The sequence below is a fragment of the Pseudomonas sp. DD1 genome, from assembly GCF_044510355.1.
Taxonomy (GTDB): Bacteria; Pseudomonadota; Gammaproteobacteria; order Pseudomonadales; family Pseudomonadaceae; genus Aquipseudomonas; species Aquipseudomonas shahriarae.
Genome location: NZ_MSAJ01000029.1, coordinates 230,686 through 346,028, shown reverse-complemented (window position 1 = coordinate 346,028; position 115,343 = coordinate 230,686). Strand labels below are relative to the sequence as shown.

The window sequence follows — 115,343 nt, the reverse complement described above, 5'->3', positions numbered from 1 at the left end:
GACCCTCGACGAACAGATGTTCTGGATCCCCAGCAACAAACCGCTGGACGTCGAATGGCTGGAAGCCGTGCCCACCCGCCTGGAAAAACAGGTCAACACCCTGCCCTGGGCCTCCAGCCTCAGCGAACTGTATGACGGCCTGACCCAGCGCCCGCTGCTGTTCTTGCCCCTCCTGCTGTTGATCGGCGCCCTGCTATGGCGACGTAACAACCTGTACGAGCGGCTGAAAAAAATCCATATGGATATCGGTCACTTCAAACGTGACAGCCAGTGGCACACCCCGATCGCCATTCTGGTGAATATCCTGCTGGCCTTGCCGGTGACCCTCGGCCTGGCGCTGTGTGGCTACGCCCTGCAAATCGATGCCCGTGGGCAGAACGCCAACCTGGGCATGGCCCTGGTACAAATCGCCCAGGCGTGGTTGGTGTTCTACACCGCCTATCGCATCCTGGCGCCAGGCGGTGTGGCCGAACTGCATTTCCGCTGGGAAAAACCCCAGGTCGAATTCCTCCAGGGCTGGATCCGCAAACTGGGGCTGGTGGTATTGGCGCTGGTGGCCGTGGTGTCCATCGCCGAACATCAGCCGGCGGCCCTGGCCAACGATGTGCTGGGGATCGCTGTGGTCCTGACCTGCTACGGGCTGATGGCCTGGCTGCTCAGTCGCCTGTTGCTCAATAGCCCGACCCATGAAAAGGCCTCGCTGTTTCGCAAGGTGGTCGGCGTGGCGTTTACCGCGCTGCCCATCGCGCTGTTTATTGCCGTGTGTTTTGGCTACTACTACACCGCGCTCAAACTCAGCGACCGCCTGATCAACACCCTGTACCTGCTGATGTTCTGGCTGGTGATCGAAGCCACCTTCGTCCGTGGCCTGGGTGTGGCCGCACGGCGCCTGGCCTACTCCCGGGCACTGGCCAAGCGCCAGGCGGCCAAGGAAGCCGGCGACGGCGAAGTGGTGATCGAGGAACCGACCCTGGATATCGAGCAGGTCAACGAGCAGTCCATGCGCCTGATTCGCCTGGCCTTGCTCGGCGGTTTTATCGCGGCGCTGTACTGGGTCTGGTCGGACCTGATCTCGGTGTTCTCCTACCTGGACAACATCACCCTCTACGAGTACACCAGCGGCACCGGCGCCAATATCAGCATGGTGCCCATCAGCATCGGCGACATGCTCGGGGCACTGATCATCATCGGCATCACCTTCGCCCTGGCGCGCAACCTGCCGGGCCTGCTGGAAGTGCTGGTGCTGTCCAAACTCGACCTGGCCCAGGGCAGTGCCTATGCCACCACCACCTTGCTGTCGTATGTGATTGCCGGTGTGGGCTTTGTGTCGACCCTGTCGACCCTCGGGGTCAGCTGGGACAAGTTGCAATGGCTGGTGGCCGCGCTGTCGGTGGGCCTGGGTTTCGGCATGCAGGAGATCTTCGCCAACTTTATCTCCGGCATCATGATCCTGTTCGAGCGCCCGGTGCGCATCGGCGACACCATTACCATCGGCAACCTGTCGGGGACGGTGAGCAAGATCCGCATCCGCGCCACCACCATCACCGACTTCGACCGCAAGGACATCATTGTCCCGAACAAAACCTTTATCACCGGGCAGTTGATCAACTGGTCGCTGACCGACACCGTCACCCGGGTGACCCTCAAGCTTGGCGTTGACTACGGCTCCGACCTGGACCTGGTGAAGGAATTGTTGCTCAAGGCCGCCAGGGATAACCCACGGGTACTGAAAGACCCGGAACCCCTTGTGTACTTCCTGAACTTCGGCGAAAGCACCCTAGACCACGAATTGCGCATGCATGTGCGCGATCTGGGCGACCGCAACCCGGTGATTGATGAGGTCAACCGCTTTATCAACCGTGAGTTCAAGAAGCAGAGCATCAACATTTCGTTCCGCCAGATGGAGGTTTACCTGAAAAACCTGCACGGCCAGGAATACAAGCTGGTGGAAATCGAACCCCTGAGCAAGCCGGCGAATGACGGCTCGCCACAACCCACACCACCGGCCAAACTCGACTAACCGCGCTATCCCCAGCAGAATGCTCGGACATTCTGCTGGAGATGGCCGGTGAAAGCCCTCGACGACCTGACCTTCGACAACCGCTTCGCCCGCCTGGGCGATGGTTTCTCAACCCACGTATTGCCCGAGCCCATCGACGAGCCACGGCTGGTGGTGGCGAGCAACGCCGCCATGGCCCTGCTGGACCTCGACCCGGCCGTGGCCGACACGCCGGTGTTCGCCGAACTGTTCGGCGGCCACAAGCTGTGGGCCGAGGCTGAACCGAGGGCGATGGTCTATTCCGGGCATCAGTTTGGCTCTTACAACCCGCAACTGGGGGACGGCCGCGGCTTGCTGCTGGGCGAGGTGTATAACGCGGCGGGCGAGCACTGGGACTTGCACCTCAAGGGCGCCGGGCAAACGCCTTACTCGCGCATGGGCGATGGCCGCGCGGTGCTGCGTTCGTCGATCCGCGAGTTTCTCGCCTCCGAAGCCTTGCACGCCCTGGGCATCCCCAGCAGCCGCGCCCTGTGCGTGATCGGCTCCGACACCCCGGTATGGCGCGAGAAGCAGGAACGCGCGGCCATGGTGCTGCGCCTGGCGCCGAGCCATATCCGCTTTGGGCACTTCGAATACTTCTACTACACCCAGAAAACCGAGCTGCACCAGCAACTGGCCGAGCACGTGCTGAAGCTGCACTTTGCCCAATGCCAGGAGCAACCCGAGCCCTACCTGGCAATGTTCCACGAGATCGTCGAGCGCAATGCCGAGCTGATCGCCAAGTGGCAGGCCTATGGGTTTTGCCATGGGGTGATGAACACCGACAATATGTCGATCCTGGGGATTACCTTCGACTTCGGGCCGTTTGCCTTCCTCGATGACTTCGACGCCCACTTCATCTGCAACCACTCCGATCACGAAGGCCGCTATTCCTTCAGCAACCAGGTGCCCATCGGCCAGTGGAACCTCAGCGCCCTGGCCCAGGCGCTGACGCCATACATCAGCGTTGAAGCCCTGCGCGAGACCCTGGGCCTGTACCTGCCGCTGTACCAGGCCCACTACCTGGACCTGATGCGCCGCCGCCTGGGCCTGACCACCGCCGAGGACGATGACCAGAAACTGGTGGAGCGCCTGCTGCAATTGATGCAGAACAGTGGCGTGGACTACACCTTGTTCTTCCGCCATCTGGGCGACGAATCCGCCGCACTGGCCGTGGCGCGCCTGCGCGATGACTTTGTCGACCGCGCGGGCTTCGATGCCTGGGCCGACGCGTACAAGGCCCGGGTTGAGCGCGACGGTACTGGCAGCGAGGCAGAACGCCGCGAGCGCATGCACGCGGTCAACCCGCTGTATATCCTGCGCAACTACCTGGCACAAAACGCCATCACCGCCGCCGAGTCAGGCGACTACAGTGAAGTGCGAAGACTGCATGAGGTGTTGAGCACGCCATTTGAAGAGCAGCCGGGAATGGAACAGTACGCTCAGCGGCCGCCCGACTGGGGCAAGCATTTGGAGATCAGTTGTTCGTCCTAGCCCTGCTCAATCAATACGCTCATTTCCGGTCATTCCTTCCACTTGCCGTTATCGCATCTTGCTATGAGCGTTAGTCCCGGGATCAAGTTATCGCAGTATGCGATAAGCGTTCAGCAGACCAGTGGCGGTATCTCATACCTGCGTAGGCCGCCTGGAGACACCGTCAAACATGTGCACAAGCAAAAATGTGAGCGCATGCGTCGCTACCGCCTAACCTTGATAATCTTAGCCCTGGCTCCAAATAGTGTTCATTGGCAACGTCAACGGAACCCCACCATGTCCGATTCTCTTGTAATCCCCTGCCCACACTGCAACGGCCTCAACCGCATCCCCCACGAACGCCTGGGCGATACCCCGAAGTGCGGGCGCTGCAAGCAGCCGGTGTTGCTGAGCAAACCGTTTGAATTGAACCAGGGTGACTATTCCAGCCAGATCAAGGGCGATTTACCGCTACTGGTGGACGTGTGGGCCGCGTGGTGCGGGCCGTGCAAGGCGTTTGCGCCGGTGTTTGAACAGGCCGCCGGGCAGTTGGCCGGCAAGTGCCGGCTGGCCAAGCTCGATAGCGAGGCCAACCAGCAGCTTTCGGCACAATTGGGGATTCGCTCGATTCCCAGCCTGATCCTGTTCAAGAACGGCCGGGAAGTAGCGCGCCAGAGCGGGGCGTTTCCGTTACCGCAACTGATGAGCTGGTTGCGTAGTCAAGGGGTGTAACCCCAGATGACAGTGGGTCAGTTGATGCCTCTGCAAGCTGGCACCCCCTGATCGCAGGCTAGCCAGCTCCCACATTTCAGATCAGGCGTTTTCCAGCAAGTTATGCAGCTCCACAAACTGCAGGGTCAGTTTGTGGCGCGGGTCCAGGTGGATCAGCGGTTTGCTTTCCTGATGGGACTCGCGCATGCGCACCGAGCTGGCCAGGTACACCGGCAGCACCGGCAGGCCTTCGGCAATCAACTCGTCCAGCATCTTCTGCGGCAGGCTCGCCCGGGCCTGGAACTGGTTGACCACGATGCCTTCCACTTCGAGGCCTTCGTTGTGGTCCTCCTTGAGTTCTTCGATTTCCGCCAGCAGGCCATACAGCGCCTGCCGTGAGAAGCTGTCGCAGTCGAAAGGGATCAATACACGATCAGCGGCGATCAGCGCCGAAACCGCATAGAAGTTCAGGGCCGGCGGCGTATCCAGGTAAATCCGGTCGTAATCCTCGGACAATTCATCCAACAGCTTTCGCAGCTTGTTGATCTTGTGCTTGGCCTCGAGCTTGGGCTGCAGGTCCGCCAGCTCTGCGGTGGCGGTGATGACATGCAGGTTGTCGAAGGGGGTTTCGTAGATATCCACCTGGTTTTTCTTCGAAAACGGCCCGGAAGACAGGGTCTGCTTGAAGAAGTCGGCAATACCCATGGGAATATCGTCGCCCGTCAGCCCCGTCAGGTACTGGGTCGAGTTGGCCTGGGCATCGAGGTCCACCAACAGGGTTCGATAGCCTTCACTGGCACTGACCGCCGCCAGGTTGCAGGCGATGCTGGATTTGCCAACGCCGCCTTTTTGATTGAACACCACGCGCCGCATGGAAAAACCTCCGTGTATCAATGAATGCCCGAGTGTAGAGGGCAAAAGCGCCCGCTCGCTACCTTGATCAAGCTTGTACTACAGCATCTGGGGATGGATCCCGCATAACTATCTCGTAACACGCCAACCAATACAGAGTTACCTGACACCAGACACCCGTAGCCATTGGCGGACAATCACTGATCCTTTTTCGCCGACTTTGTAATATCTCGTGAACAATTCTTTACCAAAGTTTGCTAGAACCCCACAGCACCGGGATAATGCGCGCCACTCGGCCATCGCGCCATGTCCCGTCGTGGCGGGGCAATTTGCAGCACAAGGAAGCCCGCAGGGGCGGGAAATCTTCTCAGTGATCAACTTCAACATCGCCCAATGGCGTGCCTGGGCCCCTGGGCTCGACAGCGAGGATGCCTGGCGCGACTGGTGCCAGGCCAAGGTGTTGCTCGCCCAAAGCGATGCCGCGCCCGATGTGTCGTTCCTGCCGGCCATGCAGCGCCGGCGCCTGAGCCGCCTGGCGCGGATGGCCTTCAGCGTCGGCTGGCCATTGGCCGAAGGTTTGCACGATCTGCCGCTGGTGTTTGTTTCACGTCACGGCGAAACCCCGCGCACCCTGGATATTCTCAGCGACCTGGCCAATGACCAGCCCCTGTCGCCCACCCAGTTCAGCCTGTCGGTGCACAACGCGGTAATTGGCCTGTGGTCGATCCTGCGCAATGAAACCAGCGAAATGACTGCCCTGGCAGCCGCGGGCGACGGCCTGGAGCACGGCATGCTCGAGGCCGCCGCCCTGCTCAACGAAGGCGCGCCAGCGGTATTGCTGGTGATTACCGAAGAGCAGCCACCTCCAGCCTACGCACGCTGGATCGACGACGTGCCGTTCCCCTACGCCCTGGGCCTGCTGCTGACCCCAGGCGACGAATGGCAACTGGCGCTGCACACCGCGACTGTCCAACCTGCCAAGACCCAGTGGCCCCACGCCCTGAACCTGCTGTGCGCCCTGCTTACCGAGCAGGGTGCCTGCCAACATGCCTGGAAGAACCGAGTATGGAACTGGCAACGCAAACCCTGACCGACAAGCCCCGGGACGCCTATTACTGGCGCCTGTTCGCCACGGCGGCCAGCTTCGTGCTGTTCGGCCTGGGCGGCCTGTGCCTGCGCCTGCTGGTGTTTCCCCTGCTCAGTTGCCTGCCGGGGGATGCGCAGCAGCATCAGCGACGTGCGCGCCTGACCATCGGCCGCCTGTTCTGGTTCTTTATCAACATGATGTACCGCGCCGGCATTCTCACCTACAGCGTCGAGGGTGCCGAAAAACTCGGGCGCCCCGGGCAGATGATCATCGCCAACCACCCGTCGCTGATTGACGTCGTCGTGTTGATCGGCCTGGTGCGCGATGCCAATTGCGTGGTCAAGCAAAGCCTGTGGCATAACCCTTTCACCCGTGGCCCGGTGAGCGATGCCGGCTATATCAGCAATGACGGCAGCATCGACATGCTGGATGCCGCCGCAGGCGCCCTGAGGGGCGGCCAGACCCTGATTATCTTTCCCGAAGGCACCCGCACCGTACCGGGCAAAGCCCCGGCCTTTCATCGCGGGGCCGCCGCCATCGCCCTGCGCGGTGCGACAATCATCACCCCCGTGGTGCTCAAGGTCAGCCCGACCACGCTGACCAAGGCCGAGCCCTGGTATCGCATCCCCCACCGCCGCTTTCACTTCAGTTTGCAGGTGGGTGCCGATATAGACCCACAGGTGTTTGCCTCACAAGGGCCAGCGCCTCAGGCCTCACGCAAGCTCAACGATTACCTGCATCACTATTTCATTAAGGAGCTCGCCGAAGATGAGCAACCCAAACAGCCTTGAGCACGAAATCAAAACCCTGATCATCGAGGCCCTGGGCCTGGAAGATATCGACGCCTGCGACATTGGCAGCGAGCAAACCCTGTTCGGCGAAGGCCTGGGCCTGGATTCGGTAGACGCCCTGGAACTGGGCCTGGCGATCCAGAAAAAGTACGGCATCAAGATCGACGCCGACGCCAAGGACACCCGCAATCACTTTATCAACGTGGCCAGCCTCGCGGCGTTCGTCACGGCCAGACAGGCAGCTTGAGACCCAACCATGCAAACTCGTGACGATATCTTCAACACCCTGCGCGACGCCCTGGTGGAACTGTTTGAACTGGACCCGGCACGGGTCACTCTCGACGCCAACCTGTACCAGGACCTGGAAATCGACAGCATCGATGCCGTGGACCTGATCGACCATATCAAGCGCCAAACCGGCAAGAAAATCGCCGCCGAAGAGTTCAAGGCCGTGCGTACGGTCAATGACGTGGTCGAGGCGGTCTACCGCCTGGTCCAACCGGCCGCATGAGCCGGCTGATCGGCCTTGGCCTGTTGCTGGTAGGGCTGCTGTACCCTTTTGCGGTGTATTACGGCACGGAGCATTTCGCTCCGTGGCAATTCGGCCTGCTGCTGGCCAGCCTGTGGCTGCTGCGCGCGCTGACCGGCCCGCGACGCCCTGGCAGTGGCTGGATGGCGGTGGCTGCAATTGTGTTTTGCCTGCTGCTGGCCTGGTTCGACAACCCGCAACTGCTGCGCTGGTACCCGAGCCTGGTCAGCGTGTTCATGCTGGCGCTGTTCGGCCTGAGCCTGAAATACGGCCCGCCGATGGTCGAGCGCCTGGCGCGCCTGAGCGATCCGCAATTGCCCGAAAAGGCCATTGCGTACACACGCCAGGTCACCGTGGCATGGAGTGTGTTTTTCTTGTGCAACGGCCTGCTCGCCGCCGCGCTCACCCTGTGGGCACCGCTGAGCTGGTGGACGTTGTACAACGGTCTGATCGCCTACGGCTTGATGGGGCTGTTGTTTGCCGTGGAATGGCTGATACGACAAAGGGTTCGAGGCCGCGTATGAATTGGGTCAATCTTGAGCATCTGTTGCTTGAGCCTGTGGAACTGCGTTTGGTCACTACCGAACCGTCGATGAATCACGCGCAACTGTGCGAGCGGGCCCTGAGCCTGGCGTCCGGCCTGCAAGCCCGTGGCATCCAGCGCCTGGCGGTGCACCTGAACGATGCCGGCGAGCTGGCGATCGCCTTGCTGGGCGCCTGGCAGGCCGGGGTCAGCGTGTTGCTGCCCGCCGACCTGCAACCCCAGACCCGCCAACGCTGGGCCGCTGATGTTGACGCCTGGCTGACCGAAGCGGGCGACCTTGACGCGCTCTACCAGCCCCCAGTTGCCGCCGCCGCCCTTGACCTGGATACCTGCCAGTTGAGCCTGTGCACCTCCGGCTCCAGCGGCGAGCCCAAGCGCATCGACAAAACCCTGCGCCAGCTGGCCAATGAGGTCCAGGCCCTGGAAGCCTTGTGGGGCGCCGACCTGGGCCAGGCCTGCATCATCGGCAGCGTCGCCACCCAGCATATCTACGGCCTGCTGTTCCGCGTGCTGTGGCCGCTGTGCGCTGGCCGCACGTTTGTACGTGAGCAACTGCCGTTCCCCGAAGACTTGCAGCGCGTCAGCCGCCAGCACCCGCACTTTGCCTGGGTGGCCAGCCCGGCCCTGCTCAAGCGCATGGGCGACAATCTTGACTGGGCCGCCTTGAGCACGGTCAAGCGCGTGTTCTCCTCCGGTGGCGCACTGCCCGGCGACGCGGCCGACAGCCTGCATCAACGCCTGCAGCAGTGGCCGACGGAGATCCTCGGCAGCTCGGAAACCGGCGGCATTGCCTGGCGCCAGGGCCACGCGCCGTGGCAGCCGTTTGCCGATGTGCAACTGAGCCAGGATGCCGACGGCGCCTTGCGCATTGCCTCGCCGTACCTGCCAGCGGGGCATGTCGAGCAGACTGCCGATGCCGCCCAGATCCACGCCGACGGGCGCTTCGAACTGCTCGGGCGCCTGGATCGGATCGTCAAGCTGGAAGAAAAACGCATCTCCCTGCCGATGCTCGAACAAGCCCTGGCGGATCACGCCTGGGTCGCCGAAGCGCGCCTGGGCGTGGTCCAGGAAAACCGCGCGTCCCTCGGCGCCCTGGTGGTGCTCAGTGGCGACGGCCTGCACGCCTTGCGCAACCAAGGCCGACGGACCGTCACCCAAACCCTGCGCCAACACCTCGGCCAGCATTGCGAAGCCCTGGCCCTGCCCCGCCGCTGGCGCCTGTTGCGGCAGTTGCCGCTCAACCCCCAGGGCAAGCTGCCCCAGGCGCACATCGAAGCCCTGCTGCTGGCGCCGCGCCCCAAGGCGCCGGACGTCCTGGGGCAGGTCGAGAGCGACGGCGAATGGACCCTGCAACTGAGCATTCCGCCGGACCTGGCCTACTTCAGCGGCCACTTCCCCCACACCCCGGTGCTGCCAGGGGTGGTGCAGGTGGAGTGGGCGTTCAATCTGGGCCAGCAACTGCTCGATCTCCCGCCGACCTTTGCCGGCATGGAAGTGCTCAAATTCCAGCAACTGGTGCGCCCGGGCGATGTGGTCGAGTTGCACCTGCGTTTTGATCGCGAGCGGGGCAAGTTGTATTTCGCTTATCGCAATGACAGTGCGGCGTGTTCCAGCGGGCGGGTTTTGCTGGAGAATTCTCATGCATAGGTTGGGTGAGCGCTGCGCGCTCAATCGCGGGCAACTCGGTTCATCAGGTGTCCGCCACCATGCATAACCCCTGCGCCCTGATCCCGGTCTACAACCATGAAGCCGCCGTGCCCGCCGTGGTCCGCAGCCTGCTGGAGCATGGCCTGCCCTGCCTGCTGGTGGACGATGGCAGCAGCCCCGCCTGCGCCGCCGTACTGGCGCAACTGGCCAGCCTGGACAACGTCTCGCTGATCACCCTGCCCACCAACCAGGGCAAGGGCGGTGCGGTGCAAGTCGGTTTTCGCGAAGCCGCACGCCTGGGCTTTACCCATGCCCTGCAAGTGGACGCCGACGGCCAGCACGACCTGCGCGAAGTCGCCCTGTTTATCGACGCCTCGCGCACTCACCCCGATGCGGTGATCTGCGGCTACCCCGAATACGACGATAGCGTGCCCAAGGGCCGCCTCTACGCCCGCTACCTGACCCATGTCTGGGTGTGGATCAACAGCCTGTCGCTACAGATCCGCGATTCGATGTGCGGCTTTCGCATCTACCCGCTGGCACCGGTGCTGGCGCTGATGGACTCGGCGCGGATCGGCAAGCGCATGGATTTCGACTCCGACATCCTCGTGCGCCTGTCATGGCGCAACCAGCCGATGCGCTGGCTGCCGACCAAGGTGCATTACCCGGCCGATGGCCTGTCGCACTTTCGGATGTTCCACGACAACCTGCTGATTTCGTCGATGCACACCCGGCTGTTCTTTGGCATGTTGCTGCGCGCGCCGCTGATCCTCTGGCGACGGTGGCAGGCATGAGCGAAAACACCCGACATTGGGCCGACCGCCAGGAGCGCGGCAGTTTCTGGCTGATGAAGCTCACCGCGTTCGCCGCCAAGGTCCTCGGGCGCCGGGTGCTGAGCCCACTGCTGTATGGCATCGTCCTGTACTTTTTCGTGTTTGGCCGCGCTGCGCGCCAGAGCATCTGGCAATACCAGCAGCGCCTGGCCGACTGGAGCGGGCGCGACGAGTTGCGCCCCAGCCACAAAAAGGTCTTCGGCCAATTCATGGCCTTCGCCGACGCCTTGCTGGACAAGCTCGACGTATGGAACGGCAAGCTGCGCCTGGAACAGATCGAGATCATCGACCCGGCCCAGTTGCGCGGGCAACTGCGCGGCGAACGCGGGCAGATGCTGGTGGGTGCGCACCTGGGCAACCTGGAAGTGTGCCGGGCCCTGGCGGAGCTGGGCGAGAAAGTCACCATGAATGTGCTGGTGCACACCAAGCATGCCGAACAGTTCAACCGCCTGCTGGGCGAAGCCGGGGCGAGCAACTTGCGGCTGATCCAGGTCAGCGAACTGGACCCGGCGGTGATGCTGCTGCTCAGCCAGCGCCTGGACGACGGTGAATGGCTGGCAATTGCCGGCGACCGTATCCCGCTGCATGGCGGGCGCACCGTGCGCGTGGATTTTCTCGGCCATAGCGCGGCCTTCCCCCAGGGCCCGTGGTTGCTGGCCGGGCTGCTCAAATGCCCGGTCAACCTGCTGATGTGCCTCAAGCACCAGGGCCGCTATCGTTTGATCATCGAGCCCTTCGCCCAATTGATCGAATGGAAACGCAGCGACCGCCCGCAAGTGATCGCCCACTGGGCCGCCCGCTACGCCGAACGCCTGGGCCAGTTCTGCCTGGAAGCGCCCCAACAATGGTTCAACTTTTACCCTTTCTGGAAGACCGATGACGACGCATCTGCTTGAGCCGGTAACCTTCGGCGAACTCCCTTTGCGCATCGAAGATGTGCTGGCCCTGGCCAACCGTCAGGCGCCCACTCGCCTGCAAGACGATGCCGGGTACCGTCAGCGCATCGCCAAGGGCGCGCAGTTCCTCGATTCGCTGCTGGACAAGGAAGGCGTGATCTACGGCGTGACCACCGGCTATGGCGACTCGTGCGTGGTGGCGGTGCCGTTGCAGCATGTCGAGGCATTGCCGCGCCACCTGTACACCTTCCACGGCTGCGGCCTGGGCAAGTTGCTCGACGCCCAGGCCACTCGTGCGGTGCTGGCGGCGCGTTTACAGTCGCTGTGCCATGGCGTGTCCGGGGTGCGGGTTGAACTGCTGGAGCGCCTGCATGCGTTTCTTGAACACGACATCCTGCCGCTGATCCCGGAAGAAGGCTCGGTCGGTGCCAGCGGCGATCTGACGCCGCTGTCATACGTGGCCGCGACCTTGTCCGGCGAGCGTGAAGTGCTGTTCCGTGGCGAGCGCCGCCAGGCTGCCGATGTGCATCGCGAGCTGGGCTGGACCCCGCTGGTGCTGCGACCCAAGGAAGCCCTGGCGCTGATGAACGGCACCGCGGTGATGACCGGCCTGGCCTGCCTGGCCTTCGCCCGCGCCGACTACCTGCTGCAACTGGCCACACGCATCACCGCGCTGAACGTGGTGGCGTTGCAAGGCAACCCGGAGCACTTCGACGAACGCCTGTTCGCCGCCAAACCACACCCCGGGCAGATGCAGGTCGCAGCCTGGCTGCGCAAGGACCTGGCGATCGACGCCCCGACCGCGCCGCTGCACCGCCTGCAAGACCGCTACTCGCTACGCTGCGCACCCCACGTCCTCGGCGTGCTGGCCGACAGCCTGAACTGGTTGCGCTCGTTTATCGAGATCGAACTCAACAGCGCCAACGACAACCCGATCATCGACGCCGAAGCCGAACGCGTGCTGCACGGCGGGCACTTCTACGGCGGGCATATCGCCTTTGCCATGGACAGCCTGAAGAACCTGGTGGCCAACGTCGCCGACCTGCTCGACCGGCAACTCGCGCTGCTGGTGGACGAGCGCTACAACCATGGCTTGCCGAGCAACCTGTCGGGCGCCCCGGCGGACCGCGCAATGATCAACCACGGCTTCAAGGCGGTGCAGATCGGCACCAGCGCCTGGACCGCCGAAGCGTTGAAAAACACCATGCCGGCCAGCGTGTTTTCGCGCTCCACCGAATGCCACAACCAGGACAAGGTCAGCATGGGCACCATCGCCGCCCGCGATGCGATCCGCGTCTTGGAGCTGACCGAACAAGTGGCCGCCGCCACCTTGCTCGCCGCCAACCAGGGCGTGTGGTTGCGCGCCCAGGTCAAGGATGCACGGCCGTTGCCGCCAGCCCTGGCCGCGATGCACGAGGCACTGGCCAAGGACTTCCCGCCGGTGATCGAAGACCGGGCCCTGGAGGGCGAACTGCGCCTGTGCCTGCAACGCATCGCCGCGCAACACTGGAGGCTGCATGCGTAGCCCCGGCGTATTGCACAGCGACACACAAATCCTCGTACCGTTCTTCGACATCGACACGATGAACGTGGTCTGGCACGGCCACTATGTGAAGTACCTGGAAATCGCCCGTTGCGCGTTGCTCGACAAGCTCGGCCACAACTACACGGCAATGCTCGAATCCGGCTATGCGTGGCCGGTAATCGACATGCAACTGCGCTACGTGCGTGGCGCCACCTTTGGCCAGACCCTCAACGTCCGCGCCAGCCTGGTGGAGTGGGAGAACCGCTTGAAGGTCAACTACCTGATCACCGACCTTGCCAGCGGCGAGCGCCTGACCCGCGCCAGCACCGTGCAAGTGGCCGTAGAAATTGCCAGCCGCGAGATGCAACTGGCCTCGCCAACCGTGTTCACCACCGCCGTCGAAAGGGCCTTGAAATGCTGACCCCTGTGGGAGCTGGCTTGCCGGCGATGGACGTCAACGCTAACCCAGGGGCCCTGACACTGCGCAGCGCCCTGAGGTTTTTTGCGAGCAAGCTCGCACCTACAGCGGCAGGGTTGTTGCTGAGCTTCGGGGCTTATGCTTTTGACCTGCAACAGCTCAGCGATCAACTGGCCAAGCCTACGGTGATCCACGGCAACTTCATCCAGGAAAAACACCTGCGTGCCCTGCCCCAGCCGCTGACCAGCACAGGTACCTTCGTCCTGGCCAAGGACCACGGCCTGCTCTGGCTGCTGAAAACCCCGCTGCAGCAGGACTACCGCATCAACGCCCAGGGTATTGCCCGCCGTGATGCAAACGGTTGGCAGCCGCTGCCGAACAAAAGCGCCGGCGCCGAGCAGAACCGTTTGTTCCTCGCCGTCCTGCAAGGCGACAGCAGTGGCTTGCAGCGCGACTTCGAGTTGCAGCTGCAAGGCGAAGCCAAGGCCTGGAAACTCACGTTGATCCCGCGCTCGCTGCTGCTCAAGCAAGTGTTCACCCAAATCAATATCGACGGCGGCGAACTGGTGCACACCATCGAGTTGCTGGAAACCCAAGGCGACAGCACCCTGTTGCGCATGCAGGACAGTACCAGCACGCAACCTTTGAGCGACGCGGAGCAACACGACTTTGCCCAGTGAGCGTTGGTTGCCGCGCCTGTTCCTGATCCTGCTGGTGGCCGTGCTGGCCCTGGCCGGCTGGCAATGGCGCCAGGGCGCGCCGTTGTCGGCCAACCTGATGGAACTGGTGCCGGGTAACACCCCGGACGCCCTGGAGCTGGCGGCCGAGCAGCGCATGCAGGAACCCCTGAACCGCGAGATGCTGGTGCTGGTCGGGCATGCCGAGCGTCAGCAGGCGGTGGCCATGGCCGAACAATTGGGCGAGCGCTGGCAGGCCAGCGGTCTGTTTGAAAAAGTCACCTGGACCCTGCAAGCCGACCTGCCCGCCCTGCGCCAGCAATTGCTGCAAGGGCGCCTGGCGATGCTGTCGACCAAGGACCGCGAACAGTTGATCGGCGAGCCTGCGGCGTTTATCGCAGAGCGGGTACACACACTGTTCGATCCCTTTACCGGCTTCAGCCTGGTCCCCAGCCAGGACGACTGGCTGGGCCTGACCGGACGCATCCAGAGCAGCCAGCCACAACACGGCGCGGTGCAACTGGACATCGGCAGCGGCGCGCTGATCGCCGATGCCGACGACAAGAGCTGGGTACTGCTGCGTGCGCGTACCCAGGGCAATGCCTTTGATATGAAGCTGCCGCTGCAAGTCGCCGACTTGCTGCAAGCCAGCCGCGAACAGGCCGCCCAGCACGGCGTGCAACTGCTCGCCGCCAGCGGCCTGTTGTACGCGGCCAACGGTCAACAACAAGCCAGCCGCGAGATGACCTGGGTCGGCGGTGGCGCAACAGTGGGGATCCTGTTGCTGTTGCTGCTGGCGTTTCGTCGCTGGCGGGTGTTGCTGGCGTTTGTCCCGGTGCTGGTGGGCATGCTGTTTGGCGCGGTGGCCTGTGTGGCGCTGTTCGGCCATATGCATGTGATGACCCTGGTGCTGGGCGCGAGCCTGATCGGCGTGGCCGTCGACTACCCGCTGCACTACCTGTCCAAGAGCTGGAGCCTGCAACCCTGGCGCAGCTGGCCAGCCTTGCGCCTGACCCTGCCGGGCCTGAGCCTGAGCCTGGCCACCAGTTGCATCGGCTACCTGGCCCTGGCCTGGACGCCGTTCCCGGCGCTGACCCAGATCGCCGTGTTCTCCGCCGCCGGCCTGGTGGGCGCCTACCTGTCGGCGGTGTGCCTGTTGCCGGCGCTGCTCAACGGCATGGACCTGCGCCCGGCGCAATGGCCGCTGCGGGTCGCCGAGTTCCTGCTGGGGGTGCGTGAGTCGCTGCTCAAGCGCCTGCCGAGCCAGGCATTGCTGGTGCTGGCCCTGCTGTTCTGCGCCGGTGGCCTGTGGCAGCTGAACAGCAAGAACGATATTCGCCAGTGGATCAGCGCGCCGCCGCAACTGCTGCAAGAAGCCCAGGCGATTGCCCGCATTACCGGCTACCAGCCCACCAGCCAGTTCTTCCTGGTACGCGCGGACAATCAACAGCAGTTGCTGGAACGCCAGGCGGCGTTGAGCCTGCGCCTGGATCAACTGGTGCACATGGAAAAACTGCAAGGCTACCTGGCGCTCAATCAACTGGTCAGCACCCCCGGCGAACAGCAGCAATTGCGCGAAGCCCTGAATCAACTGCCCGCCCTGTGGCAGCCGCTGCTCGACCTCGGCATCCCCGCCAGCGCCCTGCAAGCAGAGCTGGCGCAGTTGCAGGCGCTGCCCACCGCCGACATCGACGCCGCCCTGGCGGGCCCGCTGGCCGAGCCGTGGCGCCTGCTGTGGCTGGGCAATGTCGATGGCGGCGTGGCGGCGATGGTCAGCCTGCAAGGCTTGAACAACCCGGCGCTGCTGCGCATCCAGGCCCTGGACCTGCCGGGCGTGCAACTGGTGGACCGCCTCGGCGACTTGAACCAGGTATTTGCCGCAACCCAGATCAGCGCTGCCGAATTGAAATTATTGTCCTGTGTACTGATCGTCTTGCTGCTAATCCTGCCCTTTGGCCTGGGCGGCGCGCTGCGGATTGTCGCCCTGCCGCTGCTGGCTGCGCTGTGCAGCCTGGCCAGCCTCGGTTGGCTGGGGCAGCCGTTGACCCTGTTCAGCCTGTTCGGCCTGCTGCTGGTGACGGCGATCAGCGTCGATTATGCAATCCTCATGCGCGAACAGATCGGCGGTGCCGCTGTCAGCCTGCTGGGGACGTTGCTGGCAGCCGTCACCACCTGGCTGTCCTTTGGCCTGCTGGCGGTGTCCAGCACCCCGGCGGTGAGTAATTTCGGCCTGTCGGTCAGCCTGGGCCTGGCCTTCAGCTTTATGCTGGCGCCATGGGCCGGCCGCCAGGAACATGCGCAATGATGCCCACTAATTTTTTTGAGTTGAATGTGATGATCGCCAACCCGGCAAGGAGCCACAGTGCCCACAGTTGAAATGGAACGCCGCCAGGTCGTGGTGATCGGTGCCGGCCCGTCCGGTGCCATTGCGGCCGCGCTGCTCAAGCGTAACGGGCATGATGTATTGATCATCGAGCGCGAGCACTTCCCGCGTTTTTCCATCGGCGAGAGCCTGCTGTCCCACTGCATCGACTTTATCGAAGAAGCCGGCATGCTCGAGGCCGTCAACGCCGCCGGTTTCCAACTGAAAACCGGTGCCGCGTTTGCCTGGGGCGAGCGCTACAGCGCCTTTGATTTCGGTGACACGTTCAGCGACGGCAAGCCCACGACCTTCCAGGTCCAGCGCGCCGACTTCGACAAGTTGCTGGCCGATCAGGCGGCGCTGCAAGGCGTAGAGATCCGTTACGGCCAGACCCTGGTCGGGGTGGATTTCGCCGCCGGCCACCGCTACCTGCATGTACGCCGCGAAAACGGTCGCGAATACCACATCAAGGCCGGCTTCGTCCTCGACGCCAGCGGTTACGGCCGCGTGCTGCCACGCCTGCTGAACCTGGAGGCGCCGTCGAACTTCCCGCTGCGCCAGGCGGTGTTCACCCACGTCGAGGACCATATCGAACATCCGGGCTTCGACCGCAGCAAGATCCTTATCACCACCCACCCGACCCAGCGCGATATCTGGTTCTGGACCATCCCGTTCAGCAACGGGCGCTGCTCGGTGGGCGTGGTCGCGGCCAAGGAGCATTTCGCCGGCTGCGATGGGGATCTGGATGCCTGCCTGCGCCGCTTTATCGAACAAACCCCGAGCCTGTCCAGCGTGCTGGCGAATGCCGTGTGGGATACCCCGGCCCGGACCATTGGCGGCTACTCGGCGAACGTCACCACCCTGCATGGCCCGGGGTTTGCGCTGCTGGGCAATGCCGCGGAGTTCCTCGACCCGGTGTTCTCGTCCGGCGTGACCATCGCCATGCGCTCGGCCAGCATGGCCGCCGGCCTCTTGCACCGCCAGCTCAAGGGCGAAAGCGTGGACTGGCAAACCGAGTTCGCGGTGCCGCTCAAACGCGGGGTCGACACCTTCCGCTGCTACGTCGAAGGCTGGTACGCCGGCACCTTCCAGGATGTGATCTATCACCCTGGCAGCTCGCCGGAAATCCGCCGCATGATCAGTTCGATCCTCGCCGGCTACGCCTGGGATGAACGCAACCCCTTTGTCAGCGAACCCAAGCGCCGCTTGCGGATGCTCTCGGAAATTTGTGCGGCAGAAAACCTATGAGCAGCCCACCAGTGTCAAAAGAGTACTTGAGCAAAAACTACGTCGAAGAAACCAAATTCGGCTTCTGGTTCCTGCGCAGCCACACCTGGCAGCATCATGTGCTGCGCGTGGCAATCAACGACCTGCGCAGCCTGTTCAGCACCCCGCTGCCGGAAGCACCCGTGCTGCTGGATGCCGGTTGCGGCCAGGGCAAGTCGTTCCGTTACTTGCAGCAGGTGTTCGCCCCCCAGCGCCTGATCGGCCTTGACGCCGACCCCCACAGCCTCGACCTGAGCCGTGCCGAAGCGGCGCGCCAGGGCATTGATATCGAGTTGATCGGCAGCGATTGCGCAACCCTCAAGGTGGCCGATGAGAGTGTCGATATCCTGTTCTGCCACCAGACCTTCCACCACCTGGTGGAGCAACAGCGGGCACTCACCGAGTTCTATCGGGTGCTCAAGCCGGGCGGCTACCTGCTGTTTGCCGAGTCCACCGAAGCCTATATCGACACCTGGGTGATTCGCTGGCTGTTCCGCCACCCGATGCATGTGCAGAAAAGCGCCGCCGAGTACCTGGAGATGATCCGCGACCAGGGTTTCGAGTTTGGCCCGCAGAATGTGTCGTACCCGTACCTGTGGTGGAGCCGCTCGGCTGACTTCGGCCTGCTGGAGCGTTGGGGCCTGCGTCAGCCCAAGCCGTTTGGCGAGCGTGAAGAGACCCTGGTGAATGTGGTTGCACGCAAGCCACTCGCAGGCCCGCCAGCATGATCCGCGCGTTGTTGATCGGCTGCCTGTTGCTGCTGGCCGCGTGCGCCAGCCAGCCGCCACTGCCGGTGCATACACCGAGCCTGGCCTTGCCCCTGCAATTGCATATCGAGCGCGAGCAGGACGGCCAGCGCCAGGACTGGTTGCTGGTGATCCAGCGCGAAGGCGAGGCCCTGCGCTGGTCACTGATGGACCCGCTGGGCATCCCCCAGGCCAGGCAAAAGCTGGTGGCCGGCCGTTGGCAGGCAGATGGCCTGCTACCGCCCAACCCCCAGGCCCGCGAGCTGTTTGCGGCGCTGCTGTTCGCCCTGACCCCGGCCGCTGAAATGCCCGGCAACTACCCCCAAGCCCGTGAAGACGATGGCGTCCGGGTACTCAAGCCGCACTGGCAGGTGATCTACCGCGCCCCCTTGACCTTCAGCGTGAACATGCCCGGCCAGCACCTGAACTATCGCGTCACCGCGCTTGAGAACAGCCCATGACCGCCTACCTCAATGCCCTGGGGATCATCTGCGCCCTGGGCCGTGGCCAGCAGGCCGTGCGGCGCAATCTGTTCGCCGGGGATTGCTCGGGTATGCGCGCCGAGAGCGGCTGGGTGCCCGAGCGAGTACTGCCGGTGGGCAGCGTGCCTGGCGAACTGGCGCCACTGCCGCCGCACCTGGCCCAGCAGAGCAGTCGCAATAACCAGCTGCTGCTGGAGGCCGCCTTGCAGATCGAAGGCCCGATCCGGCAGGCGATCGACACCTTTGGCGCCTCGCGTATCGGTGTAGTGCTGGGTACCAGCACCTCGGGCATTGATGAAGCCAGTCGCGGCATCGCCCATTACCTGCGCGAAGGGCAGTTCCCCGAGGCCTATGACTACCGGCAACAGGAACTCGGCGCCCCGGCCAACTTCCTCGCCGACTGGCTGCAACTGAGCGGCCCGGCCTATGTGATTTCCACCGCCTGCACTTCCAGCGCCCGCGCAATGATGAGCGCACGCCGCCTGCTGGACCTGGGCCTGTGCGATGCGGTGCTGTGTGGCGGGGTCGATAGCCTGTGCAAGCTGACCCTCAATGGCTTTACCTCGCTGGAAGCGGTCTCCAGCGAACGCTGCAACCCGTTTTCGGTGAACCGCAACGGCATCAATATCGGCGAGGCGGCGGTGCTGTTCCTGATGAGCAAAACCCCGGCGCCCATCGCCCTGCTGGGTAGCGGCGCCAGTTGCGATGCGCACCATATTTCTGCGCCGGAACCCAGCGGTAAGGGCGCATTGCAGGCCATGAGCAAGGCCCTGGCCAGCGCGAAACTGGCGCCGGCGCAGATCGGCTACCTGAACCTGCACGGCACCGCCACCCAGCATAACGACGCCATGGAAAGCCTGGCCGTGGCAAGCCTGTTCCCCGCCGGTGTAGCCTGTTCCTCGACCAAGCCCATGACCGGCCATACCCTCGGCGCCGCCGGGGCGCTGGAGGCGGCGTTCTGCTGGCTGAGCCTGATGGAAGGTGCTGTGCCGCCCCATATCTGGGACGGCCAAGCCGACCCGGCGCTGCCCGCCCTGCGCTGGGCCAAGGTCGGCGACCTCCTGGAAAAACGCTGCCTGATGAGTAACTCGTTTGCCTTCGGCGGCAATAACGTCAGCCTGATTATCGGAGACGCCCTATGAGCCATTGGCCACTCGCCGAACTGCTGCCCCACGCCGGGGACATGATCCTGATCGACCAGGTGTTGGCGTTCGATGAAGAACAGATCCGCACCCGCGTCACCGTCAAGCCCGGCGGCCTGTTCAACCGCCCTGACGGCAGCCTGCCGGCCTGGGTCGGCGTCGAGTTGATGGCGCAAAGCGTGGCCGCCTATGCCGGCTGCCGCGCACGCCAGAACGGCGAAGCAGTGGAGTTGGGCTTCCTGCTGGGCACGCGCAAATTCGAATGCAATGTCGAGCACTTTCCCGCCGGCAGCGAACTGACCATCCACGGCCTGCGCTCCCTGGAAGACGACAACGGCATGGGTGTGTTCGAATGCCACCTGACCGGCGACGGGATCCAGGCCAGCGCCCGCCTGAACGTATTTCGACCGCCCCAGGCGGCCAACTATTTAGCTGAATCGAAGGACACGCGTCATGACTGAATCCGTACTGGTCACCGGCTCCAGCCGGGGTATCGGCCGCGCTATCGCCCTGCGCCTGGCCCAGGCCGGCCATGACATTGTGCTGCATTGCCGCAGTGGCCGCGCCGAGGCAGACGCCGTACAGGTCGAAGTCGAGGCCCTGGGCCGCAAGGCGCGGGTACTGCAATTCGACGTGGCGGACCGGGCCACCTGCAAGCAGATCCTTGAAGCCGACGTAGAAACCCACGGCGCCTACTACGGCATGGTGCTGAATGCCGGGCTGACCCGCGATGGCGCGTTCCCGGCGTTGTCGGAAGACGACTGGGACGTGGTGATGCGTACCAATCTCGATGGTTTCTATAACGTGCTGCACCCAGTGATGATGCCGATGATCCGGCGTCGTGCGGCCGGGCGCATTGTGTGTATTACCTCGGTCTCGGGGCTTATCGGCAACCGTGGCCAGGTCAACTACAGCGCGTCCAAGGCCGGCCTGATCGGCGCCGCCAAGGCCCTGGCCATTGAGCTGGGCAAGCGCAAGATCACCGTCAACTGCGTGGCCCCGGGCCTGATCGACACGGCAATGCTTGATGAGAATGTGCCGGTGGAAGAACTGATGAAAATGATCCCCGCGCAACGCATGGGCACCCCCGAAGAGGTCGCCAGTGCGGTGAACTTCCTGATGTCAGCCGAAGCCGGCTACATCACCCGCCAGGTCCTGGCCGTGAACGGGGGCCTGTGCTGATGAAACGTGTGGTAGTCACCGGCATGGCCGGCATGACCTCCCTGGGTAGCGACTGGGACACCATCGTCGCCAACTTCCGCGCCCGGCGCAGCGGTATCCGGCGCATGGACGAGTGGGATCGCTTCAGCGAACTGAACACCCGCCTGGCCGGGCCGATTGACGACTTTGTGGTGCCGGCCCACTGGACCCGCAAACAGTTGCGCAGCATGGGCCGGGTCTCGCGCCTGGCGGTGTGGGCCGCCGAGCAGGCGTTGCAGGACGCCGGCCTGCTGGGCGATGCGTCGATCAAGGATGGGCGCATGGGTGTGGCCTGCGGCTCATCCACCGGCAGCACCGACGAGATCAAGGCATTCGGCAATATGCTGCTCAACTCAGTGGCCGAGGGTCTGAACGCCAACTCCTACGTGCGCATGATGCCGCACACCACGGCGGCCAATATCAGCATCTTTTTTGGCCTCACCGGGCGCCTGATCCCCACGTCCAGCGCGTGTACCAGTGGCAGCCAGGGCATCGGCTATGCCTATGAAGCGATCAAGTTCGGCCGCCTGCCACTGATGCTCGCCGGTGGCGCCGAAGAACTGTGCCCCACCGAAGCCATGGTATTTGACGCGCTCTACGCCACCAGCCTGAAAAACGACGCGCCGCAAACCAGCCCACGGCCCTACGACAGCGGTCGCGACGGCCTGGTGATCGGCGAAGGCGGCGGCATGCTGGTGCTTGAGGAGCTGGAACATGCCCTGGCCCGTGGTGCGCATATCCATGCCGAAATCGTTGGTTTTGGCAGCAACGCCGACGGCCAGCACACCACGCGGCCTGAACAGACCACCATGCGCCGCGCCATGGAGCTGGCCCTCGAAGATGCCGGCCTGGCGCCGGATGCCATCGGTTATGTGAACGGCCACGGCACCGCCACCGAACAAGGCGACATTGCCGAAACCCAGGCCACCAGCAGCCTGTTCGGCAGCCGCATGCCCATCAGCTCGCAGAAGAGTTTCCTCGGCCATACCCTGGGCGCCTGCGGGGCGCTGGAGTCGTGGTTCAGCATCGAAATGATGAACCGCGACCAGTACGTGCCGACCTTCAACCTCGATCAAGTGGATCCGCGCTGCGGCGAGCTGGATTACCTGCGCGGCGAGTTCCGCCAGATGCACAACGACTACGTGATGAACAACAACTTTGCCTTTGGCGGCGTCAACACGTCGCTGATTTTTCGCCGCTGGCAGTAAGCCTTTTATTTGATTGGAGAGAACGCAATGTCTTTGTTGCTACGCGCCACCCTTATCGCCCTGACCCTGCTGACCGCTGCCGGCTGCACCAGCAAGCCGGTGCTCAACACCCAGCACGCGCTTGCCGCCAACGAGCAGGTCAGTGAAGAGAAAATGAAACAGAGCATCCTCACCGCCCTGGACAAGCGCAACTGGACCGTGCAACGCGCCGACCCACGCCTGATCCAGGCCCAGATCAACGTGCGCAACCGCTACTACGCCGAAATCGACATTCGCTACACCGGCACCAGCTACGCCATCACTTATCGCGACAGCCAGGAACTGGGCTACAAGAACGGCAAGATCCATCGCAACTACAACCGCTGGGTGAGCATGCTCGACCGCGACATCATGGCCGCGTTGCGCTCTAACGGCGCCGCGCAAGCGGGTACCGCGGCGCAGTTGTTCAAGGAGACGGGGACGTCGAAGCAGAACTGATCGGCGCCTGAAAAACCGGCATCTACCTAGCACCAGAAACAACAAAGGGCGCCTTTCGGCGCCCTCTTCACAAGCAGGCTGGCTTGGCCTTAACAGCTAAAAACTGCTCACTGGAAAGTTCAGCGATTTTGTAAGTTCGTTTACCAGGCCGATCCTTACGCTTGATTCGATCAAGTCGTCCAAGGCTGACGGTGGCAACGATGTCGCATTTCGCCCAGCACACTGGGTTCGCTTTCAAGCTGCAAGTGGTGTGCGAGTACCGTCTGCGGCGCCGTGGTACTTAGGGGCACAACCGTTACCAACAGCTTATTGGTCCTGTGCCTGCGTATCACAATGACGGGTCTGATCTTGATGATTTCCGGCACCTCATAGCCTCGAAAATCACAAATCAACACACTGCCTTCTTTGGGCTGATAGAGAAGTGTCATCCATGTCACTCAGTGAAAAACAAACGGTTCCGGTACCTGATATGTGAACGCCGCTACACCAACGCCTTACGCGTCAGCAGCTCGACAAACGCCTTGGCCATGGGTGACTGCTGGTCCTTGCGCTGCACCAGCCACACTGCCGTTACCGCCTCCGGGTCGAGCAAGGTGCGGTAGACCACACCGTCGATGCGGATGCGCTGGTATGACGCCGGCAATACCGACACTCCCAACCCCGCCGCCACCAGGCCAATGATGGTCATGGCCTCGCCCGCCTCCTGGGCGAAGTGCGGGCTGAAACCGGCATCGCGGGCCAGGTTGATCAACTGTGCGTACAAACCACTACCGTAGGCCCGTGGGAAGAATACGAAGGGTTCTTCAGCCAACTGCGTCAGGTGCAAACCGCGCTCGCTGCCTTGCGCCAACGGATGCCCGGCACTGAGTACCGCCACCAGGGGCTCACGCATCAGCTCTACGACACTCAATGCATCGGGCAATGGCAACGGGCGCATCAAGCCGACCTGGATCGTTTCATCCCCCAGCGCATCAGCCACCTCGGTGCTGCTCATCTCCTGCAAATTCAAATGCACTGCCGGGAAGGCCTGGCGAAAAGCAAAAATCGCCTGTGGGATGCTGGAGTTGAACGGCGCCGAAGAGGTGAAGCCAATCTTCAGTTCCCCCAGCTCCCCCAACTGCGCTCGGCGTGCCACATCCGCAGCCTTGTCGACCTGGGCCAGTACCAGGCGGGCTTCCGTGAGGAACAAGCGCCCGGCCTCGCTCAGCTCGACCCGACGATTGGTGCGTTCGAACAACCGGGCGCCGACCTCCTGCTCCAGCGCCTGGATCTGCTGGCTCAAGGGCGGCTGAGAGATGCCCAGGACCTGGGCGGCCCGGCCGAAATGCAGCTCTTCAGCCACGGCGATGAAGTAGCGCAAGTGGCGTAATTCCATGAAAACCTCATTAGGTCGTAAAAGCTATCAAACAGGTCGAACAATATATTGGAAAGAATCATTAGCCAGCTATATTCTTTTTTGCATGGCCAGTCCTGGCTGCCTTTGCTTCCCGAGGTCCCGCGTGAAAGCTGCTGTCGCTCCGCTTGCCCAAGAACGTCCGCCCACTGCCCTGGATGAGGTGGTGGCGCAACTCAACGACGTGTACATCGAAAAAGGTACGCCGTTGTTTATGCGTACAGTGCTGGCGCTGTTTTCCGGGGGCTTTGCCACCTTTGCCCTGCTGTATTGCGTACAGCCGATGATGCCGGTGCTGTCCCACGAATTTTCCATCAACGCCGCGCAGAGCAGCCTGATCCTCTCCGTCTCCACCGCGATGCTCGCCTTTGGCCTGCTGATCACCGGGCCGATTTCCGACCGCCTGGGGCGCAAACCGGTGATGGTCACCTCGCTGTTCTGCGCAGCCGTGTGCACCATCGCCAGCGGCCTGATGCCGACCTGGGAAGGCATCCTGTGGATGCGCGCGCTGCTCGGTCTGTCCCTCAGTGGCCTGGCGGCCGTGGCCATGACCTACCTCAGCGAAGAGATCCACCCGCAGCACATCGGCCTGGCCATGGGCCTGTACATCGGCGGCAATGCGATTGGGGGCATGAGCGGGCGCCTGATCACTGGCGTGTTGATCGACTTTGTCAGCTGGCACACGGCAATGCTGATCATCGGCGCACTGGCGCTGATTGCGGCGACGGTGTTCTGGAAGATCCTGCCGCCCTCGCGCAACTTCCGCGCCAGCAGCCTCAAGCCGCGCAACCTGGTCAACGGTTTCGTCATGCACTTCAAGGATGCCGGCCTGCCCTGGCTGTTTCTTGAGGCCTTTGTGTTGATGGGGGCGTTTGTCACGCTGTTCAACTACATCGGCTACCGCTTGCTGGCCGATCCCTATGACCTGAGCCAGGCGGTGGTGGGCCTGCTGTCGGTGGTGTACCTGTCGGGCATCTACAGCTCGGCGAAGATTGGCTCGCTGGCCGACCGCCTCGGCCGCCGTCGCGTACTCTGGGCCACGATTGTGCTGATGCTGGCCGGCATCACCCTGACCCTGTTCAGCCCGCTGCCACTGATCATCATCGGCATGCTGATCTTCACCTTCGGCTTCTTCGGCGCCCACTCGGTAGCCAGCAGTTGGATCGGCCGCCGCGCCCTGAAAGCCAAGGGGCAGGCGTCGTCGCTGTACCTGTTCAGTTATTACGCAGGGTCGAGCATTGCCGGGACGGCCGGTGGGTTTTTCTGGCATTACGCCGGATGGAACGGGATTGGCGGGTTTATCATCGCGCTGCTGATCGTGGCGCTGCTGGTGGCGTTGAAACTGGCCAAGTTGCCACCGCTCAAACTGTAGGCGCTGGCTTGCCAGCGATGTGGCCCGAAGAATCACCACAAGGCTCAGGCATGTCATCGCCGGCAAGCCGGCTCCTACAACAATCGTCAGCCAATAAAAAACCGGCCTGAGCCGGTTTTTTATTAGCTGATGCTTACTCGTGATACTGCGCCGACAACTCATGCACCGCACGCAGGAACGCGCCTGCATGCTCTGGGTTCACTTCCGGGGTGATGCCATGGCCGAGGTTGAACACGTGGCCGCTGCCCTTGCCGTAGCTGGCGAGGATGCGGCCCACTTCGGCGCGGATCGCTTCCGGCTTGGCGTAGAGCACGGTCGGGTCCATGTTGCCTTGCAGGGCCACCTGGTTGCCGACGCGGCGACGGGCTTCGCCCAGGTCGCAGGTCCAGTCCAGGCCCAGCGCATCGGCGCCCGCATCAGCGATGCTTTCCAGCCACAGACCGCCGCCCTTGGTGAACAGGATCACCGGCACTTTGCGGCCTTCGTGTTCGCGGATCAGGCCGCTGACGATTTTGCGCATGTAGGCCAGGGAGAACTCCTGGTACGCCGCCGCCGACAGGTTGCCGCCCCAGGTGTCGAAGATCTGCACCGCTTGCGCGCCGGCCATGATCTGGCCGTTGAGGTAGGACACGACCGACTGCGCCAGCTTGTCCAGCAGCAAGTGCATGGCTTGTGGGTTGTCGTAGAGCATGGCCTTGGTCTTGCGGAAGTCTTTCGACGAACCGCCTTCGACCATATAGGTGGCCAGGGTCCACGGGCTGCCGGAGAAGCCGATCAGCGGTACGCGGCCATTGAGTTCACGGCGGATGGTGCTGACGGCGTCCATCACGTAACCGAGGTCTTTGTGTGGGTCCGGGATCGGCAGGGCTTCGATGTCGGCCAGGGTGCTGATCACTTTCTTGAAGCGTGGACCTTCGCCGGTTTCAAAGTACAGGCCTTGGCCCATGGCATCGGGGATGGTCAGGATATCGGAGAAAAGAATGGCCGCATCCAGTTGTGGATAACGGTCCAGCGGCTGCATCGTGACTTCGCAGGCGAACTCCGGGTTCATGCACAAGCTCATGAAATCGCCCGCGTTGGCGCGGCTGGCGCGGTACTCCGGCAGGTAGCGACCGGCTTGACGCATCATCCACACGGGGGTGACGTCTACGGGTTGCTTGAGCAGGGCACGAAGGAAACGGTCGTTCTTGAGGGCAGTCATGTCGGCATCCGCAAAAAAAGTGCGGGCATTTTCTCAGAGCCGGACGCAAAAGGCACGGTTACAGGTCAGCCTTTTGTCTATCGGGTCAATTTGTCGCGGACATGAAAGCACCGCAAAACAAATGTGGGAGCGGGCTTGCTCGCGAATACGGGTTGTCAGTGGACATATCTGGTCACTGTTAGATCGCATTCGCGAGCAAGCCCGCTCCCACATTTTTGATCCCATTCCAGGGGGATCAGTATTAGACCTGCAAGTAGTCCAGGATGCCCTCGGCGGCGTTGCGGCCTTCGAAGATCGCCGTCACCACCAGGTCAGAGCCGCGCACCATATCGCCACCGGCGAAGATTTTCGGGTTGCTGGTCTGGTGCTTGTACTGGCCTTGTTCCGGGGCCACGACGCGGCCCTGGCTGTCGGTCTGGATCTGGAACTGCTCGAACCACGGCGCCGGGCTTGGGCGGAAGCCGAAAGCGATGACCACGGCGTCAGCCGGGATGATCTCTTCGGAACCCGGGATCGGCTCGGGGCTGCGGCGGCCACGGGCGTCCGGTTCGCCGAGACGGGTCTCGACCACCTTCACGCCTTCGACGCGGTCTTCACCGACAATCGCGATCGGCTGGCGGTTGTAGAGGAATTTCACGCCTTCTTCCTTGGCGTTCTTCACCTCTTTGCGCGAGCCCGGCATGTTGGCCTCGTCACGGCGATAGGCACAGGTCACCGACTTGGCGCCCTGGCGGATCGACGTACGGTTGCAGTCCATCGCGGTGTCACCACCGCCCAGTACCACGACCTTCTTGCCTTTCATGTCGACGAAATCTTCCGGCGACTTTTCAAAGCCCAGGTTGCGGTTGACGTTGGCGATCAGGAAGTCGAGCGCGTCATACACGCCCGGCAGGTCCTCACCGGCAAAGCCGCCCTTCATGTAGGTGTAGGTGCCCATGCCCATGAATACCGCATCGTATTCTTCGAGCAGTTGCTCCATGGTGATGTCTTTGCCGATTTCGGTGTTGAGACGGAACTCGATACCCATGCCGGTGAAGACTTCGCGGCGATTGCTCAGCACGGTCTTTTCCAGCTTGAACTCGGGGATGCCGAAGGTCAGCAGGCCACCGATTTCCGGGTTCTTGTCGAACACCACCGGGGTCACACCGCCACGCACCAGCACGTCAGCACAACCCAGGCCCGCCGGGCCCGCGCCGATAATCGCCACGCGCTTGCCGGTCGGCTTGACCTTGGACATGTCCGGGCGCCAGCCCATGGCGAACGCGGTGTCGGTGATGTACTTCTCCACCGAGCCGATGGTCACCGCACCAAAGCCGTCGTTGAGGGTGCAGGCACCCTCGCACAGACGATCCTGGGGACAAACCCGGCCGCAGACTTCCGGCAGGGTGTTGGTCTGGTGCGACAGCTCGGCGGCGGCGAGGATATTGCCCTCGGCCACCAGCTTGAGCCAGTTGGGAATGAAGTTGTGCACCGGGCACTTCCATTCGCAATACGGGTTACCGCACCCCAGGCAGCGGTGGGCCTGATCGGCCGAGTGCTGGGGTTTGAAGGGTTCGTAGATCTCCACGAACTCTTTCTTGCGTTGACGCAACAGTTTCTTCTTCGGATCTTTGCGCCCGACATCGATGAACTGGAAGTCGTTATTCAGACGTTCAGCCATGTTAAAACCTCATCAAACTCTTCAGGCGCATATCACTGCGGGTTGGCACGGATGCTGGAAAGCAACGATTTCAGGTTGGCAGCCTTGGGCTTGACCAGCCAGAAACGACGCAGGTAATCATCGAGGTTCTCGGCGAGGTTACGACCCCATTCGCTGCCGGTTTCCTCGACGTACTCGTCCAGCACGTGCTGCAAGTGGTTCCGGTAGGACTCCATGGCCTCGCCGCTGATCCGCTGGATCTCGACCAACTCGTGGTTGACCTTGTCGACGAAGGTGTTGTCCTGGTCCAGCACGTAGGCGAAACCGCCAGTCATGCCCGAACCGAAGTTGTAACCGGTCTTGCCCAAGACGCAGACGAAACCACCGGTCATGTACTCGCAGCAGTGATCGCCAGTGCCTTCGACCACGGTGTGGGCACCGGAGTTACGCACGGCGAAACGCTCGCCGGCCGTACCGGCAGCGAACAGCTTGCCACCTGTAGCGCCGTACAAGCAGGTGTTGCCGATGATGGCACTGTCCTGGGTCTTGTAGATGCTACCCGCTGGCGGAACGATCACCAGCTTGCCGCCGGTCATGCCCTTGCCCACGTAGTCGTTGGCGTCGCCTTCGAGGTACATGTGCAGGCCGCCGGCGTTCCACACGCCAAAGCTCTGGCCCGCAGTACCCTTGAAGCGGAAGGTGATCGGCGCCTTGGCCATGCCCTGGTTGCCGTGTTTGCGGGCGATTTCGCCGGAGATCCGCGCGCCGATGGAACGGTCGCAGTTGCAGATATCCAGGGCGAACTCGCCACCGCTGGCGTCATTGATCGAGGAGCCGGCCATGTCGACCATTTTCTCGGCCAACAGGCCTTTGTCGAACGGCGGGTTGCGATCCACCTGGCAGAATTGTGGCTTGTCTGCCGGGATGTGATCGCTGCCCAACAGCGGCGTCAGGTCCAGGTGCTGTTGCTTGGCGGTCTGGCCTTCGAGGATGTCCAGCAGATCGGTACGCCCGATCAGCTCTTCCAGGGAGCGCACGCCGAGCTTGGCCAGCCATTCACGGGTTTCTTCGGCGACGTAGGTGAAGAAGTTCACCACCATGTCGACGGTGCCGATGTAGTGATCCTTGCGCAGCTTCTCGTTCTGCGTGGCCACGCCGGTCGCGCAGTTGTTCAGGTGGCAGATGCGCAAGTATTTGCAGCCCAGGGCGATCATCGGTGCGGTACCGAAGCCAAAGCTTTCGGCGCCGAGGATCGCGGCCTTGATCACGTCGAGGCCGGTTTTCAGGCCGCCGTCGGTCTGCACCCGGACCTTGCCGCGCAGGTCGTTGCCGCGCAGGGTCTGGTGAGTCTCGGCCAGGCCCAGCTCCCACGGTGCGCCGGCGTACTTGATCGAGGTCAGCGGCGAAGCGCCGGTGCCGCCGTCGTAGCCGGAGATGGTGATCAGGTCAGCATAGGCCTTGGCCACGCCAGCGGCGATGGTGCCGACGCCGGCTTCCGCGACCAGCTTCACCGAGACCAGGGCCTGCGGGTTGACTTGCTTGAGGTCGAAAATCAGCTGCGACAAGTCTTCAATCGAGTAGATGTCGTGGTGCGGCGGCGGCGAAATCAGGGTCACGCCCGGCACTGCATAACGCAGCTTGGCGATCAGACCGTTGACCTTGCCACCTGGCAGCTGGCCGCCCTCACCGGGCTTGGCGCCCTGGGCGACTTTGATCTGCAGCACTTCGGCGTTGACCAGGTATTCCGGGGTTACGCCGAAACGGCCAGTGGCGACCTGCTTGATTTTCGAACTCTTGATGGTGCCGTAGCGCGCCGGGTCTTCGCCACCTTCGCCGGAGTTTGAACGCGCACCCAGGCGGTTCATGGCTTCGGCCAGGGCTTCGTGGGCTTCGGGGGACAAGGCGCCCAGGGAGATACCGGCAGAGTCGAAACGCTTGAGGATCGACTCCAGTGGTTCGATCTCGCTGATAGCCAACGGCGTGTCCAGGGTTTTCACCTGGAACAGGTCGCGGATCATCGACACCGGGCGGTTATCCACCAGCGCGGTGTATTCCTTGAACTTGGCGTAGTCGCCCTGCTGCACAGCGGCTTGCAGGGTGCTGACCACGTCCGGGTTGTAGGCGTGGTATTCGCCACCGTGCACGAACTTGAGCAGGCCACCTTGCTGGATCGGCTTGCGCGCGCTCCAGGCCTCCAAGGCCAGGGCTTTCTGTTCGGCTTCGATGTCGACGAAACGCGCGCCCTTGATGCGGCTTGGCACGCCACGGAAACTCAGTTCACAGACCTCTTCCGACAGGCCGATGGCCTCGAACAACTGCGCGCCACGGTAAGAGGTGACGGTGGAGATGCCCATCTTCGACAGGATCTTCAGCAAGCCCTTGGTGATGCCTTTACGGTAGTTCTTGAATACCTCGTAGAGGTCACCCAACACTTCACCGGTACGGATCAGGTCGCCCAGCACTTCGTACGCGAGGAACGGGTACACTGCCGAGGCGCCAAAGCCGATCAGCACCGCAAAGTGGTGCGGGTCGCGGGCGGTGGCGGTTTCGACGAGGATGTTGGAGTCGCAGCGCAGGCCTTTTTCGGTCAGGCGATGGTGCACCGCGCCGGTAGCCAGGGACGCGTGGATCGGCAGCTTGCCCGGGGCGATATGGCGGTCGGTCAGCACGATCTGGGTACGACCGGCGCGCACGGCTTCTTCAGCCTGATCGGCGACGTTGCGCACAGCGGCTTCCAGGCCGAGGCTCTCGTCGTAGTTCAGGTCGATGATCTGCCGGTCGAAGCCTGGACGCTCCAGGGTCATCAGCGAACGCCACTTGGCCGGGGAAATCACCGGCGAACTGAGGATCACGCGCGAAGCGTGCTCTGGCGATTCCTGGAAGATATTGCGCTCGGCACCGAGGCACACTTCCAGGGACATGACGATGGCTTCACGCAGCGGGTCGATCGGCGGGTTGGTGACCTGGGCGAACTGCTGGCGGAAATAGTCGTACGGCGTGCGCACGCGCTGGGACAGCACGGCCATCGGCGTATCGTCGCCCATGGAGCCGACCGCCTCGTAGCCTTGCTCGCCGAGTGGGCGCAGCACCTGGTCGCGCTCCTCGAACGTGACCTGGTACATCTTCATGTACTGCTTGAGCTGGTCGACGTCATAGAACGCCGAACCGTGGTCGTTGTCTTCCATGGTCGCCTGGATACGCAGGGCGTTCTTGCGCAGCCATTGCTTGTACGGGTGACGCGACTTCAAGCGGTTGTCGATGGCATCGGTGTCGAGAATCTGCCCGGTTTCGGTGTCCACGGCGAGGATCTGGCCAGGGCCGACGCGGCCTTTGGCAATCACGTCTTCAGGCTGGTAGTTCCACACGCCAACTTCCGAAGCCAAGGTGATGAAGCCGTTGGTGGTGGTCACCCAACGCGCCGGGCGCAGGCCGTTACGGTCGAGCAGGCACACCGCGTAGCGACCATCGGTCATGACCACGCCGGCCGGGCCGTCCCACGGTTCCATGTGCATCGAGTTGTACTCATAGAACGCCCGCAGATCGGGGTCCATGGTCTCGACGTTCTGCCACGCAGGCGGAATGATCATGCGCACGCCACGGAACAAGTCGATGCCGCCGGTGACCATCAGTTCGAGCATGTTGTCCATGCTCGAGGAGTCGGAACCCACACGGTTGACCAGTGGGCCGAGCTCTTCGAGGTCCATCAGGTCGTTGGCGAACTTGGTGCGACGGGCCACGGCCCAGTTGCGGTTGCCGGTGATCGTGTTGATCTCGCCGTTGTGGGCGAGGAAGCGGAATGGCTGGGCCAGCGGCCATTTCGGCAGGGTATTGGTGGAGAAGCGCTGGTGGAACACGCAGATCGCGGTTTGCAGGCGCTCATCACTCAGGTCCGGATAGAAGGCGGTCAAGTCCGCCGGCATCATCAGGCCTTTATAAATGATGGTCTTGTGGGAAAAGCTGCAGATGTAGTGATCGGTGTCCAGGGCGTTGGCCACGGACGAACGGCGACGCGAGGTGAACAGCTTGATCGCCATGTCCTGGTCGCTCAGGCCGTCGCCTGCGATAAACACTTGTTCGATCTGCGGCAGGCGCTCATGGGCCAGGCGGCCGAGCACGCTGGTGTCGATCGGCACTTTGCGCCAGCCAACGAGTTGCAGGCCGGCGGCGAGGATCTCGCGGTTCATGTTCTCGCGAGCGGCCTCGGCTTTGACCGGGTCCTGGTTGAAGAACACCATGCCCACCGCGTATTGCTTGGGCAAATCGGCGCCGAAGGTTTCCTTGGCGACAGCGCGCAGGAACAGGTCGGGCTTTTGAATCAGCAAGCCACAACCGTCACCGGTTTTGCCGTCGGCGTTGATCCCACCGCGGTGGGTCATGCAGGTCAGGGCCTCGATGGCCGTTTGCAGAAGGGTATGACTGGGTTCGCCCTGCATATGGGCTATCAGGCCGAAACCACAGTTATCCTTGAATTCGTCGGGTTGGTACAGACCTGCTTTCATAGACACTTTCTCACCAGGCTGCCTCTTATTTCGAGGCAAATTTCTTTTCAATTCAACCGGTTACCTTCCACGCCGAACGTACGCCGGCTTAGCGGGGGCAAAAGGGAGGTCATTGTACACACCGACACAGACGCCCACAAATTTGGCGACGAACTGTCGCAAATCTATGTCGCATTTATGAAAGGTTTAAAGCGATATGCTGTGCTAGTCAAAACTTTTTTAATTCTGACTGCTACTACTCAAAAGCCACTGTGGCGCAGACACCACAAAGCGCGCGGCCTTCAGGGCTGCACGCTGTTGTAGTTTTTTTGAGGTGCTGGGAGGGCGACCTGGGTAAGGTCGCCGGTTCTTCAGCGAGTTGTTGCGAGTTCTTGTTGAACGCTGGCAACAGTGCGAGGCCAAGGTTTACCAGCCTGGACCTTCGCTGGCAAGGCTTTGATAGCGGAATCGGCAGCCGCACGGCTCGGGAAACTGCCGTAGGTGATCACGTAGAGAGGCTTGCCGTTGAGCACTTTCTTGAAGTAACGGTACTCGCCGCCGTGCTCTTTGACGAACGCCTGGGCGTTGCCTTCGGAGCTGGTGCCGAGGATCTGCACCACATAGTTCTTGGCCGGTTGGCTGCCGTACCAGCCGCTGCCGGCAGCAGCCTTGGCCACGGTCACCGGTTTTTCAGCAGGCTTGGCGGCTGGCGCGGGCTTGGCCACCGGGGCTGGCGTCGGCTTGACCACTGGCGCCGGGGCTGGCTTGGCGGTGGCAACCTGGGTCGGCGCAGGCGTTGGCTTGGCCGCCGGCACAGGTGCCGGGCTGGCTGTTTCACCAGGTGGCGGAGCTACGGTGGTAACGGTCGGCGGCGTGGCGCTGGAGCCTTCTACCGGCACACCGTCGTCGCCTTCGGAGATGGCGCCGGCTTCTTCTGCCAACGGGCCACGCATGACCGGCTGGCCAACCATCGGCAGGTTGGTAGGCTGGCCGGAACCGGCAAACTCAACGGCAGGTGCGCCATTGGTGGTGGGCTTGCCCAGTGGCAGTTGTGCCTGCTCGGTAGGCGCGCCTGGTGCGGTCGGTGCCTTGCTGCGGCCAGGAATCAACCAGGCGGCGGCTACGGCAACCACGACAACGGCAGAAATCGCCAGTACGTGTTTCTTCGGCATGGTGAACCCCATCTTTGGACGCTTAACCGCAGAGCGGCTGGCAATCATGGCTTCGATCATTGCATCGCGGGCAACCTGGTTGATGGTGCCAGGCCAGCCGTCGGAGCTTTCGTGAATATCAGAGATCTGCTGGGCAGAGAAAAGTTCGATGCCCTGGCCGGCACCTTCAAGGCGCTGGGCCAGGTACTCGCGGGTTTCTTCTTCTTCGTAGGGCTGCAATTCGATGACGTGAAACAGCTCTTGCTCGCCACTGAGCTGCTCCAGATCGGCAATCAGCGACGCCTCACCGAACAGGAAGACATGGGGACGACCTTCCGGCGTACCCGCCGCCAGGGCCAGCAACGCTTCCAGAGCGGACTCGTCGAGCTGCTCGGCATCGTCCACCAGCAGGTAGACTTCCTGGCCGGTCAGGCCCAACTGCACCACTTGCTTGAGAATGGCGGTGGGCTCGGCATTCGCCACGTCCAGCGCCTGGGCAACCTGGCGCAGCACGCCTGCCGCATCGCCGGCACCACGGGCGGAAACCACCACGCTCTGCACCGATTGCTTGTTGGTGCTGGCCACCAGGGCCTGGCGCAGCAAAGTCTTGCCGCTGCCCAGGGGGCCAGTGACCACCAGCAGCAACTGGCTATAGCGCGCCAGGTGATGCAACTGCCCGAGCACCGGCTTGCGCTGCGCAGGGAAAAACTTGAAACCGGGAACCCGTGGCGCAAAAGGGTCGTGGCTCAACTGGTAATGGCCGAGGAAAGCCTCGTCGGCATGCAAACTAGTCATCGGGATCTGGTTAACCTTTCAGCTGGGCCAGGGCGCGGTAATCCGCTCCCAGCGTGGCCTGTAGAATCTCTTTCGGATAATCGTCGGTCACTACCGCTTCGCCCATTCGGCGCAACAGCACCAGACGCAAACGACCATCGATCACTTTTTTGTCTATCGCCATATGTTCAAGGAAATCAGCCTCGGTCATCTCCTCAGGGGGGATGACCGGCAACCCGGCGCGCTGGAACAGGCGGATACCGCGATCACGCTCTTGGACACTGATCCAGCCCAGGCGTTGCGACATCTCCAACGCTATCACTGTGCCAGCCGCTACGGCCTCTCCATGCAACCAGACACCATAGCCCATGTGAGTTTCAATCGCATGGCCGAAGGTGTGGCCCAGGTTCAAGGTGGCACGCACACCAGACTCACGTTCGTCGGCATTGACCACCAGCGCCTTGGCCGCGCAGGAGCGGGAGATGGCTTCGGTCAGCGCCACCTGATCCAGGTTGCGCAAGGCATCGACGTGCTCTTCAAGCCAGGTCAGGAACGGCTCGTCGCAGATCAACCCGTACTTGATGACTTCCGCCAGGCCCGCCGACAGCTCGCGGGGCGGCAAGGTGTTGAGGGTAGCGGTGTCGATCAACACAGCATTGGGCTGGTAGAACGCGCCAACCATGTTTTTGCCCAGGGGATGGTTGATCCCGGTCTTGCCGCCCACCGACGAATCGACCTGGGACAGCAGGGTGGTCGGCACCTGGATAAAGTCCACACCACGCTGGTAACAGGCCGCCGCAAAACCGGCCATGTCGCCGATCACGCCGCCACCAAGGGCCACTACCGTGGTCCGCCGGTCGTGGCGCGCGGTGAGCAGGCCGTCAAAAATCAGCTGCAGGGTTTCCCAGTTCTTGAAGGCTTCGCCGTCGGGAAGAATCACCGAGATCACCGAATACGCCGCAAGGCTGCGACTCAGGCGCTCAAGGTAGAGCGGCGCCACGGTCTCGTTGGAGATGATCGCCACTTGTCGCCCGGCAATGTGCGGCGCGAGCAACTCGGGCTGGTCCAACAAACCCTCGCCAATATGGATCGGGTAGCTACGCTCGCCAAGATCGACCTTAAGTGTCTGCATGTGTCCCCGCGCTGAAGATGGAAGCAGGCGTCCTGCCTTGTATTAACGTTGTCGGCACCGTCGAGATCGGACGCTGCCTGATGGCTCTACGCCACACCTCGGACGGCTGTAACGCGCTGCCGAGGATAGCGCATTTCGGCCCTGGCTTTAACGGGGCGGCAGTTGCTGCAGGCGCTCGAGAATGTCGATTACGACCATGCGCGGTGGCCGTTCATCGGTTTCCACCACCAGATCGGCGATTTCCCGATAAAGCGGATCGCGCAGCGCCAGCAAGTCACGCAGGGTTTTCTCGGGGTTGGCGGTGCGCAGTAATGGCCGGTTGCGGTCACGTGCGGTGCGCCCGACCTGCTGCTCGACCGACGCATGCAAATAGATCACCCGACCGCCAGCATGCAGCGCCCGCCGATTTTCCTCGCGCATCACGGCGCCGCCGCCGGTGGCCAATACCACGCCATCGCAGCCGCACAGCTCGGCAATCATTGCCTGCTCGCGATCACGAAAGCCCAGCTCGCCTTCCTTATCGAAGATCCACGGGATATTGGCGCCCGTGCGCAATTCAATTTCCTTATCGGAGTCTTTGAATGGCAGGCGCAGCTCTTTGGCCAGCAAACGGCCGATGGTGCTTTTTCCAGCCCCCATCGGCCCTACAAGAATCAAATTTCGCACAGAATCAACGACTCACAGCAATCGCCTGGTTATTCATAATACGCGGAGTCAGGAATACCAGCAGCTCGGATTTTCTTTGGGCAACCACATCACGCCGGAAAAGGCGGCCAAGATACGGCACATCGCCCAAAAATGGCACTTTATCTACCACCTTGCTTTGGTTTTTGGAGAAAACCCCACCGAGGACGATGGTCTCGCCGTCCCTGACCAGGACCTTGGCGTTGACCTCGTTCTTCTTGATCGGCGGCACATCGTTGAGTTTGTTCAGGTAGTCGGGCTCATCCTTGGTCACCCGAACCTCCATGATCACCTGGTCATCGGGGGTGATTTGCGGCGTCACTTCCAGGGACAGCGAGGCTTCCTTGAACGAGACCGAGGTCGCCCCCTCGGACGTGGCTTCCTGGTAAGGAATCTCGGTGCCCTTGAGAATCCGCGCGGTTTCCTTGTTGGAGGTGACCACCTTGGGCTGGGAGATCACTTCGCCATTGCCGCCTTTTTCCATGGCCGTGAGTTCCAGGTCCAGCAGCACGTTATCGGTGATAAAGGCGATGCCCAGGCCGGAGCTCGGGCTTACCACGCCCAGGTCAACGAACGGTGAGCTATCGGGCGACTCGCCCTCACCGGACGGTTTTTTATCGACCCCGCCCCCACTCCAATTACCTTTACTGCGCAGCAACCCGCCCCAGCGCACCCCCACGCTTTTGTCATAGTCGACATTGGCCTCGACTATCCGCGCCTCGATCATCACCTGGCGTACCGGCACATCCAACTGACTGACGATGCGCCGCAGCTCCTCCAGGCGCTCGCCCGTCTGGTAGGCGATGATGTTGTTGGTGCGGTCATCCACCGTCACCGAACCGCGCTCATCGGTCGCCCCCTCCAGCCCGGTCACCGACTGGAACAGCTTGGCCAGCTCAGACGCCTTGGCGTAATTGACTTGCAGCAGCTCCCGACGCAGTGGCGTCAGCTCGGTCATCAACTTGCGCGACTCCAGGGCCAGCAACTCCCGTGCGGCCAGTTCCTCGGCCGGGGCCACCAGCAGCACGTTGGCGGTCACCCGCCGGTCCAGGCCCTTGGCCTGCAACACCAGGTCCAGGGCCTGGTCCCACGGCACATCCTTGAGGCGCAGGGTTATCGAGCCTTGCACATCATCACCGGCCACCAGGTTGAGCCCGGCCACATCGGCAATCTGCTGCAAGACAGCGCGCACCTCAATGTCCTGAAAGTTGAGGGACAGCCTGTTGCCGGTAAATGGGCCACGCGCTGTGTTCAAGGGCGAACTACCGGGAGGAGGCAATTGAATCAGGTCGATTCGCTTGGGCACAGCCTCAGTCATCGGTGCTGTGAACGCTATCCATAGCGCCACACCGAAGGACGAAATAATCCTTTTCATTTTTTGCTTCCGTTATGAGTTCACGTTCAATACCAAAGTGCGCGGACGCTCAAGCCAGGCGCCCTCACCGTCGGGGAAAAGCTCGACCAGCTCCAACTGCCCCTCATGGATCGCCACGACGCGCCCATGATCAGTCCCCAGGTAATCCCCCACCGCCAGGCGATGAACACCCGCCGCGCCGCGTAGCAGGGCAAACGTCTGCGCGCCCAGCGACAGGGTGCCGACCATCTGGAACTGATCCACGGCAAACCCTTCGAGAAACTGCCGGGGGCGGTCGAGGTCCGGCGCAGCTCCAGGCTTGCCGGTAGGACGACTGGCGGGCTGGTCCGGCGGCTGGAAGGGGTCACGCAGGGGTGGCGAACTGGAGACAAACCGTGGCCCCGGTCTCGCCACGGGTACCTCATCCGCCATAGGCAGCGCTTGCTGGCGAATCGTTTGCAACTCGTCATTCAGTGCCTGCAACTGCGGGTCACTGTCGCATCCAGCAAGCAATACCAGGCCCAGGCCCACAACCTTGAGACGGCTCATGGCAATGGTCCCTGGTCGCTGTACCTGTAGGTTTTGGCGAGCATCGTCAGGCTCAGCAATGCGCCGCCCTGGGGATCCGCAGGACGAATGACAAAGTCATGCAGGGTAACGATCTGCGGCAACCCGGCCACGCCACTGACGAAGGCCAGGAGGTCGTGATAGGTGCCTAGCAGCTTGAGCTGCATCGGCCGCTCGACGAACACCGGCTGCACGTGTTCATCCAGCACACTGAGCTGCTCCACCAGTACCCCGCTGAGCTGCCCCAGCCGAGTGAAGTCGTCCAGCAGACCGGGCATTTGCCTCAGCGTCGGCATTTGGCGCAACTGTTCAGTGAAGGCGGTGCGCAGGGTTTCAAGCTCGCGCACCACGCTGTCATGCTGCGCGGCTTGCCGGGCTTTGGCCGCAAACTGCTGGCGCAGGCTTATCTCTCCCACCTCGTGACGCTGCAAGACCTCGCGCGCGCTGCTCAGGTAGACAGCATTCCCGACCATCAGCACCAGCAAGGCAAGCACCGCGCCCACCACAATCCGGCCAGCCAAAGGCCAGTGGGCGGTGTTGCGGTACAGCGTGGAGAGTTGCGGGAGTGCCAGCCCTGACAGGCTGGACCCAAGGCTCACCGCAGCGTCTCCTGATGCTCCCCATGGTCCACCATCAACTGGAAGGCGCTACCCGCACCGCCCTCCTCGGCCCGTACATGGCGCAGATTAGGCGCACGCAGGGTATTGGAGGCTTCCAGGCTCCGCATCAGCCGGGCGACATCATCGCTGGACACCGCCGTACCAGTGACCTCCACCGATGCGCCACTGACGCTGACCTCGCTCAGTTGAACCCCATCTGGCATGGCGCGGGCCAACTGGTCGAGAAACTCCTGGCCCGATGTGCGATGGCCCTGGAGGTCTTCGACCACCTTCATCCGCTCCATCAACTGCTGACGCTGCTCACGCAACTCGTCGATGGTCTTGATACGCGAATCCAATACCGTGACTTGCTTGCTCAAGTGGTTGTTACGAGCCACCTGCCGATCAATCGCGCGGTCGATGACCCGGTCGGCCAGCCAGACGGCGACCAAGGCAATAGTGGTAATCACCAACAGGAAAATCAGAAAAAATTTGCGACGGCGCTCAGCGCGTTCTTCACGCCAGGGTAAAAGGTTGATTCTTGTCATCAATCGAAACTCCTGAGGGCCAAACCGCAGGCGACCCGCAATCCCTGGGCATCGGCAGCCCATTGTGCACTATTGATCCCACTCCCCGGCACTATCCGGGCGACCACCTGATCGGTCATCCGCGCCAGGGCAAACGCCTCTACATCCACCACTCGAGCAACCAGGCCGGCCATGGCCAGCACCGCTTCGCGCGCTTCTACCTGCTCCTTGAGGCATGCCACAAGCAGCACATCAACATAACCGGGTTCACGACTCGATGGGCCCTGGACCTGAAAATCAATTGCAACCTCATCCAACGGATAAGGAATGTACTGGTCAGCTTCGCAGCGCAGGCGCTGCTCCATCTCGCCTGCTTCAAGCCCCGCCTCCAGCGCAACCACCCGGCTGATCACCGAAGGGCCCGCCACGGCAACCGCCGCATGGGCGACCTGGGTCCGCGCCCGGAACAATGCCTTGGAAAGGGTCTGCGCGACAACCTCCAGATCAACGATATTACTGTCGACCACCGCATGCCCCGGTAAAGGCTGGCTCGCATACGCGTGCACTGCATAGCCATCGCCGGCGCGGGCCAGCTCCAGAACCTTCACGCCGCTGTCCTGGATGTCCACACCCAGCACGGTATCGGCTTTTTGCCTGAAAAATCCCTTTCTCATAAAACTCCCTAAAGCTTTGCCTGTCTCAGGGCTGGTCAGTTCCGGGCTTGATGCATTCGGTCGGCTCGGTTGAGCGGCGCCCATGACGCCCCGAGGCGAAAAATGCTTTAATGCCCAGCGTTTTTTCCCGCTTTTTATCTGCAGGTCGGGTCGATACATCCTTAGTCATGCCTATCCCGACACCTAACCCATTCTTTTCTCTGGAAATCCAAAAGCCTTGATTCGTCTGCTGAAGTTTTTCGGGTACTCCTTCGTCGCTATCGTTTGCGGGCTGCTGCTCGTGTTCAGCGGCGCCTATCTCTACCTTAGTCCGGGATTGCCCTCGGTAGAGGCCCTGAGAAGTATCCAGTTGCAGATTCCTTTGCGGGTCTACAGCAGCGATGAAAAACTGATCGCGGAGTTCGGCGAAATGCGCCGCACCCCGATCCGTTTCGCCGACATTCCACCCAATTTCATCAATGCCCTGTTATCGGCCGAAGACGATAATTTTGCCAACCACTATGGCGTGGACCCCAGCAGCCTGGTGCGTGCAGCCACGCAGCTGGTAAAAAGCGGACACATTCAATCGGGCGGCAGCACCATCACCATGCAGGTGGCGAAGAACTTCTTCCTCACCAGCGAGCGCAGCTTCTCGCGCAAAGCCACGGAAATCCTCCTGGCGCTGCAGATCGAACGCCAACTGACCAAGGACGAAATCCTTGAGCTGTACGTCAACAAGATCTACCTGGGCAATCGGGCCTATGGGATCGAGGCAGCGTCCCAGGTGTACTACGGCAAGTCGATTCGTGATGCCAGCCTGGCACAAATGGCAATGATTGCCGGCCTGCCCAAGGCCCCGTCACGCTTTAACCCGCTGGCCAACCCGGCCCGCAGCAAGGAGCGTCGCGACTGGATCCTGGGGCGCATGTACAAGCTGGGCAAGATCGACCAGAGCGCCTATGAAAGCGCAGTGGCCGAGCCGTTGAATGCCAGCTACCACGTGCCGACGCCCGAGGTCAGCGCGCCGTATATCGCCGAAATGGCCCGCGCCGAAATGGTCGGCCGCTATGGCAGCGATGCCTACACCGAAGGTTTCCGTGTCACCACGACCATTCCGAGCAACTTGCAGGAAATCGCCAACCACGCGGTGCATGAGGGCCTGATCGCCTATGACCAGCGCCACGGCTACCGTGGGCCGGAATCGCGCCTGCCAGGCAAGACCCTGAGCGCCTGGACGGTTGAACTGGGCAAGCAGCGCTCCATCAGCGGCCTGGATCCGGCCATCGTCACCCAGGTTAAAAAAGATGGCGTGCAGGTCCTGACCCGCAGCGGCGAAGAACATGTGGCGTGGGACAGCATGAAGTGGGCCCGCCCTTTCCTGAACACCAACAGCATGGGGCCGATGCCCAAGCAGCCATCTGATGTGGCCCAGGTCGGCGACCTGATCCGCGTGCAGCGCCAGAAGGACGACAGCCTGAAATTCAGCCAGGTCCCGGTCGCCCAGGGCGCCCTGGTCTCCCTGGACCCGCAGAACGGTGCGATCCGCGCCCTGGTCGGTGGCTTCGCCTTCGAGCAGAGCAACTACAACCGCGCCACCCAGGCCAAGCGCCAGCCGGGCTCCAGCTTCAAACCGTTTGTCTACAGTGCCGCACTGGATAACGGCTATACCGCCGCCAGCCTGGTCAACGACGCGCCTATCGTGTTTGTCGACGAGTACCTGGACAAGGTCTGGCGTCCGAAGAACGATACCAATACCTTCCTCGGTCCGATCCGCGTGCGCGAGGCGCTGTACAAGTCGCGCAACCTGGTGTCGATCCGCTTGCTGCAGGCGATGGGCGTGGGCAAGACCATCGACTACATGACCCGCTTCGGCTTCAACAAGCAGGACCTGCCGCCAAACCTGTCCCTGGCCCTGGGCACCGCGACCCTCACGCCAATGGAGATCGCCACCGGCTGGAGTGTGTTTGCCAACGGCGGCTACAAAGTCACGCCGTACCTGATCGACAAGATCGAAAGCCGCAACGGCGACACACTGTTTGTCGCCAACCCACCGAGCGTGCCCAACGGCGTCGCCGCCAGCGATGGCCTGGCTGCACCGGCCAACAGCGGTATCACCATCGAACCGACACCCGGTGCTGCACCCACTGATGCCACGCCGGCTCCAGCCGCACCAGCGGTGGCGGAGCGGATTGTCGATGGCCGCACCACCTATATTCTCACCAGCATGTTGCAGGACGTGATCAAGCGCGGCACCGGCCGCCGCGCCCTGGCCCTGGGCCGTACGGACCTGGCGGGCAAGACCGGCACCACCAACGAATCCAAGGACGCCTGGTTCTCCGGTTATAACGCCGACTACATCACCACCGTCTGGACCGGCTACGACCAGCCAGAAAGCCTCGGTCGCCGCGAATACGGCGGCACCGTCGCCCTGCCGATCTGGATGAGCTACATGGGCGGCGCCCTCAAGGACAAGCCGGCCCACACCCAGGCCGAGCCGGAAGGCATCCTCAGCCTGCGCATCGACCCGATCAGCGGCCGCGCCGCCGCACCGGGCACGCCAAATGCGTACTTTGAACTATTCAAGAGCGAAGACACGCCGCCGTCGATGAATGAACTGGGCAATGGCGTGGCACCGGGCAGCCCGTTGCCGGCGGATGAATCTGCGCCGATCGACTTGTTCTGATAAACACAGATCCAACTGTGGGAGCGGGTTTGTGTGGGAGCGGGCTTGCCCGCGAAGACGTCGGCCCAGCAAACATTGATGTTGACTGAGCCACTGCTTTCGCGGGCAAGCCCGCTCCCACATTGGACGGTGCACACTCCCCCGTTTTGCAGCCACAAAAAAAGCCCCGACTCGCAAGAGCCGGGGCTTTTTGTTGGTGCGCTACAACGGTTTAGCCGTTGAACACATCATCCACGCTTTGCAGCGGGTAGTTCTTCGGATACGGCAGGGTTGCCACACCTGTCTCGATGGCGGCCTTGGCCACGGCATCGGAGATCACGGTGATCAGGCGCTTATCCATTGGTTTTGGAATGATGTACTCACGGCCGAATTCCAGCTTGGCGCCACCGTAGGCGTCGCATACGTCCTGAGGCACTGGCAGCTTGGCCAGTTCACGCAGGGCGTTGGCGGCAGCCACCTTCATCTCTTCGTTGATGCGCTTGGCGCGAACGTCCAGGGCGCCACGGAAGATGAATGGGAAGCCCAGTACGTTGTTGACCTGGTTCGGGTAGTCCGAACGGCCAGTGGCCATGATCACGTCGTTACGGGTGGCGTGTGCCAGTTCCGGGGCGATTTCCGGATCAGGGTTCGAGCAGGCGAACACGATCGGGTTGGCCGCCATGGACTTCAGGCCTTCAGCGCTCAGCAGGTTCGGGCCGGACAGGCCAACGAACACGTCAGCACCATCCAGTGCGTCAGCCAGGGTGCGCTTGGAGGACGGGTGGGCAAACATCGCCTTGTACTGGTTCAGGTCGGTACGCTCGGACTGGATCACGCCCTTGCTGTCGACCATGTAGATGTTTTCAAGGCGCGCGCCCATGCTCACGATCAGCTTCATGCAGGAGATAGCCGCTGCACCAGCGCCCAGGCAGACGATTTTCGCGTCGGACAGGGTTTTGCCAGCGATTTCCAGGGCGTTGATCATGCCGGCCGCAGTAACGATCGCGGTGCCGTGCTGGTCATCGTGGAATACCGGGATGTCGCACTGTTCGATCAGGGCCTTTTCGATCTCGAAGCACTCAGGTGCCTTGATGTCTTCCAGGTTGATACCACCAAAGGTGATGGAGATGCGCTTGACGGTGTCGATGAAGGCTTGCGGGCTTTCGGAGTCGACTTCGATGTCGAATACGTCGATGCCGGCAAAGCGCTTGAACAGTACGCCCTTGCCTTCCATCACTGGCTTGGAAGCCAATGGGCCGAGGTTACCCAGGCCGAGAATCGCGGTGCCATCAGAAATCACTGCAACCAGATTGCCCTTGCCGGTGTATTTGTAGGCCAGTTCAGGATCGCGGGCGATTTCACGCACGGGCTCGGCTACACCGGGGCTGTACGCCAGCGACAGGTCGCGTGCGGTAGCAGTGGCTTTGGTGAGCTCGACACTCAGCTTTCCTGGACGAGGATGGGCATGATATTCGAGAGCGGCAGTTTTCAAATCAGACATATCGGCATTCCGCTTTTTACTGTTGGACGACGGACCGCCGAGGATACTCGCCTCGCAAAGTCCCTACAAGACTGGGTAGTCACCGGTGTCAAGGGCCCTACCCTACGACTTTCGGCCAAGAGCCACGGGATACAAGGCCTACAACTGTTCACAATCGACAGAAAAAATGTCTACAATTTTTCTTATTGTGCCAATTGCAGCATGCCGGGATCGGTCAAGGGGAGCAGCCAGCGCGCCTGGCCACTTTTCAGGCCGCCACGCCGGGAGCGATCCAACACCCAGCCACGGGCCTCGATATCCTGGCCTTGCAGGCGCTTGAGCAGGGCATTGTCGAATTGCCCGACCAGATTGGGTGCAACCCGTAATACCAAGGAGTCCTGCAGTTCGATCCAGATCCCGCCGCGATTGCGTTCGACCTTGCTCACGCGACCGCTGACGACGGCGAAGCCCGACTGCTGGATTTGCCCGGCTTTTTGCACAGGCGACTGACGCCACAGGCCCAACCTGGCTGCGCGCGCACTGCGCTCGGCAGCTTGCTGGCAGGCGACCAGGTCAACATTGGGGGCCACCGCCACCAGGAACCCGAGCCCCTCGGCGAGCAGTTGGGCCTCCAGATTCGCGCCGTTGGCCCCATACAGATGGGCCAGGGTTCGCCCATAACGGTCCTTGCCCTCGCGACCCGGCACGACCCCGACCCGACCGTCGCTGGCATCCACCAAGCCTTGCAGGCGCTGGCGCGCAGCCACGGCGAACGGCTCGTCCGGGCGGCCTTTCTTGCCGGTCTCAGGCGCGTTGACGCCGATCATGCGCACACTGCGCCCGTCCTTGAGACGGACGGTGTCGCCATCCACCACGCGCTGTACCTCGAAGGTGCTGACCGCCGCAGGCGCAGGGCAAAACACCTCGGCTTGAGCGGCCGACAGCCAGATCGCAGGCACAAAAAAGGCGCCCGCAAGGGACGCCTTCTTCATAAGCAGGTAAAAGCCCATCAGGCTTTCGAACCTTACTCTGCAGCAGCTGGAGCTTTCTTGCCGAAAGCACCGAAACGGTCGGCGAAGCGCTGTACACGGCCGCCAGTATCCAGAGTCTTCTGCTTACCGGTGTAGAACGGGTGGCACTCGTTGCATACGTCAGTGCCCAGTGGCTTGCACAGGTTCGAACGGGTTTCGAACTTGTTGCCGCAGCTGCAAGTAACTTGGATGGTTTCGTACGCTGGATGGATATCGGCTTTCATGGTGTCTTCCTCAGGCTAGCGTGCCGCCACTCGACACTATTGTCGAATACCGCACGTAATTAGGCCGCGGATTCTACCAGAGCTTTTTAAACGCGCAAGCGCCGCCATGCCCCCTTTCATCAGAAACTGTGGCAGGACACTCCCCTGCGGGTCTGCTAGGCTCGCGCCCTTCTCCACCGCCTGCCATATGAGAACCTCCCGCGTGCCCGACGCCATTTTGCGCCTCGCCCTGCCCTCGCCCCTGCGCCGTCTGTTCGATTATCGGGCGCCTGCGGGTGTCGTGCGGTCGCAGTTGCAGCCGGGGATGCGCGTGCGCGTGCCGTTTGGCCGAAGGGAGATGATCGGGATTCTGATCGAGGTCGCGGACCACAGCGAAGTGCCGGCAGAAAAGCTCAAGCCGGCCCTGGCCATCCTCGATGCCACGCCACCGCTGCCGGCGTCGCTGTTCAAGCTGTGCCTGTGGACCTCCCAGTATTACCAGCACAGCCTGGGCGATACCTTGAGCTGGGCCTTGCCGGTGCTGTTGCGCCAGGGCGAGTTGGCCGAGGCCCGCCAGGAGCGTTTCTGGTCGATGGCCCCCGGCGCGCGCCTGGACGACCCACGCATCGCCCGCGCCCCGCGCCAGCGTGAGGCCCTGGCCACCCTGGCGCAGCATCCCCATGGCGTTGCTCACCAGTTGCTGAGCAAGCTGATGTTGAGCAAGGACAGCCTCGACCTGCTGCTGGCCAAGGAGCTGGTGCAAGTGGAAATCCGCCGCCACGCCCCCGGCGAACGCCATGAACACTGGCTGGCCCAACCGGAATTGCCGCTGAACCCGGAACAACGTGCGGCCTTTGAGGCCATCAGCGCCGGTGCCGACAGCTTTCACGCGTTCCTGCTGGCCGGTGTCACCGGCAGCGGCAAGACCGAAGTCTATTTGCAACTGATCCGCGAAACCCTGGAAGCCGGCAAGCAGGCACTGGTGCTGATCCCCGAGATCAACCTCGGCCCACAGACCCTGGCGCGCTTCGAGCAACGGTTCAATGCACGGATTGCCCTGGTGCACTCGGCCGTCAACGACCGCGAACGCCTGGAATCCTGGCTCGCCGCCCGGGACGGCGAAGCCGACATTATTATCGGCACCCGCTCGGCGCTGTTCACGCCGATGAAAAACCCCGGCCTGATCATCATCGACGAAGAACACGACGGCTCTTATAAGCAGCAGGAAGGCCTGCGCTACCATGCCCGCGACCTGGCCCTGGTGCGTGCGCGCCAGGAAAACATCCCGATTGTGCTGGGCTCGGCCACCCCCTCCCTGGAAAGCCTGCACAACGCCTACACCGGGCGCTACGGCCTGCTGCGCCTCAACGAGCGCGCGGGCGGCGCCAAACAACCGCGCTTCCTGCGCCTGGATGTGAAAAGCCGGCCACTGGACAGCGGTATTTCCGGGCCGATGCAACAAGCCATCGGCCAGACCCTGGCGGCCGGCCAGCAAGTGCTGGTGTTCCTCAACCGCCGGGGCTTTGCGCCGACCCTGCTGTGCCATGACTGCGGCTGGATGTCCGAGTGCAACCGCTGCGATGCGCGCATGACGGTGCACCAGCGCTCAGGCGAGTTGCGCTGCCACCATTGCGGCCATGTGGAGCGAGTGCCACGCCACTGCCCGCAATGCGGCAAAGTCGACCTGCGGCCGGTAGGCGCCGGCACCGAGCGCGCCGAGGAGCGCCTGGGGATTCTGTTCCCGGACTTCCCGGTACTGCGGGTGGACCGCGACAGTACGTCGCGCAAGGATGCGATGAACCAGCTGTTCGCCACGATCCAGAAAGGCCAGCCGTGCATCCTGGTGGGTACGCAGATGCTTGCTAAAGGTCATCACTTCCCCCGCGTGACCCTGGTCTCGATCCTGGATGCCGATGGCGGCCTGTTCTCCGGGGACTTTCGCGCCAGCGAACGCATGGCGCAGCTGATCGTGCAGGTCGCAGGCCGCGCCGGGCGTGCCGAAGAGCCTGGCAAGGTGATCATCCAGACCCACCTGGCCGACCACCCATTGCTGATTCAACTGACAGAACAAGGCTACTTCGCCTTCGCCGAGCAGGCCTTGAGCGAGCGCCGCTCCGCCGGTTTGCCCCCCTTTGCGCACCTCGCGCTGTTGCGCGCCGAGGCCCATAAACCGGGGCAGGCCGAAGGTTTCCTGGATGAAGCGTGCAGCGCGGCTGAACGTTTGCTCGGCGAGCTGGGTCTGAGCGGCATCGAGTTGCTGGGCCCTGTGCCTGCACCGATGGAGCGCCGCGCCGGGCGTTATCGCGCACAGCTCCTGTTGCAAGCCACCGCCCGCGCGCCGCTGCATCGGCTATTAAGTAGCTGGTTGCTTGCTCTGGAGCAAATGCCCAGCGGGCGACAGGTGCGATGGTCACTGGATGTCGATCCGGTGGATTTGTACTGATAGGTAAATCGCTATCGCCGGCAAGCCAGCCTACATTTTGAACGGTGGGCTTGCCCGCGATGAGGCCCGCAGGTCCAGTAACCGACCTTGATGGTTGGCAAGCCCGCCCTCGCACCGGATAATGTCCAGTTTTTCCACCTGCGCATCGCGCGCCGCCGCATGCGGTCGAAAGAGAACACCATGAAAGACACAATTCGCCAGTTGATCCAACAAGCCCTCACCCAACTCGTCAACGAAGGTGTGTTGCCTGAAGGCCTGACGCCGGCGATCCAGGTGGAAAACTCTCGAGACAAGACCCACGGCGACTTCGCCAGCAACATCGCGATGATGCTGGCCAAGCCCGCGGGCATGAAACCGCGCGACCTCGCGGAAAAAATCATTGCCGCACTGCCATCTGATCCACAGGTCAGCAAGGCCGAAATCGCCGGCCCCGGTTTTATCAATATTTTCCAGAATACCCAGGCCCTGGCTTCGCGCCTGGACGCAGCCCTGGCCGACGCCAAGATCGGCGTGCGCAAGGCCGGCCCGCTGCAGCGTGTGGCCATCGACCTGTCGGCCCCCAACCTGGCCAAAGAGATGCACGTCGGCCACCTGCGCTCGACCATCATTGGCGACGGCGTGGCGCGGGTCCTGGAGTTTCTCGGCGACACCGTGATCCGCCAGAACCACGTAGGCGACTGGGGTACCCAGTTCGGCATGCTGATGGCGTACCTGCAAGAAAACCCCATCACCAGCAACGAGCTGTCGGACCTGGAAAACTTCTACCGCGCCGCCAAAAAGCGCTTTGACGAATCCGAAGAGTTCGCCAACCGCGCCCGTGGCCTGGTGGTCAAGCTGCAGGCCGGCGACCCGGAGTGCCTGGAGCTGTGGGCACGTTTCCGCGATATTTCCCTGTCCCACTGCCAGAAAATCTACGAGCTGCTGAACGTCAAACTGACCATGGCCGACGTGATGGGCGAAAGTGCCTACAACGACGACCTGATCAACGTGGTCAACGACCTCAAGGCCAAGGGCCTGCTGGTTGAGAGCAACGGCGCCCAGTGCGTGTTCCTCGAAGAATTCAAGACCGCCGACGGCGAGCCGCTGCCGGTGATCATCGTCAAGGCCGACGGCGGCTATCTGTACGCCACCACCGACCTGGCGGCCGTGCGCTACCGCAGCGGCGTGCTGAAAGCCGATCGCGCGCTGTACTTCGTCGACCAGCGCCAGTCCCTGCACTTCCAGCAAGTGTTCGAAGTGGCGCGCCGCGCCGGTTTCGTCACCCACCCGATGCACATGGAGCACATGGGCTTCGGCACCATGAACGGCGCCGACGGCCGCCCGTTCAAGACCCGCGACGGCGGCACCGTGAAGCTGATCGACCTGCTGAACGAAGCCCAGGAGCGTGCCTACAACCTGGTGAAAGAAAAGAACCCGGAACTGGCCGAAGCCGACCTGCGCAATATCGCCAAGGTAGTGGGTATTGGCGCGGTGAAATACGCCGACCTGTCCAAGCACCGCACCAGCGACTACAGCTTCAACTTCGAGCTGATGCTCAACTTTGAAGGCAACACCGCGCCGTACCTGCTGTATGCCTACACCCGTGTGGCGGGCGTGTTCCGCAAGCTGGGCAAGGATTTCAGCGAAGTCGAAGGGCAGATCGTGCTGGACGCGCCCCACGAGCAGGAACTGGCGGCCAAGCTGGCGCAGTTCGGCGAAGTGCTCAACAGCGTGGGCGAGAAAGGTACGCCACACATTCTGTGCACCTACCTGTATGAAGTCGCCGGGTTGTTCTCCAGCTTCTACGAAAACTGTCCGATCCTGAGCGCCGACGACGAAACGCAAAAGCAAAGCCGCCTGCGCCTCGCCGCACTGGCTGGACGGACCCTCAAGCAAGGCCTGGAACTGTTGGGCCTGGAAACTCTGGAGCGTATGTAAGTTGGCAGCCAAGAAAAAACCTGCACCCAAGCGCGGCGCCAGCCGCTACCAGGCACCGGCAAAACAACCGATCCCGGGCTGGATGTGGCTGGCCATCGGCCTGTCGGTCGGTGCGTTTATCGTGTTCCTGATGAAGCTGGAGCCGGGCCAGGGCGAAGACGTGAAGCGGGTCAAGCAGGAGCAGCAGAAGGCCAGCAAGATCGCCGAAGCGAACAAGACACCGCCGAGCCCGACCGCGCCGGTGAAGCCGAAGTACGACTTCTACACGTTGCTGCCGGAATCGGAAGTGATCGTGCCGCAAGACGCCGTGCCAGAGAAAACCCTGCCGACCCCGCAAGTACCGACCACCCCGGTGACCCCGGCAGAAGCGGCGAAGATCGACACCGCACGGGCCCAGGCCGCACTGGCCGGGATTACCCCGCCACCGGCCCCACCGGTCGCCACCACCAAGGCGGCGCCGGTGACCAAGTTCTTCCTGCAAGCGGGCTCGTTCCCCAAGCAGGCGGATGCGGACCGGGTGCGGGCGCAGATTATCCTGCTGGGGCAAGCGGTAACGGTGGAATCCGGGACGGTGAAGGAAGCGACCTGGTATCGCGTGCTGGTGGGGCCGTTCAGCAACCGTGAACAGCTGACCGTGGCGCAGAAACAACTGGCGGGCGCGGGCTTTAGCAACCTGTTGTTACAACAACGCCAGAGCCGCTGAGCCGCAGCCAACACGGATCAACTGTGGGAGCTGGCTTGCCGGCGATGACGGTGCATCAGTCAATATTTTCAGTGACGGGTGCACCGCTATCGCAGGCAAGCCAGCTCCCACATTGGTTTTATAGGGCTCTCGAGCCTGTGCCAGTGCGCTAGACACCACTCGTCCGCGCACCCTTCCTACGGTTGAAATCTCCCCCGCCACCCCCATATGAGTTCCATCAGGGCATTTTCGCCCCGCAGCGTGGAGACTCTCCCCTTGACCACCATCGTTTCAGTTCGTCGCCACGGCAAAGTCGTCATGGGCGGCGACGGCCAGGTTTCCCTTGGCAATACCGTGATGAAAGGCAACGCGAAAAAAGTGCGTCGCCTGTACCACGGCCAGGTCCTTGCCGGTTTTGCAGGGGCCACCGCTGACGCCTTTACCCTGTTCGAGCGTTTTGAAGGCCAACTGGAAAAACACCAGGGCCATCTGGTGCGTGCCGCCGTCGAACTGGCCAAGGAGTGGCGCACCGACCGCTCCCTCAGCCGCCTCGAAGCCATGCTCGCCGTCGCCAACAAAGACGCGTCCCTGATCATCACCGGCAACGGTGACGTGGTTGAGCCCGAAAACGGCCTGATCGCCATGGGTTCCGGTGGGGGCTATGCCCAGGCCGCAGCCAGTGCCTTGCTGAAAAAAACCGACCTGTCGGCCCGGGAAATCGTCGAGACCGCCTTGGGTATCGCCGGCGATATCTGCGTGTTCACCAACCACAACCTGACCATTGAGGAGCAGGACCTCGCGGAATAAGCCGTCGGCTTTTTCCTGCTTGAGGACCACACACCACTATGTCCATGACTCCCCGCGAAATCGTCCATGAACTCAATCGCCATATCATCGGCCAGGACGATGCCAAGCGCGCCGTTGCCATCGCCCTGCGTAACCGCTGGCGCCGGATGCAACTGCCCGAAGAATTGCGCGTTGAAGTAACCCCCAAGAACATCCTGATGATCGGCCCGACCGGTGTCGGCAAGACCGAAATCGCCCGGCGCCTGGCCAAGCTGGCCAACGCACCGTTCATCAAGGTCGAAGCCACCAAGTTCACCGAAGTCGGCTACGTGGGCCGTGACGTCGAGTCGATCATCCGTGATCTGGCCGACGCCGCCCTGAAGTTGTTGCGCGAACAGGAAATGACCAAGGTCAGCCATCGCGCCGAAGACGCTGCCGAAGAGCGCATCCTCGACGCCCTGCTGCCACCGGCACGCGCGGGCTTCAATGAAGACGCCGCTCCTGCCTCCGATTCCAACACGCGCCAGCTGTTCCGCAAGCGCCTGCGTGAAGGCCAGTTGGACGACAAGGAAATCGAGATCGAAGTCGCCGAAAGCGCTGGCGTCGATATCTCGGCGCCGCCTGGCATGGAAGAAATGACCAGCCAGTTGCAGAACCTGTTCGCCAACATGGGCAAGGGCAAGAAGAAAAGCCGCAAGCTCAAGGTCAAGGACGCGCTCAAGCTGGTGCGTGACGAAGAAGCCGGGCGCCTGGTCAACGAGGAAGAACTCAAGGCCAAGGCCCTGGAAGCCGTCGAGCAGCACGGCATCGTGTTTATCGACGAGATCGACAAGGTGGCCAAGCGCGGCAATTCCGGCGGCGTTGATGTCTCCCGCGAAGGCGTACAGCGCGACCTGCTGCCGCTGATCGAAGGCTGCACGGTGAATACCAAGCTGGGCATGGTCAAGACTGACCATATCCTGTTTATCGCATCCGGCGCGTTCCACCTGAGCAAGCCAAGCGACCTGGTGCCGGAGCTGCAAGGCCGCCTGCCGATTCGCGTGGAACTCAAGGCGCTGACCCCGGGCGACTTCGAACGCATCCTCAGCGAGCCACACGCTTCGCTGACCGAGCAATACCGCGAGCTGCTGAAAACCGAAGGCCTGGGGATCGAGTTCCTGCCAGACGGTATCAAGCGTTTGGCGGAAATTGCCTGGCAGGTCAACGAGAAGACCGAGAACATCGGTGCCCGTCGCCTGCACACCTTGCTTGAGCGTCTGCTGGAGGAAGTATCCTTCAGCGCCGGCGACATGGCGGGCGCGCAGAATGGCGTGGCGATCAGGATCGACGCCGACTACGTCAACAGCCACCTGGGCGAGTTGGCGCAGAACGAAGACCTGTCTCGTTATATCCTGTAAGACTTGCACAGGAACCGCTCTGCTTTAATGTGGGAGCGGGCTTGCTCGCGAATGCGGTGGGTCAGTCACAGTTGCATAAACTGACCCACCGCATTCGCGAGCAAGCCCGCTCCCACATTTTAAAGCCGGTTCCTTCAGGATCATCCACGAGCGGTTCCCCCAATGTCTAAAATGCCCACCGCCATCAATCTGCACAAAGCCTCCAAGACCCTCTCTCTGACCTACGGCCCCGACGAGGTCTATCACCTGAGCGCCGAACTGCTGCGGGTGCACTCACCTTCCGCCGAGGTCCAGGGCCACGGCAAACCGATCCTGCAATTCGGCAAGCTGAATGTCGGCCTGACCAAGATCGAACCTGCCGGGCAGTACGCACTGAAATTGACCTTCGACGACGGTCATGACAGCGGACTGTTCACCTGGGACTACCTCTACCAACTCGCCGTACGTCAGGACGCGCTGTGGGCCGATTATCTTGCCGAGCTCAAGGCGGCCGGAAAAACCCGCGACCCGAGCCAGTCCGTCGTCAAGCTGATGCTCTAAATCAAGCCTCTTGCTCATTAGTGGGCATTTTCTAATTTCATCTGCTTGAATGCCCTGTGGTGTGACCAAAGATTGGTCCGCTTGCGCATTAAATAAAACTCGGGTAACCAATGGAGTTGGCAAGTTCCCTGCATTTTACGATGCGGTATCAACGGTCACCCGAGCAGCAGTACCAGGCTTGTGTTGTGCCTCGATAATTGGGTGCACAGCGGTACCCGGTACTCGTCTTTCGGACAATGGAGCGTCGTGGATGAGTAACAAGAATAACGATGACTTGAAACGCCAGGCCTCGGAAAACACCCTGGGGCTGAACCCGATCATCGCATTACGGAAAAAGGATTTACTGGCTTCTGCACGCATGGTGCTAACCCAGGCCATCAAGCAACCCCTGCACAGCGTCAAGCACGTCGCCCACTTTGGCGTCGAATTGAAAAACGTGGTGTTCGGCAAGTCCGAGCTTGCCCCTGAAAGCGATGACCGTCGTTTCAACGACCCGGCCTGGAGCCAGAACCCGCTCTATAAGCGCTACCTGCAAACCTACCTGGCGTGGCGCAAGGAACTGCACGACTGGATCGGCGACAGCAACCTGTCGGAGCAGGACATCAGCCGTGGGCACTTCGTCATCAATCTCATGACCGAAGCCATGGCCCCCACCAACAGCGCCGCCAACCCGGCAGCGGTCAAACGCTTCTTTGAAACCGGCGGCAAGAGCCTGCTCGATGGCCTCTCGCACCTGGCCAAGGACCTGGTGCATAACGGCGGCATGCCGAGCCAGGTGAATATGGGTGCCTTTGAAGTGGGCAAGAGCCTGGGCACCAGCGAAGGCGCGGTAGTGTTTCGCAATGACGTGCTGGAGCTGATCCAGTACAAGCCGATCACCGAACAGGTGTACGAACGCCCACTGCTGGTGGTGCCGCCGCAGATCAACAAGTTTTATGTGTTCGACCTGAGCCCGGACAAGAGCCTGGCGCGTTTCTGCCTGCGCAATAACCAGCAGACCTTTATCGTCAGTTGGCGCAACCCCACCAAGGCCCAGCGCGAATGGGGCCTGTCGACCTATATCGAAGCGCTGAAAGAGGCGGTCGACGTGGTCACGGCGATTACCGGCAGCAAAGACATCAACATGCTCGGCGCCTGCTCGGGCGGCATCACCTGCACCGCGCTGCTGGGCCACTATGCGGCGCTGGGCGAGAAGAAGGTCAACGCCCTGACCTTGCTGGTCAGTGTGCTGGACACCACCCTCGACACCCAGGTAGCCCTGTTCGTCGATGAGCAGACCCTGGAGGCGGCCAAGCGCCATTCCTACCAGGCCGGCGTGCTGGAAGGCCGGGACATGGCCAAGGTGTTCGCCTGGATGCGCCCCAATGACCTGATCTGGAACTACTGGGTCAACAACTACCTGTTGGGCAATGAGCCACCGGTGTTCGACATCCTGTTCTGGAACAACGACACCACGCGCTTGCCGGCGGCCTTCCACGGCGACCTGATCGAACTGTTCAAGAACAACCCGCTGATACGGGCCAATGCCCTGGAAGTGTGCGGCACCCCGATTGACCTCAAGCAGGTGACGGCCGACATCTACTCGCTGGCGGGCACCAACGACCACATCACGCCCTGGCAGTCCTGCTACAAGTCGGCGCAACTGTTTGGCGGCAAGGTCGAGTTCGTGCTGTCCAGCAGCGGGCATATCCAGAGCATCCTCAACCCCCCCGGCAACCCCAAGGCGCGTTACCAGACCAGCGAAAGCATGGGCGAGAAGGCATTGGACTGGCAGGAAAACGCCACCAAGCATACCGACTCGTGGTGGCTGCACTGGCAGGGCTGGCTAGGGGAGCGTTCGGGCAAATTGAAGAAGTCGCCTGCGAACCTAGGCAATAAAGCCTACGCGGCGGCGGAGGCTGCACCAGGGACATACGTTCACGAGCGCTAAGGCCACACTTTTGTGTGATTGCAATGAGATCAAATGTGGGAGCTGGCTTGCCTGCGATAACGGTGGGTCAGCCAACACATGTACTGACTGACCCGCCGCTAACGCAGGCAAGCCAGCTCCCACATTGACCGCAGTAACACTTCACAGGGCTTGAGCATGCCGCAACCGTTCATCTTCCGTACCATCGACCTGGATGGCCAGACCATCCGCACGGCGGTACGACCGGGCAAGTCTCACTTGACGCCACTGCTGATTTTCAACGGCATCGGCGCCAACCTTGAGCTGGTGTTTCCGTTCGTCCAGGCCCTGGACCCGGACCTGGAAGTGATTGCCTTTGATGTACCCGGAGTGGGCGGGTCATCGACACCCAGTCGCCCCTATCGCTTTCCCGGCCTGGCCAAACTCACCGCGCGCATGCTCGACTACCTGGACTACGGCCAGGTCAATGCCGTCGGGGTTTCCTGGGGCGGCGCCCTGGCACAGCAATTTGCCTACGACTACCCGGAGCGCTGCAAGAAGCTGATCCTGGCCGCCACCGCTGCCGGTGCCTTTATGGTGCCCGGCAAACCGAAGGTGTTATGGCTGATGGCCAGCCCGCGGCGCTATATCCAACCGTCCCATGTGGTGCGCATCGCGCCGATGATTTACGGCGGCTCGTTCCGCCGGGATTCAAAACTGGCCGCCGAACACGCAAGCAAAGTGCGCTCGGCCGGCAAGCTGGGCTACTACTGGCAGCTGTTTGCGGGCCTGGGCTGGACCAGCATTCACTGGCTGCACAAGATCAAGCAGCCGACCCTGGTGCTGGCCGGCGACGACGACCCGCTGATCCCCTTGGTCAATATGCGCATGCTGGCCTGGCGCATCCCTAATGCGCAGTTACACATCATCGACGACGGCCATCTGTTCCTGATTACCCGGGCCGAAGCGGTGGCACCGATCATCATGAAGTTTCTCCAGGAGGAGCGCTTGCGCGCGGTGATCCATCCGCAGCCGGCGCCCCATAGCCACACCTGAGTGGTATCGGGTCAGGACGACCCCTACGCGCAACTTGGCCAGAACCGACTATGGTTCTGAATTGGCGTGCTTGTTGGCGAATTGACGAAGGAGTGTTGACCCATGCGTGACAGACCCGTAAACGTCCCGGCGCCTACACCCGCCGCGTTCATCAATGCACAAAGTGCAATCACCGGCCTGCGCGGCCGGGATCTGCTATCGACCCTGCGCACTGTCGCCGCCCACGGGTTGCGCAACCCGTTGCACAGCGCCCGGCATGCGCTGGCATTGGGTGGGCAACTGGGCCGGGTGCTGCTGGGTGAGACCGTGCATGAACCCAACCCCCACGACAGTCGCTTCGCCGACCCTACCTGGGCCCTCAACCCCCTGTACCGGCGCAGCCTGCAAGCGTATTTGAGCTGGCAGAAACAAACCCGGCACTGGATCGACGACAGCAGCCTGAGCGACGACGACCGCGCACGGGCGCACTTTGCCTTCTCGTTGCTCAACGATGCAGTGTCACCGTCCAACACCCTGCTCAACCCGCTGGCGATCAAAGAGCTGCTCAATTCCGGCGGCCACAGCGTGGTGCGCGGCGTAAGCAACCTGTTCGATGACCTGCTGCACAACAATGGCCTGCCACGCCAGGTCACCAAGCAGGCGTTCGAGGTGGGCAAGACGGTAGCGACCACGCCCGGTTCGGTGGTGTTTCGCAATGAGCTGCTGGAGCTGATCCAGTACAAGCCCATGAGCGAAAAACAGTACGCCAAGCCACTGCTGGTGGTGCCGCCGCAAATCAACAAGTACTACATTTTCGATTTAAGCCCGGCCAACAGCTTCGTGCAGTACGCCCTGAAAAACGGCCTGCAAGTGTTTATGGTCAGTTGGCGCAACCCGGACGTGCGCCATCGCGAATGGGGCCTGTCGACCTATGTGGCGGCGCTGGAGGAAGCATTGAATATCTGCCGGGCGATCAGCGGCGCCCGCGAAGTGAACCTGATGGGTGCCTGCGCCGGCGGCCTGACCATCGCCGCCCTGCAAGGCCACCTGCAGGCCAAGCGCCAACAACGGCGGGTCGCCAGTGCCACTTACCTGGTAAGCCTGCTGGACAGCCAGATCGACAGCCCCGCCACGCTGTTTGCCGACGAACAGACCCTGGAAGCGGCCAAGCGCCGTTCCTACCAGGAAGGGGTGCTGGATGGTCGCGACATGGCCAAGGTCTTTGCCTGGATGCGCCCCAATGACCTGATCTGGAACTACTGGATCAACAATTACCTGCTGGGCAAGGAGCCGCCGGCGTTCGACATCCTGTACTGGAACAACGACAACACCCGCTTGCCGGCGGCCTTGCATGGCGATCTGCTGGATTTCTTCAAGCACAACCCCTTGAGCCATCCCGGTGGCCTGGAAGTCTGCGGCACGCCCATCGACCTGCAGAAGGTTACCGTCGACAGCTTCAGCGTGGCCGGGATCAACGATCACATCACCCCGTGGGACGCGGTCTACCGTTCGACCTTGCTGCTGGGCGGCGACAAACGTTTTGTGCTTTCCAACAGCGGGCATATCCAGAGCATCCTCAACCCGCCGGGCAACCCCAAGGCGAACTTCGTCGAGAACCTCAAGCTGAGCAGCGATCCACGCGCCTGGTACTACGACGCCAGCCACATCGAGGGCAGTTGGTGGCCGCAGTGGCTTGAGTGGATCCAGCAACGCTCCGGGGTGCAGCGCGAAACCCTGACGGCCCTGGGCAACCAGAACTACCCACCGATGGAAGCAGCACCGGGCACCTATGTGCGGGTGCGCTGAGCTCAACGATCAGATTAAGAAGACTGGATGAAAACCCGCGACCGGATCCTTGAATGTGCCCTGCAGTTGTTCAACCACAAGGGCGAGCCAAATGTTTCAACCATGGAGGTGGCCAATGAAATGGGGATCAGCCCCGGCAACCTCTACTACCACTTCCATGGCAAGGAGCCCCTGGTACTGGGGCTGTTCGAGCGCTTTCAGGGGGAGTTGGCGCCGCTGCTCGACCCGCCGCCGGATGTGCAGTTGGCGCCCGAGGATTACTGGCTGTTCCTGCACCTGATCGTCGAGCGCATGGCGCACTATCGGTTCCTGTTCCAGGACCTGTCGAACCTGGCCGGACGCTTGCCCAAATTGGCCAAGGGGATTCGTAACCTGCTGACCGCGCTCAAGCGCACACTGGCCTCACTGCTGGCACGGCTCAAGGCACAAGGGCAGTTGGTCAGCGAGACCCAGGCACTGGGACAGTTGGTGGAGCAGATCACCATGACCCTGCTGTTCTCCCTGGATTACCAGCGGATCCTGGACCGCGAGGCCGAGGTGCGGGTGGCGGTGTATCAAGTGATGATGCTGGTGGCACCGCACCTGTTGATGCCGGCACGGTTGGCCACCGAGCGTTTTGCACTACGCTACCTGGACGACACACAGCCCGCGTAGGCCGGCGACTTACAAGTCTGCAACCAAGGTTGACAGACTTACATCGTCATCTATTGCTGTTGCAACTTCCCGCTATTGCTTTTCTCACTTGGCAATTATCACGGGCGCCAATGTATTACGCCGGCAGCCTCTTTGAAGTAACCATCACCGAAAACCCTGATCGACGAATAGCGCATAACGATATGGGTAACTTTGAATATGATCTCAAACACACTCTTGAGCACTGCGATCACCGACGCTTTCTTTTCCTTCTCAAGAGCCCCCGAGCCCCACGCTACCTGATGCAGACGGCCAGGGCAGTGAACCACGGGCAGGGTTTCAAATTCGTGCAAATACCTAACCAGACCGATAGGTGGCACCATCAAGCTCTGTAACATGATAGGTAATACGAAAGATTGACCGCATGTAACATGCCCGGGTTTTATAATGACGATTAAAGAGTAACGACGTAGCATCATTATAAAAAACCGTATTACATATCTCTCAGCGAAAGGGATTCTTGTGGATATCAGATTTCTCGAAAGTTTGATTGCCGTCATCGAGACGGGCTCAATCGCCGCAGCGGCGCGCAGGGAAAACCTTACCGCCCCGGCGATCAGCCAGCGTATCCAGGCGCTTGAACGCTCTCTTTCCTGCGGATTGCTCAACCGAGCGGCCCATTCTGTCGGTCCTTCCGAGCAGTGCCTTGTACTCTTGCCGAGCATTCGCGCCCTGATTCAGGGCTGTGCACAACTACACGACGAACTGGATGCGGGCGGGCTGTCCGGCGACCTGCGGCTGGGAGCCGTGTCCACGGCATTGACCGGTATCCTGCCGCAGGTCATGGAACAACTGCTGGTCGCGGCACCACGCTTGCGCCTGCGGATCACTCCGGGCGATTCGCGCAACCTTTATGAACAGGTCGTCGCCGGCGAGTTGGACGCTGGCATCATGGTGCGACCGCCCTTTGCATTGCCTAAAACCCTGACCCTGGAAGTGTTGCGGCGCGAGTCATTGATGATTCTTACAAAAGCGCCTGTCGAACCCGGTGAAATTGCCTCGACCATTCTTTCCCACCCGCTGATCAGCTATGACACCAATGCCTGGGGCGGCCAGATCGCCCAGCAGTACCTTCAAGACCACCAATTACAGCCAGATGTGCTGTGCAATCTGGATGCCTTGGAGGCGATATCCCTGATGGTCGCCAAGGGCATGGGCGTATCCTTGGTGCCGGCATGGGCCGGGTTGAAGACCGACGATGTGTACGCAACACCAACAAGCCACACGAACACCTACCAGCGGGAGATTGTTCTGCTCTACCGATCAACCCCGAGGCGGCCCCAGGCATTGAAGGTACTCAACAACCTGCTGATGCAAACCTGCCGCGAATCCGAGGCCCCAGGCGAGCCCGACCGTTAGACGTGTATCACTGTCGGTATTCCACCCGCCAAAAAAAACGCCCGGCCTTTAAGGCCGGGCGTTTTTACACGTCCCCCGAAAATCAGGACTGACTGGATGGCGTCGGGGTTGCCGGCGTTACAGTCGGGGTAGCCGCGGCCGGCGTCGGCGCAGTGGCCGAGTTGGTCGCAGGTGCCGGGGTTGCAGGCTTGGCCGCGACAGCTGGCTTGGGCGCTGCAGGCTTCTTGGCTACGGCGGGTTTCTTCGCCGCGGGCTTTGCAGCAGGTTTCGCGGCCGGTTTCGCGGCAGCCGGTTTGGCAGCGGGTTTGGCTGCAACTGGCTTGGTCGCCGGCTTGGCGGCAGCGGTTTTGGCCACTGGCTTGGCGGCAGGTTTAGCTGCCGGCTTGGCCGCTGGTTTTGCCGCAGCTTTGGCCGCTACCGGCTTCTTGGCTGCTGGTTTGGCTGCTGCCGTTTTCGCCGCGGGCTTGGCTGCTGCCTTGGCCGCAGGTTTAGCTGCTGGCTTGGCTGCAGGTTTGGCTGCGGCCTTGGCCAATGGCTTGGCCACGGTTTTCGCTGCTGGTTTGGCCGCAGCCGTTTTCGCGGCCGGCTTGGCCGCCGCTTTGACTGGAGCGACTTTAGCGCCGGTCAGCTTTTCGATTTGCTTGGTCAGGGTATCGACCTTGCTGTGCAGCGCCTTGACTTCATTGCGGCTAGGCACACCCAGGCGCGAAATAGCACTGTTCAGGCGCTTGTCGAGTGCGCCTTCGAGTTCGCCCCAAGTACCCAGTACCTGTTTTTTTGCATCACTGATTCGGGACTTGGCAGAGCTCGCGCTCGCCTTGGCCGCATCGACTTGCTTGCCCACTGTGCTCTTGGTCAACTTCTCGGCCTTCTCGCCGTCTTTAACCAAAGTCTCGAAGAGTTTGCTACCGTCACTGTCGATCTTCGAGTACACGCCTAAACCAGCCAGCCAGATCTTGCGGGAGTATTCTTCAACTTTCCCGACCCAAGAGCTGCCTTCTTTCTGAGTAGTCTTTTTAACAGCCATCCGATGTCTCCTTAGTGTTTACGCGCGACACGTTCGAGCAATGCCGTTAGCTCATCGAGCTTAGCAGAGAGTGTCTCCACGTCATGTTTAGACGCAATGCCGATTCGATTCAAGGCACTTGCAACACGCTCGTCAAAAGCCTTCTCGACTTTATCCAATTGCACTTCGACGCAACCTTTGACGCTGGAGACATTGCTCTTAACGTAATCAATCTGACTGTTGGCGGCATCAAGTTGTTCATTCACAACTTTTTTGCCTTTACTTTCAACATGTTGACCCGTCTTAACGAGTTCCTTGAAGTACTCGCTGCCTTCGCTGCCGACCTTCGCGTAAGCCCCCAAACCCGCCAACCAGATCTTGCGAGCATAGATTTTAACGTCGCTCAGGGCGCTGATTTGGGTGTCGATTTTTTTCTTCAAAATAACTTTGGCCATGGTGCACCTCACGCATAAAAGGGTGGAGGAACTGCCCACAGGAGTTGAGGGCTGAGTACAAAGTAGGGAGAAAAATTAGAATCGGCACCCTAAGAACGGCGCAATCGACCAGCACCCAATGCGGCGCGCGGTCGCAGATCAGGCCAGGGCCTTATCCAGGGCCTTCTCGATTTCGGACTTGATAGTGCCACTCATGGCCGACATCAACAGACCCAGTTCCACGTCGATCCGTAACGAATCCTCGGCCACTTTCAGTGTGCCTTTGACGCCGGAACGCTTGAGGTTCAACGTGTCGCCAGACCAAGACGGCTCCAGGCCATATTGTTCCTTGAGTTTATGCGCCAACTTCTCGGCTTTCGCCCTGGCAGCTTCCTTACCCAGTGCGTGGGCACGTTCAATCTGAATGCGGGCCATTTGAATGACTCCTCGTTATAAAGACGTATTGAGCACCCTACTCACCCGCCATGCGGCAAAAGGTCTCGGTGGCCACCCATCTTACCTTCAGCCTTGCCAAGACAAAGCATGCCTTGGGGATTAGAATGCCCCCATTCTCTTTTGGTGACAGCGATATGACTGATCAGCGCAAAGGCAGCGATGCCGAACCCACCACTCACTTCGGCTTCAAGAACGTCCCGGAAAGCCAGAAAGCGGAAAAAGTCGCTGAGGTGTTCCACTCCGTGGCCGCCAAGTACGACCTGATGAACGACGTGCTGTCGGGTGGCATGCACCGCCTGTGGAAACGCTTCACCATCGAATTGTCGGGCGTGCGCACCGGCAACCGGGTGCTGGATATCGCCGGCGGCACCGGCGACCTGGCGGCCAAGTTCTCCAAGCTGGTTGGCCCCACCGGCCAGGTGGTATTGGCCGACATCAACGGCTCGATGCTCAAGGTCGGCCGCGACCGCCTGCTGGACAAGGGCGTGGCGGGCAATATCGAGTTCGTCCAGGCCGACGCAGAAAAGCTGCCGTTCCCCGACAACCATTTCGACTGCGTGACCATTGCCTTCGGTCTGCGCAACGTGACCCACAAGGAAGACGCCCTGCGCTCGATGCTGCGGGTGCTCAAGCCGGGCGGGCGCCTGCTGGTGCTGGAGTTCTCCAAGCCGACCAACGCGCTGATGTCCAAGGTCTACGACACTTACTCATTCGCCTTTATGCCGCTGATGGGCAAGCTGATCACCAATGACGCCGAGAGCTATCGCTACCTGGCCGAGTCGATCCGCATGCACCCCAACCAGGAAACCCTGAAGTCGATGATGGTCGAGGCCGGTTTCGACCGCGTGACCTATCACAACATGACCTCGGGCATCGTTGCCCTGCATCGCGGCATCAAGCCCTGATGTTGTTCACCGGCCTTCTCGCCAGCGTCGAACACGGCCTCAACCGTGTCCTGCGCCTGGACAGCACCGCCCTGGCGCGGCTGGCGCACTTGCACGGCAAGATCATTGCCGTCGATTGCAGCAGGCCGGCCTTGCAGCTGTTTATCCTGCCCAGCGATGAAGGCCTGATGCTCGCCGCGCACTGGGCCGCCGATGCCGACTGCACCCTGCGTGCGCCAGCGGCGAGCCTGCTGCGCCTGGCTTTGAGCCGCGACAAGACTGCAATCCTGCACGGCCCCGATGTGACCCTTGAAGGCGACAGCGCGGTGCTGATGGACCTCGCCGCGGTGCTGCAAGACCTCGATCTTGACTGGGAATACGAGCTGTCGCGCTGGCTCGGCCCGGTGGCCACCCAGTTGATCGGCGGGCACCTGCGCAGCCGTTCGCGCTGGTACCAGCAGGGTTTCGCCAGCCTCAATCAGAACCTCGCCGAATACCTGAGCGAAGAATCGCGCACCCTCGTCGGGCAACGGGAAGCCGAAGCGCGCTTTCGTGAACTCGACCAGGCCAAACTCGACCTGGAACGGCTTGAGGCGCGCTTCGAGCGCCTGAGCCGCTCCCTTGATCCAAGCGATAACGCATGAAGCTGCTCGCCGTCCGCCGTTTGTTCCGAATCCAACGCGTCGTCATTCGCTATCGCCTCGATGACCTGCTGTTCGCCCTGCCGCTGCCGTGGTTCCTGCTGGCGGTGCGCTATGTGCTGCCGTGGCGCTGGTTCCCGCGCAAGACCCTGGACCTGAGCCGTGGCGCCCGCCTGCGCTTGGCACTGCAGGACCTGGGGCCGATCTTCATCAAGTTCGGGCAGATCCTGTCGACCCGCCGCGACCTGTTGCCCGAAGACATCGCCGACGAGCTGATGCTGTTGCAGGACCGCGTGCCACCGTTCGACTCCCAGCAGTCGATGAAGCTGATCGAAGAACAGCTGGGCAAGAAAATCAGCGAAGTGTTCAGCCGTTTCGATGTCGAGCCCCTGGCCTCGGCCTCGGTCGCCCAGGTGCACGCCGCACAGCTGAAAACCGGCGAAGAAGTGGTGGTCAAGGTGATCCGCCCCGGCCTCAAGCCGATCATCGGCCAGGACCTGGCGTGGCTGTTCATTCTGGCCCGCGCCGCCGAGCGTTTCTCTGCCGATGCACGCCTGCTGCACCCGGTGGACGTGGTCGCCGACTACGAAAAAACCATCTACGACGAACTCGACCTGTTACGCGAAGCGGCCAACGCCAGCCAGCTCAAGCGCAACTTCGAAGGCTCGACGATGCTGTATGTGCCGCAGGTCTATTGGGACTGGTGCCGGCCAAAGGTGCTGGTGATGGAACGCATCTACGGCGTGCAAGTCACCGACCTGGCGACCCTGGCCGACCAGCGCACCGATATGAAAATGCTCGCCGAGCGTGGTGTGGAAATCTTCTTCACCCAGGTGTTCCGCGACAGCTTCTTCCACGCCGACATGCACCCCGGCAATATCTTCGTCAGCACGGTGAACCCGTGGAGCCCGCAGTACATCGCGATCGACTGCGGCATCGTCGGCAGCCTCACGCCCGAGGACCAGGACTACCTGGCGCGCAACCTGTTTGCCTTCTTCAAGCGTGATTACCGGCGCGTGGCGCAGTTGCACATCGACTCGGGCTGGGTGCCGGCCGAGACCAAGCTCAATGAATTCGAAGCGGCGATCCGCACCGTGTGCGAGCCGATCTTCGAAAAACCGTTAAAAGATATTTCATTCGGCCAGGTGCTGATGCGTCTGTTCCAGACTGCGCGGCGCTTCAATATGGAAGTGCAGCCGCAGTTGGTGCTGCTGCAAAAGACCTTGCTCAACATTGAAGGCCTGGGCCGCCAGCTGTACCCGGACCTGGACCTGTGGAACACCGCGCAACCGTTCCTCGAGCGCTGGATGCGCGAGCGGGTCAGCCCGAAAACCCTGCTGGGCAACCTGCAAAGCCAGGTCGAGCAACTGCCGCACCTGGCCAACATGACCCGCGACCTGCTGGAGCGCATGTCCCAGCCCCACGCCAAGGACCCGGCGCCGCCGTGGCACCAGCGCAAGGACGACTGGTTCCTGCGCCTGCTCGGCGCGGCGCACCTGGGCGGTGGCGCGGTGCTTGCCGCCGGTGGACCGTTGAACGAGCTGGGCCATTGGCCGGCCGGGATCATGGTCGCCGTGGGCCTTTATCTGGTCGTGCGTCGATAGGTCGACCGGTTATACACTGTTGCACATTGCCGGGGCGGGTCGCGCACGGCTGTCGGAGTCGAAGATGAAAGACTGGCTGGACGAGATCAAATGGGACAGTGACGGCCTGGTGCCAGCCATTGCCCAGGACCACAAGACCGGGCGCATCCTGATGATGGCCTGGATGAACCGCGAGGCCCTGAGCCTGACTGCCGCCGAGCAGCGTGCCATCTACTGGTCACGTTCCCGTGGCAAACTGTGGCGCAAGGGCGAAGAGTCCGGGCATGTGCAAAAACTGCACGAAATGCGCCTGGACTGCGACGCCGACGTGATCGTGCTGATGGTCGAGCAGATCGGCGACATCGCCTGTCATACCGGCCGCCACAGCTGCTTCTACCGGGTGTTCGAGAACGGCGCGTGGAAAACCGTCGAGCCCGTACTCAAAGACCCGCACGCCATTTACTCGGCAGGACATTGAACATGAGCGATACCCTGAACCGTGTGGCCCAGGTGCTGGAGGACCGCAAAGGTGCGGACGCCGACAGCTCCTACGTCGCCAGCCTGTACCACAAGGGCCTGAACAAGATTCTGGAAAAACTCGGCGAGGAATCCGTCGAGACCATCATCGCCGCCAAGGATGCCGAGATCAGCGGCGATTACAGCGATGTCATCTATGAGACTGCCGACTTGTGGTTCCATAGCCTGGTCATGCTCGCCCAACTGGGGCAGCATCCACAGGCCGTGCTGGATGAACTGGACCGTCGCTTCGGCTTGTCCGGGCACGCCGAAAAGGCCTCGCGCCCGTCCGCCTGAATAACTTTCTGACTGAGGAATTGCAGCATGGGCATTTTTGACTGGAAACACTGGATCGTTATTCTCGTGGTAGTCGTCCTGGTGTTCGGTACCAAGAAACTGAAGAACCTGGGCACCGACGTCGGCGAGTCCATCAAGGGCTTTCGCAAGGCCATGAACGACGACGAAAAACCGGCCGATACCGGCGCCAACCCGGTCCCGCCGGCGCAGCCTGTGCACCCCCAGGCAGCCCAGCCGATCACCGAGCGCCGTACCTTCGACGTGCAGGCCGAGAAAGTCGAAGAGCCGTCCCGCAAAGACTCGTGAGCACTGACTAATGTTTGGTATCAGCTTCTCTGAACTGCTGCTCGTCGGCCTTGTTGCCCTGTTGGTGCTGGGGCCTGAACGCCTGCCCGGCGCCGCACGCACGGCCGGCCTGTGGGTCGGGCGCCTGAAACGCAGTTTCAACGCCATCAAACAGGAAGTTGAACGGGAAATCGGCGCCGATGAGATTCGTCGGCAGCTGCACAACGAACATATTCTGTCCCTGGAGCAGGAGGCGCGCAAAATTCTCACGCCCCAGCAACAGGCGCCGACACCGGTTGAACCGGTGGCCGAGCAGAGCATTGCACCGATGGCCGAGACGGCCCCGATCGCCACGCCCGCTCCTCCAGCAGAGCCCGCGCCGACGCCCGCCGCGTCGCCCGCGCCCCACGACCCTACATTGCCGCCGCGAGCCCCATGAGCGCTGATAAACCGGAAAACGACCAGCATATGCCGCTGGTCTCGCACCTCACCGAGTTGCGCACCCGCTTGCTGCGGTGTGTTGCGGCGATCTTTGTGATCTTTGCCGGGCTGTTTGCCTTTACCCAGCAGATCTACACCTTCGTCTCGACACCGCTGCGCGAGTACCTGCCGGTGGGCGCGACGATGATCGCCACCGACGTGTCCTCGCCGTTCCTCACGCCGCTCAAGCTGACGATGATGGTGTCGCTGTTCCTGGCGATCCCGGTGATCTTGCACCAGATCTGGGGGTTTATCGCGCCCGGCCTGTACAAGCATGAAAAGCGCATTGCCGTGCCCCTGCTGGTGTCGAGCATCATGCTGTTCTACACCGGCATGGCGTTCGCCTACTTCCTGGTGTTCCCGCTGATCTTCAAGTTCTTCGCCGCCGCCACCCCGGCCGGCGTGGAAATGATGACCGACATCACCAGCTACCTCGACTTCGTGATGACGCTGTTCTTCGCCTTTGGCGTGGCCTTCGAGATCCCGGTGGCGGTGGTGCTGCTGGTGTGGATCGGCGTGGTCGACGTGCAATACCTGCGCAAGATCCGCCCGTACGTGATCATCGGCTGCTTTGTGGTCGGCATGATCCTGACCCCACCGGATATCTTCTCGCAGACCTTGCTGGCCGTGCCGATGTGGATGCTGTTTGAAGTAGGCATCCTGTTTGGCAGTCTGGTGAGCAAGCGTGGCGAACACCCAGATGACCAACCTGCCGATGACGACCAGCCGCCAGCGACCCAACCGTGAACCTGTTGCTGCTGGAAGAGGCCGACTTTATCGCGGCCGACCGGGTGATCCTGCGGGATCGGCGCCTGGTGCATATGCAGGAGGTGCATCGTGCGGCGGTCGGCGACAGCCTGCGCGTCGGGCGCATTGGCGGGCTGATGGGCAATGCCAAGCTATTGCGCCTGGAGTCGGGTGAAGCCGAGCTGCAAATCAGCCTCGACCAGCCGCCACCGGCCAAATTGCCACTGACCCTGCTGCTGGCCCTGCCCCGCCCGAAAATGCTGCGTCGGGTACTACAGACCGTGGCGTCCATGGGTGTGCCACGGGTGGTCCTGGTCAACAGTTATCGGGTCGAGAAAAGCTTCTGGCAAACCCCATTCCTGGAGCCAGAAGCCGTGCGCGAACAACTGATCCTCGGCCTGGAACAGGCGCGGGATACCGTCTTACCCGAGATCATCATCGAAAAGCGCTTCAAGCCCTTCGTCGAAGACCGTCTGCCGGCCCTGGCCCAGGGCACTCTCGGCCTGGTCGGGCATCCCGGCGACTACCCGTCCTGCCCCCGCGGGCTGGATGAGCCGGTGACCCTGGCCATCGGCCCCGAAGGTGGCTGGATTCCCTACGAAGTGGACTTGCTGGCCAAGGCCGGCTTGCAGCCGGTGCAACTGGGCGCGCGAATCCTGCGTGTGGAAACTGCCGTTACCGCGCTGCTCGCTCGCCTCTTCTGATTCCGCCCCTCCAAACACCACAAAGCCAGCTACCACAGGGCTTTGTGTCGCTACAGAATCGCGTTTGCATGCCGATATCCTCAGGATAAGTCCAAGCCTTGTTCAGGGGAGTCCACCGCATGTACCGTTGGTTAGCTGAAAAACTGGGGAATGTAAGCGTCAATCGTAAGCTGAGCGTGGGGTTTGGCCTGGTATTGCTTCTCACCCTTCTAATCACCTTCACCGGCTGGACAGGCCTGAGTGGCGTGATCAGCCGTGGCGATAAGCTGGGCTTTATTTCCAGCCTCAATGAGCTGACCAAAGACCTGCGCCAGGCGCGCCTGGACTATGAAATGCGCCGTGGCGAACAAGGCCCGGGGCTGGTCAACGAGTTGATGGAGAAACTCGACAGCGGCCTGAAAACCGCCCGCAGCCAGATCGAGCAACCGGCAGACGTCGCCTTGATCGACGAGCAGTTGGCCGCGGTTGCCAAGTATCGGCAATCCTTCAGCGCCATGGTCCAGGCCGGCGCCCAACGCGAAGATGCCCGCAGCAAACTCGGCGCTACCGCCGACAACGCCGTCGCACGCATCGCGGAGATCGAAAAAGTCCTGCTGCAAGGTGACAGCGTCACCCAGTTCAACAGCGTGATCGAGCTGAGCAAGCTGATTCAGCAAGCGCGCTTCCAAGTGCGTGGCTACACCTACAGCGCCAAGGTCGAAGCTGAGCAGCCGGCGCTGGAGGCCATCGCCAATGCCCTGAAGAGCGCCGACAGCCTGCGCAGCCAACTGCCTGAGCAGTACGGCGCCAACCTGCAAGAGGCCAGCGACTCCCTCAAGGCTTATCTCGCCGCCGTCAGCCAGTTCCGCGACTCCCAGGTCGCCAGCGCCGCGGCGCTCAAGGCCATGGCTGAGCAAGGCGACCTGCTGTTGGACCGCAGCAAGAAACTGACTGCCTCACAAACCGTGATCCGCGACAACGATGCCGCACAGGCTAAGTTCCTGTTGATACTGGCCACCGCCCTGGCACTGTTCTGCGGCATCGTCGCGGCCTTGGCGATTACCCGGCAGATCGTGATCCCACTGGGCCAGACCCTCAAGGTCGCCGAGCGCATCGCCGCCGGCGACCTGACCCACGACCTGGTTTCGCAACGCCAGGACGAACTGGGCCAACTGCAACGCGCCATGCAAAGCATGACCATGGGCCTGCGCGATCTGATCGGCGGGATCAGTGATGGCGTGACACAAATCGCCAGCGCCGCCGAGCAGCTGTCGGCCGTTACCGAGCAGACCAGCGCCGGGGTAAACAATCAGAAGGTCGAGACTGACCAGGTCGCCACCGCGATGAACGAAATGGCCGCCACCGTGCAGGAAGTGGCGCGCAATGCCGAGGAAGCCTCGGAAGCCGCCGTCGCCGCCGACCAGCAGGCCCGCGAAGGTGACAGGGTCGTCGGTGAGGCCATCGCCCAGATCGAGCGCCTGGCCGGCGAAGTAGGTAACTCCACCGAGGCCATGGGCCACCTCAAGCGCGAAAGCGACAAGATCGGCAGCGTACTGGACGTGATCAAGTCCGTGGCCCAGCAAACCAACCTGCTGGCCCTTAACGCGGCCATTGAAGCCGCACGCGCCGGGGAAGCCGGCCGTGGCTTCGCGGTGGTGGCCGATGAGGTGCGCAGCCTGGCGCAACGCACCCAGAAGTCCACCGAGGAAATCGAAGAGCTGATCGTCGGCCTGCAAAGTGGCACCCAACAGGTGGCGACCATCATGGACAGCAGCCGCAGCCTCACCGACAGCAGCGTTGAGCTGACACGCCGGGCCGGCAATGCCCTGGAAAACATCACCCGCACGGTCTCGGCCATCCAGGCCATGAACCAGCAGATCGCCACCGCTGCCGAGCAACAGAGCGCCGTGGCCGAAGAGATCAACCGCAGCGTGCTGAATGTACGCGATGTGTCCGAACAGACCGCAGCGGCCAGTGAAGAGACCGCCGCCTCCAGTACCGAACTGGCGCGCCTGGGTTCCCATCTGCAGGCGTTGGTCGGGCGCTTCCGGGTCTGACACCTCCCCTTCGCGGCGACCCGTCCGGGTCGCCGCATGCAGCTTGTGAAATTTCCTACATGTTTTTCAGGCCCTGATCGGTACGCCTGGCGCCCAAGGGAACTAGCGTTCAATGGGTTCACTGTGTCCACGCCCCTCGGCGTCCCGGCACGTTGATTTCCTTTGTGCACTTGCCGGAGGTTGGCCATGCTTCGTCGAATGACTCAACTGCTGGGTAACGCCAGCGTCACCCTCAAACTGGTCCTGGGTTTTGCCTTGGTGCTGGCCCTGAGCCTTGTGATTGCCCTGACTGGCTGGCAGGCCCTCGCCGCCTCGCTCTACCGCTCACAGACCCTGACCGTTCTCGCCCAACTGGCGGTCGCCGGCGAGGAGCTAAGGGCCGACCGCATCGTCTACCGCACCCTGGACGACGAGGCCAGCCTTGGCAAACTGAGCCAGTCCATGGAGAAGATCGACGGATATCTGGCCGAGCTTGCACAACGTCTGAAAGCGCCGAAACCCCAGCAGTATTTGCAAAGCATGGGGAACCTCTCCGAGCATTTCAAAACGACGCTCAAGGATGTCCCCGCGCGGGTCAAACAACGGGAAACCGCCCGTGAGCAGCTCAAACAGAGCTCTGTGCGCACCAGTGACGTCCTCGCGCAATTGGCCAGCGACCTGCCGGACCAGGAAGACGAAAAAGCCCTCGATGCCGTCGAAAGCCTGCGCCTGGCCATCGAACAGGCCGAAGACCGCGCCCTGAGCCCGGCCTGGGCCGCCAGCAGCCTGGATGTCTATACCCAGGAGGTCAACGACGCAGAACGCAGCCTCGAACTCGCCCAGTCGGCCGTGGAGAGGCTACCCGTGGACAGCAGCGCATTGAAAAATGCCGTACTCAACATTCGCACGCACCTGACACGCCTGCGGGACACCCAACTGACGACCGAAACCGCGCAAAACCAGCTCGAGCAGCAGTTGGACCAGCTACTGGCACAAAGCGACCTGCTTACTCAGGACCAGACTCAGCGCCGTGACCGGGAAGCCGAACAAGCCCGCACCCAGACCCTGGCCATTACCGGGGCGGCCCTGCTGTTCGGCGCCCTCGCCGCCTGGATAATCTCCGGGCAGATCGTCAAACCATTGCGCAGGGCGCTCACAGTGGCCAATCGCATTGCCGAGGGCGACTTGAGCCACGATGTGCAGACCCAGCGCCGTGATGAACTGGGCCAGTTGCAATGCAGCATGGCGCGAATGACCCTGAACCTGCGGGGGCTGATTGGCAGCATCAGCGACAATGCCCGGCAAATCGCCAGCGCCGCCGAGGAGCTTTCGGCCGTTACCGAGCAAACCCGGGCCGGCGTCAGCAATCAGCGCGACGAAACCGAGCAGGTGGCGACCGCCATGAACCAGATGCTCGCCACTGCCCAGGAGGTCGCCCGGCACGCCGAACAGGCCTCGATCGCCGCCACCCAGGCCAATCAGCAGACCGAACTGGGCGACCAGGTGGTGGCCGATGCGGTGGCACACATAGAACACCTCGCCCACGAAATGGCACGCTCAAGCCAGGCCATGCTGGGCCTGCAGCGGGAAAGCCAGAAGATCGGCAGTGTGCTGGAGGTGATCAAGTCGGTGTCCCAGCAGACCAACCTGCTGGCGCTCAATGCGGCAATCGAGGCCGCACGTGCCGGTGAGGCCGGCCAAGGGTTTGCGGTGGTGGCTGACGAAGTACGCAGCCTCGCCCAGCGTACCCAGCAGTCCGCTGAGGAAATCGAAGAGCTGATTGGCGGGTTGCACAGCGGCACGCAACAGGTCGCCGATATCATGGACAACAGCCGCACCTTGACCGACCGCAGCGTCGGCCTGACCCGCAACGCCGGCGACGCCCTGACGGAAATCGCGCGCACCGTGCTGGTCATCCAGGAAATGAATCCACAGATCGCCGCCGCTGCCGAACAGCAAAGTGCGGTGGCCGAGGAGATTAACCGCAGCGTGTTGAAAGTCCGGGATGTGTCGGAGCAAACCGCCGCTGCCAGTGAACAGACAGCGGCGGCGAGTATCGAATTGGCACGCCTGGGCACGGACCTTCAGCAGTACGTGGGCAAGTTCAAGGTATGAGCATGCCCCTGGGCTTTACAGAACCTGGCGCAAGAACGCTTGTGCCCGTGGATCCTTCGGCGCATCGAAGAACTGCGCGGGCGCAGCATCTTCCAACAGTTTGCCGTGATCAAAAAACAGCACACGGTCCGCCACTTCCCGGGCAAAGCCCATTTCGTGGGTCACGCAGACCATGGTCATGCCTTCCAGGGCCAGGGTTTTCATGACGTCCAGCACTTCGCCGACCATTTCCGGGTCCAGCGCCGAGGTGGGCTCGTCAAACAGCATGACCTTGGGCTCCATGGCCAACGCCCGGGCAATCGCCACACGCTGTTGCTGGCCGCCGGAGAGCCGCGAGGGGAACTCGTTGGCTTTCTGCGCAATGCCGACCTTTTCCAGCAAGGCCAGGGCCTTGGCCTCGCGCTCTTTCTTGCCGCGCTTGCGCACGACTTTCTGCGCCAGGCACAGGTTTTCCAGCACGGTCATGTGCGGGAACAGGTTGAAGTGCTGGAACACCATGCCGACTTCCCGGCGATAGGCGTTCACATCGGTCTTGGGGTCGGCCAGTTGCAGGCCGTCGATGCTCACCGAGCCCGAGTCGAACTCCTCCAGGCCGTTGAGGCAGCGCAGGAACGTCGATTTGCCGGAACCGGACGGACCGATCACCACCAGCACTTCGCCCTTGGCCACCTGGGTGGTGACGTGATCCACCGCGCGCACCACGTGCCCACGGGTGTCGAAGACTTTTACCAGATCGCGGACTTCAATCACTTTGGGCGAGCCTCCGCTCAAGCCGGCTGGCCATTTTCGACAGCGGCAGGTTGATCAGCAGGTACAGGCCTGCGACACAGAACAGGATTTCAAACGGCGAAAACGAGGTGGTGATGACTTCACGGCCGCTTTTGAGCAGCTCGGTGATAGCGATCACCGACACCAGCGAGGTGTCCTTGACCAGGCTGATAAATTGCCCGGCCAACGGCGGCAGCACGCGCTTGAAGGCTTGCGGCAGTACCACGTGGCGCATCGACTGGCTGGCACTCAACCCCAGGGAACGGGCCGCTTCGCCTTGGCCACGGGCAATCGACTGCACGCCCGCGCGCACGATTTCCGCCACGTAGGCGCCGGTAAACAGCGACAGCGCAGCGATACCGGCGAACTCACGCGACAGGTTCAGCACCGTGCCGATAAAGAAGTAGAAAATGAAGATCTGTACCAATAGCGGCGTGCCACGCACCAGTTCGACGTAGATCGTCGACAGATCGCGCAAGGTCGGGTTATTCGACAACCGACACAAACCGGTCGCCAGGCCGATGAACAGGCCCAATACCCCCGACACCAGAGACAGCCACAGGGTGGTCCACAAGCCCCACATCAACGGGCCCAACGCCCAATGCCGGGTCACACCGATCACATCGCCTTCGGCCACATCGTCGCCACGGGCTACTTGCAGGCTGTTTTCGGCCACCGTCAGGTGCTGCTCGGCGCCTGCGTCGTTACGCAGGGTGACTTCAGCCACGTCGCCCTTGCGCACCAACTCGACCACCGTGGAAATATCCGCCGCGCGCTTGGACTCTTCGGCCTGGTAGGCAAAGTATTGCGGCACACGGTTCCAGCGCCATTCGTAGGACATCAGCGAGGTGGCGTAGTACAACGCGCCGGCCATGCCGACCAGCACCAGCACGGTCAGCAGGTGCCAGGGCCATTGGGCTTTTTTCTGTTTCATTGCGAGTTCCGGGAGGTGTATCGGCTGTCAGGCCGCCATCGCGGGCAAGCCCGCTCCCACCTTGGAATGCACTCCAACTGTGGGGGCGGGCTTGCCCGCGATGGGCGCGACGCGGTTGCTAGCTTATTCCATGTCCTTGAGCCACTCGGAGCTCTTGAACCACTTGTCATGGATGCGATCGTAGGTGCCGTCGTGCTTGATCTGGTGCAGGAAGTTGTTGATGAAGTTGATGCTGTCGTAGTCGCCCTTCTTCAAGCCGAATGCCAGAGGCTCATAGGTGAAGGGTTCTTCGAGGTATACCAGCTTGCCGTTGCCGACTTTTTTCTCGGCCACCACGTTGTACGGCGCGTCGTAGACAAAGGCGTCGGCCTTGCCGTTGACCACGTCAAGCACACCTTCCTGCTCGTTGTCGTAGCCGTGGTACTTGGCCTTGGAGATCAGCTTCTTGGCCACCATCTCGCCGGTGGTGCCGAGCTTGGAGGTCAGACGGTACTTCTCGTCGTTCAGGTCTTTGTAGGACTTGATAGTGCCTTCCAGTTCCTTGCGGATCAGCAGGGTCTGGCCCACCACGATGAACGGTTCGCTGAAGTTCAGGCGCAGGTTGCGCTCCTGGGTCAGGGTCATGCCGCTGCCGATCATGTCGAACTTACCGGTCAGGAACGCCGGGATGATCCCGTCGTAACCGGTGGAGACCAGTTCCAGCTTGACCCCCATGGACTTGGCTAGCGCCTTGAGCAGGTCGACTTCAAAACCAATGATTTCGCCGCGCTTGTTGGTCATCTCGAACGGCATGTAGGTCGGATCCATGCCGACTTTCAAGGTGCCGCGCTTGACCGCTTCGTCAATCGCCCCGGCCTGGGCCGTATTGACCGCCAGCAGGGCAGTCACGCCGAGCATCAGCATCGAAAGATACTTTTTCATCACCAAGTCCCCTGACTCATTTTATTTTGATGCGGGCCCCAGCAGGGCTGCACTATTTCTTCGGGGAGCGATGCTAACCCACTCGCCCACTGGCACAAAGGTCTAGCCGGGATTTGTTGGCTGATATGACAGAAAAACCCTACAAAAACCCGGAGAAAGCGCAGTTAGAGAGCTTGCCCTACTGGGCGCCCCCTGTATGAGTTATGTAAGAAGTTGTGACCGTCATTCGATCTCCGACAGCCAGTCCGTGTCCCGGAACCACTTGTCATGCAGCCGATCGTAGGTGCCGTCCTGGGCAATCTGATTAAGGAAGTGATTGATCCAGTTCAGGCTGTCGTAGTCGCCCTTCTTCAGCCCAAACGCCAGGGGCTCATAGGTGAAGGGTTGCTCCAGGGCCAGCAGTTTGCGGTTTTGCGGCTTGGCCAGGGCGATCAGGTTATAGGGCGCATCATGGATAAACGCATCAACCCCACCGCTGACCACCTGGCGGACGCCTTCCTCCGCCGTGGCAACGCTCTGCAGTTGCGCAGCCCCCAGGAAGCGCCGCGCCGCCACTTCGCCCGTGGTGCCATCCGCCGCCGCAATCCGGTAGCCGGCTTCGTTCAAGTCTTCAATGCTGCTGACTTTGCCGGCCAGGCGCGGGTGAAGCAGCACGGTCTGGCCGACAATGATGAATGAATCACTGAAGTTGAGTTTGAGGTTGCGCTCCTGGGTCACGGTCATGCCACTGCCGATCAGGTCGAACCGGCCGGCCAGCAGGCCCGGGATCAGTTCGGTATAAGCCACCGGAACCCATTCCAGGGTCACCCCCAGGGCTTTGCCCATTTCTTCGAGCAGGTCTGCTTCGAAGCCGATGACCCGCCCCTGTTTGTCAGTCATTTCGAAAGGCACATAGTTGGGATCCGTCCCCACCTTCAAGACCCCGCGCCGCACGGCCTCATCAATCGCGCCTGCGTGTGCCATCTGCAGCTGTACCAACGCGACAATGCCCAGCAGCAGCATCGACCAGTAACCCTTGATCATGAAAAGCCCCTTTTTCATTACACAGCCGCACACCGGGCGTTGCGGGTTTAGCGCAAACCAGAGGCGGTCGATTCAGATTTGGGGGGCGATCCTAACCCACCGGCAGGCAGGGCAATACGCCTTGAACCAGGGTCTTTTGTATCGAAGTTAGAAGGGTGAAGCAGAAGCGACAAGCGCTGTAGGAGAGGCGTATCAAGCGCCCCCGAGACAGGTCTCGGGGGCGTCTGAATCAGGCAGGTTGCGCCTGGGATGACAGCGGTTGCAGCGGCAGCAGCGGCGCATGGGGGTCGGCCTTGACCGACTCGCGCCAGGCACCCAGCCATTCGGCATGCCCCTCGCTCCAGACTTGCTCATGCAGGCGTGCCAGGGCTACCGGGTCGCTGAGCAACGCCACGCGCTCGTTGTTGTTCAGGCCGGCAGGGCCGACTTTCAACGCATGCCGCACACGCTCGATACGCAGCCACTCGATCGGCTCTGCCTGACCATGTCGGGACGTTGCCAGGGCACAGGCCAGGGCATTCTGTTGCGGATCGACCACTGCCCGGATAAACCCGTCATTGAGTGCATGCCAACGGTTTTCGTGGGTATAGCGGTCGGTCGACAGCAGCGCCTGCGGCGGATTGTATTCCTCGGGGATCAGGAACAGGCTTTCGTCGCGGGACTTGAGGCCCAGATTGACCCGGCTGGAGATCACCGACACCGGGATCGACAGCATCAGCGAACCGACAATCGGCACCAGCCACCACAGGAAGCTGGGGTTCAACCACACCACCAGCAGCGCCCAGAAGAAGCCCAGCAAGGTCTGCGGACCGTGGCGCTTGACCGCCTCGCTCCAGGGCGTGGAGTCGTCGTCACGTTGCGGCGAGTTCCAGGTCGCGGCCCAGCCGAGGAACGCGGCAAGCACGAAACGGGTGTGGAAAATCATCCGTACCGGCGCCAGCAGCATGGAGAACAACATCTCCAGGAGCATCGACAAGGTCACCTTGAACTTGCCACCGAACTCTTTCGCGCCCTTGGCCCAGATCAGGATGATGCTCAGCAATTTAGGCAGGAACAGCAGCACGATGGTGGTGGAGAACAGCGCCACCGCCTTGTCCGGATGCCATTGTGGCCACAGCGGGTACAACTGGCGCGGCGCCATGAAGTACTGCGGCTCCATCAGGGTGTTGACCGCCAGCAGGGCCGTGGACAGCACCAGGAACAGGAACCACAACGGTGCCGACAGGTACGACATCACGCCGGTGAGGAATACCGCACGGTGTACCGGGTGCATGCCCTTGACCAGGAACAGGCGGAAGTTCATCAGGTTACCGTGGCACCAGCGACGGTCACGCTTGAGCTCGTCCAGCAGGTTGGGCGGCAGTTCTTCGTAGCTGCCCGGCAAGTCGTAGGCAATCCACACGCCCCAGCCGGCACGGCGCATCAGCGCAGCTTCAACGAAGTCGTGGGAAAGAATCGAACCGGCGAACGCACCTTTGCCGGGCAACGGCGCCAGGGCGCAGTGCTCGATAAACGGCTTCATGCGGATGATCGCGTTGTGGCCCCAGTAGTGGGATTCGCCCAACTGCCAGAAGTGCAGACCGGCGGTGAACAGCGGGCCGTAGACGCGGGTGGCGAACTGCTGCATGCGTGCATACAGGGTGTCCATGCCCGAGGCACGTGGCGCGGTCTGGATGATCCCGGCGTCCGGCGTGGCTTCCATCAGGCGCACCAGGCTGGTCAGGCATTCGCCGCTCATCACGCTGTCGGCGTCGAGGACCACCATGTACTTGTAGTCACCCCCCCAGCGACGGCAGAAGTCGTCGAGGTTGCCGCTCTTGCGTTTGACGCGACGGCGACGGCGGCGATAGAAGATCTTGCCAAAGCCACCGGCTTCGCGGCACACGTCGAGCCAGGCTTGCTGTTCGGCGATGCAGATATCGGCGTCGTTACTGTCACTGAGCACGAAGAAATCGAAGCGGTCCAGATCGCCAGTGGCAGCGACCGACTCAAAGGTCGCACGCAAGCCGGCAAACACCCGGGGCACGTCTTCGTTGCAGATCGGCATCACCAGCGCGGTACGGGCCTCTTTCGGGATCGGCTCGTCGCCGGCGCTTTTGCCGGAGATCCGGTACTTGTCGTGACCGGTAAGCAGTTCAAGGAAGCCCATCAGCGCGGTCCAGAAACCTGCCGAAACCCAGCAGAACAGAATCCCGAACATGATCAGGATGCTGGTTTGCAGGGCGTAGGGCAGGACCTGGGTAGCGGTTTGCAGCAGGGTCTGGTTGCGCACCTCGTCAAAGTCGACGAAGGACCAGCCCTGGTAAGGCATGATGCCTTTCATGTACCAGCCGGCCACAATCGTCTGGCCGAGCATCAGCACCAGCAGGATATAGCGGCGGATCGAACCGACCGTGCGCCAGCGCGCAGCCGGCAGCACGCGCTCGTCTTTCGGCGGCGCAGGAGGGTTGCTGCGGCCGGTCAGCCGGCGCCAGCCACGCACCAGGATATTGGTGCGCCAAGGCTCGGGCACCACTTTGGTACGGCGGATCGGCGGCGTGGCCTTGAGGCAAACCCGACCGCTGGCGTCGAGCACCAGCATTTCGGCTTCCTCTAGCTCCTCGGCAGTGTTGAGGGTCAGCCGGCGGCCAACCGACGCCTGCGCGGCGTCCACCGGTGCGTCAAAGGTCGACGACGACAGGCGCTCGTGCAGTTCGGAGAAGGACTTGCAGCCCGCCAGTTCGGCGCGCTGCTCGTCGGTCATCGGAAGATGCGCCAGGTACTCGGCAAGAGTCTCTGGCTGGACTTGAGAGTTACTCATCGGCAGGCAACTGATTGCTCCAGGTTTCGGTCAGGACTTGTTCTGTCTTGACTGGCTCCGGGGTGGCTGGGGCAGCTTCTGGCTGCTTGTCTTGCTTGTCCTTGGCGTCTTTCTTGGCCTGTTTCTCGTGTTGCTTGGCCAAGACTTTGTCAGCCTTCAGGACTTGGGTGGAAGCCTGCTCTGGCTCAGGCTTGACGATGTCCTGGACCAGGGCCGCACGCATTTCGGTCGGCTTGCCAGCATCCTTGATCTTCAAGCGCAGGGTCAGGCGCCAGCCTTTGGTGTGCGGGTTGTAGCGCACGCTGTTTTCCACGACTTCGCCGTTTTCGCCGACGCTGACCTGGCTGCGCACTGCCGCATCCGGCTTCAGGGCCTTGAGGGACGGGCCTTCGAAGTCCACCAGATAGGCCACGCTGCCGTCTGGCTGACGGATCAGGTTGGACTGTTTCACATCACCGGTAGAACGCAGGGTCTGTTTGACCCAGGCACTGTCCGGCGAGTGGAACGGTGCATCGTTGAGAGTCCAGTGCAGACGGTAGGCGATATCCAGCGGCTCGCCGGGCTTAGGCAGTTCGGCCGGGCTCCAGAAGGCAACGATGTTGTCGTTGGTTTCATCGGCGGTCGGAATCTCTACCAGATCCACGGAACCCTTGCCCCAGTCGCCTTCAGGCTCGATCCAGGCGCTTGGGCGCTTGTCGTAGTTGTCGTCGAGGTCTTCGTACTGGCTGAAGTTGCGACCACGCTGCAACAGGCCGAAACCACGTGGGTTTTCTACCGAGAAGTTGCTGACCGACAGGTGTTTTGGGTTGTTCAGCGGGCGCCAGATCCACTCGCCGTTACCGGCATGGATCGACAGGCCGCTGGAGTCGTGCAGTTCACGACGGTAGTTGAGCACTTTGGACGGCTGGTTGGCGCCGAACAGGAACATGCTGGTCAGCGGGGCAACGCCCAGCTTGCTGACCTTGTCACGCAGGAACATCTGCGACTTGACGTCGACAATGGTGTCGGTGCCCGGGCGCAGGATCAGGCGGTAGGCGCCAGTGGCCCGCGGCGAATCCAGCAAGGCGAAGATCACCAGGTGCTTGTCGCCCGGCTTTGGACGCTCGATCCAGAACTCGGTGAAACGCGGGAACTCTTCGCCGGACGGCAGCGCGGTATCAATCGCCATGCCACGGGCGGACAGGCCATAGACCTGGTCCTTGCCCACGACGCGGAAATAGCTGGCGCCGAGCATGGTCATGATTTCGTCTTGCTTGTCGTCCTTGTTGATCGGGTACAGCACGCGAAAGCCGGCATAACCCAGCTGATCGGTGGCTTTAGGATCAAACTTGACGTCGCCGAAATCGAAACGAGTCGGGTCGTACTTGATTTCCTGGACGTCGGTCGCGGTGATTTCGTTGATCTTCACCGGCGTGTCGAAGTGCATGCCCTGGTGATAGAAGGACAGCTTGAACGGAGTTTTCTGCTCGGCCCACTCGGCTTTTTCATTGCGGAAACGAATTTTCTGGTAGTCAGCGAACTTCATTTCGCGGAATTCGTTCGGCAGATTGCTGCGCGGGGCTTCGTATTTCTGCCCGGCCAGCTCTTTTGCCTTGGCCGACACATCGTCCAGGCTGAATGCCCACAGTTGACCCGCGCCGAACAGGCAAAACAGGGCGGAGCCCGTCACCAGTGCGTTTCGTAACCGTTTGGCAGACAATTTTGGTGCATTACAGGGACTAACAATCACGAGCAACCCTCGCCGAAAACAGATCAAAAAACCAACGGCCAGCTATCTATATGCCAGGTTGGCGAGCATTGTTCCGACTCCGATGGGGCTAAATGATTCCCCAAGGGCGACCGGACAAGTCTCTACCTAAATCAAAAATGGACCAATTTACGCTGATCCCCGTAGCGCGCGATTATCTAGTAGCCCGTGAGATAACGCAGCAGGGTCAGCCAAGTATTTGTAGCGAAAACTTGCGTTTTTGCGCATTAAAAGTCGTTTTTCATACAATCAGGTCTGTAAAAGGAAGGTGACCGGCCCGTCATTGACCAAATGCACCTGCATATCCGCGCCAAAACGCCCCGACGCCACCGTGCCATGCAATTGTTGCGCTTGTGACAACAAGTGCTCGAAAAGCGCCTCGCCCAACGCCGGTGGCGCCGCGGTGGAGAAGCTGGGACGCAGGCCGCTTTTGGTATCGGCTGCCAGGGTGAACTGGGACACCAGCAGCAAACCACCGCCAATGTCCTTCAACGACAGGTTCATCTTGCCCTCGTCGTCACTGAACACCCGGTAGTTAAGCAGCTTATGCAACAACTTGTCGGCACTGGCGGCGGTATCTGAAGGTTCAACGGCCACCAGTACCAGCAAACCCTGGTCTATCGCGCCCACCACTTGCCCCGCCACCTCGACCCGGGCGCCACGCACCCGTTGCAAAAGGCCCTTCATGCTTCTTCAGGGGGCAGATCAAGCAGGCGTCGTGCCATCTCGCCCGCCGCACGCACCAGCGCATCGGTGATGCCCGGCTCGGACGCCGCGTGGCCCGCCTCGCGGATCACCTGCAACTCACTGTTCGGCCAGGCCTGGTGCAGCTCCCAGGCATTATCCAGCGGGCAGATCATATCGTAGCGGCCATGCACGATGATCCCCGGCAGATGGGCGATCTTGTGCATATCGCGAATCAGCTGGTTGGGCTCCAGGAACGAGTTATTGGTGAAGTAGTGGCACTCGATGCGCGCAATCGACAACGCGCGCTGGGGCTCGGAGAAGCGCTCGATCAGCTGCGGGCTGGGGCACAGGCCGAGCATGCGGCCTTCCCAGGTGGACCAGGCCTTGGCGGCATGCATCTGGGCGATCTGGTCATTGCCAGTCAGGCGCTTGTGGTAGGCGCTGATCATGTCGTGGCGCTCTTCCACCGGGATTGGCGCGATGTAGTCCTGCCAGTAGTCAGGGAACAGGCGGCTCGCGCCGGCCTGGTAGAACCACTGGATATCCTGGGGGCGGGCCAGGAAGATGCCGCGCACAATCAGGCCAAGCACGCGATCAGGGTGGGTTTGTGCATAGGCCAGGGCCAGGGTCGAGCCCCAGGAACCACCGAACAGCACCCATTTTTCAATTCCCAGGTGCTCGCGGATCCGCTCAAGGTCGGCAACCAGGTCCCAGGTGGTGTTGTTTTCCAGGCTGGCCCGCGGAGTGGAGCGCCCGCAGCCGCGCTGGTCAAAGGTGACGATGCGGTACAGGTTCGGATCGAAATAGCAGCGACTGTTGGCATCGCAGCCGGCGCCGGGACCGCCATGGATGAAGACCACGGGCAAACCTTGCGGGGAACCACTTTCGTCGACATACAGCGTGTGGGTTTCATCGACGGCCAGATCGTGCCGGACGTAGGGTTTGATCTGCGGGTACAAAGTCTGCATTGCGCGCTCCGTAAGGGGTCGGGTCCATCCCTGGGGGGACGTCTATTATTTTGCCGTCTGGCATCATAAACCCGAATTGTGCAATGAGCATGTCCTTGAGGACTTAGACCTGTGTCAGTGATCAGCCAGGAAGGTTCGCGCACCACGTGTGGGAGCGGGCTTGCTCGCGATAGCGGCGGATCAGTCGACATATTGGGAACTGACAGACCGCCATCGCGGCGATGCGGCGACCTGACAAGCCCGCTCCCACATTTTGATCCTTGTTGACTCAGGTGTAGTGCTTCTGGCCCCACGCCAAGAACCCTTCCAGCAGCTGCCTCAACACCACCCGCGTCGGCTCGGCCAGATCCTGTCGATACCTGAACGGCTCAAACTCCTCCATGTACGTGCACTGCCCCAACTCCAACTGCACCGCATGAGTATCCTGCGCCGGGTTGCCGTAGTGCCGGGTGATATGCCCGCCCTTGAAGCGCCCGTTCAGCACATGGCTGTAGTGCGGATGCGCCGCGCAGATGGCTTCCAACTGGCTGGCCAACTCGGGGTCGCAGGCGGCGCCATTGAAGGTGCCGAGGTTGAAGTCCGGTAGCTTGCCGTCGAACAGGTGTGGGATCACCGAGCGGATCGAGTGGGCGTCGAATAGCAGCGCGTAGCCGAATTCGGCCTTGAGCCGCGCCAGTTCCTGTTGCAGGGTCTGGTGATAAGGCGTCCAGATCTGCTCCAGATAGGTCGCCCGCTCCGCCCTCGACGGCTCCTTGCCTTCAATAAACAACGGCACGCCATCAAACAGCGTCGCGGGAAACAGGCCGGTGGTCGCCCCGGCATACAGCGGCTTGTCGTCCGACGGCCGGTTCAAGTCGATGACAAAACGCGAATACTCGGCCGCCAGGGTGCTGGCCCCCAGCTCTGCAGCAAAATCGTACAGCGTAGGGATATGCCAGTCGGTATCCGGCAGGCTTTGCGCCTCGGGGATCAGGCCCGCTGCAACCGCAGGCGTCAGGCGCAGGCCGGCGTGGGGCATGCTGATCAGCAGCGGTGTGCGGCCTTGTTTGAAGTTCAGAACCTTATCCACAGCAGTACTCCTTACTCACAAAGGCAACCTTACACATCGACGTCGACGCCATGGCGCACGACGCGTTTATCCAACTCGCCACCCAGCCAGTAGGCCAGGTCGGCGGGGCGGTCGATCTGCCAGGCGACAAAATCCGCGACCTTGCCCACTTCCAGCGAGCCATGGGTGTCGCCCATGCCCAACGCCGTGGCGGCATGCCGGGTAACACCGGCCAGGGCTTCTTCCGGTGTCATGCGGAACAAGGTGCAGGCCATGTTCAGCATCAGCCGCACGGACAAGGCCGGCGAGGTGCCGGGGTTGAGGTCGCTGGCAATGGCGATCTTCACCCCGTGCTTGCGCAAGGCGTCCATCGGCGGCAACTGGGTTTCGCGCAAAAAGTAGAACGCGCCCGGTAGCAGCACGGCAACAGTACCGGCGGCGGCCATGGCGATGGCGTCTTCTTCGGTCATGAACTCCAGGTGATCCGCCGACAGCGCCTGATACCGCGCCGCCAGGCTGGAGCCGTGCAGCGACGACAGTTGCTCGGCGTGCAACTTTACCGGCAACCCCAAGCGCTGCGCGACCTTGAATACGCGCTCTACCTGCTCGGTGGAAAACGCCAGGTATTCGCAGAACGCATCCACTGCGTCCACCAACCCTTCTGCTGCCAGGGTCGGCAGCATCTCGTTGCAGATGTGCTCGATGTAGTCGTCGGCGCGATCCTTGTACTCCGGCGGCAACGCATGGGCCGCCAGGCACGTGGCGCGCACGCTGACCGGCAGCTCCTGGCCCAGGCGCCGGGCCACCCGCAGCATCTTGCGCTCATTGGCCAGGTCCAGGCCGTAGCCGGACTTGATCTCCACCGTGGTCACGCCATCGCGCAGCAAACTGCGCAGGCGCTTGCGGCTGCTGTCGAACAGCTCTTCCTCGGTCGCCGCACGGGTGGCACGAACGGTGCTGGCAATGCCGCCGCCGGCCGCCGCGATCTCGGCGTAGCTCACGCCTTGCAGGCGCTGCTCGAATTCGCCGCTGCGGTTGCCGCCAAATACCGTGTGGGTATGGCAGTCGATCAGCCCCGGCGTGACCCACGCCCCTTGCAAGTCATGGGTCTGCGCGTAGTCGCCAGGCGGCAGCTCGGCACGGGGACCGATCCACTCGATCAGCGAACCGGCCGTGACCATGGCGCCATCCTCGATGATCGAGTACTCGCCCCGGGCCATGGTTGCGATGTGGCAGTGTTGCCAAAGCGTTTTCATCAACGCCTCCCTAAGTTATCGGTGAGACAAAGCCGGGTCGTAATTGACCTTGGCCGCTTGCCCGGCTGCGGGCTTGACCCACAGCAGGTAGGCGAGAACCAGCAACACGATCCATACGGCGCCCACCAGCAGCGCGGCCTGGGTGTCCGGGAAGTAGCCCAGTACACCAAAAATAAACAGCATGAACACAATGGCCGCCGCCGGCGCATAGGGCCAGAACGGTACCGGGAATTTCAGTTCGGCGATCTGCGCCTTGGTCATCGAGCGGCGCATCGCCACCTGCGTGACCAGGATCATCAGCCACACCCACACGGTAGCGAAAGTGGCAATCGAGGCAATCACCAGGAATACGTTTTCCGGGATCAGGTAGTTCAACACCACGCCGCCCAGCAGCGCTGCGCCCATCACCACCACGGTCATCCACGGCACACCGTGGCGCGACAGTTGCGCAAAGCCCTTGGGCGCCTGCCCTTGCTGGGCCAGGCCGTACATCATGCGGCCGGCGCCGAAGATGTCACTGTTGATGGCCGAGACGGCCGCCGAGATCACCACGATATTGAGGATGGTCGCCGCCGAGCCAATCCCCAGGTTGCTGAAGATCTGCACGAATGGGCTGCCCTGGCTGCCGATCTGCGGCCACGGGTAGATGGCCATCAGCACAAACAGGGTCAGCACGTAGAACAGCAGGATGCGCAGCGGTACCGCGTTGATCGCCTTGGGGATCACCCGTTGCGGGTCCTTGGCTTCACCGGCAGTGATGCCGATGATCTCGATGCCGCCAAAGGCAAACATCACCACCGCAAACGAGGCGATCAGGCCGCCCAGGCCATTGGGCATGAAGCCACCATGGGCCCACAGGTTGCTCAACCCGTTGGCCGGTGCGTCAGCCGCCGAATGCACGCCGAACAGCATGATGCCGAACCCGCCAAGGATCATCGCGACAATCGCGCCGACCTTGAGCAACGACAGCCAGAACTCCATTTCGCCGAACACCTTGACGTTGCACAGGTTCAGCCCGCCGATCAGCAGGACGATGCCGAGCACCCAGACCCAGCGTGCGACCTCGGGAAACCAGAAGCCCATGTAGATGCCGAAGGCGGTGACGTCCGCCAGGCAGACGATGATCATTTCAAAAGCGTAGGTCCAACCGAGGATAAAACCGGCCATCGGGCCCAGGTAAGTGCTGGCGTACTGGCCGAACGAGCCGGACACCGGATTGTGCACGGCCATTTCGCCGAGGGCGCGCATCACCATAAACACGGCGGCGCCGCCGATCAGGTAGGCCAGCAACACCGCCGGGCCGGCCATTTGGATCGCCGAGGCAGAACCGTAGAACAGCCCGGTGCCGATCGCCGACCCCAGTGCCATGAAGCGAATATGGCGGGCGGTCAGTCCGCGTTTGAGACCTTGTGCTTGCTGGTGCATTTCTCGTCCCTAATTATTGTTATCCAGAGAGAATCCGAACCTATGGGCGACCCCATGCGGGAGCCAACTCCCACACAGGATCGGTGTGCTGCTTACAGGCTTGGCAGCAGCTTGGCCGGCACCAACTCGTTCAGGCAGCGGCTGGCCAACAGTTCGCTGGCGGCGTTGATATCCGGGGCGAAGAAGCGGTCCTTGTCATAGAACCCCACTTTGGCGCGCAGGATCCCACGGGCCTTTTCCAGCTTGGGCGAGGTTTTCAGGCCATCGCGCAGGTCCAGGCCCTGGCAGGCGGCCAGCCATTCCACTGCGAGCACCCCCCGGGTATTTTCAGCCATTTCCCACAGGCGCTTGCCGGCAGCCGGCGCCATCGACACGTGGTCTTCCTGGTTGGCCGACGTCGGCAGGCTGTCGACGCTATGGGGATGGGACAAGGCCTTGTTCTCGCTGGCCAACGCCGCTGCCGTCACCTGGGCAATCATGAAACCGGAGTTGACCCCGCCATTGCCCACCAGGAACGGCGGCAATTGCGACATGTGCTTGTCCATCATCAACGAGATACGGCGCTCGCTCAGGGAGCCGATTTCAGCGATGGCCAGGGCCATGTTGTCGGCGGCCATCGCCACCGGTTCGGCGTGGAAGTTACCGCCGGAGATCACATCGCCTTCGGCGGCGAATACCAGCGGGTTATCCGATACCGCGTTGGCTTCGACCACCAACACTTCGGCCGCCTGGCGGAACTGGGTCAGGCAGGCGCCCATGACTTGCGGCTGGCAGCGCAGGGAGTAAGGGTCTTGCACTTTGTCGCAGTTCTGGTGGGACTGGGACACCTGGCTGCTTTCACCGAGCAGGTCGCGATAGGCAGCGGCCGAGTCGATCTGCCCACGCTGGCCACGGGCTGCATGGATGCGCGCGTCGAACGGCGAGCGCGAGCCCAGCACCGCTTCCACGGTCAGGCCGCCACAGGCGATGGCGGCAGCGAACAGGTCTTCGCCTTCGAACAAGCCGCGCAGGGCGTAGGCCGTCGAGACCTGGGTACCGTTGAGCAGCGCCAGGCCTTCCTTGGCAGCCAGGGTCAGCGGCGTGAGGCCGGCGACTTTCAGCGCTTCGGTCGCCTCCAGCCACTCACCTTTGTAACGGGCCTTGCCTTCGCCCAGCAGCACCAGGGACATATGGGCCAGCGGCGCCAAGTCACCGGACGCGCCCACCGAGCCCTTGAGCGGGATATGCGGGTAGACCTCGGCGTTGATCAAGGCGATCAGCGCGTCGATCACCTGCCGGCGAATCCCGGAGAAACCGCGGCTCAGGCTGTTGACCTTGAGCACCATCACCAAACGCACCAGCGCATCGCTGATCGGCTCGCCGACACCGGCAGCGTGGGACAACACCAGGGAACGCTGGAGGTTTTCCAGGTCTTCGCTGGCGATACGGGTCGAGGCCAGCAGGCCGAAACCGGTGTTGATGCCATAGGCGGTGCGGTTCTCGGCGAGAATCTGCTCGACACAGGCCACACTGGCTTCGATCTGCGCCGAGGCGCTGTCATCCAGGCTGAGGGTTACCGGCTGCTGGTAGATGGCCCGCAGTTGGGCAAGGGTCAGTTGGCCTGGAATCAGATTTAGCGCAGTCACATTCATGCTCCTTTTGAAATAGGGTTCAGTGCAAATTCGGTAAAGCGTGGTTCAACAAATCGGTGTTCTTGAGCAGCGCCGCCGTGGTCGCGATGTCCGGCGCCAACCAACGGTCCTGTTCATAGGCCGGGACGTGCTCGCGCAGCAGGCGCCAGGCGGTGTGGGTGCCGGCGCCGAAGCCTTGTGCCTTGAGGAACTCAAAGGCCTGGGCCGCCAACAGGTATTCGATGGCGAGGATCTGGGTGAGGTTTGCCAACACTGAGTGCAGCTTGAGCGCGGCGTTGGTGCCCATGCTCAGGTGGTCTTCCTGCAGGCCCGAGGTGACGAAGTTGTCGAGCACTGCCGGCTGCGCCAGTTGGCGATTCTGCCCACAGAGGGAAGCGGCGACGTACTGCACGATCATCATCCCCGAGTTGACCCCAGGGTTACTCACCAGGAATGCCGGCAAGCCGCTGACGTGGGGGTTGATCAGGCGGTCCAGGCGGCGCTCGGCGATGGAGCCGATTTCCGCCATGGCGATGGCCAGCATATCCGCCGCCAGCGCCACGGACTGGCCGTGGGGGTTGGCCTGGGACACCACGCGGTAGTTGTCCGGCGTGCCCAGCAGCAGTGGGTTGTCGGTGGCACCGTTGAGTTCGGTTTCGATCTGCCGGGTGGCGTGCTCCAGTTGATCGCGGGCAGCGCCGTGGACCTGGGGGATCGAACGGATGCTCAGCGCGTCCTGGGTACGAATGCCACGGCTGGCGGCAATCACCTCGCTGCCCTCGAGCAAGGCCCGCAGGTTACTGCCGACCTGCTGCATGCCGGGGTGTGGCTTAAGGGCGATGATCTGCTCGTCGAAGGCGTCGATCTGCCCGCGTTGTGCTTCAAAACTCATGGCGCCGATCACATCGGCCCATTGCAGCAAGTGGTGGGCATCGGCCAGGGCCAGGCAGCTCAGGCCACTCATGCATGGCGTGCCATTGACCAGGCACAGGCCGTCCTTGGCGCCGAGCACCACCGGCTGCAGGCCTTCGGCGGCGAGCGCTGCCTGGGCCGTCACAATCTGGCCGCGATAGCTGACATTTCCCACACCCAGCAGGGCAATGCCGATATGGGCCATGTGGGTCAGGTAGCCCACCGAGCCCTGGGACGGCACGTGCGGGGTGATGCCATGGTTGAGCAGCGCCAGCAGCGAATGCACCACCTGCGGATGCAGGCCGGACTTGCCCTGGCTGAAGTTGATGATGGCCGCGCAGATGATCGCGCGGGTCTGTTCATCACTCAGCGGCGCGCCCACACCACAGGCGTGGCTGAGCAAGGTGTTGCGCGACAGTTGGCTCAGTTGCTCGCCCTTGAGTGACACATTGCACAAGGCGCCCAGGCCGGTGTTGACGCCATAGGCCCGCTCGCCGCTGGTGACGATGCGTTGCACGATGGCCTGGGCATTGTCGATCCGCGCCCAGGCCGGGCCCGACAGCTCCAGCTCGGCGCCGAAGCGCGCGACGGCAACCACGTCCTGCCAGTGCAGGGGGGTGTCGGCGATGACGATTTTTTTAGCCTGGGACATCTTCATACCTTCTTCAAATTTTTGCGGCCTTGCCGGCCTCATCGCGGGCAAGCCCGCTCCCACATTTGGAATGCGTTCCCCTGTGGGAGCGGGCTTGCTCGCGAAGACGCCAGCCAACTCACCACAACCCCCCGCTCAGACCACCGCCGCCCGCCGCTGAACAAACCGGTCCACATACTCATCCGCCGGCGAATGCAAGATCTCCCGCGGCGTGCCGACCTGGATCAGCTTGCCGTCCTTGAGGATCGCGATGCGGTTGCCGATGCGCACGGCCTCATCCAGGTCGTGGGTGATAAACACGATGGTCTTGTGCAGGGTCTTTTGCAGCTCCAGCAACTGGTCCTGCATCTCGGCGCGGATCAGTGGGTCAAGGGCGCTGAACGCCTCGTCCATCAGGATGATGTCGGTGTCGGCCGCCAGGGCCCGGGCCAGGCCCACGCGCTGGCGCATGCCGCCCGACAACTGGTGCGGGTATTTGTTTTCGTAGCCCTTCAGGCCCACGGTTTCGATCCAGTGCAATGCACGCTCGGTGCACACTTGCTTGGTTTCACCGCGCACTTTCAGGCCATAGGCGACGTTGTCCTGCACGCTCTTGTGGGGCAGCAGGCCGAAGCTCTGGAACACCATGCTGATCTTGTGCCGGCGGAACTGGCGCAGGGCTTCCATATCCAGTTGCAGGATGTCTTCGCCGTCCACCAGGATCGCGCCGCTGGTGGGGTCGATCAGGCGGTTGAAGTGGCGCACCAGGGTGGACTTGCCGGAACCCGACAGGCCCATGATCACAAAGATCTCGCCGGTGCCGATGCTCAGGGACAGGTCATTCACGCCCACCACACAACCGGTCTGTGCCAGCACCTGGTCCTTGGTCTGGCCTTGGCCAATAAGCGCCAGGGCTTCCTGCTCACGCGCACCGAAAATCTTGAATACGTTTTTCACTTCGATCTTGCTGACAGTAGTCATTTGCTCGCCTCATGCCGTGGACGACCATAGGCCTGGGTAATGCGGTCGATGACCACTGCGAGAATCACAATCGCCAGGCCAGCCTCCAGGCCGCGCCCGACGTTAAGGGTCTGGATGCCCACCAATACATCTTCACCCAAGCCACGGGCGCCGATCATCGAGGCGATCACCACCATCGACAGGGCCATCATGGTGGTCTGGTTGATCCCGGCCATGATGCTCGGCAGGGCCAGCGGCAGTTGCACGCCAAACAGTTGCTGCCAGCGGTTGGCGCCGAAGGCATTGATGGCTTCCATCACTTCCCGGTCCACCTGGCGAATGCCCAGGTCGGTCAGGCGAATCAGCGGCGGCGCGGCGTAGATCACCGTGGCGAAAATCGCCGGCACCTTGCCCAGGCCAAACAGCATCAATACCGGGATCAGGTACACGAAGCTGGGCATGGTCTGCATGATGTCCAGCAGCGGCATCAACACCGAGCGCAGGCGATTGCTGCGCGCCGAGAGAATGCCCAGGGGAATGCCGATCAGCACCGAGATCACCGTGGCCACCATCATCAGCGCCAGGGTCTGCATCAGCTTGTCCCACAGGCCGACCGCACCCACCAGGAACAACAGGCCGACGATCACCGCCGTGGTCAGCACCTTGCGGGTGGCGTGCCAGGCAACGCCGCCGACTATCGCCAGCATCAGCCACCAGGGTGCCGCGCGTAGCAGGCCTTCCAGGTTGACGATGGCCCACAGCAAGGTGTCGGAGATCTGCCGGAACACATCGCCGTAATTGGTCACCAGTGCATCGACCCAACCGTTGACCCAGTCGGCGATGGAAAACGTAAAACTCTCAGGAAACATAACGTGCTCTCGATCCAGTGGAGTGTGGCCGGGTGCCCGGCTGCCTGTTCAGGGTAGCCGGGAGCACTGGGCCTACAAGGCCGCGTCGATTTTCTTGGCTGCGTCTTCACTGACCCAGGCGTGCCATACCTGCGGGTGCTCCTTGAGGAAGATCTTCGCCAGCTTCGCCGAGTCAATGCGCTCTTTGCTCATACGCGCCAGGTTCTGGTTGAGCAGGTCTATGGGCAGGTTGACCTTCTCCAGCACCGCCACCAGTTCCGGGGCCTGCTCGTAGAAAGTCTTGGACAGGCCGACCTTGATGGTCACGCGTTTATCCACACCGGGTTTTTCGTCGAGTTTGACCAGGTCCACCTGCCCCATCAGCGGCGTCGGCGACCAGTAGTAGAACAGGATCGGCTCGCCACGCTTGTAGCTCGACAGCACCGCCGCATCCAGCGCCGGGCCGGTGCCAGGGCGGAAGTTGGTGTAGGAACTTTCCAGGCCATAGCTCTTGAGCATTTCGCTGTTGTCCAGCTCGCAGGTCCAGCCGGCCGGGCAGTTGTAGAAGCGGCCTTTGGCGGGCTCTTCCTGGTCCTTGAACACCGCAGAATACTTGGCCAGGTCGGCGATGTTTTTCAGGTCCGGGGCCTTGGCTTCGAGTTTGCGCTTGGCGTCGCCTTCGATCACATAGCGCGGCACGTACCAGCCTTCAACCGCACCGACCACAGGGGCGCCGACACCCACGACCTTGCCGGCCTTCTCGGCCTTGTTCCACACTTCGCTACGGCCAACCCACTCTTCGGCGAAGATCTGGATATCGTTGCTGCCCAGGGCGTTTTCCATGGTGATGGAATTGCCCGGCAGGCTATCGGTTTTGCAGTCGTAGCCTTTTTCCAGGACCACTTGCAGGACGTCGGTCAGCAACATGCCGCTTTCCCAGTTCAGGCCGGCGAACTTCACCGGTTTGCCCGACTCGCACCAGCCGGCCGCCTGGGTGGCGCCAGCACTGGCCAACAGGCCGGCGGCGAGCAATGGGGTCAGCAGGGTCTTATGCATTCTCATTATGTGACGCTCCCAATCATGAAATGGATTACGGCAGTCAAAAGGCATCCTGCCTTGTCCACGTCCCATCAGGCTTGTGTAATCAGCCCGTTGTTTTTAGGGGTAGCTATAGCTGTAGCGCCCTGCTCTATCGGCAAAATCAGTCGTTCAGGCATTGCGCCGTGCCATTTTTTTGCACACACGTAATACAGGGCGGCGGGCAGTACCAGGCCGATGATCCAGGAAATATCCACCCCGCCCAGGCTGGCCACCAGGGGCCCGGTGTAGAACTTGGTGGCGATGAACGGCAACTGCACCAGCACCCCGAACACATAGACGCTGATACCCAGCAGGTTCCAGCGGCCGTAGCGACCGTTCGGATCGGCCAGTGCCGGCACGTCATAGCGGTCGCGGGTGATGCAGTAGTAGTCCACCAGGTTGATCGCGCTCCAGGGTGTAAAGAACGCCAGCAAAAACAGGATGAAGGACTTGAACGCACTGAGGAACGAGTGCTGGCCGAGCAACGCGATCAGGGTCGCCGCGCCGACGATCAGCAGCACGAAAACCAGGCGCTGCAGGCGCGTGACCTCCATGCGCCCACGAAAGCCACTGACGATGGTCGCAATGCACATAAAGCTGCCGTAGGAGTTCAGCGTGGAGATGGTGACCTTGCCGAATGCGATGCTGAAGTACAGCAATGCCGCCGTGGCCCCCGTGCCGCCCAGACCTACGATGTAGGCCACTTCGTTACCGGCAAATTTCCCATTGGACATCGCAGCGGCAAACACGCCGAGGATCATCGCCACCTGGGCGCCAATGACCGAACCTGCGCCTGCGGCCAGAAAGGTTTTCACCGAGGATGTGTTGCGCGGCAGGTAGCGGGAATAGTCAGCCACATAAGGCCCAAAGGCGATTTGCCAGGAGGCCGCGAGCGACACCGCGAGCAGGAAGCTGCTCCAGCTGAAGTGGCGGATTTGCAGGAGCGCGCCAACGTCGGTCTGGCTCATCAGGCGGCTGAACAGGTAGACAAAGGCAATCACGCCAATGACGCTGGCAACACGGCCGATGAAATGGATCACCCGGTAACCGAGCACCGTGACCAGCACGATGACACTGGCGAAAATCAGAATGCCGACACTGTCGCTGACCCCAAACAACTGGCCCAGCGCCTGACCGGACAGCACCGTGCCGGTGGCGGTGAAACCGAGGTACATCAAACACACCAGCACAATCGGGATGGCTGCGCCGTACACACCGAACTGCACCCGGCTGGAAATCATTTGCGGCAGGCCAAGCCTGGGCCCTTGCGCCGCATGCAACGCCATCACGCCGCCGCCCAGCAGTTGACCGATCAACAGACCGATCAACGACCAGAACACATCACCGCCCAGCACCACGGCCAGGGCCCCGGTGACAATCGCAGTGATTTGCAGGTTGGCGCCCATCCACAGGGTGAACTGGCTCAATAGACGACCGTGTCTTTCCGCTTCCGGGATGTAGTCGATCGAACGCCTTTCGATCAACGGGGTGGAGCTTGCACGCGCGTCTTTTGCAGCCATGGGTGTTCAACCTCTAATGGATTGTTTTCGGTGGTGCGGCTCAAACATGTTTCAAATACACAGCAGGTCAAATGTGGGAGCTGGCTTGCCTGCGATTGCATCACTGTGGCCTGCCTCACAGACCCAGTCGCCCGCATCGCAGGCAAGCCAGCTCCCACAGAAACCGAGCCAGGCGTTACTTGATCATCGGGAGATTGAGACCCTGCTCCTTGGCGCAATCAATCGCGATCTGATAACCCGCATCAGCATGACGCATCACCCCGGTGGCCGGGTCGTTGTGCAGCACGCGGGCAATACGCTCGGCGGCTTCGTCGGTACCGTCGCAGACGATGACCATGCCGGAGTGCTGGGAGAAGCCCATGCCCACGCCGCCACCGTGGTGCAGCGAAACCCAGGTCGCGCCGCTGGCGGTGTTGAGCAGGGCATTGAGCAGCGGCCAGTCGGACACGGCATCGGAACCGTCCTGCATGGATTCGGTTTCGCGGTTGGGGCTGGCCACCGAGCCGGAGTCCAGGTGGTCACGGCCGATCACCACCGGCGCCGACAGTTCGCCGCTGCGTACCATTTCGTTGAATGCCAGGCCGAGCTTGGCGCGTTGGCCCAGGCCAACCCAGCAGATGCGCGCCGGCAGGCCCTGGAAGCTGATGCGCTCGCGGGCCATGTCCAGCCAGTTGTGCAGGTGGGCGTCGTCGGGGATCAGCTCTTTGACCTTGGCGTCGGTCTTGTAGATGTCCTGCGGGTCGCCCGACAGTGCCGCCCAACGGAACGGGCCGATGCCACGGCAGAACAGCGGGCGGATGTAGGCCGGTACAAAGCCTGGGAAGTCGAAGGCATTTTCCACGCCTTCTTCCTGCGCCATCTGACGGATGTTGTTGCCGTAGTCGAAGGTCGGTACGCCCATCTTCTGGAAGTCCAGCATCGCCTTGACGTGTACGGCCATCGACTGCTTGGCGGCCTTGATCACGGCAGCCGGCTCGGTCTTGGCACGGGCGCGGTACTGCTCCCAGGTCCAGCCGGCAGGCAGGTAACCATTGAGTGGGTCGTGGGCGCTGGTCTGGTCGGTGACCATATCCGGGCGCACGCCGCGCTTGACCAGTTCCGGGAGGATTTCGGCAGCGTTGCCCAGCAGGGCGATGGAGATGGCCTTGCCTTCCTTGGTGTACTTGGCGATGCGCGCCAGGGCGTCGTCGAGGTCGCTGGCTTGTTCGTCGACATAACGGCTGTTCAAGCGGAAGTCGATACTGACCTGCTGGCATTCAATGTTCAGCGAGCACGCGCCGGCCAGGGTCGCGGCCAGCGGTTGGGCGCCGCCCATGCCGCCGAGGCCGGCAGTGAGCACCCAACGGCCTTTGAGGTTGCTGTCGTAATGTTGGCGACCGGCCTCAACGAAGGTTTCGTAGGTGCCCTGGACGATGCCCTGGCTGCCGATGTAGATCCAGCTGCCGGCAGTCATCTGGCCGTACATGGCCAGGCCCTTGGCATCCAGTTCGTTGAAATGCTCCCAACTGGCCCAGTGCGGCACCAGGTTGGAGTTGGCGATCAGCACACGCGGGGCATTGCTGTGGGTCTTGAACACGCCGACCGGCTTGCCGGATTGCACCAGCAGGGTTTCGTCGTCGTTCAGGTTGGTCAGGCTTTCGACGATCTGGTCGTAACATTCCCAGTTACGCGCCGCACGGCCGATACCGCCGTACACCACCAACTCTTTCGGGTTCTCGGCCACTTGCGGGTCGAGGTTGTTCATCAGCATGCGCAGCGGCGCTTCAGTCAGCCAGCTTTTGGCGGTGAGCGTGTTGCCACGGGCGGCGCGGATTTCAACGTCGCGGTACTTGGTAGGTTTGTTCTGGGAAAAGTCAGTCACAAAAAACTCCTCAGCAATCGATGCGCGAACACGATGGTGCGAAGAGGATGTTTAGCGACTCTTATGCACACACCTTTACTTGTACATACAAGCATATGCAATCTGACTGCCAACTTGGGAAGTCCGTGCTGAAGATTTATTGCCGAGGCGCGTGTAAGCCTTGGAAATAAAGGCTTAAAGGCTTTATGAAATTTCTGAAAGGGGTGATTTGAAGCGCTGGAGGATTGCTACAAAGGCAGGGCATTGCGCCATGCTGGGGCATTCGGTAACAACTTGGTGCGGGCCTGGAAACAGATTGTGCAGCCTCTACATATCCATGTGGGAGCTGGCTTGCCTGCGATGGCCACTTGTCTGACACACCGCAATCGCAGGCAAGCCAGCTCCCACAGGTTTAATCGCGTGCGGTCAGTTCGATCAGGCAGCAGCGGCCTGTCACGTTGATATCCAGCAAGCCACTGTTACCGTCCACCTGCAAACAATCATGATGGCCCAGCACTTCGCCCAGCACCTTCACCTCATCAGCCACACTGAACACCAGCACAGTGTTCGCGGAACTGAAAAACTGCTGCACCCCATCCACCCACTGCAAACGTGCGTGGTAACGCTGGGGCGCGTAGATCAGGTTGAAGTCGCGAATCGGCCCGGTGATCAGGCGGCACACCACCTGGCTTTCACCCTTGAAGGCAAACGGTTGCAGCGGTAACAACCCGCGCTGCTCTTCACCGTCCACGGTCAGCACCATGCCCGCACCCTGGATCACGGTGATGACCCGTTGATACCCGGCAAACGTGGAAAAGCCGCCCGACTCACCGATATCGGCAATCGACAGGCGCCAGCCAAAACCTTCCAGGCCGTGGCCGGCATCACGGGTGATTTCTTCGGTGCTGCCGCCGCCGTTTTTCCACGGCATGCGTACGTAATCGGCAGCACGCCAGACCTTGACTGCACTCATTTGCTGAAACGTCCTTCGAGGCTATGGCGGGAACCGGGGTGGATCAGGCGTGCGGCAGTCACCGGCTGGCGCCCGGACCAGGTGCGCCGGCGAATCAGCAGGCACGGCTCGCCGGTCTCGATCTGCAGCAGCTTGCATTCCTGCGGGTCGGCCAGGATCGCTTCCACCACATGCTCGCCCTCGGTCAGCGGCGCCACCTGGTTGAGATAGGCGTACGGGGTTTGCTGGGTGAAATCCTGTTGCAGGTATTCCGGTGCCACCAACGCGTTGACGAAACGGTCTTCGATTTGCACCGGGATATCGTTTTCGTAGTGCACGATCAGCGAGTGGAACACCCGCCCGCCTTCACGCATTTCCAGGGCCACGGCGCGCTCGGAACCGGCGGCTTCTTCGCCCAGGGTAATCACCTTGCAGGTGTGGCGATGGCCACGGGAGGCGATCTCATCGGCGATGTTATGCACCTCGAACAGCGCCGACTGGCTCTTGGGCTCGGCGACAAAAGTGCCGACGCCTTGCATGCGCACCAGCAGACCTTCGGCGGTCAGCTCCCGCAGGGCCCGGTTGATGGTCATGCGGCTAAAGCCCAGTTGGTTGACCAACTCGCTTTCCGACGGCACGCGATAGTGCGGCGGCCAGTTGCCGTTGAGAATCTGCTGGCTGATCATCTGCTTGACGCGGGCATACAAGGGCGCCGGACTTTCGTCCATGTGGGCAGCCAGCGGGGACTTGGCGGGCGGAGTCGGCACGGGGAATCCTTGCAGGGGGAAAAGATGCATAGATTGCCGGAGTTTACCGAGCAGGCAAACGTCTGTATATGTATATACAAATAAACACACGACCGGGGTGCCTTGATCATGTCCGCTTTCTTTGCCGAACGCGCGCTGCTGCCTAATGGATGGGCCACTGATGTACGCCTTGAAGTCAGCGCCGATGGCCTGCTGACCAACGTGATGGCCAATGCCAGTGCAGACGGCGCCGAGCGGCTGAGAGGCCCGTTGTTACCGGGCATGCCGAACCTGCATTCCCACGCGTTTCAACGGGCCATGGCGGGGCTGGCGGAGGTCGCCGGCAACCCCAATGACAGTTTCTGGACCTGGCGCGACCTGATGTACCGCATGGTCGGCCAGATCAGCCCCGAGCAATTGCAGATCATCGCCCGCCAGCTGTATATCGAGATGCTCAAGGCCGGCTACACCTCGGTCGCCGAGTTCCACTATGTGCATCACGACATCAGCGGCCAGCCTTACGCCGACCCCACCGAACTGTCGCGCCAGATCAGCCAGGCGGCGGCCAGCAGCGGGATCGGCCTGACCTTGCTGCCAGTGCTCTACAGCCACTCGGGCTTTGGCGGCCAGGCGCCGAACGACGGCCAGCGCCGCTTTATCAACAGCACCGATAACTACCTGGAGCTGCAAGCGCGCCTGCAACCGATCCTGGCCGCGCAACAGGCACAGCAACTGGGCCTGTGTTTCCACTCATTGCGCGCAGTCACTCCGCAACAGATCAGCGCGGTATTGGCCGCCAGCGATAAGAGCTGCCCGGTGCATATCCATATCGCCGAACAGCAAAAGGAAGTCGATGACTGCCTGGCCTGGAGCGGCAAACGCCCGCTGCAATGGCTGTATGACCATGTGAACGTCGACCAGCGCTGGTGCCTGGTGCACGCCACCCACGCCAACTCCGACGAAGTGACATTGATGGCCAACAGCCGGGCGATTGCCGGGCTGTGCCTGACCACTGAGGCCAATCTGGGCGACGGGATTTTCCCGGCGGTGGATTTCCTGGCCCAGGGCGGGCGCATGGGGATTGGTTCGGACAGCCATGTGTCATTGAGCGTGGTCGAAGAACTGCGTTGGCTGGAATACGGCCAGCGCCTGCGCGACCAGCGGCGCAACCGCCTGTATCGCAGCGATCAACCGATGGTCGGCCGCACTCTGTATGACGCAGCACTGGACGGCGGCGCCCAGGCGCTGGGGCAACCGATTGGCCGCCTGGAAGTCGGCAAGCGTGCGGACTGGCTGGTGCTGGACGGCAATGATCCGTACCTGGCGACGGCCAGTGCAGACGGGATTCTCAACCGCTGGCTGTTTGCCGGGGGTGATCGGCAGGTGCGTGATGTGTTGGTCAACGGCCAGTGGGTGGTGCGCGATGGGCATCATGCGGGCGAGGAAGAGAGCAGCCGGGCCTTCACGCAAGTCCTGAGAGACTTGTTGTCTTAAGAACAACCCATAACCCATGTAGGAGTGTTGGTCATGGTTTGTAAAGGGCCAGCAAGGCGTGTCCCTTTAAATTGCAGGACGTTTCCGAGACAATCCCTGCCGCCTTGTGCCTGTTGGATTCGATGGCTAGCCTGCGGTCCGTCACTGCTCATCAGTGATCGGGTTTAGTCGCCCGGCACATCACAAGGCGCATGGTCACATGAAGTTTTATGGCGGCTGTGCGCAGGGCACCCTCGGGTGCGCCGGATTCCTTGTGGCCGGTCGACTAACCTGCGTACAGCCGCCACCCTTCGTTTAGTCGCGACGGACCGGCTCCGATTCTCACAAGGAGCTTCACCATGCATAAAATTGTCCCCGACCCACCCAGCGACCCCGCCAAAGACCGCGCCGCCTTCAACCGCGCCATCGACCACTACCTGCCGACCCAAGATGCTCACAGTGCCCGCGACGATTTGAGCTTCGAAGACGCCCTGCTCTACACCGCCAGCCTGCTGGACAGTGCATCAGCGACGGCGCTCGATTGTGGAGAGATGCTGCAAAGCCCCGAACGGGCAAAGGTGTTGGCGGTGTGGCATTTACTGGAGATCGCCAAGACCACGGTTGATCGATCCATTGCACACCTGCACCCCGCCACGGCCAGAACCTGAGGGCAAAAAAAGGGCGGGTTTATTAAAAAACCCGCCCTTTGTTTCGCATTACTGCGAGGTCTTGGCCATCTGCTTGTCCGACGTACGCCAGATCAAACGTGTGGTGTCGTAACCCTGCTGGCGCGCCCTGCTCAGCAAGTCTTCGCGGGTGTCGGCACTGACGGTCGGCGTGCGTGACAGCAGCCACATATAGCGCCGGCTCGGGCTGCCGACGATGGCGGTCTTGTAGTCATCGCTGACGTACAACACCCAGTAATCGCCCTTGGCCACGCCCGGTAGCAACGCGGTGAACCAGTTATTGAATTCGACCCACAGCTTGTCGGTCTTGCCCGGGACCTGCGGCGTGGCCGTGCCCTTGGCTTCTTCCCACTTCCACTCGGTGGTCAGGCAGCGATTGAACACTGACATGTCGCCATCGGGCAGCAGGGAGTAACGGGCCTCGGATTGCGCGCAGTTGCGCTGGAAGTACATGGGCAGGCGGGCCAGTTCGTACCAGGTGCCCTGGTAACGCTTGAGGTTGACGCTGCCGACAGTCTTGGGTTGCAGATCATCGCCAGAATGGCTGGCGCAGCCTGCCAAAAACAGGCTGGCGCAAAGGTATAAAACAAAACGCATCATTCTTCTTCTCCCGCAGGCTTGCGCCCCGGTTTACTTCAGGCCTTGCCCGGAAAACATCAGAACTTTGTCACCGGCGTACTGCACGCTGATAAAGCTGTTTTTATCGCCCCAGGTGCAACTGGACATGCCCAGTGCGCCAGAACAATCGGTGGGCTTACCCAACAGCGACTCCACCTCGGCCTTGGCCATGCCAGCCGAGAGCTTCTGGTAATTTTCCTGGGTGACCTTGCTGCAAGCGGCCAACAGCACGCAAAAGCACAAGAGGGCGAGACGGCGTAACGACATGGTAGAGCTCCTGGAGGGACACGCAGCAGTGGGGGTCTGCCAGAAGCTTAGAAGGGAAAAGGGGGGTCTGGTTCCCGCAAGGCAAAAACAAAAAAAGCCCCGAATCGCTGAAACGTTTCGGGGCCTTGGTCTGGCGCATGATTCATTGTAAAAGCGAGCTGGCTCGCGAAAAACATCCAGCCAACGCAGCGCTGCGCCGGGAATACTTCGCGAGCAAGCCTGCTCCTACAGAAGGCCTTAGGCCTTGTGGTAACCCGTCACACGCGCCACTTCTTCCTTGGACCCCAGGAACACCGCCACACGCTGGTGCAGGCCTTCAGGCTGGATGTCGAGGATGCGCTGGTGGCCGTCAGTCGACGCACCGCCCGCCTGCTCAACCAGGAACGACATCGGGTTGGCTTCGTACATCAGGCGCAGTTTGCCTGGCTTGGACGGCTCGCGGCTGTCGCGTGGGTACATGAACAGACCGCCACGGGTCAGGATGCGGTGTACGTCGGCAACCATCGCGGCCACCCAGCGCATGTTGAAGTTTTTCTTCAGCGGGCCTTCTTCGCCTTCCATCAACTCGTTGACGTAGCGCTTGACCGGTTCTTCCCAGTGGCGCTGGTTGGACATGTTGATCGCGAATTCCTGGGTCGAGGCAGGAATGGAGATGTCTTCGTGAGTCAGCACAAAGCTGCCCATTTCGCGGTCCAGGGTAAAGCCCTTGACGCCATCACCCAGGGTCAGCACCAGCATGGTCTGTGGGCCGTAGATCGCATAGCCGGCAGCAACCTGCTCGGTGCCTGGCTGCAGGAAGGCCTTTTCGTTCAGCGCTTCGTTCTGGCTCAGGTATTCGTTAGGGCAACGCAGTACCGAGAAGATGGTGCCGACTGGCGCGTTGATGTCGATGTTCGACGAGCCGTCCAGCGGGTCGAATACCAACAGGTACGCGCCTTTAGGGTATTTGCCCGGGATCTGGTAGGCATTGTCCATTTCTTCGGACGCCATGCCGGCCAGGTGACCGCCCCATTCGTTGGCTTCGAGCAGGATTTCGTTGGAAATCACGTCGAGTTTCTTCTGCACTTCGCCTTGCACGTTTTCAGTGCCCATGCTGCCCAGGACGCCGCCCAGCGCGCCTTTGGACACGGCGTGGCTGATTTCCTTGCAAGCACGCGCCACCACTTCGATCAGGAAGCGCAGATCGGCAGGGGTGTTGTTGCTGCGGGTCTGCTCAATCAAATAGCGACTCAGGGTAACGCGGGACATGGACGGCTCCGGAGAATGGGGGGGCTAAAAACCCGCGCAGTTTAGCGCGAGTCGGGGCGCATTTCCTCCTATCAGACGAGATAACCCTGACAGAGTTCATGTAGGCCCCGGCTCAGGGCCTGGTAGGCGGCTTGCGCAACAGGTTGTAGGCCATCGCCCCAAGTGCCGCTACGCCCAGCAGCAATACGGCCCACAGGCCGATTGCCTGCCAGTTGATACCTGCGACATTTGGCGCGGCTGGCGGGTTGGCGTGCCATTCGCCATCGACCCGAGCCTGGCCCAGAGCCGCGAGGCGCTGGGGTTGGTAGTCGGGAATCAGGGTCGTCAACGGCAGGTTCGCAGCCTTGGCCGACGGGTTGCCCAGCGCCAGGGTAAACGGCGGTTCGCCCCGCGCCAGGAACACCACTTGCGTGGCCCGCACAGCAAAACTCAACGCCGGCGCCTGCGCCCCCAGGCCTCCGCCCCGCTCGTCTACGTCCAGCTTGAGTTGCCGCACCGGATAGCCCGGCAACTGCAATTGATCCTGGGTGACTTCTTGCCCGCCCTGCGTCAACCGATAGAGCAAACCACGGCTCAATGGCTGCCATGCCTGCTTGCTGTCCTGCCGCCCTTGCAGACCCACCGGCGCCAGGCTGTTGGGCTGGCGCAACTCAACGCGCACCCGCTCGATGCTTAACACGCCAGGCAACTGCCAGCTGTACTGCCCAGGCTCCAGGGTGCTGCCGGCCAATGGCTCGGACCACACCAGCGACAACGGCAGGCTGCTGGTGCTCTGCACTTCAATGGAGGTCAACTCGGGCGCGGCCTGGCCTTGCCATAGCAGGCGCAGGTAGCGCGCCGGCTGCCCTGGCAAGGCGACTTCACGCTGCTCCACCCGTTCGTCGGCAAATGCCAGGCGCGCCACCTGCCCCTCGCCCCAGGGGCGCCAGTGCTGCAAATCATCACTGGCTTCGATACTGAAACGCTGGAAGCCGTCATGCTCGGCAGCCCAATCGAGGATCAGCTTTTGCAACGGCGCCTTGATTGCACTGGCATCCAGCAGCCAGCCGCGTCGCACCTGTGCGCCGGCCGGCGCCTCGCTGGACGGCTGCACCTGCACCAGGGTACCCGTGGAGCTGGATTGCACGCGCACGCTGGGCACACTGTCGCTGGCGTTGTCGGCGGCATACAGCGGGAAGCCCTTCAGCCGGGCCAGGTTGTTTGCGCTTGCGGGCGACTGCCGCACTAATGCATATGCCTGGGGCTCGCCCGCCGCGTTGAACACCCGCAGGTCACTGAGATCGGCCTGACGGGCGCTCAATTGCACCGCCAGCGGCAACTCCAGGCGATACCAGGGGCCTTCGCCGCTGACCGTCAGCGGCACTTGGGCGGTGAAGTCTGCGGGGCCTTCTGCGGCCGACGCCGATAACGCGGCGCACAGGCCCACCAGTGCAATGCTCAGTTTGCCGATCAAGAGGACGCTCCTTGGGTTTGAATCTCAGGTTCGCTGCGTTTGGGCGGCAACGGAGCGAAATAGCCCACCACCAGCAACAGCCCGCCCACGCCGATAAACGACACGATCCGCTCCAGCCCGCCACGGTTGCTCAACTCGACGAGGAACAACTTGGCGACCACCACGCCGATCAGCACCGCGCCGACCAGCCACACTTCCCGGCGATTGCGCAGGTGCCCGCCGATCATCAGGCCCAGGGCAATCAGGGTCCAGACAATCGACAGCCCGGCCTGCACCAGCATCGAGTCAAGCAACGCATCCAGATCAAACGGCACGCCGCCCCAATGGTGCGCCGCGCGCATCACCAGTGCGGTGAAGAAGGCAAACAGCGAGACCCCGGCAACGCCCTGGGCAATCCACGGGGTGCGGCCGCCCAGTTGCGGCGCCGCGCTGCGCGCCCACAGGTACACGCCCAGCAACGCAAACAGCAGGCCAAGATCCAAGGGGTTGAGCAACGGCACATACGGCAATGGCCTGGCCGTGCCGTCGCTGAACATATTCGCCAACCAGAACCACACCAGCATCAGCGCGGCCAACGGCAGCGCGGCCAGCAGGCGATATTCGCGTGGATAAGCCGATAGCGGCCACGGCCACTGGCGCGGCACAGCAATGGCTATCAGGTACAGGCTTGGGAAAATCGCCCAGCCCAGCCAGCGCCAGGCGTTGTATTGCACCGAAAGCACCAACAGGCCGTAGCGCAATTCCAGGGCCAGCATGCCGATCAGCATCCAGCAGCCCAGCACGTGGGCGACGCTCAAGGCTTTTGCCGCCGCCAGGTCGGCCAAATAACGCAGCGCGATGAAATGCACGGCGAACACCGCGAGCCAGGCCAGCCAGCCCCATTCGGCCGCCGGGTGGTAATAGCGATGCAACGACACCAGCACCACCAGCGCCGCCGCCGGCATCAGCAACAGGCAGAGGGTGCCCAGCGCGGCCCAGCGCAAGCGCAACGCCAACAACGTCCACAGCGCCGCACTGGCCGCAGCCGCCGCCAACAGGAAGGTGGCTTGCAGCTCTGGCGGGGTGAAGCGCAGCACTTCGTGGTTCAGCGCCAATACCCACCACGCCGCGCCCCAGGCCAGCAGGCCGTTGGAAAGATGGGGCAACTTGAGTCGTTGATCACTGCCCCGCAAGCGCCAGGCGCCGACAAATGCGGCCAACCCGACCAGCATCGGCGCCCAGAAACCGATATGCCGGAACGCCGGCAGTTCTTCGCCGCCCCAGGATGTCAGCGTAACCAAAGCCCCCGCCAGCACCTGCACGCCGAGCGCGCAGAACAGGAAGGTGCGCGAAGCGATAGATACGCCGACAAACACCGTCACCAGTCCCGCCAGCGCCCAGCTGATCGCAGTGCCCTGCTCGGCCACCAGCAACGGCGCCAGCAGGTACACAAAGCCCAGGCCAAGGCCGGCCAGGACCGGCAAGCCCTGGCGCTCCCACTTCGAGGTCTGCTCCAGCGCGGCCGTGCGCAGTTGCTGGAAGCTGAACAGCAACGCCACGCCGAGCAACAAGGCGCCCAGCGCCGCGCCGTCCAGCAGCGTGTGTTCGCCCACGTCCAGTTCGCTGAGAAACGCCAGCGCCGAGCCCAGTTGCAACAGCAGGCCAAACGCCCGCGCCAACGAGCGTTGCTGACGCAGACCGAGCCAAAGGATGCCGGCGCCTTCCACCGCCCAGGCCGCCGCGGTCCAGCGCGCGTCCAGGCCCAGCGGGATCGCCAGGCTGGCGAAGATCACACCCAGGGCCAGGCAGGTTTCTGCCAGCAACACGGTGCGCCCACCGCTAAGCACCCGCGCCAGGACCATATAGATGATGCCCAATGCCAACGCACTGAAGGCCGGGGCGAAGGCCAGGTGCTGCACCAGGGTGAACTGCAAGCCAAATGCCACAAGCGGCGGGCCGAACAGCAGGCCGCCATCCACATAATCGCCCTTGGCCGCCGACCAGCGCAGCAGCGCGGCACGGCTGTCATCGGCCGGGGCGTCGGCCGTTTCCAGGAGTTTGCGCCGTGCAAACAGCAGGCCGATGGCCAGGTACATCAGGAAAAACAGAATCAGGAACGGCTCGGTACTCCACAGCAGTTCCGGTGTGTAAGAGCGAATACCCCAGGCAAACCCGATACCGAAGGTGCCGGCAAAGCCAATCACATTGAGCAAGCGCCAGGCCTTGAACCAGGCGATGGCGAGGATCCCGGCATTGAGCAGGGCGAAGTAGCTGAACAACGCCACATGGTTGCCCTCGCCGGTGGACGCGAGGATTGGCGCGGCAAACCCGCCGAGCGCGGCGGCGCAGGCCAGGCCGATGGCGTCCTGGGTAATCGCCAGGATCGCCGAAAACACCGTCACCGCCACCAACAGGCCCAGTGCCGCGCTCGGATCAAGCAATGGGTGCAGGCGCATGGCGGCGAACACCGTCAGGTACAACACGGCGATGCCCGCGCCTTGCAGGATCAGCGCATAACTGCCCCGGCGCAGGCGCAGCCACCACCCCAGGCCCAGCAAGCCCAGGGCACAGGCAGCGACACCGGCGTAGCGCAGCTCGATGGGCACCACCATGCCTTCGGTGGCATAACGCAGCAAAAATGCCAGGCCGAGGAACAACAGCACCACGCCGACCCGCAGCACGGTATTGCCGCCCAGCAGCCAGTTGCGCGCGGCACCGATGGCACGTTCGATCAGGGTGGGGCTACGGGGGATTTCGGGTTCAGCTTCGCGGGCAACGGCGGCCGGTTTCCACAGATCGTCCGGCAGCGGCGGGCTCGGTTCGGGAGCCGGGGTGGATTGCAGTTCGGCGGGCAACTCCCAGACCAGCTCTGGGGCGGGCGCGGGTTCGGCCATGGACGGTTCGACCTGAGGCGGCTTTTCCAGCAGCGCGAGGCGTTGCTCCAGCGCCTTCAGGGCACTGCCGAGGTGCGACAGGCGAATGGCCTGGCCAATCCCCAAACCCAGCAGTGCACCGAAGCCTGCATCACTGAACGATTCATCCAGCGCCCAGCCGAGCACCAGGCCAATCAGCATGAACATCCATTGCATGGTCCAAATCCCTAAGCAAACCGAGACCCAGTATATAGACGCATAACCCATGTGGGAGCGGGCTTGCTCGCGATAGCGGTGCATCAGTCACCTATTTGCTAACTGACGTACCACTATCGCGGGCAAGCCCGCTCCCCCATTTTGCTCCTGCGGCGTTTAGTCCAGGGCTTTCCAGATCTCGGTCGCATATTCCCGGATGGTACGGTCCGACGAGAACCACCCGGTACGCGCAGTGTTGAGCACCGCCGAACGCCACCATTCCTTGGAATCATGCCAATGGGCTTCGACCCGTGCCTGGGCGTCCCAGTAGGAATCAAAATCGGCGCACACCAGGAAGCGGTCGTAGTGGATCAACGAATCAATCAGCCCCACATAGCGCCCTGGATCATCCGGCGAGAACACCCCGCCACGAATCGCCTGCAGCACATCGTTCAGGCGATGGGAGGCGGCGATTTCGGGAGCGGCGCTGAATTCACCGGCCTGTTTACGCGCTTCCACCTGTTCGGCACTCAGGCCGAAGATAAACATATGCTCGCCGCCGATGCGCTCATGCATCTCCACGTTGGCGCCGTCCATGGTGCCGATGGTCAATGCACCATTGAGGCCGAACTTCATATTGCTGGTGCCCGAGGCCTCGAAGCCGGCGGTGGAGATCTGCTCCGACAGGTCAGCGGCCGGGATGATGTTTTCCGCGAGGCTGACGTTGTAGTTAGGCAGGAACACGACCTTGAGCAAACCGCGCACGGTCGGGTCGTTGTTCACCGTACGGGCGATGTCGTTGGTCAACTTGATGATCAGCTTGGCCTGGTGATAGCTGGCCGCCGCCTTGCCGGCGAAGATCTTCACCCGCGGCACCCAGTCCACCTCGGGCTCGGCACGAATCGCCTGGTACAGGGCGACGGTGTGCAACAGGTTCAGCAACTGGCGCTTGTACTCGTGGATGCGTTTGACCTGCACGTCGAACATCGCCGCCGGGTTGACCGCGATCCCCAGGCGTTCATGGATGATATCGGCCAGCACGCGCTTGCTGTGCAGGCGTTGCTCGGCAAAGGCTTTGCGAAATGCCTGTTTCTCGGCAAAGGTTTCCAGCTCCACCAGGCGCTGTTCCATATTGTCGAGAATATCCGGGCCCAGGGCTTCCACCAGCATCGCGGTGAGCTTGGGGTTGGCCTGAAACAGCCAGCGGCGGAAGGTAATGCCGTTGGTCTTGTTGTTGATACGCTCGGGGTAGAGCTTGTGCAGTTCGGAGAACACCGTGCTGCGCATCAACTGCGTGTGCAACCCGGACACGCCGTTGACGCTATGGGAGCCGAGGAACGCCAGGTTGCCCATGCGCACACGCCGGCCGTTGTCCTCTTCGATCAGCGAGACGGCGCGCAGTACATCGAAATCGTGGATGCCCTTGGCCCGCAGCGAATCAATGTGCTGGGCGTTGATCAGGTAGATGATCTGCATGTGCCGGGGCAGCATGCGTTCCATCAGGCCCACCGGCCAGGTCTCCAGGGCTTCGGGGAGCAGGGTGTGGTTGGTGTAGGACAGCGTCTCCACCGTGACCTGCCAGGCTGCCTCCCAGGCAATATCGTGCAAGTCGACCAACTGGCGCATCAACTCGGCCACGGCGATGGACGGGTGGGTATCGTTGAGCTGGATGGCCGCGTGCTCGCCCAGGCTCAGGACCGAGCCGTGCATGTTTTTGTGGCGCCGCAGCAGGTCTTGCAGGGAGGCCGAGACGAAGAAGTATTCCTGGCGCAGGCGCAGTTCCTGCCCCGCTTCGGTGCTGTCGGCCGGGTAAAGCACCCTGGAGATGCTTTCGGCACGGGCCACTTCGGCGACGGCGCCCAAATGGTCGCCGGCATTGAAACGCTCCAGGTGCAGGTCTTCCACGGCCCGCGCGCGCCACAGGCGCAAGGTGTTCACACTGGCACCGCGCCAGCCGACCACCGGGGTGTCGTAGGCCACGGCGCGCACGGTTTCATTGGGCGACCAGACCTGGATCGACTTGCCGGACGCATCCAGCACGGTCTCGACACTGCCGCCAAAACCGATCGGGTAGATCACCTCGGCGCGCTCGAACTCCCAGGGGTTGCCGAAATCCAGCCAGCGCTCGGTCTGTTCCTGCTGCCAGCCATCGACAATCGCCTGGCGAAACAGCCCGTGCTCGTAGCGAATGCCATAACCATGGCCGGCAATGCCCAGGGTCGACATGCTTTCCATAAAGCACGCGGCCAGGCGCCCCAGGCCACCGTTGCCCAGGGCCGCATCGGGCTCCAGCAGGCGAATGCGCTCAAGGTCCACACCCAACTCGCCGACAGCTTCGCGCGCCACCTCCCACAGGCCGAGGTTGCTCAGGCTGTCAAACAGCAGACGGCCGATCAGGAACTCCAGGGACAGGTAATACACCCGCTTCTGCCCGCTGCGGTAGATACGCCGGGTGTGGTCCATCCAGTGCTCGACCATATGGTCGCGCGCCGCCAGGGCAATGGCTTCGAACCAGTCGTGGTCGAAGGCGTGATCGGGGTCCTTGCCCACCGCATAAGTGAGTTTGGTCAAGACAGCATCGCGAAACGCGGCTACCTCTGCTTCTCGTGCAAGCGGTTCCTGAGACATCGGTGCAACCTCGGGCGAGATAGAAGAAGGGAAATCCTAGAGCCTAGACGGTCTGACCCATGGCATGGCTGACGGTTCGGCAGTTTTTTCACTCATTCACGCATACCGGTTTTAGATGCAGGGGCCGTGCCCGTTTGCACGTCGGACCGGCCTTTGAGCCGAAACCCGCAAAATATTGTTCAAAAAATCACCAATCCCGGTATCATCGCGCGCCCGGACAAAGCCCCTCTTGGAAACCTGATGAAGCCTCAACTGATCGCCGCCGCGGAACTCGACCGTCTCGAAACGTGGCAGAAATACTCCAGCCACATGTGCGGCGGCTGCACATCCAACTGCTGCACCCTGCCGGTTGAGGTGAAGATCAAGGATTTGATCCGCATTGGTATCGTCGACGAGTTCGAGCGTGGTGACCCGCCGAAGAACATCGCCAAGCGCTTGCAGAAGGAAGGCATCGTCGAGCGGTTCAACTCCAAGTCCGAGATCTTTACCCTGCAGCGCATGAGCAACAACGATTGCCTGTACCTGGATCGTAAGACGCGCTTCTGCACTATTTATGACAAGCGCCCGGATACCTGCCGCAATCACCCGAAAATCGGGCCACGGCCGGGGTATTGCGCGTACAAGCCCAAGGAAGTGGTGCGCGAGACCAAGTTGCGTACGCTCGACAAGTTCTAACCGATGATCGTTCCCACGCTCCGCGTGGGAATGCCTCCTGGGGCGCTCTGCGCCCCGCTGCCAAGGGCAAACGCATAGCGTCCAAGGCTGCAGAGCGTGGGAACGATCACAGGCCAGACACCACACAATCTGCAGGCATAAAAAAACGCCCCCGGCCTTTCGACCGGGGGCGTTTTTTTTCAGCTGGAACTAAGTATCAGTTCTTGGCCTTTTTGGCAGCGCGGGTACGCTCGCCTTCGTCCAGGATCTTCTTACGAAGACGGATGGACTTCGGCGTTACTTCGCACAGCTCGTCGTCCTGGATGAATTCCAGAGCCTGTTCCAGGGTGAAGCGAACAGGTGGAACCAGGGCGATGGTTTCGTCTTTACCCGAAGCACGCATGTTGTCGAGCTTCTTGCCTTTGGTTGGGTTGACGCCCATGTCGTTGTCACGGCTGTTCAGACCAACGATCTGGCCGTTGTAGATCTCTTGACCGTGTTCAACGAACAGCTTGCCACGCGCCTGGAGGGTTTCCAGGGAGTAGGTCAGCGCCTTGCCGGTTTCTACCGATACCAGAACACCGTTCTGACGGCCGGACATGTCGCCGGACTTCATGGTGTCGTAGCGATCGAAGATCGAGGTCAGGATGCCAGCACCGTTGGTCAGGGTCAGGAACTGGTTACGGAAACCGATCAGACCACGAGCAGGGATGTTGTATTCCAGACGCACACGGCCTTTGCCATCCGGCACCATGTTGGTCAGGTCGCCTTTACGCAGGCCCATCTCTTCCATGACCTTGCCCTGGGATTCTTCAGGGGTGTCGATGGTGACGTTTTCGAACGGTTCCTGCTTCACGCCGTCAACGGTACGGATGATCACTTCAGGACGACCAACGCCCATTTCGAAGCCTTCGCGACGCATGGTTTCGATCAGTACCGAGAGGTGCAGCTCACCACGGCCGGAAACCTTGAACTTGTCAGCCGAGTCGCCTTCTTCAACGCGCAGTGCAACGTTGTACAGCAGCTCTTTGTCCAGACGTTCCTTGATGTTACGGGAAGTCACGAACTTGCCTTCTTTACCGCAGAAAGGCGAGTCGTTTACCTGGAAGGTCATGGAAACGGTTGGCTCGTCAACGGTCAGAGGCTTCATCGCCTCGACAGTGTCCGGCTGGCACAGGGTGTCGGAGATGAACAGCGAGTCCATACCGCTTACGCATACGATGTCGCCGGCGAAAGCTTCTTCAACGTCGATACGGTGCAGACCGTGGTGACCCATCAGCTTCAGGATACGACCGTTACGCTTCTTGCCGTCGGCGCCGATAGCCACAACCGGGGTGTTCGGCTTGACGCTACCACGAGCGATACGGCCAACGCCGATAACACCCAGGAAGCTGTTGTAGTCCAGTGCCGAGATTTGCATCTGGAACGGGCCTTCACGGTCAACCTTCGGAGGTGGAACGTGGTCAACGATCGCCTGGTACAGCGGGGTCATGTCTTCCGCCATGGCGGTGTGTTCCAGACCGGCAATACCGTTCAGGGCAGAGGCGTAGATCACTTGGAAATCAAGTTGTTCTTCGGTAGCACCCAGGTTGTCGAACAGGTCGAAGATCTGGTCCAGAACCCAGTCCGGACGCGCGCCTGGACGGTCAACCTTGTTGATGCACACGATCGGACGCAGGCCGGCTTCGAAAGCCTTCTTGGTCACGAAACGGGTTTGCGGCATAGGGCCGTCTTGGGCATCAACCAGCAGCAGAACGGAGTCAACCATCGACATTACGCGTTCTACTTCGCCGCCGAAGTCGGCGTGGCCCGGGGTGTCCACGATGTTGATGTGGTAGCCGTTCCAGTTGATAGCGGTGTTTTTTGCCAGGATGGTAATACCGCGCTCTTTTTCCTGGTCGTTGGAGTCCATCACGCGCTCGTCGTTGAGCTCGTTGCGCTCCAGGGTGCCGGATTGACGCAGGAGTTTGTCTACCAGGGTGGTTTTACCATGGTCAACGTGGGCAATGATGGCGATGTTACGTAGATTTTCGATCACTTGTGTATCTCGATCAGAGGATTCGGTGTGCTGACAGGTCGTGGCAGCGATTAACAGTAGAGTCAGGCCTTGCCGTTACAGCTTGACGGCAGAGTCGGGGGGCCGGTGACGCAGGCCACAGGCAAACAGCCCCGGGCTCTTAGCTCGGTCGATAAACGCGCACATTGGCATATCCCTCACTGAGCAAATGGTGGGCATGCAGGCGACTCATCACGCCTTTGTCGCAATACAGCAGGTACTGACGGCTGTTATCCAGTTCCTTGAAACGCGCGTTCAGTGCATAGAACGGCAGCGTTTGCACGTCGATGCCAGCGATTTCCAGTGGCTCATCTTCAGCGGCATCCGGGTGACGGATGTCGATGACGATCTGGCCGGCCAGGGCTTCGCTGACTTCTTCGATCTGCACATCCTGGCCCAATTCATCGATTACCCGATCAATCGGCACCAGTTTGGCGTTCTCGAGCGCTCGCTCCAGAATCGCCATGTCGAATTCTTTCTCTTCATGCTCCACGCGGTAGCGCTTGGCATGGGTCTTGGGGTTCACCGAGATGACCCCGCAGTACTCTGGCATGTGCTTGGCGAAATCAGCGGTGCCGATTTCGTTGGCCAGGTCGATGATGTCTTGCTTGTGGCTGGCGATCAGCGGGCGCAATACCAGCTTGTCGGTCACACAGTCGATCACGGACAGGTTCGGCAGGGTCTGGCTGGAGACCTGGGAAATCGCCTCGCCGGTAACCAGCGCTTCGATTTGCAGGCGGTCGGCGATTTTCGACGCTGCGCGCAACATCATACGCTTCAATACGACGCCCATATGACCGTTATCGACTTTTCCGAGAATTTCTCCCAGGACTTCCTCGAACGGTACGCTGACAAACAGCACGCGCTGGGAGCTGCCGTACTTCTTCCAGATATAGTGCGCGACTTCCATCACGCCCAATTCGTGTGCACGCCCGCCCAGGTTAAAGAAGCAGAAGTGGCTCATCAGGCCGCGGCGCATGATCTGGTAGGCCGCCACTGTAGAGTCGAAACCGCCGGACATCAGTACCAGGGTCTGCTCCAGCGCGCCCAGCGGGTAGCCGCCGATGCTGTTGTGCTGGCTGTGGATCACAAACAACCGTTGGTCGCGAATTTCGATGCGCACTTCGATTTGCGGCTCTTTAAGCGAAATTCCAGCGGCGCCGCACTCGCGACGCAGCTTGCTGCCGACGTATTTCTCGACATCCATGGAGCTGAACGGGTGCTTGCCGGCACGCTTGCAACGCACTGAAAAAATCTTGCCTTCAAGGCTGTTGCCGAAGTGCAGTTTGCATTTTTCAGTGATGTCGTCGAAGTCGCCCAGCGGGTACTCGTCGACCTGCAGGAAGTGCGCGATGCCCGGCATGCAGCTCAGGCGCTCGGTCATGTCTTTCAAGGCTTTGGCGTCAGTAATGCGGGTTTCCAGCTCGAGATTGTCCCACACACCGTTCACCACCACAGCCGGGTCCAGGTCACGGAGCACGGCGCGGATATTCTTGGCCAATTGACGGATGAAACGCATCCGTACCGGTCGGCTCTTGATGGTGATTTCGGGGAAGACTTTAACGATTAATTTCATGGAAACAGCGCGCGCAGGGCCAGCCGAAAAAGGGGGGCGCGGATTATAGCGGAAATCGCTCAAGGTTTGACCAGTTAATATACAAACGGCACACCATGCACCAAACAGGTGCATTTACGGGCAATTGCGCTACATTGCAGTGCGCAATTTTTGCCGTTTTTTCGATTTGCACCTTTATAGGGGCGATTTTGAGGCAAAAAACCCATGTCGGGGCACTGGCATGCAATTTGCTCTCTTGTGAGGCAGGTTGCCATGGCGGACTATCCGCGCCGGCATCACCCACATTCTAAGGGCTACTCCACTACCCAAGCCCGAAGCCACCCGGAGGACACTATGTCGAAGTCGGTTCAACTCATCAAAGATCATGACGTTAAATGGATTGATCTGCGCTTCACGGACACCAAAGGCACTCAGCACCACGTGACCATGCCGGCTCGCGATGCGCTGGATGACGCCTTCTTCGAAGAAGGCAAAATGTTCGACGGCTCCTCCATTGCTGGCTGGAAAGGCATCGAAGCCTCCGACATGATCCTGATGCCGGACGACTCCACCGCCGTACTCGATCCGTTCACCGAAGAGCCGACCCTGATCATCGTCTGCGACGTGATCGAGCCTTCGACCATGCAAGGCTACGACCGCGACCCACGTGCGATCGCCAAGCGTGCCGAGGAATACCTGAAGTCCACCGGTATCGGTGACACCGTATTCGTGGGCCCGGAACCAGAATTCTTCATCTTCGACCAAGTGAAGTTCAAGTCCGACATCTCCGGCTCGATGTTCAAGATCTACTCCGAACAAGGTTCGTGGATGTCCGACCAGGACGTGGAAGGCGGCAACCATGGCCACCGTCCAGGCATCAAAGGTGGTTACTTCCCAGTTCCGCCGTTCGACCACGACCACGAAATCCGTACCTCCATGTGCAACGCCATGGAAGACATGGGCCTGGTCATCGAAGTGCACCACCACGAAGTGGCCACTGCCGGCCAGAACGAAATCGGTGTGAAGTTCAACACCCTGGTGGCCAAGGCTGACGAAGTCCAGACCCTGAAGTACTGCGTACACAACACTGCCGTTGCCTACGGCCGTACCGCTACCTTCATGCCTAAGCCACTGTACGGCGATAACGGTTCGGGTATGCACGTTCACCTGTCCATCGCCAAAGATGGCAAGAACACCTTCGCTGGCGAAGGTTATGCCGGCCTGTCCGACACTGCCCTGTACTTCATCGGCGGTATCATCAAGCACGGTAAGGCCCTGAACGGCTTCACCAACCCGTCGACCAACTCCTACAAGCGTCTGGTCCCAGGTTTCGAAGCACCGGTAATGCTGGCCTACTCGGCTCGCAACCGTTCCGCGTCGATCCGTATTCCTTACGTGTCCAGCCCTCGCGCTCGCCGTATCGAAGCACGCTTCCCGGATCCAGCAGCCAACCCGTACCTGGGCTTTGCTGCACTGCTGATGGCTGGCCTGGACGGCATCCAGAACAAGATCCACCCAGGCGACGCCGCCGACAAGAACTTGTACGACCTGCCGCCTGAAGAGGCCAAAGAGATCCCACAAGTGTGCGGCAGCCTGAAAGAAGCCCTGGAAGAGCTGGACAAGGGCCGTGCGTTCCTGACCAAAGGCGGCGTGTTCAGCGACGACTTTATCGACGCCTACATCGCCCTGAAAAGCGAAGAAGAAATCAAGGTCCGCACCTTCGTACACCCACTGGAATACGAGCTGTACTACAGCTGCTGATCCGGTAGCGCTGCTTAACGTGGCGTGACAAAAAAAGACCTCCTTCGGGAGGTCTTTTTTTTGCCTGAAACAATGACTATCACCTTTGCAAACCCCATCAGAACTGTAGGAGCTGGCTTGCCTGCGATAGCGGTGTATCTGTCACATCACGACTGACTGAACCACCGCTATCGCAGGCAAGCCAGCCCCTACAGTTTGACTGGGGTTTTTCAGGAAATATTTGATCGCTGAACAGAATGTGGGAATTCGCACTATATTGGTGCGATAGGTTGCACCCTTGCCCACCCATCAACCCATTTTGGGTCGAAATCTCCCGAGAGAGCTGGCCGAACGCCATAGTTTCGCGCCTAAAGCCCCCATTTCAGGGCTTTTACGCTTCTTTTCGGAGCCTTGGTTTGGTTTTTGCATTTTCCTGGTATCAGCGTGTGCCTCAAGCCCACGCCTTGCTCCAAAAGAGGTCCTAATGACCATCAGCGACGCACTGCACCGCTTGCTACTCGACAACCTGACCACCGCGACCATTCTGCTCAATGACGAACTGCGCCTTGAGTACATGAACCCCGCGGCGGAGATGCTCCTGGCCATCAGCGGTCAGCGCAGCCATGGGCAATTTATCAGCGAGCTGTTCACCGAGTCCGCCGAGGCCTTGAGTTCCTTGCGCCAGGCCGTGGAGCAGGCCCACCCGTTTACCAAGCGTGAAGCGATGCT

101 protein-coding genes and 1 pseudogene (2 of these 102 only partly in view) are annotated in these 115,343 nt (G+C 61.7%); 53 read left to right on the top strand and 49 right to left on the bottom strand.

Annotated features, from left to right (window positions below; genetic code table 11):
* From mscK to trxC, 3 genes are all read left to right on the top strand, one after another.
* Positions 1–2,020, top strand: partial view of a mechanosensitive channel MscK gene (gene mscK / locus PSFL_RS17915; RefSeq protein WP_057437285.1) — the 3' portion only. 1,319 nt of this gene lie to the left of the window's left edge; only the last 2,020 of its 3,339 coding nucleotides appear in the window; its start codon lies off the left edge, out of view; the stop codon is at positions 2,018–2,020.
* Between the two features lie 48 nt (positions 2,021–2,068).
* Positions 2,069–3,532 (top strand): protein adenylyltransferase SelO, encoded by a 1,464-nt coding sequence (gene selO / locus PSFL_RS17910; protein WP_397470337.1) that lies wholly within the window; start codon positions 2,069–2,071, stop codon positions 3,530–3,532.
* Between the two features lie 276 nt (positions 3,533–3,808).
* Entirely contained in the window at positions 3,809–4,243 is a 435-nt protein-coding gene (trxC, locus tag PSFL_RS17905; RefSeq protein ID WP_057437277.1) for a thioredoxin TrxC, read from the top strand.
* Between the two features lie 81 nt (positions 4,244–4,324).
* Here the strand turns inward: trxC and PSFL_RS17900 are convergent, their stop codons facing one another.
* A complete protein-coding gene (locus PSFL_RS17900) occupies positions 4,325–5,095 on the bottom strand; it encodes a ParA family protein (RefSeq protein ID WP_057958100.1) in 771 nt (256 codons plus the stop codon).
* A 349-nt stretch (positions 5,096–5,444) separates the two neighbouring features.
* Here PSFL_RS17900 and PSFL_RS17895 point away from each other — a divergent pair, with 349 nt between their 5' ends.
* From PSFL_RS17895 to PSFL_RS17800, 20 genes are read left to right on the top strand one after another with little or no spacing between them, the layout of a single operon-like run.
* A complete protein-coding gene (locus PSFL_RS17895; protein WP_397470336.1) occupies positions 5,445–6,164 on the top strand; it encodes a beta-ketoacyl synthase chain length factor in 720 nt (239 codons plus the stop codon).
* A complete protein-coding gene (locus tag PSFL_RS17890; RefSeq protein ID WP_057437274.1) occupies positions 6,140–6,952 on the top strand; it encodes a 1-acyl-sn-glycerol-3-phosphate acyltransferase in 813 nt (270 codons plus the stop codon). Before PSFL_RS17895 ends, PSFL_RS17890 begins: the two co-directional genes overlap by 25 nt.
* Entirely contained in the window at positions 6,930–7,199 is a 270-nt protein-coding gene (locus PSFL_RS17885; RefSeq protein WP_032862152.1) for a phosphopantetheine-binding protein, read from the top strand. The genes PSFL_RS17890 and PSFL_RS17885 overlap by 23 nt, the downstream gene beginning before the upstream one ends.
* 9 nt (positions 7,200–7,208) lie before the next feature.
* Positions 7,209–7,463 carry an acyl carrier protein gene (locus PSFL_RS17880; RefSeq protein WP_032862153.1) on the top strand — a complete coding sequence of 85 codons (255 nt, stop codon included), beginning with the start codon at positions 7,209–7,211 and terminating at the stop codon, positions 7,461–7,463.
* Positions 7,460–8,005, top strand: a complete 546-nt coding sequence (locus tag PSFL_RS17875; RefSeq protein WP_057437272.1) for a hypothetical protein — start codon at positions 7,460–7,462, stop codon at positions 8,003–8,005. The genes PSFL_RS17880 and PSFL_RS17875 overlap by 4 nt, the downstream gene beginning before the upstream one ends.
* Entirely contained in the window at positions 8,002–9,672 is a 1,671-nt protein-coding gene (locus tag PSFL_RS17870; protein ID WP_397470335.1) for an AMP-binding protein, read from the top strand. The genes PSFL_RS17875 and PSFL_RS17870 overlap by 4 nt, the downstream gene beginning before the upstream one ends.
* A 59-nt stretch (positions 9,673–9,731) precedes the next feature.
* Positions 9,732–10,466, top strand: a complete 735-nt coding sequence (locus PSFL_RS17865; RefSeq protein ID WP_057437268.1) for a glycosyltransferase family 2 protein — start codon at positions 9,732–9,734, stop codon at positions 10,464–10,466.
* On the top strand, positions 10,463–11,401 hold the full coding sequence (locus PSFL_RS17860) for a glycosyl transferase (protein ID WP_115127216.1): 939 nt from the start codon (positions 10,463–10,465) through the stop codon (positions 11,399–11,401). The genes PSFL_RS17865 and PSFL_RS17860 overlap by 4 nt, the downstream gene beginning before the upstream one ends.
* Positions 11,382–12,926 (top strand): histidine ammonia-lyase, encoded by a 1,545-nt coding sequence (gene hutH, locus PSFL_RS17855; protein ID WP_057958094.1) that lies wholly within the window; start codon positions 11,382–11,384, stop codon positions 12,924–12,926. Before PSFL_RS17860 ends, hutH (PSFL_RS17855) begins: the two co-directional genes overlap by 20 nt.
* On the top strand, positions 12,919–13,347 hold the full coding sequence (locus tag PSFL_RS17850; protein WP_057958093.1) for a thioesterase family protein: 429 nt from the start codon (positions 12,919–12,921) through the stop codon (positions 13,345–13,347). The genes hutH (PSFL_RS17855) and PSFL_RS17850 overlap by 8 nt, the downstream gene beginning before the upstream one ends.
* Entirely contained in the window at positions 13,341–14,024 is a 684-nt protein-coding gene (locus PSFL_RS17845; RefSeq protein WP_225923833.1) for an outer membrane lipoprotein carrier protein LolA, read from the top strand. The genes PSFL_RS17850 and PSFL_RS17845 overlap by 7 nt, the downstream gene beginning before the upstream one ends.
* Positions 14,014–16,326, top strand: a complete 2,313-nt coding sequence (locus PSFL_RS17840) for an MMPL family transporter (protein WP_397470334.1) — start codon at positions 14,014–14,016, stop codon at positions 16,324–16,326. Before PSFL_RS17845 ends, PSFL_RS17840 begins: the two co-directional genes overlap by 11 nt.
* 57 nt (positions 16,327–16,383) lie before the next feature.
* Positions 16,384–17,631 carry an NAD(P)/FAD-dependent oxidoreductase gene (locus tag PSFL_RS17835; RefSeq protein WP_081044168.1) on the top strand — a complete coding sequence of 416 codons (1,248 nt, stop codon included), beginning with the start codon at positions 16,384–16,386 and terminating at the stop codon, positions 17,629–17,631.
* A gap of 11 nt (positions 17,632–17,642) precedes the next feature.
* On the top strand, positions 17,643–18,377 hold the full coding sequence (locus tag PSFL_RS17830) for a class I SAM-dependent methyltransferase (protein ID WP_170044510.1): 735 nt from the start codon (positions 17,643–17,645) through the stop codon (positions 18,375–18,377).
* Positions 18,374–18,856: a hypothetical protein gene (locus PSFL_RS17825; RefSeq protein WP_397470333.1), complete on the top strand. Its 483-nt coding sequence runs from the start codon at positions 18,374–18,376 to the stop codon at positions 18,854–18,856. The genes PSFL_RS17830 and PSFL_RS17825 overlap by 4 nt, the downstream gene beginning before the upstream one ends.
* Positions 18,853–20,019: a beta-ketoacyl-[acyl-carrier-protein] synthase family protein gene (locus tag PSFL_RS17820; RefSeq protein WP_115127212.1), complete on the top strand. Its 1,167-nt coding sequence runs from the start codon at positions 18,853–18,855 to the stop codon at positions 20,017–20,019. The genes PSFL_RS17825 and PSFL_RS17820 overlap by 4 nt, the downstream gene beginning before the upstream one ends.
* The gene (locus PSFL_RS17815; RefSeq protein ID WP_057437248.1) at positions 20,016–20,480 is read left to right on the top strand and encodes a hotdog family protein; all 465 of its coding nucleotides are present in this window, start codon (positions 20,016–20,018) and stop codon (positions 20,478–20,480) included. Before PSFL_RS17820 ends, PSFL_RS17815 begins: the two co-directional genes overlap by 4 nt.
* Positions 20,473–21,201 (top strand): 3-oxoacyl-ACP reductase FabG, encoded by a 729-nt coding sequence (fabG, locus tag PSFL_RS17810; RefSeq protein ID WP_397470332.1) that lies wholly within the window; start codon positions 20,473–20,475, stop codon positions 21,199–21,201. The genes PSFL_RS17815 and fabG overlap by 8 nt, the downstream gene beginning before the upstream one ends.
* On the top strand, positions 21,201–22,427 hold the full coding sequence (locus tag PSFL_RS17805) for a beta-ketoacyl-ACP synthase (RefSeq protein WP_115129347.1): 1,227 nt from the start codon (positions 21,201–21,203) through the stop codon (positions 22,425–22,427). Before fabG ends, PSFL_RS17805 begins: the two co-directional genes overlap by 1 nt.
* Before the next feature lie 27 nt (positions 22,428–22,454).
* The gene (locus PSFL_RS17800) at positions 22,455–22,904 is read left to right on the top strand and encodes a hypothetical protein (RefSeq protein WP_057437244.1); all 450 of its coding nucleotides are present in this window, start codon (positions 22,455–22,457) and stop codon (positions 22,902–22,904) included.
* A gap of 170 nt (positions 22,905–23,074) precedes the next feature.
* On the opposite strand, the gene PSFL_RS17795 is transcribed toward PSFL_RS17800, so the two are convergent.
* Positions 23,075–23,332: a type II toxin-antitoxin system PemK/MazF family toxin gene (locus tag PSFL_RS17795; protein WP_262377251.1), complete on the bottom strand. Its 258-nt coding sequence runs from the start codon at positions 23,330–23,332 to the stop codon at positions 23,075–23,077.
* A gap of 53 nt (positions 23,333–23,385) precedes the next feature.
* Entirely contained in the window at positions 23,386–24,279 is an 894-nt protein-coding gene (locus PSFL_RS17790) for a LysR family transcriptional regulator (protein ID WP_057437242.1), read from the bottom strand.
* Positions 24,280–24,451: 172 nt separating this feature from the next.
* Between PSFL_RS17790 and PSFL_RS17785 the strand changes: the two genes are divergently transcribed.
* Positions 24,452–25,669 carry an MFS transporter gene (locus PSFL_RS17785; protein ID WP_233098307.1) on the top strand — a complete coding sequence of 406 codons (1,218 nt, stop codon included), beginning with the start codon at positions 24,452–24,454 and terminating at the stop codon, positions 25,667–25,669.
* 133 nt (positions 25,670–25,802) lie between these two features.
* Here PSFL_RS17785 and hemE read toward each other — a convergent pair whose 3' ends face one another.
* The 11 genes from hemE to pilM all read right to left on the bottom strand — a co-directional run bounded on the left by hemE (position 25,803) and on the right by pilM (position 40,449).
* Positions 25,803–26,870 (bottom strand): uroporphyrinogen decarboxylase, encoded by a 1,068-nt coding sequence (hemE, locus tag PSFL_RS17780; RefSeq protein WP_057437235.1) that lies wholly within the window; start codon positions 26,868–26,870, stop codon positions 25,803–25,805.
* A 241-nt stretch (positions 26,871–27,111) separates the two neighbouring features.
* Positions 27,112–28,530 (bottom strand): FAD-dependent oxidoreductase, encoded by a 1,419-nt coding sequence (locus PSFL_RS17775; protein WP_034105894.1) that lies wholly within the window; start codon positions 28,528–28,530, stop codon positions 27,112–27,114.
* Between the two features lie 32 nt (positions 28,531–28,562).
* Positions 28,563–33,008 (bottom strand): glutamate synthase large subunit, encoded by a 4,446-nt coding sequence (gltB, locus tag PSFL_RS17770; RefSeq protein ID WP_115127208.1) that lies wholly within the window; start codon positions 33,006–33,008, stop codon positions 28,563–28,565.
* 350 nt (positions 33,009–33,358) lie between these two features.
* Complete coding sequence (locus PSFL_RS17765; RefSeq protein WP_057958083.1) at positions 33,359–34,933, bottom strand: SPOR domain-containing protein; 1,575 nt, start codon at positions 34,931–34,933, stop codon at positions 33,359–33,361.
* Between the two features lie 10 nt (positions 34,934–34,943).
* Complete coding sequence (gene aroB / locus PSFL_RS17760; RefSeq protein ID WP_170044448.1) at positions 34,944–36,044, bottom strand: 3-dehydroquinate synthase; 1,101 nt, start codon at positions 36,042–36,044, stop codon at positions 34,944–34,946.
* A 147-nt stretch (positions 36,045–36,191) separates the two neighbouring features.
* On the bottom strand, positions 36,192–36,710 hold the full coding sequence (gene aroK / locus PSFL_RS17755) for a shikimate kinase AroK (RefSeq protein WP_057437234.1): 519 nt from the start codon (positions 36,708–36,710) through the stop codon (positions 36,192–36,194).
* 4 nt (positions 36,711–36,714) lie between these two features.
* The gene (locus tag PSFL_RS17750; RefSeq protein WP_057958081.1) at positions 36,715–38,046 is read right to left on the bottom strand and encodes a type IV pilus secretin PilQ; all 1,332 of its coding nucleotides are present in this window, start codon (positions 38,044–38,046) and stop codon (positions 36,715–36,717) included.
* 69 nt (positions 38,047–38,115) lie between these two features.
* Positions 38,116–38,631 (bottom strand): pilus assembly protein PilP, encoded by a 516-nt coding sequence (locus tag PSFL_RS17745; protein WP_170044447.1) that lies wholly within the window; start codon positions 38,629–38,631, stop codon positions 38,116–38,118.
* Positions 38,628–39,248: a type 4a pilus biogenesis protein PilO gene (locus PSFL_RS17740; protein WP_170044446.1), complete on the bottom strand. Its 621-nt coding sequence runs from the start codon at positions 39,246–39,248 to the stop codon at positions 38,628–38,630. The genes PSFL_RS17745 and PSFL_RS17740 overlap by 4 nt, the downstream gene beginning before the upstream one ends.
* On the bottom strand, positions 39,245–39,796 hold the full coding sequence (locus PSFL_RS17735) for a PilN domain-containing protein (RefSeq protein ID WP_170044445.1): 552 nt from the start codon (positions 39,794–39,796) through the stop codon (positions 39,245–39,247). The genes PSFL_RS17740 and PSFL_RS17735 overlap by 4 nt, the downstream gene beginning before the upstream one ends.
* Positions 39,796–40,449: a type IV pilus biogenesis protein PilM gene (gene pilM / locus PSFL_RS17730; protein ID WP_170044444.1), complete on the bottom strand. Its 654-nt coding sequence runs from the start codon at positions 40,447–40,449 to the stop codon at positions 39,796–39,798. Before pilM ends, PSFL_RS17735 begins: the two co-directional genes overlap by 1 nt.
* A 220-nt stretch (positions 40,450–40,669) precedes the next feature.
* Between pilM and PSFL_RS17725 the strand changes: the two genes are divergently transcribed.
* The gene (locus tag PSFL_RS17725) at positions 40,670–43,111 is read left to right on the top strand and encodes a penicillin-binding protein 1A (protein ID WP_370694598.1); all 2,442 of its coding nucleotides are present in this window, start codon (positions 40,670–40,672) and stop codon (positions 43,109–43,111) included.
* 211 nt (positions 43,112–43,322) lie between these two features.
* On the opposite strand, the gene PSFL_RS17720 is transcribed toward PSFL_RS17725, so the two are convergent.
* The 3 genes from PSFL_RS17720 to rpmE all read right to left on the bottom strand — a co-directional run bounded on the left by PSFL_RS17720 (position 43,323) and on the right by rpmE (position 45,825).
* Positions 43,323–44,591 carry a malic enzyme-like NAD(P)-binding protein gene (locus tag PSFL_RS17720; RefSeq protein ID WP_057958076.1) on the bottom strand — a complete coding sequence of 423 codons (1,269 nt, stop codon included), beginning with the start codon at positions 44,589–44,591 and terminating at the stop codon, positions 43,323–43,325.
* A gap of 182 nt (positions 44,592–44,773) precedes the next feature.
* The gene (locus tag PSFL_RS17715; RefSeq protein ID WP_170059436.1) at positions 44,774–45,580 is read right to left on the bottom strand and encodes a thermonuclease family protein; all 807 of its coding nucleotides are present in this window, start codon (positions 45,578–45,580) and stop codon (positions 44,774–44,776) included.
* A gap of 14 nt (positions 45,581–45,594) precedes the next feature.
* Positions 45,595–45,825: a 50S ribosomal protein L31 gene (gene rpmE / locus PSFL_RS17710; protein WP_029296053.1), complete on the bottom strand. Its 231-nt coding sequence runs from the start codon at positions 45,823–45,825 to the stop codon at positions 45,595–45,597.
* 202 nt (positions 45,826–46,027) lie between these two features.
* Here rpmE and PSFL_RS17705 point away from each other — a divergent pair, with 202 nt between their 5' ends.
* From PSFL_RS17705 to PSFL_RS17660, 10 genes are all read left to right on the top strand, one after another.
* Entirely contained in the window at positions 46,028–48,247 is a 2,220-nt protein-coding gene (locus PSFL_RS17705; RefSeq protein ID WP_057437227.1) for a primosomal protein N', read from the top strand.
* Between the two features lie 180 nt (positions 48,248–48,427).
* Positions 48,428–50,164 carry an arginine--tRNA ligase gene (argS, locus tag PSFL_RS17700; RefSeq protein WP_057958086.1) on the top strand — a complete coding sequence of 579 codons (1,737 nt, stop codon included), beginning with the start codon at positions 48,428–48,430 and terminating at the stop codon, positions 50,162–50,164.
* Between the two features lies 1 nt (position 50,165).
* Positions 50,166–50,867, top strand: coding sequence for an SPOR domain-containing protein (locus PSFL_RS17695; RefSeq protein ID WP_115127198.1), 702 nt, complete (start codon positions 50,166–50,168; stop codon positions 50,865–50,867).
* A gap of 255 nt (positions 50,868–51,122) precedes the next feature.
* Entirely contained in the window at positions 51,123–51,653 is a 531-nt protein-coding gene (hslV, locus tag PSFL_RS17690; RefSeq protein ID WP_017738857.1) for an ATP-dependent protease subunit HslV, read from the top strand.
* Positions 51,654–51,691: 38 nt separating this feature from the next.
* Positions 51,692–53,029: an ATP-dependent protease ATPase subunit HslU gene (gene hslU / locus PSFL_RS17685; protein ID WP_057437226.1), complete on the top strand. Its 1,338-nt coding sequence runs from the start codon at positions 51,692–51,694 to the stop codon at positions 53,027–53,029.
* 162 nt (positions 53,030–53,191) lie between these two features.
* Positions 53,192–53,569 carry a gamma-butyrobetaine hydroxylase-like domain-containing protein gene (locus PSFL_RS17680; protein ID WP_057437225.1) on the top strand — a complete coding sequence of 126 codons (378 nt, stop codon included), beginning with the start codon at positions 53,192–53,194 and terminating at the stop codon, positions 53,567–53,569.
* Between the two features lie 250 nt (positions 53,570–53,819).
* On the top strand, positions 53,820–55,499 hold the full coding sequence (gene phaC / locus PSFL_RS17675) for a class II poly(R)-hydroxyalkanoic acid synthase (protein WP_057958071.1): 1,680 nt from the start codon (positions 53,820–53,822) through the stop codon (positions 55,497–55,499).
* 156 nt (positions 55,500–55,655) lie between these two features.
* Positions 55,656–56,513, top strand: coding sequence for a poly(3-hydroxyalkanoate) depolymerase (gene phaZ, locus PSFL_RS17670; RefSeq protein ID WP_057437223.1), 858 nt, complete (start codon positions 55,656–55,658; stop codon positions 56,511–56,513).
* 102 nt (positions 56,514–56,615) lie between these two features.
* Positions 56,616–58,298, top strand: coding sequence for a class II poly(R)-hydroxyalkanoic acid synthase (gene phaC / locus PSFL_RS17665; protein WP_057437221.1), 1,683 nt, complete (start codon positions 56,616–56,618; stop codon positions 58,296–58,298).
* Positions 58,299–58,325: 27 nt separating this feature from the next.
* A complete protein-coding gene (locus PSFL_RS17660) occupies positions 58,326–58,952 on the top strand; it encodes a TetR/AcrR family transcriptional regulator (protein ID WP_128593006.1) in 627 nt (208 codons plus the stop codon).
* Positions 58,953–59,050: 98 nt separating this feature from the next.
* Here PSFL_RS17660 and PSFL_RS17655 read toward each other — a convergent pair whose 3' ends face one another.
* The gene (locus PSFL_RS17655; protein ID WP_397470331.1) at positions 59,051–59,284 is read right to left on the bottom strand and encodes a hypothetical protein; all 234 of its coding nucleotides are present in this window, start codon (positions 59,282–59,284) and stop codon (positions 59,051–59,053) included.
* Between the two features lie 169 nt (positions 59,285–59,453).
* On the opposite strand from PSFL_RS17655, the gene PSFL_RS17650 reads away from it, so the two are divergent.
* Complete coding sequence (locus PSFL_RS17650) at positions 59,454–60,350, top strand: LysR family transcriptional regulator (protein ID WP_397470330.1); 897 nt, start codon at positions 59,454–59,456, stop codon at positions 60,348–60,350.
* A gap of 82 nt (positions 60,351–60,432) precedes the next feature.
* Here the strand turns inward: PSFL_RS17650 and PSFL_RS17645 are convergent, their stop codons facing one another.
* The 3 genes from PSFL_RS17645 to PSFL_RS17635 all read right to left on the bottom strand — a co-directional run bounded on the left by PSFL_RS17645 (position 60,433) and on the right by PSFL_RS17635 (position 62,225).
* Positions 60,433–61,377 (bottom strand): phasin family protein, encoded by a 945-nt coding sequence (locus PSFL_RS17645; RefSeq protein WP_397470329.1) that lies wholly within the window; start codon positions 61,375–61,377, stop codon positions 60,433–60,435.
* 11 nt (positions 61,378–61,388) lie between these two features.
* Positions 61,389–61,811, bottom strand: coding sequence for a phasin family protein (locus PSFL_RS17640; RefSeq protein ID WP_397470328.1), 423 nt, complete (start codon positions 61,809–61,811; stop codon positions 61,389–61,391).
* Positions 61,812–61,949: 138 nt separating this feature from the next.
* Entirely contained in the window at positions 61,950–62,225 is a 276-nt protein-coding gene (locus tag PSFL_RS17635) for a polyhydroxyalkanoic acid system family protein (protein ID WP_038445377.1), read from the bottom strand.
* 155 nt (positions 62,226–62,380) lie between these two features.
* Between PSFL_RS17635 and ubiE the strand changes: the two genes are divergently transcribed.
* From ubiE to PSFL_RS17575, 12 genes and pseudogenes are all read left to right on the top strand, one after another.
* The gene (gene ubiE, locus PSFL_RS17630; RefSeq protein ID WP_003209306.1) at positions 62,381–63,151 is read left to right on the top strand and encodes a bifunctional demethylmenaquinone methyltransferase/2-methoxy-6-polyprenyl-1,4-benzoquinol methylase UbiE; all 771 of its coding nucleotides are present in this window, start codon (positions 62,381–62,383) and stop codon (positions 63,149–63,151) included.
* The gene (locus tag PSFL_RS17625) at positions 63,151–63,774 is read left to right on the top strand and encodes an SCP2 domain-containing protein (RefSeq protein WP_397470327.1); all 624 of its coding nucleotides are present in this window, start codon (positions 63,151–63,153) and stop codon (positions 63,772–63,774) included. The genes ubiE and PSFL_RS17625 overlap by 1 nt, the downstream gene beginning before the upstream one ends.
* Positions 63,771–65,375: a ubiquinone biosynthesis regulatory protein kinase UbiB gene (gene ubiB, locus PSFL_RS17620; RefSeq protein ID WP_057958067.1), complete on the top strand. Its 1,605-nt coding sequence runs from the start codon at positions 63,771–63,773 to the stop codon at positions 65,373–65,375. Before PSFL_RS17625 ends, ubiB begins: the two co-directional genes overlap by 4 nt.
* 64 nt (positions 65,376–65,439) lie before the next feature.
* Positions 65,440–65,832, top strand: coding sequence for a phosphoribosyl-AMP cyclohydrolase (gene hisI / locus PSFL_RS17615; RefSeq protein ID WP_029296001.1), 393 nt, complete (start codon positions 65,440–65,442; stop codon positions 65,830–65,832).
* 2 nt (positions 65,833–65,834) lie between these two features.
* On the top strand, positions 65,835–66,167 hold the full coding sequence (locus PSFL_RS17610) for a phosphoribosyl-ATP diphosphatase (RefSeq protein WP_029295998.1): 333 nt from the start codon (positions 65,835–65,837) through the stop codon (positions 66,165–66,167).
* A 27-nt stretch (positions 66,168–66,194) separates the two neighbouring features.
* Positions 66,195–66,473: a twin-arginine translocase TatA/TatE family subunit gene (locus tag PSFL_RS17605; protein ID WP_038445371.1), complete on the top strand. Its 279-nt coding sequence runs from the start codon at positions 66,195–66,197 to the stop codon at positions 66,471–66,473.
* Positions 66,474–66,483: 10 nt separating this feature from the next.
* Positions 66,484–66,891: a Sec-independent protein translocase protein TatB gene (gene tatB / locus PSFL_RS17600; RefSeq protein WP_170059441.1), complete on the top strand. Its 408-nt coding sequence runs from the start codon at positions 66,484–66,486 to the stop codon at positions 66,889–66,891.
* Entirely contained in the window at positions 66,888–67,679 is a 792-nt protein-coding gene (gene tatC, locus PSFL_RS17595; RefSeq protein ID WP_029295992.1) for a twin-arginine translocase subunit TatC, read from the top strand. The genes tatB and tatC overlap by 4 nt, the downstream gene beginning before the upstream one ends.
* Positions 67,676–68,383, top strand: a complete 708-nt coding sequence (locus PSFL_RS17590; RefSeq protein WP_115127194.1) for a 16S rRNA (uracil(1498)-N(3))-methyltransferase — start codon at positions 67,676–67,678, stop codon at positions 68,381–68,383. The genes tatC and PSFL_RS17590 overlap by 4 nt, the downstream gene beginning before the upstream one ends.
* A 119-nt stretch (positions 68,384–68,502) precedes the next feature.
* Positions 68,503–69,564, top strand: a pseudogene (locus PSFL_RS17585) (methyl-accepting chemotaxis protein); the annotation flags it as partial.
* On the top strand, positions 69,547–70,419 hold the full coding sequence (locus PSFL_RS17580; protein ID WP_390897827.1) for a methyl-accepting chemotaxis protein: 873 nt from the start codon (positions 69,547–69,549) through the stop codon (positions 70,417–70,419). The pseudogene PSFL_RS17585 and the gene PSFL_RS17580, both read left to right, overlap by 18 nt.
* Before the next feature lie 186 nt (positions 70,420–70,605).
* Positions 70,606–72,513 (top strand): methyl-accepting chemotaxis protein, encoded by a 1,908-nt coding sequence (locus tag PSFL_RS17575; RefSeq protein ID WP_057437200.1) that lies wholly within the window; start codon positions 70,606–70,608, stop codon positions 72,511–72,513.
* 15 nt (positions 72,514–72,528) lie between these two features.
* Here the strand turns inward: PSFL_RS17575 and PSFL_RS17570 are convergent, their stop codons facing one another.
* From PSFL_RS17570 to hutC, 20 genes are all read right to left on the bottom strand, one after another.
* Entirely contained in the window at positions 72,529–73,263 is a 735-nt protein-coding gene (locus tag PSFL_RS17570) for an amino acid ABC transporter ATP-binding protein (RefSeq protein ID WP_057437198.1), read from the bottom strand.
* Complete coding sequence (locus tag PSFL_RS17565; protein ID WP_057958060.1) at positions 73,256–74,215, bottom strand: amino acid ABC transporter permease; 960 nt, start codon at positions 74,213–74,215, stop codon at positions 73,256–73,258. The genes PSFL_RS17570 and PSFL_RS17565 overlap by 8 nt, the downstream gene beginning before the upstream one ends.
* A 123-nt stretch (positions 74,216–74,338) precedes the next feature.
* The gene (locus PSFL_RS17560; RefSeq protein ID WP_057437194.1) at positions 74,339–75,136 is read right to left on the bottom strand and encodes a transporter substrate-binding domain-containing protein; all 798 of its coding nucleotides are present in this window, start codon (positions 75,134–75,136) and stop codon (positions 74,339–74,341) included.
* Positions 75,137–75,358: 222 nt separating this feature from the next.
* Entirely contained in the window at positions 75,359–76,159 is an 801-nt protein-coding gene (locus PSFL_RS17555) for a transporter substrate-binding domain-containing protein (protein ID WP_169959931.1), read from the bottom strand.
* Positions 76,160–76,388: 229 nt separating this feature from the next.
* Positions 76,389–78,959, bottom strand: coding sequence for a glucans biosynthesis glucosyltransferase MdoH (mdoH, locus tag PSFL_RS17550; protein ID WP_057437190.1), 2,571 nt, complete (start codon positions 78,957–78,959; stop codon positions 76,389–76,391).
* Positions 78,952–80,688, bottom strand: a complete 1,737-nt coding sequence (locus tag PSFL_RS17545) for a glucan biosynthesis protein G (protein ID WP_273506459.1) — start codon at positions 80,686–80,688, stop codon at positions 78,952–78,954. Before PSFL_RS17545 ends, mdoH begins: the two co-directional genes overlap by 8 nt.
* Before the next feature lie 267 nt (positions 80,689–80,955).
* On the bottom strand, positions 80,956–81,393 hold the full coding sequence (gene dtd / locus PSFL_RS17540; RefSeq protein ID WP_115127190.1) for a D-aminoacyl-tRNA deacylase: 438 nt from the start codon (positions 81,391–81,393) through the stop codon (positions 80,956–80,958).
* Positions 81,390–82,361: a prolyl aminopeptidase gene (gene pip / locus PSFL_RS17535; protein ID WP_170059443.1), complete on the bottom strand. Its 972-nt coding sequence runs from the start codon at positions 82,359–82,361 to the stop codon at positions 81,390–81,392. Before pip ends, dtd begins: the two co-directional genes overlap by 4 nt.
* 268 nt (positions 82,362–82,629) lie before the next feature.
* Positions 82,630–83,430 (bottom strand): N-formylglutamate deformylase, encoded by an 801-nt coding sequence (gene hutG, locus PSFL_RS17530; protein ID WP_115127189.1) that lies wholly within the window; start codon positions 83,428–83,430, stop codon positions 82,630–82,632.
* Positions 83,431–83,459: 29 nt separating this feature from the next.
* The gene (hutI, locus tag PSFL_RS17525) at positions 83,460–84,665 is read right to left on the bottom strand and encodes an imidazolonepropionase (RefSeq protein ID WP_057437177.1); all 1,206 of its coding nucleotides are present in this window, start codon (positions 84,663–84,665) and stop codon (positions 83,460–83,462) included.
* A gap of 15 nt (positions 84,666–84,680) precedes the next feature.
* Positions 84,681–86,090 carry an amino acid permease gene (locus PSFL_RS17520; RefSeq protein ID WP_397470326.1) on the bottom strand — a complete coding sequence of 470 codons (1,410 nt, stop codon included), beginning with the start codon at positions 86,088–86,090 and terminating at the stop codon, positions 84,681–84,683.
* 92 nt (positions 86,091–86,182) lie between these two features.
* The gene (gene hutH, locus PSFL_RS17515) at positions 86,183–87,721 is read right to left on the bottom strand and encodes a histidine ammonia-lyase (protein WP_115127187.1); all 1,539 of its coding nucleotides are present in this window, start codon (positions 87,719–87,721) and stop codon (positions 86,183–86,185) included.
* Between the two features lie 19 nt (positions 87,722–87,740).
* Positions 87,741–89,264 (bottom strand): histidine ammonia-lyase, encoded by a 1,524-nt coding sequence (gene hutH / locus PSFL_RS17510; RefSeq protein WP_169989254.1) that lies wholly within the window; start codon positions 89,262–89,264, stop codon positions 87,741–87,743.
* Between the two features lie 135 nt (positions 89,265–89,399).
* Entirely contained in the window at positions 89,400–90,224 is an 825-nt protein-coding gene (locus tag PSFL_RS17505; RefSeq protein ID WP_057437173.1) for a glycine betaine/L-proline ABC transporter ATP-binding protein, read from the bottom strand.
* Positions 90,221–91,072 carry a proline/glycine betaine ABC transporter permease gene (locus PSFL_RS17500; protein ID WP_057437170.1) on the bottom strand — a complete coding sequence of 284 codons (852 nt, stop codon included), beginning with the start codon at positions 91,070–91,072 and terminating at the stop codon, positions 90,221–90,223. Before PSFL_RS17500 ends, PSFL_RS17505 begins: the two co-directional genes overlap by 4 nt.
* Before the next feature lie 72 nt (positions 91,073–91,144).
* Positions 91,145–92,113 carry an ABC transporter substrate-binding protein gene (locus PSFL_RS17495; protein ID WP_057437168.1) on the bottom strand — a complete coding sequence of 323 codons (969 nt, stop codon included), beginning with the start codon at positions 92,111–92,113 and terminating at the stop codon, positions 91,145–91,147.
* 68 nt (positions 92,114–92,181) lie between these two features.
* Positions 92,182–93,651, bottom strand: a complete 1,470-nt coding sequence (locus PSFL_RS17490) for a cytosine permease (RefSeq protein ID WP_169959938.1) — start codon at positions 93,649–93,651, stop codon at positions 92,182–92,184.
* Positions 93,652–93,826: 175 nt separating this feature from the next.
* Positions 93,827–95,512, bottom strand: a complete 1,686-nt coding sequence (hutU, locus tag PSFL_RS17485; RefSeq protein WP_057437164.1) for a urocanate hydratase — start codon at positions 95,510–95,512, stop codon at positions 93,827–93,829.
* Between the two features lie 391 nt (positions 95,513–95,903).
* Positions 95,904–96,464, bottom strand: a complete 561-nt coding sequence (locus tag PSFL_RS17480) for a HutD family protein (RefSeq protein WP_057437162.1) — start codon at positions 96,462–96,464, stop codon at positions 95,904–95,906.
* On the bottom strand, positions 96,461–97,240 hold the full coding sequence (gene hutC, locus PSFL_RS17475) for a histidine utilization repressor (RefSeq protein WP_169959940.1): 780 nt from the start codon (positions 97,238–97,240) through the stop codon (positions 96,461–96,463). The genes PSFL_RS17480 and hutC overlap by 4 nt, the downstream gene beginning before the upstream one ends.
* Positions 97,241–97,318: 78 nt before the next feature.
* Between hutC and PSFL_RS17470 the strand changes: the two genes are divergently transcribed.
* Positions 97,319–98,683 carry a formimidoylglutamate deiminase gene (locus PSFL_RS17470; protein ID WP_397470325.1) on the top strand — a complete coding sequence of 455 codons (1,365 nt, stop codon included), beginning with the start codon at positions 97,319–97,321 and terminating at the stop codon, positions 98,681–98,683.
* A 338-nt stretch (positions 98,684–99,021) separates the two neighbouring features.
* The gene (locus tag PSFL_RS17465; protein ID WP_057958046.1) at positions 99,022–99,330 is read left to right on the top strand and encodes a DUF6124 family protein; all 309 of its coding nucleotides are present in this window, start codon (positions 99,022–99,024) and stop codon (positions 99,328–99,330) included.
* 48 nt (positions 99,331–99,378) lie between these two features.
* Here PSFL_RS17465 and PSFL_RS17460 read toward each other — a convergent pair whose 3' ends face one another.
* From PSFL_RS17460 to PSFL_RS17435, 6 genes are all read right to left on the bottom strand, one after another.
* Positions 99,379–99,948 (bottom strand): lipocalin family protein, encoded by a 570-nt coding sequence (locus PSFL_RS17460; protein WP_032862264.1) that lies wholly within the window; start codon positions 99,946–99,948, stop codon positions 99,379–99,381.
* Positions 99,949–99,978: 30 nt separating this feature from the next.
* On the bottom strand, positions 99,979–100,233 hold the full coding sequence (locus tag PSFL_RS17455) for a lipoprotein (RefSeq protein ID WP_038445326.1): 255 nt from the start codon (positions 100,231–100,233) through the stop codon (positions 99,979–99,981).
* Between the two features lie 237 nt (positions 100,234–100,470).
* Positions 100,471–101,481 (bottom strand): class 1 fructose-bisphosphatase, encoded by a 1,011-nt coding sequence (locus PSFL_RS17450; protein ID WP_057437154.1) that lies wholly within the window; start codon positions 101,479–101,481, stop codon positions 100,471–100,473.
* Positions 101,482–101,593: 112 nt separating this feature from the next.
* Positions 101,594–102,931, bottom strand: a complete 1,338-nt coding sequence (locus tag PSFL_RS17445; protein ID WP_200656878.1) for a DUF3999 domain-containing protein — start codon at positions 102,929–102,931, stop codon at positions 101,594–101,596.
* Positions 102,931–106,002, bottom strand: a complete 3,072-nt coding sequence (locus PSFL_RS17440; protein ID WP_397470324.1) for a DUF2339 domain-containing protein — start codon at positions 106,000–106,002, stop codon at positions 102,931–102,933. The genes PSFL_RS17445 and PSFL_RS17440 overlap by 1 nt, the downstream gene beginning before the upstream one ends.
* 156 nt (positions 106,003–106,158) lie before the next feature.
* The gene (locus PSFL_RS17435; protein ID WP_397470323.1) at positions 106,159–108,609 is read right to left on the bottom strand and encodes a glycogen/starch/alpha-glucan phosphorylase; all 2,451 of its coding nucleotides are present in this window, start codon (positions 108,607–108,609) and stop codon (positions 106,159–106,161) included.
* A 240-nt stretch (positions 108,610–108,849) separates the two neighbouring features.
* Between PSFL_RS17435 and PSFL_RS17430 the strand changes: the two genes are divergently transcribed.
* On the top strand, positions 108,850–109,284 hold the full coding sequence (locus tag PSFL_RS17430; RefSeq protein WP_032862271.1) for a YkgJ family cysteine cluster protein: 435 nt from the start codon (positions 108,850–108,852) through the stop codon (positions 109,282–109,284).
* Between the two features lie 196 nt (positions 109,285–109,480).
* Here PSFL_RS17430 and typA read toward each other — a convergent pair whose 3' ends face one another.
* Together typA and thiI are read right to left on the bottom strand one after the other, a co-directional pair.
* Entirely contained in the window at positions 109,481–111,301 is a 1,821-nt protein-coding gene (gene typA, locus PSFL_RS17425) for a translational GTPase TypA (protein ID WP_053140412.1), read from the bottom strand.
* A gap of 139 nt (positions 111,302–111,440) precedes the next feature.
* Positions 111,441–112,895 (bottom strand): tRNA uracil 4-sulfurtransferase ThiI, encoded by a 1,455-nt coding sequence (thiI, locus tag PSFL_RS17420; RefSeq protein WP_057437149.1) that lies wholly within the window; start codon positions 112,893–112,895, stop codon positions 111,441–111,443.
* Between the two features lie 333 nt (positions 112,896–113,228).
* Here thiI and glnA point away from each other — a divergent pair, with 333 nt between their 5' ends.
* Both glnA and glnL read left to right on the top strand, forming a co-directional pair.
* Positions 113,229–114,635 (top strand): glutamate--ammonia ligase, encoded by a 1,407-nt coding sequence (glnA, locus tag PSFL_RS17415; RefSeq protein WP_057958042.1) that lies wholly within the window; start codon positions 113,229–113,231, stop codon positions 114,633–114,635.
* A 463-nt stretch (positions 114,636–115,098) separates the two neighbouring features.
* A protein-coding gene (gene glnL / locus PSFL_RS17410) for a nitrogen regulation protein NR(II) (protein WP_057437145.1) crosses the window boundary here: on the top strand, positions 115,099–115,343 show its beginning. The gene runs 841 nt beyond the window's last position; 245 of the gene's 1,086 nt are visible here — the first part of the coding sequence; it begins with the start codon at positions 115,099–115,101; its stop codon lies off the right edge, out of view.

Coding starts and splice junctions, on each gene's coding strand:
- PSFL_RS17605 (WP_038445371.1), top strand. CDS start 66,195: ATGGGCATTTTTGACTGGAAACACTGGATCGTTATTCTCGTGGTAGTC.
- hutC (WP_169959940.1), bottom strand. CDS start 97,240: ATGCATCTTTTCCCCCTGCAAGGATTCCCCGTGCCGACTCCGCCCGCC.
- PSFL_RS17715 (WP_170059436.1), bottom strand. CDS start 45,580: ATGGGCTTTTACCTGCTTATGAAGAAGGCGTCCCTTGCGGGCGCCTTT.
- PSFL_RS17560 (WP_057437194.1), bottom strand. CDS start 75,136: ATGAAAAAGTATCTTTCGATGCTGATGCTCGGCGTGACTGCCCTGCTG.
- PSFL_RS17890 (WP_057437274.1), top strand. CDS start 6,140: ATGGAACTGGCAACGCAAACCCTGACCGACAAGCCCCGGGACGCCTAT.
- PSFL_RS17805 (WP_115129347.1), top strand. CDS start 21,201: ATGAAACGTGTGGTAGTCACCGGCATGGCCGGCATGACCTCCCTGGGT.
- pip (WP_170059443.1), bottom strand. CDS start 82,361: ATGCAGACTTTGTACCCGCAGATCAAACCCTACGTCCGGCACGATCTG.
- PSFL_RS17790 (WP_057437242.1), bottom strand. CDS start 24,279: ATGGAATTACGCCACTTGCGCTACTTCATCGCCGTGGCTGAAGAGCTG.
- thiI (WP_057437149.1), bottom strand. CDS start 112,895: ATGAAATTAATCGTTAAAGTCTTCCCCGAAATCACCATCAAGAGCCGA.
- gltB (WP_115127208.1), bottom strand. CDS start 33,008: ATGAAAGCAGGTCTGTACCAACCCGACGAATTCAAGGATAACTGTGGT.
- PSFL_RS17660 (WP_128593006.1), top strand. CDS start 58,326: ATGAAAACCCGCGACCGGATCCTTGAATGTGCCCTGCAGTTGTTCAAC.
- dtd (WP_115127190.1), bottom strand. CDS start 81,393: ATGAAGGGCCTTTTGCAACGGGTGCGTGGCGCCCGGGTCGAGGTGGCG.
- hutH (WP_169989254.1), bottom strand. CDS start 89,264: ATGTCCCAGGCTAAAAAAATCGTCATCGCCGACACCCCCCTGCACTGG.
- PSFL_RS17815 (WP_057437248.1), top strand. CDS start 20,016: ATGAGCCATTGGCCACTCGCCGAACTGCTGCCCCACGCCGGGGACATG.
- PSFL_RS17775 (WP_034105894.1), bottom strand. CDS start 28,530: ATGGCTGAACGTCTGAATAACGACTTCCAGTTCATCGATGTCGGGCGC.
- PSFL_RS17430 (WP_032862271.1), top strand. CDS start 108,850: ATGAAGCCTCAACTGATCGCCGCCGCGGAACTCGACCGTCTCGAAACG.
- trxC (WP_057437277.1), top strand. CDS start 3,809: ATGTCCGATTCTCTTGTAATCCCCTGCCCACACTGCAACGGCCTCAAC.
- PSFL_RS17885 (WP_032862152.1), top strand. CDS start 6,930: ATGAGCAACCCAAACAGCCTTGAGCACGAAATCAAAACCCTGATCATC.
- PSFL_RS17520 (WP_397470326.1), bottom strand. CDS start 86,090: ATGCACCAGCAAGCACAAGGTCTCAAACGCGGACTGACCGCCCGCCAT.
- PSFL_RS17465 (WP_057958046.1), top strand. CDS start 99,022: ATGCATAAAATTGTCCCCGACCCACCCAGCGACCCCGCCAAAGACCGC.
- PSFL_RS17555 (WP_169959931.1), bottom strand. CDS start 76,159: ATGATCAAGGGTTACTGGTCGATGCTGCTGCTGGGCATTGTCGCGTTG.
- PSFL_RS17750 (WP_057958081.1), bottom strand. CDS start 38,046: ATGACTGAGGCTGTGCCCAAGCGAATCGACCTGATTCAATTGCCTCCT.
- glnA (WP_057958042.1), top strand. CDS start 113,229: ATGTCGAAGTCGGTTCAACTCATCAAAGATCATGACGTTAAATGGATT.
- tatB (WP_170059441.1), top strand. CDS start 66,484: ATGTTTGGTATCAGCTTCTCTGAACTGCTGCTCGTCGGCCTTGTTGCC.
- PSFL_RS17505 (WP_057437173.1), bottom strand. CDS start 90,224: ATGACTACTGTCAGCAAGATCGAAGTGAAAAACGTATTCAAGATTTTC.
- PSFL_RS17850 (WP_057958093.1), top strand. CDS start 12,919: ATGCGTAGCCCCGGCGTATTGCACAGCGACACACAAATCCTCGTACCG.
- PSFL_RS17900 (WP_057958100.1), bottom strand. CDS start 5,095: ATGCGGCGCGTGGTGTTCAATCAAAAAGGCGGCGTTGGCAAATCCAGC.
- PSFL_RS17460 (WP_032862264.1), bottom strand. CDS start 99,948: ATGATGCGTTTTGTTTTATACCTTTGCGCCAGCCTGTTTTTGGCAGGC.
- tatC (WP_029295992.1), top strand. CDS start 66,888: ATGAGCGCTGATAAACCGGAAAACGACCAGCATATGCCGCTGGTCTCG.
- PSFL_RS17450 (WP_057437154.1), bottom strand. CDS start 101,481: ATGTCCCGCGTTACCCTGAGTCGCTATTTGATTGAGCAGACCCGCAGC.
- PSFL_RS17825 (WP_397470333.1), top strand. CDS start 18,374: ATGATCCGCGCGTTGTTGATCGGCTGCCTGTTGCTGCTGGCCGCGTGC.
- hemE (WP_057437235.1), bottom strand. CDS start 26,870: ATGACTGCCCTCAAGAACGACCGTTTCCTTCGTGCCCTGCTCAAGCAA.
- phaZ (WP_057437223.1), top strand. CDS start 55,656: ATGCCGCAACCGTTCATCTTCCGTACCATCGACCTGGATGGCCAGACC.
- hutH (WP_115127187.1), bottom strand. CDS start 87,721: ATGAATGTGACTGCGCTAAATCTGATTCCAGGCCAACTGACCCTTGCC.
- PSFL_RS17880 (WP_032862153.1), top strand. CDS start 7,209: ATGCAAACTCGTGACGATATCTTCAACACCCTGCGCGACGCCCTGGTG.
- hslU (WP_057437226.1), top strand. CDS start 51,692: ATGTCCATGACTCCCCGCGAAATCGTCCATGAACTCAATCGCCATATC.
- PSFL_RS17580 (WP_390897827.1), top strand. CDS start 69,547: ATGCAAAGCATGACCATGGGCCTGCGCGATCTGATCGGCGGGATCAGT.
- PSFL_RS17765 (WP_057958083.1), bottom strand. CDS start 34,933: ATGACTAGTTTGCATGCCGACGAGGCTTTCCTCGGCCATTACCAGTTG.
- hisI (WP_029296001.1), top strand. CDS start 65,440: ATGAAAGACTGGCTGGACGAGATCAAATGGGACAGTGACGGCCTGGTG.
- PSFL_RS17800 (WP_057437244.1), top strand. CDS start 22,455: ATGTCTTTGTTGCTACGCGCCACCCTTATCGCCCTGACCCTGCTGACC.
- PSFL_RS17495 (WP_057437168.1), bottom strand. CDS start 92,113: ATGAGAATGCATAAGACCCTGCTGACCCCATTGCTCGCCGCCGGCCTG.
- PSFL_RS17575 (WP_057437200.1), top strand. CDS start 70,606: ATGCTTCGTCGAATGACTCAACTGCTGGGTAACGCCAGCGTCACCCTC.
- PSFL_RS17745 (WP_170044447.1), bottom strand. CDS start 38,631: ATGAGCCGTCTCAAGGTTGTGGGCCTGGGCCTGGTATTGCTTGCTGGA.
- PSFL_RS17870 (WP_397470335.1), top strand. CDS start 8,002: ATGAATTGGGTCAATCTTGAGCATCTGTTGCTTGAGCCTGTGGAACTG.
- rpmE (WP_029296053.1), bottom strand. CDS start 45,825: ATGAAAGCCGATATCCATCCAGCGTACGAAACCATCCAAGTTACTTGC.
- PSFL_RS17640 (WP_397470328.1), bottom strand. CDS start 61,811: ATGGCCAAAGTTATTTTGAAGAAAAAAATCGACACCCAAATCAGCGCC.
- PSFL_RS17440 (WP_397470324.1), bottom strand. CDS start 106,002: ATGCAATGGATGTTCATGCTGATTGGCCTGGTGCTCGGCTGGGCGCTG.
- hutI (WP_057437177.1), bottom strand. CDS start 84,665: ATGAAAACGCTTTGGCAACACTGCCACATCGCAACCATGGCCCGGGGC.
- PSFL_RS17645 (WP_397470329.1), bottom strand. CDS start 61,377: ATGGCTGTTAAAAAGACTACTCAGAAAGAAGGCAGCTCTTGGGTCGGG.
- PSFL_RS17490 (WP_169959938.1), bottom strand. CDS start 93,651: ATGGCTGCAAAAGACGCGCGTGCAAGCTCCACCCCGTTGATCGAAAGG.
- pilM (WP_170044444.1), bottom strand. CDS start 40,449: ATGAGAAAGGGATTTTTCAGGCAAAAAGCCGATACCGTGCTGGGTGTG.
- mdoH (WP_057437190.1), bottom strand. CDS start 78,959: ATGAGTAACTCTCAAGTCCAGCCAGAGACTCTTGCCGAGTACCTGGCG.
- phaC (WP_057437221.1), top strand. CDS start 56,616: ATGCGTGACAGACCCGTAAACGTCCCGGCGCCTACACCCGCCGCGTTC.
- PSFL_RS17625 (WP_397470327.1), top strand. CDS start 63,151: ATGTTGTTCACCGGCCTTCTCGCCAGCGTCGAACACGGCCTCAACCGT.
- PSFL_RS17470 (WP_397470325.1), top strand. CDS start 97,319: ATGTCCGCTTTCTTTGCCGAACGCGCGCTGCTGCCTAATGGATGGGCC.
- ubiE (WP_003209306.1), top strand. CDS start 62,381: ATGACTGATCAGCGCAAAGGCAGCGATGCCGAACCCACCACTCACTTC.
- PSFL_RS17480 (WP_057437162.1), bottom strand. CDS start 96,464: ATGAGTGCAGTCAAGGTCTGGCGTGCTGCCGATTACGTACGCATGCCG.
- PSFL_RS17720 (WP_057958076.1), bottom strand. CDS start 44,591: ATGTCTGATTTGAAAACTGCCGCTCTCGAATATCATGCCCATCCTCGT.
- PSFL_RS17820 (WP_115127212.1), top strand. CDS start 18,853: ATGACCGCCTACCTCAATGCCCTGGGGATCATCTGCGCCCTGGGCCGT.
- PSFL_RS17735 (WP_170044445.1), bottom strand. CDS start 39,796: ATGACAAGAATCAACCTTTTACCCTGGCGTGAAGAACGCGCTGAGCGC.
- PSFL_RS17795 (WP_262377251.1), bottom strand. CDS start 23,332: ATGACACTTCTCTATCAGCCCAAAGAAGGCAGTGTGTTGATTTGTGAT.
- PSFL_RS17860 (WP_115127216.1), top strand. CDS start 10,463: ATGAGCGAAAACACCCGACATTGGGCCGACCGCCAGGAGCGCGGCAGT.
- phaC (WP_057958071.1), top strand. CDS start 53,820: ATGAGTAACAAGAATAACGATGACTTGAAACGCCAGGCCTCGGAAAAC.
- PSFL_RS17845 (WP_225923833.1), top strand. CDS start 13,341: ATGCTGACCCCTGTGGGAGCTGGCTTGCCGGCGATGGACGTCAACGCT.
- PSFL_RS17635 (WP_038445377.1), bottom strand. CDS start 62,225: ATGGCCCGCATTCAGATTGAACGTGCCCACGCACTGGGTAAGGAAGCT.
- ubiB (WP_057958067.1), top strand. CDS start 63,771: ATGAAGCTGCTCGCCGTCCGCCGTTTGTTCCGAATCCAACGCGTCGTC.
- PSFL_RS17500 (WP_057437170.1), bottom strand. CDS start 91,072: ATGTTTCCTGAGAGTTTTACGTTTTCCATCGCCGACTGGGTCAACGGT.
- PSFL_RS17610 (WP_029295998.1), top strand. CDS start 65,835: ATGAGCGATACCCTGAACCGTGTGGCCCAGGTGCTGGAGGACCGCAAA.
- argS (WP_057958086.1), top strand. CDS start 48,428: ATGAAAGACACAATTCGCCAGTTGATCCAACAAGCCCTCACCCAACTC.
- aroB (WP_170044448.1), bottom strand. CDS start 36,044: ATGCAGACACTTAAGGTCGATCTTGGCGAGCGTAGCTACCCGATCCAT.
- hutH (WP_057958094.1), top strand. CDS start 11,382: ATGACGACGCATCTGCTTGAGCCGGTAACCTTCGGCGAACTCCCTTTG.
- PSFL_RS17680 (WP_057437225.1), top strand. CDS start 53,192: ATGTCTAAAATGCCCACCGCCATCAATCTGCACAAAGCCTCCAAGACC.
- PSFL_RS17865 (WP_057437268.1), top strand. CDS start 9,732: ATGCATAACCCCTGCGCCCTGATCCCGGTCTACAACCATGAAGCCGCC.
- PSFL_RS17565 (WP_057958060.1), bottom strand. CDS start 74,215: ATGAAACAGAAAAAAGCCCAATGGCCCTGGCACCTGCTGACCGTGCTG.
- PSFL_RS17455 (WP_038445326.1), bottom strand. CDS start 100,233: ATGTCGTTACGCCGTCTCGCCCTCTTGTGCTTTTGCGTGCTGTTGGCC.
- fabG (WP_397470332.1), top strand. CDS start 20,473: ATGACTGAATCCGTACTGGTCACCGGCTCCAGCCGGGGTATCGGCCGC.
- PSFL_RS17875 (WP_057437272.1), top strand. CDS start 7,460: ATGAGCCGGCTGATCGGCCTTGGCCTGTTGCTGGTAGGGCTGCTGTAC.
- PSFL_RS17435 (WP_397470323.1), bottom strand. CDS start 108,609: ATGTCTCAGGAACCGCTTGCACGAGAAGCAGAGGTAGCCGCGTTTCGC.